The sequence below is a fragment of the Streptomyces sp. NPDC034085 genome (assembly GCF_055575555.1).
Genome location: NZ_JBVISL010000010.1, coordinates 131,582 through 222,343 on the forward strand (window position 1 = coordinate 131,582; position 90,762 = coordinate 222,343).

Here is a 90,762-nt window from a genome sequence, read left to right on the forward strand (position 1 = left end):
GGGCCGCCCTCCTCCGCATCCGCAGCAGCCGAACCGGAACCCTTGGAGGACGCCGCCGGCTTCTCGGCATCCGCCGAACCGGAACCCGGCTTCACCGCACGCGGGTCCGCATCGGCCGGGCCGGAACGGTCCTTCCCCGAGTCCTTCTCGGCATCGGAAGCGGAATCAGAAGCGGAACCCGGCTTGACGGCACGGAAGGCGGCCGTGCGCTCATCGCCGGCGGCGGGCTTCGCCGGGGCGGAGCCGGGCTTGACCGTACGGAAGACCGCGGTGCGCTCGCCGGCGCGGGCGGGCTCGTCCGCCTCGGGAGCGGGGTCCGTGGTCACCACCCCGAACGCGGTGGTGCGTACGTCCCCGGACGGCTTCTCGGAGGGCTTCCCCGACGGCTTCTCGGACGGCTTCTCGGACGGTTCCTCCGCCTCCGCGGACGGCTTCCCGGAACCGGAACCGGCCTCGCCCGGCGCCTTCTCCGCGTCCGCCGAAGCGGAACCCGGCTTCACGGCGCGGAACACGGCCGTGCGCTCCCCGTCGGCAGCCTCCGTACGCGACTCCCCCGACGGCTTCCCGGAACCGGAACCAGCTCCGCCCGGCGCCTTCTCCGCGTCCGCCGAAGCGGAACCCGGCTCCTCGGCGTCGGCGGCCGGCTCGCCGGTACCCGCCTCGTCCGCCGGAGCGGACTCCGGCTCCGGGGCCTGTGCCTGGCGGACCACGGCCGCCTTCGGGGTCCCGCCGTCCCCCCGGGCGGGCTCCGGCTCCGGCTCCGCGTCCTCTTCGGCCGTGGCGACCCAGGCCGCCACGGCCTCCTTCAGGGGGTCGCGCGGCTGGAAGACCGACAGCCTCGGGTCCTGCTCCCCGGACGCTCCTTCATCTACCGACTTGTCGGGGGACTCGCCCGCCACCGTTCCTCCTCGATCGCTGTCCGGTCACTGTCCGAACCGTCTAACAGTGTCCCGTCTAGGGGGCATCGCCCACGTGCTAGACGAGAACGACATAGCTACTGGTTCCCCCACAAAGCATCCAGGCGCTCTCGACAGATGAATGTGAGAGGCGTCACCCTGTCACTCATCCACGCGGGGAGGCATGGATGGGCAGGAGCCGCAGAACAATTCCGGAGGAGCTTCTGCTGCTCGCTTTGGACCCGGCCACGGGTACCACGGCGCAGCCGCAGTCGCTCGACCTCGGCCTGGCCGGGGCACAGCTAGTGGAGCTGGCTCTGGCAGGACGGATAGCCCCTGACGGGGATCGTATCGCCGTGGTGATGCCACGGCCGACAGGAGATCCGACTCTGGACTCCGCACTGGAACTGCTGCGCAGGCGCGGCAGCCCGGTACGGGCCGTCCACTGGATCGGCGGACCCCGCCTGGGGCTCCGCCAGATTTACCTCGCTCATCTGGAGCGCTGCGGCATGGTCCATGCCGTCGCGGGACAGATGTGCGGGGTGCTGCCGACGACTCGCTACCAGGCGACCGACACGGCGATCAGCCGGGAGATCCGTGCCCGGCTGGACAGTGCGATCCGCACCGGCGTACCGCCGGACCCGCGGACCGCGGCGCTCGCCGCACTGGCCCACGCGGTCGGACTCGGCAAGCACCTGTACCCCGGCAACGAGGGGCGGTCGTCCAGGTCCCGGCTGCGGGACCTGATCCGGCACGACCCGATGGGCGGTCTCGTCGCGCACGCGGTGATGGACGTCCAGAACGGTGTGGCCGCACAGCCGCGCCGCGACCGGGCCGTCCAGCCGCAGCCGCAACCGGCCGTCCGGGCCACGGCGGCCGCGGGTGTTCCGCTGCAGCCGCGCCGGACGGGTGCGATGGCCCGCGTGGCCGCGCACTGAGCACAGGCGCCGGCACCGGCGCCGGTACGACCCGCACGACCCGCGACACCCCTTGATCCGCCAGCGGGTCACCGATCCAACGGATCCACGGATCCGCGGATCCACAGATCCACCGACACCGCGACCGGCCGTCCCCCAGGACCCGGTCCCGGAGCCGCCCGCGCGGGGTGGCGAGGCCGAAGATACGGCTTCGCCACCCCGCGCGCCGCTTTCCCGCGTTCCCCAGCGCCGTCGCACCCTTCGGTGGCAGTCTGCTGAACACCAGACACTCAGCGAGACAGCTACAGAAGAAGGCGGAGGTGCCGTCCACGTGGCGTCCAATGTCAATCCCACCGTCCGACGCCGCCGACTGGGCATGGAGTTGCGCAAGCTCCGTGAGGACAAGGGCATGACGGCCGAACAGGTCGCCGAGCGCCTCCTCGTCTCCCAGTCCAAGATCAGCCGTCTGGAGAACGGCCGCCGGTCCATCAGCCAGCGCGACGTCCGCGACCTGTGCGAGGTGTACGAGGTCGAGGACCCCCGCCTGGTGGACTCCCTCATGCAGATGGCCAAGGACTCCCGCCAGCAGGGCTGGTGGCACGCCTTCGGCGACATCCCGTACAGCGTCTACATCGGCCTGGAGACCGACGCGGCGAGCCTGCGCACCTACGAGCCGCAGATGGTGCCCGGCCTGCTCCAGACCCCCGAGTACGCCCAGGCCCTGATCCGCGGCGCGCTGCCGGAGACGGCTCCGGCGGATGTGGAGAAGCGCGTCCAGGTCCGCATGCACCGCCAGAAACGGTTGTCCGAGACGGACAACAACAATCCGGACGTGGGTCCGCTGCGCCTGTGGGCGGTGATCGACGAGGCGGCGCTGCGCCGGCACGTGGGCGATCCGCAGGTGATGATCCGGCAGCTGGAGTACTTGATAGAGCAGTCGCAGCAGCCGTACATCACGGTGCAGGTGATGCCGTTCACGATGGGTGCCCATCCGGGGGTCAACGGGCAGTACGCCATTCTGGAATTCCCGGACGCCTCGGACTCGACCGTCGTCTACATCGAGGGCGTCACGAGCGATTTGTACCTGGAGAAGGCCAACGACGTCCAGAAATACAGCGTGATGTACGAGCACCTGCGCGCCCAGGCCCTCAACGTCGACCAGACCAGGCAGTTCATCTCCGGGATCATCGACCACTACGCGGGCAAGGCGAACTGACCTGGACCGACCGGGAACAGAGCGTCCACCCACCGCCGGAGGAACGGGCGCAACGGGAGGAAGAGGACGGAAGTGGAAGAGGGGCCAGCACGGTACACCGTCGATCCCCGGCCACAGAAGGCCTGAATGGAATATGCCACCCGGTCGAGTGAATGCCTCCTTCGGTCTTCGAGTGCTGCCGGTAGCGTCGATCACGTCGGTCAGGAAAATCCCCGGCCGGCGCGCAACCGGAACTACTCGCTGAACCGGAGAAGAACATGGCTATTCGTCAGGGCGGCACGGAAAACTGGACCAAGTCCTCCTACTCCGGCGGAAACGGGGCCTGCGTCGAAGTCAAGTCCCCCGTCACGGAGGCCATCGCCGTCCGCGACTCGAAGGTGCAGGACGGTCCGTCCCTCTCCTTCGCGCCGGGTTCCTGGACCTCCTTCGTCACCGGTGTCGTCGACGGCGGACTGGAGCACCTCGCCTGAACGTCACCCGTCGCGCTCGGCACCACGACCACCCCGAGCACCCCGTACGGAGCCCTCTCGACCGGCCCGCCGTCCTGGCCGAGAGGGCTCGGCCGTGCCCGGCGCGCCTCAGCGCAGCTGGTCCACGTACCGGTCGGTCCCCGGCACGGTCGGAACGAACGGCGCCACCAGCTCCACCCGCCCCAGGCCCGACTCCGCGACCTCCGTGTCCAGCCCCTGGAACCGGTCCCAGCAGGTGCGCGGGTCGGCCTCGAGGAACCACAGCAGCGTGAGCCGGCTGTCGACCCCCTCGACCTGCTTGACGTAGGTCATCCGGTCGCCGGGCAATGGGGTCGGCCGGAAGACGGTCACCAGGGCGGCCGGGGAGCCCTGGAGCCGCCCCGGCAGGACCCGCGCGCGCAGCCGTTCCAGCAGTTCCGCCCGCCGCTCCGGCCCGTCGGCGTCGACGACCTGGAGCACGAGCCCGGCGTACGGATGGTCGAGCGCGTGGTAGTCCCGGGGGCCCGCGGCCCCGTCCCGGTAGACCGTGGCCTCGTGGTCCTGGAAGGCCGTGAAGACGTGCGTGCGGTCCTGGTAGACGCGGCCGTCCCGGTTCAGCCGCTTGTTGATGCCGACGGTCCACTTCATGTGCTCGTCGTAGCGGCCCTCCGTCACCCAGTACGTCGACAGGTAGCACCCGGCGGTGACGGGCTGGGCGACCGCCGACTTCTCGGGGTAGCGCAGTTCCCGGAGCTCGCGGGTGGCCACCCAGCGGCGGCCGGCGTACATCCAGGGCATGGCCATGGCGCCCGCGTAGTAGTGGTCGTCCTCGTACCAGCGGTTGTACGCGTACTCGTGCCCCGGGTGCGGCTCCACCATGGTGATCAGGGCGTGGCCGGGGCGGACCCCGTACGGGCCGACGGCCGCCAGTTCCGCGTAGTCCCCGGCCCGGGTGTCCTGTGGTTCCCGCTCGTCTCTCGTCATGCCTCCCGTCTACCTGATGCAGCGTCAGTTGTGGAGGGGGCGGGCGGTGTTCAGCCCGCGGACGGGTAGGTGCCCTCTGCACCTTTCCCCGCTAGGCTGCGCCCCACCCGCCACCGGAGGAGCCGCCCCATGCCCGCGAGCACCGTCGCCGCCCTGCCCCCCTTCGCCTCCCGCGCGAGCGCCGTCGGCAGCTCGCCCGTACGGGAGATCCTGGCGCTCACCGAACGCCCCGGGGTGATCTCCTTCGCCGGGGGCCTGCCCGCCCCGGAACTCTTCGACACCGAGGGCCTGCGGGCGGCGTACGACACCGCCCTGACCGGCGCCGGAGCCGCCCGGGCCCTCCAGTACTCCACCACCGACGGCGTCCCCGAGCTGCGCGCGGCCGTCGCCGCCCGGGCCGCCGCGCGGGGCCTGGCCACCTCGGCGGACGACGTGCTGGTCACCACCGGCTCCCAGCAGGGGCTCACCCTGCTCGCCGCCACCCTCCTGGAGCCCGGCGACACGGTGCTCGTCGAGAACCCCACCTACCTGGCGGCCCTCCAGTGCTTCGGGCTGGCCGGCGCCCGCGTCCTGCCCGTCCCCTGCGACGGGCACGGCCTGCTCCCCGACGCCCTCGCCGAGATCACCGCCCGGGAGCGGCCGAAGCTGCTCTACACCATCCCCACCTTCCAGAACCCGACCGGGCGCACCCTGCCGGCCCGGCGGCGGGCCGAGGTGGCCCGTATCGCCGCGCGGCTCGGGCTGTGGCTGGTGGAGGACGACCCGTACGGCGACCTCCGCTACGAGGGCGCCCACCAGCCCTGGATCGCCGCGCACCCGGGCGCCGAGGACCGCACGGCCCTGCTCGGCAGCTTCTCCAAGGTCATGGCCCCGGGTCTGCGCCTGGGCTGGCTGCGCGCCCCCGCCGCGCTGCGCCGTGCGGCGGTGGTCGCCAAGCAGGCGGCGGACCTGCACACCTCGACGGTGGACCAGCTGGCCGCCGCCCACTACCTCGGCGCCCACGACCTCGACGCCCACGTCGCCCGGGTCCGGGACGCCTACCGCACCCGCCGCGACGCCCTGCTGGCGGGACTCGGCGGGGCGCTCCCGCCGGGCTCGGAGTGGAACCGCCCCGAGGGCGGCATGTTCGTGTGGGCCCGGCTCCCCGAGGGGTCCGACGCGGGCGCCCTGCTGAAGTCCGCCGTGGCGCACGACGTGGCCTACGTGCCCGGGGCCCCGTTCTTCACGGGCACCCCGGACCCGCGCACGCTGCGGCTGTCCTTCACCACGCACACCCCGGAGGAGATCACCGAGGGCCTGGAGCGGCTCCGGCGGGCGCTGGCCTAGCCGTAGAGCTCCTCGATCTCGGCGGCGTAGCGGCGGGCCACCTCCGCGCGGCGCAGTTTCAGGGTCGGGGTGAGGGTGCCGGCGCCGACCGAGAGTTCCTCGTCCAGGACGCGGAAGGCGCGGATGCGGGCCGGGCGGGAGACGGTGGCGTTGGCCGCGGCGACGGCCTCCGCCACCAGGGCCCGTACGGCCGGGTGCGCGGCCGGGGCGGGCCCGAGGTCGAGGGACCGGCGGGCCGCCCAGGCGGCGACCTCCGCGGTGTCCAGGGTGATCAGGACCACCGGGTGGGGGCGGCGGTCGCCGATCAGGACCGCGCGGGAGACGAAGCGGGAGGCGGCCTGGACGGCGAACTCCACCTCGGTCGGGGTGATGTTCTTCCCGGCCGAGGTGATGATCAGTTCCTTCTTGCGGCCGGTGATGGTCAGGAAGCCGTCGCCGTCGAGTGCGCCCAGGTCGCCGGTGTGCAGCCAGCCGTCCGCGTCCAGGGCCCCGGCCGTCGCCGCGGGGTTCGCGTGGTAGCCGGGGAAGACCATCGGGCCCCGGGCGAGCACCTCCCCGTCCGGGGCGATCCGCACCTCGCAGCCCGCCACCGGGCGGCCCACCGTGCCGTGCCGGACGGCGTCCGGGTGGTTGAGGCTGATGACCCCGCCGGACTCGGTCATCCCGTAGCCCTCGAACACCCGGATCCCGCAGGCGCGCAGGAAGTCCAGGGTGGCGGGGGCGATCGGCGCCCCGCCGGTCAGGGCCCACTTCAGCCGGCCCCCGAAGGCGGCCCGGACCGGGGAGCAGAGCGACTCCTCCGCCGCCTCCCATGCCGGGCGCAGCTCCTCGGGCAGGGCGCCGTCGGCCGCGCGCACGCCCAGCCGGACCGCCTCCTCGAAGCGCTCCCGGCCCCCCTCCTGCCCCTCCGCCAGGCCGAGCACCACCGCATGGACCTTCTCGAACAGGCGGGGGACCGACGGCAGGTGCGTGGGCCGGGCCTCGGCCAGCTCGGCCACCACGTCCTCCACCCGGCCGCCGAAGTAGCACAGCTCCCCGCCCTCCAGCAGGGTGGTGAACTGGATCAGCTGCGCCAGCAGGTGCGCCAGCGGCAGGTACAGGTACGTCGAGTCGCCCGGCCCGCCCCGGACCAGCGGGAGGGTGGCGTCCTGGACGGCGCCGAGGTTGCCGTGCGTCAGCCGGCAGCCCTTGGGCGGGCCCGTGGTCCCCGAGGTGTAGACGATCGCGGCGTCCGCGTCGGGGGTCACTGAGGCGGCCCGGGCGGCCAGTTCGGACTCCGAGGCCCGCGGCGGCCGACCCGACACGTCCACCCGGCCCCCGCCGCCCGGCGCATCCGCCGCACCCCTCCGCCCCCCGCCGCCCGGCCCGCCCGGTCCGTCCAGTCGGCCCACTCCGCCCGGCGCGTCCATCCGTACGACCTCCCGCAGCGCCGGCAGCTTCGGCCGCAGGGCCTCCACCCGGGCCGCCTGGGCGGCGTCCTCGCAGACGGCCACCACCGCCTGCGAGTCCGACAGCACCCAGGCCAGCTCCTCCTCCCCCGCCGTCGGGTACACCGGCACCAGGACCGCGCCCGCCGCGAGGATCCCGAAGTGGGTGCAGGTCCACTCGGGCCGGGTCTCCGCGAGCACCGCCACCCGCTCGCCCGCCGCGACGCCCAGTCCGAGCAGCGTCCGCCCGCTCTCGCGTACGGCCGCGCCGAGTTCGGCGTACGTACGGGTCGTCCAGCCGTCGCCGCCGTCCGGCGGGCGGAAGCGGAGCGCCGTGCCGTTGCCGTACCTCTCCTCGGTCCACTGGGTGAACACCGCCAGCGTCCTCGGCCGACCGTCCATCGCGCGCCCTCCCGGCATAGGTGACCCCCCGATGGTGGGCACCCGCGGCCCCGCCCGGCATGACCGGAAGCGTCACCCCCGCTGACCCCGGCGCTCATTGGGGCTACCGTCGAAGCCATGGGGAGGCGGACGATCACCGTGCACCACGTGCGCGCCGTGCTCGCGGGGGCGCGGCGCGCCGGCTGCGACCTGGTGCCGCTGCTCCAGGAGGCGCAGATCCCGCCCCTGCTGCTCGGCGACGACCGGGCGCGGATCACGCCCGCGCAGTTCGCGCGGCTCTTCCGGGCCCTGTACCGGACCACGCAGGACGAGTTCCTCGGGCTGTCCGCCGTCCCGAGCCGCCCGGGCACGTTCGCGATGATGTGCCACGCCTGCCTGGGCTGCCGGGACTTCGGTGCGGCCGTGGAGCGGGCCGCCGCGTTCTACGGGCTGTTCCCGGGCGGGCCGGAGCTGGCCCTGGAGACCGGGGGCGGGCAGGCGCGGTTCACCGTGCGCAGCACCTTCGACGGGGACGAGGAGCGCTTCCTCAGCGAGTGCGTGCTCGCGATCTGGCACCGGCTGGGGAGCTGGCTCGTCGGGCGGCGGATCCCCTTGGCGCAGGCCTGCTTCGCCTATCCGCCGCCGCCGCACCGGGACGAGTACGACACCCTCTTCGGCTGTCCGGTCCGCTTCGGGGCCGAGCGGACGGAGGCCGTCTTCGACGCGTGCTGGCTGACCGCGCCGCTGGTACGGGACGAGGCCGCGCTGGACGCGATGCTGCGCCGGGCCCCCTTCGACCTGCTGGCGCGGCCCGAGTACGGGACGACGGTCGCGGAGCAGGTACGCCGGACCCTGACGCGGCGGCTGCGCGGCTCGCCGCGGCTGCCGGAGCTCGGGGAGGTGGCTGCGCGCCTGGCGGTCTCCCCGGCAACGCTGCGGCGCCGCCTCCAGCAGGAGGGGACCTCCTTCCAGCAGCTCAAGGACCAGGTGCGGCGGGACGCGGCGATCGCGGGGCTGGCCGAGAGCGGGGAGCCGATCGCGGAACTCGCCGCCAGGCTGGGCTTCTCGGAGGACACCGCCTTCCACCGCGCGTTCCGCCGCTGGACGGGCACGACGCCGGGCGCGTACCGCATGGCCTCCGGCGGGTAGCGCGCGGGCGCTCCGGCCGGGGCGGCGTGGCGACCACGGCTTCGCCCTCCCCGCCTGTAGCCCCGGGCGGGGGCGCGGCGCGTCCCGGGCGGGGTGGGAGGCCCGGTCAGGAAAGGTGAGCTGTCCGGTCAGCGACGTGCCGACCGGTCGGTCAGTACCTTCGCCTCACCCGCCCCCACCCTTACGCACGTTGGGAGTACCGCCCATGCGTTTGCGCAGCAGCACCGCTCTGGCCGCCGTGGCCGCGACCACCGCCCTGGTCTTCTCGGCGCAGGTCCCCGCCGCCGGTGCCGACACGGCGGCCGCCGCCGGCCGTCCCGGCGATCTCGTCAGCAGCGCCCCCTCCGCCTTCCACCCGCTGCCCGGCCAGCCCACCGGCACCAAGGCCTGGAAGGTGCACTACCGCTCCACCACCGCCGACGGCGCCCCGAACGTCGTCTCGGGCACCGTCATCGTCCCGCAGGACGGCCGCACCGGCCCGCGCCCGCTCATCACCTACGCCGTCGGCACGGTCGGGCTCGGCGACTCCTGCGCCCCGAGCAACAACCTCCCGAACGGCACCGCCATGGAGGCCAACCTCATCCAGCAGTACACCCAGCGCGGCTGGGCCGTGGTCGTCACCGACTACGAGGGGCTCGGCACCCCCGGCCTCCACACCTACACCGTCGGCCCGTCGGCGGGCCACGCCATGCTCGACGCCGCCCGCGCCGCGATCCGCCTCCCCGAGGCCGGCCTGCCGGCGGACACGCCCGTCGGCATCATGGGCTACTCGCAAGGCGGCCAGGCCGCCGGCTGGGCCGCCGAGTTGCAGGGCTCGTACGCGCCGGAGCTGAAGGTCAAGGGAACGGCGACGGGCGGCGTCCCCGCCGACCTGCTGAAGGTGGCCGCCGCCAACAACGGCTCCTTCGGCTCCGGCCTCATCTTCATGGCGGCGGCCGGGCAGGACGCGGCCTTCCCGGAGCTGGAGCTCGACACGTACCTCAACCCGGCGGGCCGCGCGCTCGTGGGCGGGATGAAGGAGAACTGCGTGGCGATCGACGCCGTCGCCGGCTCCTTCAAGCGGATCTCCGACCTCACCACCCGCGACCCGCTCGCGCAGCCCGACTGGCAGGCCCGGCTGAACCAGAGCCGGCTGGGCCGCACCGCCCCGGCCGCGCCGGTGCTCCAGTACCACGCGCTCGGGGACGAGCTGATCCCGTACGCGGTCGGGCGGCAGCTGCGCTCCGAGTGGTGCGCGCGGGGCGCGGACGTCCAGTTCGACACCATCGTGCTCGGCGAGCACGTCAGCGGTGTCATCACGCACTCCCTGGCGGTCGGTGCCTGGATGGCGGACCGCTTCGCGGGCCGCGCGACCCGCCCCGACTGCTAGGCCGTGTGCCGCTCATGTCCCGCCGGCTCACTCCCCGGCGGGGCAGGAGCGTGTGCCGGCCGGCAGTCTGCCGCCGGTCAGGAAGTCGTGGACGTACCCCCGGACACACGCGGAGGCGGTGTAGCCGGTGTGGCCTTCGCCCTTGTAGTCGATCACCACCGCCGAGCCGAGCCGGCGGGCCGTCTCCTCCGTCCACTCGTACGGGGTCGCCGGGTCCCCGCGCGTGCCGACGAGGAGCATGCGGGGCGCGCCGGGGCGGTCGATGCGGCGGATGAAGTCGGTGCCGGCGGGCCGGCCGTAGCAGGACAGCACGGTCATCAGCTGGCCCGGCCCGAAGACCGGCGAGGTGCGGCGGAACTCCGCCTCCAGGTCGTGGATCTCCTGCGCGATGGCGTGCGGGGTGGCCTCGTCGTTGCTCCGGTCGGGGTCGTCGGCGCAGTTCACGGCGGTGAGGGCGGCCTCGCCGTTGTCCTCGGGGATCTTGGCGGGGCCGTCGTCGGTCTCCTCTTCGGGCGGGTTGCCCAGCTCTTTCAGGGCGGCCGGGTCCCGGTCGCGCTCGACCCGGGCGAGGGCCTCGGCGAGGTCCGGCCACAGGGTCTTGGAGTACAGGGCGGCGCCGATCGCCCCGACCGCGTCCTGGCCGGTGAAGTGCGTGCCGTCGGTGCCGGTCAGGGGGCGCGCGTCGAGCCGTTCGACGAGTTCCTCGATCTTCTCCCGGGCGGTGCGGGTGTTCGTGCCGTAGACGCAGCCGTTCTGGTGGGCGCACCAGGTCAGGAAGTTGTCCAGGGCCCGCTGCTGGCCCCGCGCGGAGACCAGGGCCTGCTCGGCGAGCGGTTCGCTGAGGGTGTCGACCCCGTCGAGGACCATCCGGCCGGTCGTCTTCGGGAACTGCGCGGCGTAGACGGCGCCGAGCCGGGTGCCGTAGGAGAAGCCGAGGTAGTTGAGCTTCCTGTCGCCGAGTGCCTGGCGGATGCGGTCCATGTCCCGGGAGACGTTGACGGTGCCGATGTAGGGCAGGACGGGCCCGGAGTGCAGCGCGCACCGCTGGGCGACGGCCCGCAGGGCGGCCAGCTGGGAGGCGGCGTCCTCCGGCACGTCGTCGCCGGTCTGCTGGTTGCCGCCGCAGGAGACGGGGCTGCTGAGGCCGACGCCCCGCGGGTCGAAGGCGACGAGGTCGTAGCGCTCGCCGAGCTCCGCGAAGGCCTTGGGGTCGGCGGCCAGGGAGGCGATCCCGCGGTTGCCGGGGCCGCCGAAGTTCAGCAGCAGGGAGCCGAGGGGCCTGCGGCCGGGGGCGGTGGCGGGGATGCGGGCCACGGCCACACGGGTGGTGCCCTTGGCGGGGTCCGCGTAGTCGAGGGGGACGGTCACCTCCGCGCACCGCATCCCCTCGGGCGGGGCTTCCAGGGGGCAGTCCCCCCACCGTATGCCCGCGGCCGGGCCCGGGCCGGGGGCTGCCCCGAGGGCGGCGGCGACGACCAGTGCGCAGGCCGCGCCGGCGACCGTACGGGGCAGGAAACGGGGCCGAAAGGGCCGGGAAAAGGGCTGTGGAAGGGGCCGGGCATGGGGACGGGAACGGGGACGGGACACTGCGCCCTCCTCGGGTCGCCCCCCGGACCGGTCGGCCCAGCCCACCATAAGCGGGCTCCGCCGCCCCCGCCCCTCGACGGCCGCGGGCGCTCAGGCGGTGCGCGGCGCCCGGTACAGCTGCTCGATCTCCCTCGCGTAGTCGCGGGCGATGGCCCCGCGCCGGAGCTTCAGCGAGGGGGTCAGGTGTCCGCGTGCCTCGGTGAACTCCCCGGGCAGGACGGTGAAGCGGCGGATGGATTCTGCCCGTGAGACCAGCTTGTTCGCCTCGTCGACCGCCCGCTGGAGCTCGGCCAGCAGTTCGGGGTCGGCGACCAGCTCGCGCAGCGGCACGTTCTGCTTCTTGTGCATCTGCCGCCAGTGCGCCAGCCCGTCCGGCTCCAGGGTGAGGAGGGCGGCGATGTAGGGGCGGTTGTCGCCGATGACCAGGCACTGGCCGACCAGGGGGTGGGCGCGCAGCCAGTCCTCCAGGGGCGCGGGGGCGACGTTCTTGCCTCCGGAGGTGATGATCAGGTCCTTCTTGCGGCCGGTGATGGTCAGGTACCCGTCGGCGTCGAGCTCGCCTATGTCGCCGGTGGCCAGCCACTGTCCGGGCTGGTGGGCGGACACGTTCCAGTACCCGGCGAAGACGTGCCGGCCGCGCAGCAGCACCTCCCCGTCGTCGGCGATGCGCACCGCCGTCCCCGGCAGGGGCCAGCCGACCGTGCCGAGCCGGGGGCGCTGCGGCGGGGTGACGGTCGCGGCCGCCGTCGTCTCCGTGAGCCCGTAGCCCTCGAAGACGTCGATGCCGGCGCCGGTGTAGAAGGCGGCGAGCCGCCGCCCGAGCGGGGAGCCGCCGCTCAGGACGTAGCGCACGCGGCCGCCGAGGGCCGCCCGGATCCGCCGGTAGACCAGCGGGTCGTACAGGGCGCGGGCCGCCCGCAGCCCCATCCCGGGCGGGTTGCCCCCGCCCGCTTCGCCGCACCGCTGGGCGATGCGGGCGGCCCGGTCGAAGGAGGCGGCGCGGCCCATCTTCTCGGCGGTGGCGCGGGCGGTGTTGTAGACCTTCTCCAGCACGTAGGGGATGGCGAGGAGGAAGGTCGGCTGGAAGCCGGCGAGGTCGGCGAGCAGGTCTTCGGTGCTGATGCTCGGCGCGTGGCCGAGCTTCACCCGCGCGCGCAGGCAGCCCACGGCGACCATCCGCCCGAACACGTGCGAGAGCGGCAGGAAGAGCAGCGTGGAGGCGGGCTCGTTGGTGGCGGATCTGAACACGGGGTGCAGCAGCTCGACGGCGTTGTCGACCTCGGCGAAGAAGTTGGCGTGGGTCAGGACGCAGCCCTTTGGCTGACCGGTGGTGCCGGAGGTGTAGACGAGCGTGGCGACGGAATCGGGCGTACGGGCGGCCCTGCGCGCGTGCACGATGGCGTCGGGCAGGTGCTCCCCGGCCTTGACGAGCCGGGCCAGCGCGCCGGTGTCGAACTCCCACAGGTGCGCCAGCCCCGGAAGGTTGGCGCGCTCGGCGCTGATGAGCCGGGCCTGGACGGTGTCCTCGACGGCGCAGGCCACGGCCCCGGAGTCGTGGATGATCCAGCGGGCCTGGACGGCGGAGGAGGTCGGGTAGACGGGTACGGTGACCAGCCCGGCGGCCCATCCGGCGAAGTCGAGCAGGGTCCACTCGTAGGTCGTGCGGGCCATGATGGCGAGCCGGTCGCCCTCGGCGAGCCCCTCGGCGATCAGCCCCTTGGCGACGGCGAGCACCTCGCGCGCGAACTCGGCGGCCGTGACGTCCCGCCAGCTGCCGTCGCGCTCCTTGCGGGCGAGCACGGCCTCGCGGGGGGCCTCCCGGGCATTCTGGAACGGGATGTCCCCGAGGGACCCGCTCGCCGCCGGGCCGACGAGGGCCGGCACGGCCACCTCGCGCACCACGCCGCCCACGATCGTCTTGACGGGCTCGACCGGCTTCGGCTCGGCTGCGTCCACGGCGTTCTCCTCGGTCGTCGGGGTGTTACCGCCGGTAATCTACGCACGCCCCGGCGCCCGGGACCACCCCCCGTACGCCTTCTCCCCGCCAGCTCCACACCCCGTCGACGGGACCACCCCCTGGCGCGCACACGCCACCCCGCGGGACTGCCGGAACGCCTGCGTCCCCGGGCCCGTACCCGGCAGAATCCGGGGAGGGTCCCGCCCCCACCCCGAGGAGCCGCCGGTGTCGCCCCAGGAAATCGAGCTGACGCTCACCCCCGCACAGGCCGCCGCGGGGGCCACCGTCTCCGTCTCCCTTCCGGCCGGCCCGCAGCGCATGCGCATACCCCCCGCCCGCAACGGCGACCTCGTACGGGCCCGCGTCGGCGAGACGGAAGTCCTGCTGCGCATAAGGGTGTCCGGGCCACCGGCACCGCCGCCGCCGGTGGCGCCGCAGCCCGCGCGGACGGGGAAGAGCGGCGCCCTCGGGGGCCTGCTGGCGCTCGGGGTCGTCGCCGCCGTGGTCATCGGCATCGTCGTCACGAGCAACGACGACCACTCCCACAGCGCGTCCGCCTCCTCGTCCCCGACGGCCGAGTCGACGTACACCTCGGACCCCTCGCCGACGGACAGCACGCCCACCTACGACCCGCCGACCTACAGCCCGCCGACGCGCACCCCGACGACCGAGCCCACGCCCGACCCCACCCCCACCACCGCGGCCCCCCGCCCCTTCGAGGCGGGCACCTGCCTCAACGGCGAACTGCCCGACTCCACCACCGCGCAGCGCGTCAGCAACATCGACGAGGTCTCCTGCTCGGCGGACGACGCCCACTACCGGGTCATCCAGCGCTTCCCCGGCACCTCGGACATGAGCCGCTGCGACGAGAACTCCCGCACCGAGTACGGCTTCTCGTACCAGTACACGATCAACGGCAGCGTCGTGAACGAGTACGTCTACTGCCTGATCGGCCTCGGCTCCTACTCCCGCTCCTGACGGGCCTGCCGGACCGCGGCCGGCGTGCGGTCACTCGCTGCGGCCGCCGTACGCGCCGAGCAGCGCGCACTCGCGGGCCGTCGCCGTCACCGGGCGTTCGCGCAGGATCGCCCGGGCGCGGTATTCGCCGAGGCTCGTGGCGTACCAGGGCGCCTCCTCGGCCTCCCGCAGCTGGTCCCGGATCCCCATCAGGGCGCAGGAGCGGCGGGGTTCGGGCAGCCGGTCCAGGTAGGGGGCCGCGTCCGCCGACAGGTCGCGGAGGTAGGCGAGGTCCAGCTTGCCGTCCTGCTCGTAGCGGGTCACGTTGCTCTCGGCGATGATCCCGTCGGGGGACAGCAGGCCGAAGGCCAGGACGGTCGCCGCCGCGCTGCCGACCACCGCACGGGCCAGCCAGCGCCCGCCGGCGATCCCGGCCGCCATCAGCAGCACGATCACCAGGCCCAGCCACAGTTCCATCGTGACGACCGACAGCCGCAGCCGGGTCAGGCCGTACGCGTCCACGTACAGGTCCATCCGGCGCACCGCGGAGGCGACCACCACCAGGGTCAGCAGGCACAGCGTCCCCAGTACCGAGCGGACCAGGCGCCGGTCCCCGGCACCCCCGCGCGGCGCCCAGCGCAGGGCGAGCGCGATGACCCCGAGGACGAAGACGGTGGCCCACAGCAGCTGCCAGAACCCCTGGCGCGCGTACTCGGCGTACGTGAGCCCCGTGCTCTCCAACACCGTGTCGTAGCCGCCGAACAGCACCGCCAGCTGTACCGCGTTGAAGCCGGCGAAGAGCAGGTTGAGCACGATCAGCGGCAGGCTCCACTCCACCCGTGAGCGCGCCTTGCCCGGCGTCCGCTTCATCCGGTCCCACCGGTGCGGGGCCGCGGCCGTGCGGGCGAAGGCGAGCGCGAGGACCGTGCCGAGCAGGAAGAGCAGGATCCGCCAGGGTCCCTCCGCCACCGGGATGTCGGGGCTGAGGCCGCCGAGCAGATCCGCGAAGGCCGCGTCGGCGGAGGCGAACAGCGCCCCGAACACGATCAGCAGCACCACCGCCACCACGGCCGCCTTGGCGACGGGCACCCAGCGCTCCCGCCCCGCCCCGCCGCCGCGCGCCCGCACCCCCGCCCAGGCCCAGCCGACGCCCGTGACCGCGCTGTCGACGAAGCCGAGCGGGCCGAGCAGCACGCCGGGCCACCGGCGGGTGCCGTGCAGGGCCAGCGCGGCCAGCAGCACGGCGGCCAGGATCGCCAGCGTGGAGGGCCAGGCGGCGTCCCGCAGCGCCGGCACCGTGAGCAGTGCGACGCAGCCGGCGGCCCACACCAGGCTCCAGGGCCTGGCCTTGCGCCCGGCCGCGCGGGCGGCGGCGTACGCGGCGACCATGGCGGGCAGCGCCGCGAGCAGCAGCCCGGGGCCCATGCCCTCCCCGAGGACGACGGCGGTGGTGAGCCCGGCGGCGAGCGCGGCCACCAGGGTGACGGTGTGGACCGGGGCCGCCTCGGCGGGGCGAATCCGCCGCCACATCGAGTTCGCCGCCTTCGCGGCGGCCGCCTCGCGTGCCTGCTGCTGGCGCATCCGGTGCTGATAGGCCAGCCAGCCCCGCCAGGCGGCCGGGTCGTGACCGGGCATTCCGGGGGCGGGCGGGGCGAGCGGAGCGGGCGGCGGCGGCGGAGCGGGCTGAACCGGCGCCTCGGCGGGTCCGCCTCGTTCCGCCTGTTCGGGCGCGTCGGCGTTGTCGGACATCGGGTCCCCTCCCCTGTTGCGTGGCCGTCAGGGTAGGCCCGCACCCCCGGGTTTTGAACACATTCAACTGCCCCTTGTGGCAAGACCGTGACAGACCCTCCCGGCGGCTCTCCCCGCTGCGGGTCAGACGCACTCGGACGTGGCCTTGACCGGCGTCCAGTCCGACGGGCCCACGAGGTTGACCGCCCGCACCTGGAAGCACTGCTTCTCGGCGGGCAGTCCGGTCCAGGTGAGCGACGTGCTGTTCGGGGTCACCTTCTTGATCTGCCGCAGGGTGCTGTCGGAGACCTCGTACCACCTCTCGTCGGTCGCCTGGTCGCTCCACTCCACCACCACGCGCGTGGGGTCGGCGGCGTCCCTCGTGGCGACCACGTTCGACGGCTCGGCCGGACTGCCGAGGCCGATGCCGGTGCCGCCCGCGTGCTTCAGGCTGAAGGTCACCCGGGCGTAGTCGTCGGAGCCCGCCTCGCCGTTCTCGGCGGCCAGCTGCCAGTTGGTCAGGCTCTTGCCGGGCATGAAGCCCTGCTGGATCCCCTGGTCCTCCCCGTCGAGGTCGTTGTTCAGGCAGTCCGAGCCCTCGAAGAGCCGGAGCGTGGGGGAGACCACCGCCAGCTCGGAGGACCTGAGCGTGATCCGCACGGTCAGTACGCCCCGGGTCTCTCCGCCCACGCAGGACTCGGCGGTCAACGTGTCGGTCGCCTTGTCGTGGCTCATCTGCGCCACCCGCGTGAAGCCGATGGTCCGCGTGGTGCGGCCCGAGGCCAGGCTCGGGGCGTCCGACACCGTCAGGCTTCCGCTCAGGGTGATGGTGTGGGTGCTGGCCGCCTCCGCGGACGGGGCCGTCCAGACGCACACCAGGGCAAGCGGTACGGCCGCTGCCGCACCGGCGGCACGTCGCATCCTCATCGTCCTACCTCTCCATCACCCCGAGCTCACTTGTTCAGGCAGTTCGCCCGGTACGCCTCGTCGAAGGCGGTGTCGTAGCCCAGTGCGTAGCCGTTCTGGAAGGCGAGGATCAGCGGGTCGGGCTGCTTGGGCGGCACGAGACGCGCGTGGGTGCGCGCGAGGAGGCACGCCTTGCCCTCGTCCCGCCCCCAGGTCTCCCCGGAGGACTTCCCCGCGGCGAACATGCTCTCCTGCGTCTGCTGCCGGGGCTGCGGTTGAGGCTGGGGCGGGGGCTGGGGGTTGTTCATCGCGGCGCACGCGGCCTTGTTGGCGGCCGCCGACTTCGCGTAGGCCTGGTTGTACCCGTACGTGTAGCCCTCGGCCTTGCCCTGTACGAACGGGCTGGGGTTGGGCGGGACCAACGGCGGCAGCGTCTTGCGGCAGATGGGCGGCTTGCCATCGCGGTTGCCGGAGCTGGAGCCCTGGAGGTAGCCCTCACGACAGCCGCGGTGGTACGGGTCCTGACCCTGGGTCAGCCCGTGGCAGATGGTCGGCGCCTTCGCCGCCGTGGCGGACACCGTCGTGGCCGTCGGCACGGCGGCCGGCGGCCGGGCGCCGGCGGGTACGACCGTCAGCAGCACCAGCGCGGGTGCGGAGAACAGGACGAGCGGGCCCAACGCCCGCCGCCGGAGGTGGCCGGTCATGGTCGCCCTCCCGGATACGGGTGGATCCGGCCCGGCCCGGTTGTGTCGGGCGGGCCCGGCCCACGGGCGGTCCCCGGGCCCGCGGGCGGGTGCCGTGACCCGGGGCGGGCGCAGGGCGTGACCCCCTCAGTCTAGGCGCCCGCACCCCGGCCCGCCCGGTCGCGCCCCCGCCGCAACGGCACTGTCCAGGGGCGGGCGTTCGGCACGTCACGGCCCGTACGACGGCCGGGCGCAGGGGCTCCGGGGCTCCGGTCGACAGCCTCGGGGAGACGGGGCACGATGGAAGGGACGGACTGCCTCCGGGGCCTGCCGTTGCGCATGGAGCGCACCGCCCCGCACAGTTCCGATCTGTGGACCGGGGCCGATGCGGCGTCATTCCCTCCGCGGTGCCGCCCCGCTCCGGCCATGCCCCCTCCCCCACCCCCAAGGTGAGGAACGACATGAACAAGCGCACCCGTACCACCCTCTTCATCCCCCTGGCGGCCTGTTCGCTCGCCCTGGGTTCGGCCACCGCCGCCTCGGCCGCGACCCCCACGACCACCCAGGCCGCACCCGCGGCCCAGTGCTTCGTGGAGGCCAAGGCCAACGACGCGACCAAGGTGGTCGTCACCGGTGAAGGATTCGACAAGGCCAAGGGAAAGGTCACCGTCGACCAGACCGACGGCGACGGCGGGTCCCTCGTGACGGTGGGCGCCGACGGCAAGTTCTCCGCCCTCGACCTGCCCCTCGGCAAGTACTCGGCCTCCCAGTCCGGCGGCGGCAAGGTGACCTGCCTGGGCGGCCAGGAGGCACAGGACGCGGTCAACAGGAACTTCATCGAGAAGGAGCGCAAGCGCGGCGCCGCAGAGGGGTTCGCCGACGGCAGGGAGCTGGCACAGTCCGGCGCCTGTGACGCGCCGCCGAAGCCGCAGCTGAAGCCCAACCAGGGCCTGACCGCCGACAACGAGGCCAAGAAGAAGGCGGACGAGGCCTACACGAAGGCCTACACCGCGGCGTTCGGCACCGCGATCAAGCAGTTCTGCCCCAACTGATCCGCTCCCCCTCGGATCCTCGGTCCGGGCCGGGCCCGCAGTCGCTGCGGGCCCGGCCCGTCGGGCTACGCGGCCAGGGGCGGTGCGGGCGGGCAGTCGCGACAGCGGCCCGGTTCGATGGCCCGGAAGGCGCGGTCGCAGCCGTCGCAGTTCTGCAGCGGGTCCGGCCGCCGGGCGTGCCGCGCGGGGGGCGGGGTCACCGGCATGTGCGGCGGGATCCCCTCCCTGAGGCGGTGCCCGATCAGCGCGGCCGGGCTGCGCAGGTCCACGGGCAGGCCCCCGGCCAGCACCTGGCGCACGGCCTCCGGCTCGGCCCCCCGGTCCAGCCAGGCGGCCACCCCGGGGGCGAGCCGCTGTACGTCCCGCTCGGCGAGCAGCAGCCGGGGGTCGTCGCGGCGCAGCCGGGCGAGCAGGTCGGCGGCGTCCTGCCGGGCGGTCGCCCCCGGCTGCGGGGCGGGCTCCGGGGCGGGCTCCCGGGCGGGGGCCGCCTCCGGTTCGGGCTCCGGTACGGGGGCCCGGTCGGGCGGCGGCGGGTCGTCCTGCGGCGGGACGGCGGCGCGCGGCCGGTTGTAGGACACCGTCCGGGTCACGAGCCGGCCCTCGGGGGTCCGTACGCGGCTCCGCTCCAGGTACCCGGCGGCCTCCAGCTCCCGCAGCGCGGCGGCGATCCGGATCTCCCCCTCCGGGAAGCGGGCGGTCAGCTCCTTGATGCCGATCCCGGTACCGGCGGGCAGCGACTGGATGTGCACCGCGAGGCCGATCGCCACCAGCGACAGGACCGGGTGCTGGGCCAGGTGGTTGCCGATCACGACGTAGTGGTCGGTGTGCCGCACGTTGACGTGGACGACACCTGATGGGATGGTCCCGCCTCGAACACGGGACGCCGCGCGCGCACGCACGTTAATCTCTTTGGACGCCATGGGGAAGGGCTTTCTTCCTGCTTGGTGAGGCCCTCGCTCGGGATGCCAGTCCCGGCGGGGGCCGTCTCAGTTCTGTGGTTGGCGGGCCGAGCATATGCCCGGCAACCACCCCGGAATCCAGCCGAGTTGTCACAGTTCACCCGAGAGAGTGAGCGGGGGCCGGAGGGGGGGTTGGGTGGATTTACCTCCGTACTTAAGGGGTTATGTCGAGGGTCGCCGGATCCTGGCGGCCCGCGCCCCGGATGAGTACGCGGACCGGCCGGCAGTGAGTATCCGGGCGCAGGCGCACCGCTCCCGCAGCCGCTTGGCTGGACCCGTGAACGACACGACCTCCGCATCCGACACCGCGCTGACCTGGGGCACGGTCCTGGCCGTGGCCCTGAGCCCCGTGGCCTTCGTCTTCGGGGCCCTGGCCGGGATGGCCTCGGAGGTCCACCCCGAGGCCGTGGCGGTCGTCATGGTCTTCTGGTTCGCGTCCTGGACCCTCACCCCGGTCCTCGCCGTGGCCTGCTGGCTGCTCCGGCGACGCCCCGCCCTGGCCACGGCCGCATGCTGGGCGGGCTGGATCGCGGTGGTCCCGCCTCCGGTCACGATCCTTCTGGCGAGCCGCCTGTAGGCAGGTCCACCTCCGCCCACACGGCCTTGCACGGCGGCGGCCCCTGCTCCACCCCCCACCGGTCGGCCAGCGCCTCCACCACCGCCAGGCCCCGGCCGCCCTCGGCGTCGGCGTCCGCCTCCCGGGGAACGGGGATCCGGTCGCGGCGGGTGTCCACCACCTCGATCCGGAGCGCCCCGCCGCGCAGGCTGAGCACCACCTGGAAGTCCCGCCCGGGCACCCGCCCGTGGGTCACGGCATTGGCCGCCAGCTCGGCCACGATCAGCGCGGGCCCGTCGGTGGGGAGCCCCCACGCGCGGAGCTTCTCCACGACGAGCTGCCGGGCCTGTCGGGCGCCACGGGGCGTGGCGGGCAGCTGGACACCGAACTGATGTGCAGAGCACCAGATTTGAGTCGTCACCTCACCCAGCGTGCAGCGGCGTGGCTACCGTGAGAAGCGGTACCGCCGGTGCGTCCGGGGTTTGTCCCGCGCTTGTCCGGTGCTGTCCGGGCTGTCCTGAAGTCCGTAGGGGCAGGGGGTGTTGAGGATTTCGGCGCGTCGGAGGTGGGGCACGCATGGCGGTGGACAACGACGGTACGGAAGACGCGGGCTGGGAGATCGACCCGGAGGACGAACAGGGAGCGGCGGTCCTGGCGGCACTCGGCCGCCAGCTCAGGGCGTGGCGCGAAGAGGCGGGCATGAGGGCCGCCGACTTCGGCACGGAGGTCGGGTACGGCGAGGACCTGGTCCGCAAGGTGGAGGCGGGCAAACGGATCCCCCGCCCGGAGTACCTGGACAGGGCGGACGAGGTACTGCGGGCAGGCGGCAAGATCACGGCCATGAAGGCGGACATGGAGCAGGTCCGCTACCCGAAAAAGATCCGGGATCTGGCCAAGATGGAGGGTCGGGCGGTCGAGATCGGCGCCTACAGCAGTCACAACATCCACGGCCTGCTCCAGACCTCCGAGTATGCGTCCGCGTTGTTCGGGATGCGACGGCCGGCGTACTCCCAGGACGAGGTGAACCAGATTCTGGCGGCCCGCATGGCCCGCCACTCGATCTACGACCGCGCCCCCGGCCCGGCGCTCAGCTTCGTCCAAGAAGAGGTCACCCTCCGCCGTCGCATCGGGGGCACAATGGTTCTGCGTCGACAGCTCGAACACCTGCTTGCTGTCAGCCAACTGCCCAACGTGGAGTTCCAGGTCATGCCAACCGACGTCGAAGAACACGCGGGCATGGGTGGACGAATCCAAGTACTGAAGTTTCCAGACGGCACCGCAGTGGGCCGGTCTGACGGGGCATTTCACGGACGTCCCGTCTCAGACCCGAAGCAGCTCAGGATCCTTGAACTGCGCTATGGCATCATCCGAGCTCAGGCGCTCACGCCGCGAGAGTCGATGGCGTTCATCGAGGAACTGCTGGGAGAGACATGATCCGCAACCCGGAGCTGGACTGGTTCAAGAGCAGCTACAGCAGCGGCAGCGAAGGCGACTCCTGCGTTGAGGTGGCGCACGCCTGGTTCAAGAGCAGCTACAGCGACAGCAGCGAGGGGGACGACTGCGTCGAGGTGGCCACCACCCCCGCCGCCATCCACGTCCGCGACTCCAAGGACACCGCCCTCCGCCCCCTCACGTTCACTCCAGCCGCCTGGACGGGCTTCCTTGCTACACAATGACCCCTGCGTGGCAGAGGTTGACGTAGAGCAGGGGGCGGCATGCAGCCGGAGGAGCAGCTGGCCGGGCGGTACCGGCTGGACGAGCGGCTCGGGCACGGCGGCATGGGTGAGGTGTGGCGGGCGTACGACGTCGAGCTGGGCCGGGCCGTGGCGGTGAAGGTGCTGCGGGAGTTCGACGCCTCGGAGGAGCTGCTCGGCCGGTTCCGCCGCGAGGCGTCCATCGGGGCGCGGCTCCAGCATCCCGGCATCACCGTCGTCCACGACATCGGCCGCCACGACGACCGGCTCTTCATCGTGATGGAGCTGCTGGAGGGGCGGGACCTGTCCGACCTCCTGGCCCGCTCCCCCGGCGGCGGCCTCGCCCTCCCCCAGGTGCTCGACCTCGCCCTCCAGGCGGCGGAGGCGCTGGCGGCCGCGCACGCGCAGAAGGTGGTGCACCGGGACCTGAAGCCCGGGAACCTCTTCCTCCTCGCCGACGGCCGCCTGAAGATCTGCGACTTCGGCATCGCCCGCACCGCCGACGCCACGGGCGGGCTGACCGTGACCGGCCGTGTCTTCGGTACGCCGCCCTACATGTCCCCCGAGCAGTGGCGGGGCGAGCACGTCGACGGGCGCTGCGACGTGTACGCCCTGGGGTGCGTGCTGTACGCGCTGCTGACCGGCGCTCCGCCGTTCCACGGCACCGACCAGGCCTGGGTGCTGATGCGGATGCACCTGGAGGAGGAGCCGCCGGCCCTGGACACCGTACGGGCGGACGTGCCGCCCGCCCTCCTGGAGCTGGTGGCCTCGATGCTGGCCAAGGAGCCGGCCGAGCGGCCCGACGCGCCGGCCGTCGCGGAACGGCTGCGCGCGCTGCTGCGGCAGCCGGCCGTGCGCGACGTACCGACGGTGGACCTGCGGGACCCTGCCCCGGCCGCACCGCGGCCCAGCCGCCGCAACGTCCTGCTCGGCGGGCTGGGGGCGCTGGCGGGGGTCTCGGGCGGGACGTACGCCGTACTGCGGCTGACCGGCGACAAGAGCAACGGCAGCGAGGGCTCCGGCGGCGGCAACTCCGACGACGCGAACGGCGGCCCCGGCACGGACGGCGTGCGCCTGGCGTACGAGGTCAAGGACCACACCGGCCCCGTGCAGTCGGTGACGTTCAGCCCGGACAACAGGTACGTCGCCAGCGGCGGCAACGACCGCAGCGTGCGGGTGTGGAACCTCCTCGGGCAGGGGGGCCTCAACCCCTTCGACCGCCATGACACGACCGTGAGCTGCGTGCTCTACAGCCCCGACGGCACGACCCTCGTCGGCGGGAGCGGCAGCGCCCTCCACCTGTACGACGTCTCCAGCCTGAGCCCCGCCGGCGTCCTGACGGGACACACGGGGCCGGTGCGCACGGTGGCGTTCAACCCGGACGGCAACACCCTGGCCAGTGGGGGCGACGACAACACCATCCGGCTCTGGGACTTCCTGAACCGCTCCCCCACCCCCGTCGCCACCCTCACCGGCCACACCAAGCCGGTGACGTCCCTGGCGTTCAGCCCCGACGGCAAGACCCTCGCCAGCGGCGGCAACGACGGCACCATCCGCCTCTGGGACTACGCGAGCCGCACCCCCACCGGCACGCTCACCGGTCACACCAAGCCGGTCGCCTCGGTGATGTTCAGCCCCGACGGCAAGACCCTCGCCAGCGCCGGCGCCGACAACACCATCCGGCTCTGGGACGCGGTCACCCGTACCGCCGACGGCACCCTCACCGGCCACAACAGCGCTGTCCGGTCGGTGGCATTCAGCCCGGACGGCAAGACCCTCGCCAGCGGCGGCGGCCGTACCGTCCGGCTGTGGGACGTGGCGACGCGCGTCCACCGGGCGACCCTCAACGGGCACTCCGCCGCCGTCAGCTCGGTGGCGTTCAGCCCGAACGGCACCTTCCTCGCCAGCGGGAGCGAGGACACCACCATCCGGGTGTGGAAGCTGCGCTGACGGCGGCGAAGATGGCCGGATGACGTCCATCGACCTGCCCGAGGACCGGGGGTGCCTGCGCTGGGTGCTCGCCGTGCCCCTGGCCCTCGTCTACCTCCCGGCGGCCTACTTCTGCTGGATCGCCCTGGTCCTGCGGCCCGGCTCCCCGTACGACCGGCTGCACGACGACGTGCGCTTCACCGCCGGCGTCTCGGTCTTCCTCTGCTTCCTCGGCCTGCTGCTGACCGCCGTCCCCGTCTTCCACCGCAACCTCGGCCGCTGGTGGTACGCGGCCCCCTTCCTCCTCGCCGCGGTGGCGTACTGGCGGGGTCAGACGGTCTGAGGACGCTCGTCCCCAACGTCTTCCACCGGCACGGGCCGGCACCGCTGACACCGCCGAACGCGTACGGCGCGACGCCGACGCCTACCTCGGGTTCCTCACCACCCGGCCCGAAGTCGCCCCCGGACCGGTCGCCGTGACCGGCTACTGCATCGGCGGGCTGCTGGCGGCGCGCACCGCCGCGGCCCACCCCGGCCGGGTGGCCGCCGTCGCCGCGTTCCACGCTCCCGTGGGCGCGGACGGGCCCGGTGTCCTCGCCGGGATCAGCGGCCAGGTGCACTTCGGCCACGCCGAGAGCGACCTGACGCCCGACGCCCTGGCGGAGCTCAACCGGGGCCTGGACGCCGCGGGGGTCGCCCACACCTCGGAGATCTACCCCGACACCGTCCACGGCTTCACCATGTCCGACAACGACGCCTGACCGGCGTGCGAAGGGGCGCCCCGGATCGGTGAGATCCGGGCGCCCCTGGCCGTACGGCGTGCGTCGCGCCTCGCGCGCCGCCTTACACGGCGACGGGCACCGGGGCCGCCGGGACGGCCGGCTCGTCCAGCGGGGAGGACGAGGCGGCGGCGTAGGCCTCCTTGTCGAGGATCCCCTCACGGGCGGACACGATCACCGGGACGACGGCCTGGCCGGCCACGTTCGTCGCGGTGCGCATCATGTCGAGGATCGGGTCGATCGCCATCAGCAGGCCGACGCCCGCCAGCGGCAGACCCAGCGTGGAGAGGGTCAGCGTCAGCATCACGGTCGCGCCGGTCAGGCCGGCCGTGGCGGCGGAGCCGACGACCGAGACGAAGGCGATGAGCAGGTACTCCTTGATGCCCAGCTGCACGTCGAAGATGTTCGCGATGAAGATCGCGGCCAGCGCCGGGTAGATCGCGGCGCAGCCGTCCATCTTGGTGGTGGCGCCGAAGGGAACGGCGAAGGAGGCGTACTCCTTCGGGACGCCGAGGCGCTCGGTGACCTTCTGGGTGACCGGCATCGTGCCGACCGAGGAGCGGGAGACGAAGGCCAGCTGGATCGCGGGCCAGGCGCCCTTGAAGAACTGGACCGGGTTGACCTTGGCGACCGTCGCGAGGAGCAGCGGGTAGACGCCGAACATGACGAGCGCCGAGCCGATGTAGACGTCGGCGGTGAAGGTGGCGTACTTGCCGATCAGGTCCCAGCCGTAGCTCGCGATGGCGGTGCCGATGAGGCCGACGGTGCCGATCGGGGCGAGGCGGATGACCCACCACAGGGCCTTCTGGAGGAGTTCCAGGACGGCTTCGGCGAGGTTCAGGACGGGCTGGGCCTTGGGGCCGAGCTGGAGGGCGGCGATGCCGGCGACGGCGGCCAGGAAGACGATCTGGAGGACGTTCAGCTCGGTGAAGGGCGTGACGATGTCCTTCGGCACGATGCCGGTCAGGAAGTCGAGCCAGGAGCCGTGCCGCTTGGGCTCCTTGCCGTCGGCCGGGGTGAGGCCGGTGCCGGCGCCCGGGTCGGTCAGCAGGCCGATGGCAAGGCCGATGCCCACCGCGATCAGCGAGGTGATCATGAACCAGAGCAGGGTGCGGGAGGCGAGCCGCGCGGCGTTGTTCACCTTCCGGAGGTTGGTGATGGACACCAGGATGGCGAAGAAGACCAGGGGGGCGACGGCCAGCTTCAGGAGCTGGATGAAGATGTCGCCGATCTGCTCCAGCGTGGTCTTCAGCCAGCTGACGTCCTGGCTGCGGGCGAGCCAGCCGAACAGGACGCCGAGCGCGAGGCCGACGACGATCTGGGCCCAGAACGGGAACGTGAAGGAGGCCTTGGCGGGAGCCGGGGCCTGGGGGGACGCGGACAAGACACACTCTCCGGGGGACGCACGGACGTACGGCGGAAGGTTTCTGCAAGGGGTGCGGTACGGCGGCAGCCGGAAAGGGGCCGGGCCGGCCGGGGACCGCTGCTGTTGCGCTTCAGCGGCAACGGCAACAGGCCGCGGACACGCGGCGGCAGAGGTCGACGTGCAGGCGCGCCACGAGCGGGACGCTCGGGCTCATCGGGTGCGCGGCTGCGGTCAACATGGTCCCCACGCTAACACCTCCGCTTTGAGAAACTCAAAGGGATGCTTTGAGCACCGATCGCGCGGAGGCCGATCCGCCCGGCGTCCCGGCCCCGGAAACGCCGAAGCCCCGGCGTCGCGGGGGGAGTTCCCGGCGCCGGGGCGTGTCGGTGGACGGACGGCCGCGGGGCGGCTGTGAGGAAGGCGACCGGCGGGGCCGGCGCCCCTCAGGCGACGCGGGCGGCGTCGTCGGCCGCGTCCTCCTGGCTGCGGTTCGCGGCGAGCTTCTGCTTCGCATCCGCGACGCGTCCGGAGATCTGGGCGGACATCTCGTCGCGCTGCTTGCGCAGCAGTACGAAGGACAGCGGCGCGGAGATCACCAGCGCGAGCAGCACGACCCAGGCGAAGTTGGCGTCACCCAGCCCGGCCGGGAACCAGCCCAGGTTGACCAGGACGGCGACGAGCACCAGGCATGCGACGAAGATGCCCAGGCGCATCGCGGTGTAGCGGATCGTCGCGCTCGGCTTGAGGGACACGGTGACCCCTTCCTCTCTCCTACGTCGGCACGTGCCCGTCCAGTGAAGCACGCCGGGCCCCCGTCGCGGCCCGGTGGGGTCAGTGCAGCGGCAGCAGCATCGTGATGTCGTCGCGGTCGTCGCCGGGGGCCACGCGGATGGCGTCGGGGACGCGGCCGACCTCCTTGTAGCCGCACGCCGCGTAGAAGTGCTCCAGCCCGGCCCCGCCGCGGCACTCCAGGCGGATGGCCTCGATCCCCTCCAGCGTGCGCGCCGCGTCGGCGAGGGCGGCCATCAGCTCCCGCCCGGCGCCGCGGCCCTGGAGGGCGGGGCTGACCATGACCGTGTACGCCCAGACCCAGTGCTTGCGCAACGGGTGCGCCTCGAAGGCGAGGAAGGCGGCGGCCTGGACCGCGCCCCCGGGGTCGCGCCCGACCAGCAGCCGGTGGCGGCCCTCGGCCATCGCGACGAGGTGCTTGACCAGGGCGGGGCGGATGTCGTCGACGGTGACGGGCGGGACGAAGCCGACCGCGCCGCCGGCGTTGGTGACCTCGGTCCACAGCTGCGCGATGCCCTCGCGCAGGGCGGGGTCGACGACCGGATCGAACGTGAAGGTAAGGGTCATTGGCCTATCGTACCCATTACGCAGGCCTCGGGGAACGGGAAAGCCCCGGCCCGCCGGTGAACGGGGGCCGGGGCTTCCGCGACGGCGGTGCCGGACGCGGGGTCAGACGCGCATGGCCTGCGGGGTCTCGCGCAGCGAGGCGTCCGGGCCGGGGTACTCGCGGATGATCTCGTAGCGCGTGTTGCGCTCGACCGGGCGGAAGCCCGCCTCGCGGATGAGCTCCAGGAGGTCGTCGCGGCCCAGCTTGTTCGGGGTGCCGTAGTTGTCGGCGTCGTGGGTGATCTTGTACTCGACCACCGAGCCGTCCATGTCGTCCGCGCCGTGCTGGAGCGCGAGCTGGGCGGTCTGCACGCCGTGCATCACCCAGAAGACCTTGACGTGCGGCACGTTGTCGAAGAGCAGCCGGGAGACGGCGAAGGTCTTCAGCGCCTCGGCGCCCGTCGCCATCGTCGTGCGCGCCTGGAGCTTGTTGCGGACCTTGCCGTCCTGCATGTCCACGAAGTCGTGCTGGTAGCGCAGCGGGATGAAGACCTGGAAGCCGCCGGTCTCGTCCTGGAGCTCGCGCAGCCGCAGCACGTGGTCCACCCGGTGGCGCGGCTCCTCGATGTGCCCGTAGAGCATCGTGCTCGGGGTCTTGAGGCCCTTCTCGTGCGCCAGGCGGTGGATGCGCGACCAGTCCTCCCAGTGGGTGGCGTGGTCGACGATGTGCTGGCGGACCTCCCAGTCGAAGATCTCCGCGCCGCCGCCGGTGAGCGATTCGAGACCGGCCTCGATCAGCTCGTCGAGGATCTCGGAGGCCGACAGGCCCGAGATCGTCTCGAAGTGGTGGATCTCGGTCGCCGTGAACGCCTTCAGCGAGACGTTCGGCAGCGCCTCCTTCAGGGCGGACAGCGAGCGCGGGTAGTACCGCCACGGCAGGGTGGGGTGCAGGCCGTTGACGATGTGCAGCTCGGTGAGGTTCTCGTTCTCCATGGCCTTGGCCAGGCGGACGGCTTCCTCGATGCGCATCGTGTACGCGTCCTTCTCGCCCGGCTTGCGCTGGAACGAGCAGTACGCGCAGGAGGCGGTGCACACGTTCGTCATGTTGAGGTGGCGGTTGACGTTGAAGTGGACCACGTCGCCGTTCTTGCGCGTGCGCACCTCGTGGGCGAGACCGCCCAGCCAGGCCAGGTCGTCCGAGGCGTAGAGGGCGATGCCGTCCTCCCGCGTCAGCCGCTCGCCGGAGCGGACCTTCTCCTCCAGCTCGCGCTTGAGCCCCGCGTCCATGCCGGTGTCTCCTCTACCTGTCCCTGTCCAGACCTGTCTGCAACCGCCACCCACCGTACTCTCAGGCGTCCTCGGGCAGCTCGCCGACCCGGTTCTCCCACTTGGTGGAGAGCACGATGGTGGTGCGGGTGCGGGAGACGCCCTTGGTGCCCGACAGCTTGCGGATGATCTTCTCCAGGCCGTCGACGTCGCTGGCGCGGACCTTGAGCATGAACGAGTCGTCGCCCGCGATGAACCAGCAGTCCTCGATCTCCGCGAGGTCGCGCAGCCGGCGCGCCACGTCCTCGTGGTCGGCGGCGTCGGAGAGGGAGATGCCGATCAGCGCGGTGACGCCGAGGCCGAGCTCGGCCGCGGCCACCGTCGCGCGGTAGCCGGTGATGACACCGGCCGACTCCAGCCGGTTGATGCGGTCGGTGACGCTGGGGCCGGAGAGGCCCACGAGACGGCCCAGCTCGGCGTATGAGGCGCGACCGTTCTCACGGAGTGCCTGGATGAGCTGCCTGTCCACCGTGTCCATTACGTGGAGCCTTCCATTATTCGGCGATCCTGCAAGTTTAGGTATAGAATCAAAGGCGCACAGGGTCAACACCCTGTGAATCTTTCAACAGATCAATGACGATCTTCAGGAGTGGTTCACCGTGTACACGATCGAGATGGCCTACGCGCACATGCGACAGCTCCAGGAGCTGGCCAACCGATCCCGCACCGACCAGCCCGCCGCCGCCCACCGCGTCGACAAGACCCGTCGCCCGGGCAGCACCAAGAAGCGCTGACAGCGCTGCCGCTACTCACGGGGGCGGGCGCTGCCAAGCTCCCCCTCCCAACGGCGGTACAGCCCGTGCGGCACACCGGCCGCGTCGAGCACCCGCCCCGCGACGAAGTCCACGAGGTCCTGGATGTGCGTCGCGCCCGCGTAGAACGCCGGAGAGGCGGGCAGCACGACCGCGCCCGCCTCGTCCAGCGCCACCAGATGCCTCAGCGTCTGTCCGTTCAGCGGGGTCTCCCGCACCGCGACCACCAGCCGGCGCCGCTCCTTGAGCGTCACGCTCGCGACGCGCTGGAGCAGGTCCTTCGACAGCCCGAGCGCCACACCGGCCACACAGGCGGTGGAGGCCGGGACGATCAGCATCCCCTTGACGGGGTACGAACCCGAACTCGGCCCGGCCGCCAGGTCCCCGGCGCCCCAGTGGCGCACGCCGGCGACGTCGAACCCCTCGAAGGTCCCCGGCTTGCCGTCGGCGCCGCGGCCCAGCCACTCCTCCAGGTCCGCGCGCCAGTGCGCGTCCCGGAACGCGATCCCGGTCTCGTCCAGCAGGGTGAGCCGCGAAGCCCGGCTGACCACCAGGTCCACACTCTCGCCCGCCGCCAGCAGCCCCCGGATCACCGCCGCCGCGTACGGCGTCCCGGACGCCCCGGAAACCCCGACCACCCACGGGGTGCGCTTGCCGTCAGTCATACCTCCGAGACTATCCGGCCACGGCGCGAGGGCACTCGGTAAGGTGTGCGCACGTCCCAGAGGGTGGGACGGCACGAGGGGGAACCATCATGAGCACGTCGACCGAGCCGGCCTGGAGCAGAACGGACCGCGCCAAGGCCGCCGCGCAGCTGATGCTGGGCTGGGTGGCGCTGCTGTGGGCGATCGAGGCGGTCGACTACGCCACCGGGCACTCCCTCGACCAGTACGGGATCAGGCCCCGGGACACGGAGCACCTGGTCGGCATCGTCGCGTGCCCGTTCCTGCACTTCGGCTTCGACCACGTGGCGTCCAACAGCATCCCGCTGCTCGTGTTCGGCTTCATCGCGGCGCTGAGCGGCATACGCCGGTTCCTCGCCGTCAGCGGTCTGATCATTCTGGCCGACGGGATCGGCTCCTGGCTGGTCGCCCCGCCGAACACGATCGGAGCCGGAGCTTCGGGCCTGGTCTTCGGCCTCTTCGGCTACGTGGTGGTCCGCGGCTTCGTCGAACGCAAGCCGCTGAACGTGGCGGTGGGCCTCGTGGTCGCCGGGGTGTGGGGCGGAACGATATTCACGGGCATCCTGCCGACGGACTCCGGCATCGCCTGGTACGCCCACCTCATCGGCCTCGCCGCAGGCGTGGCGACGGCCGTGTACTACCGCCGCCCGGCGCCCCGGCAGGCCCTGGCCGCCTAGAAGGCCAGGCCCCGCACCACCAGGTCGGCCAGCGCGCACAGGAACAGGGCGATGCCGATGAAGCCGTTGACCGTGAAGAAGGCGCGGTTCAGGCGGGACAGGTCGTGCGGCTTGACGATGGTGTGCTCGTAGAGGAAGGCCGCCACCACGATCAGCAGGCCGGTCCAGAAGAGGACCCCCGCGTCGGTGAGCACGGCGTACCAGGCCAGCAGGCCGGTCGTGACCACGTGCGCGCCACGGGCGCCCCACAGGGCCGCCGGGACGCCGAAGCGGGCCGGGACCGAGCGGACGCCCTCCGCGCGGTCGGCCGCCACGTCCTGGCAGGCGAAGATCAGGTCGAAGCCGCCGATCCACACGCCCACGGCGAGGCCGAGGACGGCCGCGTCCCAGGACCACTCCCCCGTGATCGCCAGCCAGGCCCCGACCGGGCCCATCGCCTGGGCCAGGCCGAGGATGGCGTGCGGGAAGTCCGTGAAGCGCTTGCCGTACGGGTAGACCACCATCGGCACGACCGCGACCGGCGCCAGCGCCAGACACAGCGGGTTCAGCAGGGCGGCCGAGCCGAGGAAGACCACCAGCGCGATCCCCGCGCCGGTCCATGCGGAGCGGACCGACACGGCGCCGGTGACCAACTCACGTCCGGCGGTGCGCGGGTTCCGGGCGTCGATCTCGCGGTCGATGATCCGGTTCGCGGCCATGGCGAAGGTGCGCAGGCCCACCATGCAGACGGTGACGAGCAGCAGCTCCTTCCAGTGCATGCGCCCGTCGAGCCGGAACATGGCCGTGAGGGCGGCGATGTACGCGAAGGGCAGCGCGAAGACCGAGTGCTCGATCATCACGAGGCGCAGGAAGGCCTTCACCTTGCCGGTGGCCTGCGGCGCGGAGCCGGGTCCCGGGAGGGCTTCGGCGGCGGAGGTCATACGAGGCTCCCGCGGAACGCTTCGAGGTCGGCGCGGAGGGTGCCCACGGCCTCCGGGGCGATCTCCAGGGTGAGCGGGGGCACCTCCTCGCCCTCCGGCGGGGTGATCCGGGCCAGGAAGGCGCAGGACCCGCCGGACGGGCGGCCCTCCAGGCTCAGCACGGGGCCCGCCTCGACGGTGAACGGCTCGGCCGCGGCGAACGCCAGCTCGGCGAGCAGGCGCTCCGCGAAGTCGTCGGCGTCCGCGTCCCGCAGGCCGGGCAGCTCGAAGCCACCGCCGCCGTCCTCCTGCTCCCACATCAGCGCCCAGACGTCGCCGGAGCCGGCGAACTCCTCGGCGCTCACCCCCGCCTGCTGGGCGGCCATCCCGACGCCCGGGTCGGACGGGTCGAGTACCGGGCGCACGAGGGCCACGTACGTGGTGTCGTCGCCGATGAAGAGGGCGGGACCGCCCACGCCGATGGGGCTCACAGGCCGTACTCCTTCCAGCGGCGGTCCACCAGGGCCGCCGTCGCCGGGTCGGACTCGACCATGTCGGGCCAGCCGCCGTCGCGGGTGTAGCCCTCCTCCGGCAGCTTCTTCGTCGCGTCGATGCCTGCCTTGCCGCCCCAGAACTGCTGGTAGGAGGCGTGGTCCAGGTGGTCCACCGGCCCCTCGACCACGGTCAGGTCGCGGGAGTAGTCGGTGTTGCCGAGGGCCCGCCAGGAGACCTCGTGCAGGTCGTGGACGTCGCAGTCCTTGTCCACCACGATGATCAGCTTGGTCAGCGACATCATGTGGGCGCCCCAGATGGCGTGCATGACCTTCTGCGCGTGCTTGGGGTACTTCTTGTCGATCGAGACGATCGCGCAGTTGTGGAAACCGCCCGACTCGGGGAGGTGGTAGTCCACGATGTCCGGGACGATGATCTTGAGCAGCGGCAGGAAGAAACGCTCCGTCGCGCGGCCCAGCGGGCCGTCCTCGGTCGGCGGCCGGCCGACGACGATCGACTGGAGCAGCGGGCGCTTCCGCATCGTCACGCAGTCGATCTTCAGCGCGGGGAAGGGCTCCTGCGGCGTGTAGAAGCCGGTGTGGTCGCCGAAGGGGCCCTCGGGGAGCATCTCCCCCGGCTCCAGCCAGCCCTCGATGACGACCTCGGCGTTGGCCGGGACCTGGAGCGGGACGGTCTTGCAGTCGACCATCTCGATCCGCTTGCCCGCGACGAACCCGGCGAAGAGGTACTCGTCGATGTCGCCCGGCAGCGGCGCGGTGGACGCGTACGTCACGGCCGGCGGGCAGCCGAACGCGATCGCGACCGGCAGCCGCTCGCCGCGGGCGGCGGCGACGGCGTAGTGGTTGCGGCTGTCCTTGTGGATCTGCCAGTGCATGCCGATGGTGCGCTTGTCGTGGCGCTGGAGCCGGTAGAGGCCGAGGTTGCGCACGCCGGTCTCGGGGTGCTTGGTGTGGGTGAGGCCCAGGTTGAAGAAGGAGCCCCCGTCCTTGGGCCAGGTGAAGAGGGCCGGCAGCTGATCCAGGTCGACGTCGTCGCCGGTGAGGACGACCTCCTGGACGGGCGCGGACTCGCCCTTCACCTTCTTCGGCGGTACGTGGACCATCGAGCCGAGCTTGCCGAAGGCCTCGCGGACGCCGATGAAGCCCTGGGGCAGTTCGGGCTTGAGCAGGCCGCCGATCTTCTCGCTGATCTCGCCGTACGACTTCAGGCCGAGGGCCTTCAGGAGGCGGCGGTCGGTCCCGAAGACGTTCATGGCGAGCGGCATCGCCGAGCCCTTGACGTTCTCGAAGAGCAGGGCCGGGCCGCCGGCCTTGTTCACTCTGTCGACGATCTCCCCGACCTCCAGGTACGGGTCGACTTCGGCCTTGATGCGCTTGAGGTCGCCCTCCCGCTCCAGAGCCCGGAGCAGCGAGCGGAGATCGTCGTAAGCCATGGAGCCCAGTATCCGTCACCCCATACCCTGGAACCGTCACCGGGGCCCCGCGCGGGCCCGTCGCCACTTCCCGGGAGTCGGTCCCACACCGTGCTGCGCTATCTGCCGTTCCTGCTGATCATCGCGCTGACCATCTACGCCTTCATCGACTGCCTGAACACCCCGGAGGAGGAGGTCAAGCACCTCCCCAAGACGGTCTGGGTGCTGATCATCCTGCTGTTCTCGATCGTCGGCCCGGTGGTGTGGCTCTTCGCGGGCCGCAAGCGCTCCGTGGTCGGCGGCGGTGGCGGGGGGCGTGCCCGCCGCACGCAGTGGGTGGCGCCCGACGACAACCCGGAGTTCCTGAAGTCCCTGCGCGAGGAGCAGGAGCGGAAGAAGGACAAGGACGGGGACGGCGGCAAGGGCGAGCCCGGCACGGACAAGGACTAGCAGCCCCGCCGCCGGGGGGTGCGGCCCGGGCCGGTCACTGCGCCCACGGCAGGACGCGGGTGCCCTCGGTGCCGGGCACCGAGACCACGCCGTCCGCGCGCATGGCGACGTACGCCTCGAAGGACTCGGGGGCGTGGATCCGGCGGAGCACGTCCGGCGGCAGGACGAGGGTCTGGCCGGCGGACGCCTTCTCGGTGCGGCCGTCGCAGGTGACCTCCAGGGAGCCGGCGGTGAGCAGCCAGACCTGCTCGCGGCTGACGGTGTGCTCGGGGCCGGTGGCGCCGGCGGCCATGTCGACGTGCCAGGTGGCGAGTTCGGAGCTGCCGCGGCTGGGGGCGGCGAGGCCGGTCATGGTGGCGTTCGGGGTGGCGGTGACGTTCTCGGGGGAAGCGCTGATCACGTGCACGGTGGTGTCCTCTTCCGTTGGCGGCGTGGCGTGCGGATGCCTGTGAGTAAAGACCCTTTACTCAACTGAGTCAAGGGGCTTTACTCGCCTGTGGCACCATGGACGCGTGACCTCCGCAGAAGAGAACCCCGGCACCGAGCTGACCTTCCTCCTCGGGATCGGCTTCCAGCTGATGCTCGGCGAGTTCACCCGGCGCCTCGCCGAGGAGGGCTACGCCGACCTGCGCCCCCTGCACGGCATGGCCTTCCAGGCCCTCAAGGGACCCGGCGCCACCGCGAGCGAGCTGGCCGAACGGCTCGGGGTGACCAAGCAGGCCGCCGGACAGATCGTGGACGACCTGGAGAAGCGCGGCTACGTCCGGCGTGAACCGCACCCCGGCGGCGGACGCCGCAAACTGGTGGTCCTCACCCCCGCCGCCGACCGCCACCTGGCCACCGCCGGGCGGGTCCTGCACCAGCTGGAGGCCGAGCTGGCCGCACGGGCCGACCTCGCCGCGCTGCGGGGGGAGCTGGCGCGCGTCATACGCGCCCTGCACGGGGACGGGGGGCTGCCGCCGCTGCGGCCGGTGTGGTGAGCCTACGTCCGGGAGAAGGACGCATAGGAGGCGCGCAGCTCGCCCCAGCGGGCGTCGGTCCAGGCCGCCCAGTCGGTCGGGTGCCCGGCCAGCGCGGCCTCCAGCCGTTCGAGGTGGTCGTGCCAGCCGGCCAGGCAGTCGAGGCGCTCCTGCGCGGAGCCGCCGCGTTCGTTCAGGAAGCGGACCACCGTCGAATCGGTGCCCACCGCCTCCAGATGGAAGCGGATCCGGCCGTGCTCGGAGACGGTGTACTCGGCGACCCGCTCGGTGTCCCAGGCCGTGACGTGCCCGGACACCGTGGTGCCGGTGTTCAGCCAGCGCAGGGTGACGGCACCGCCGAGCCGGCGTTCCAGCACGTCCGCCGCCGCCAGCCAGCCGCGCAGCCCGTCCGGCGTCGTCACGGCGGGCCACAGGGCCTGGTAGCCGTACGGCAGGTGCATCTCGAAGCGGATGGTCCAGCGGCCGGAGCCGTGCGGCTCGCTGGTGGCATGGCTCACAGGAGACATACCACCAGCGTCCCACTCCGGCGGGTCAGACGCCCGCGTACGAGTGCTTGCCGCTGAGCAGGATGTTCACGCCGTAGTAGTTCCAGATCCAGCAGGCGAAGGCGAAGAGCGCCAGATAGGCGGCCTTGCGGCCCTTCCAGCCCGCCGTGGCCCGCGCGTGCAGGTAGCAGGCGTACGCCACCCAGGTCACGAAGGACCAGACCTCCTTCGGGTCCCAGCCCCAGTAGCGGCCCCAGGCGTCGCCCGCCCAGATGGCGCCCGCGACGATGGTGAAGGTCCACAGCGGGAAGACGGCCGCGTTGATCCGGTAGGAGAACTTGTCGAGCGAGGCCGCCGAGGGCAGCCGTTCCAGCACCGAGGTCCGGAACCGGCCCGGGGTGCGGCCGGCCTCCAGGTGGCTCTCGTAGCTGTCGCGGAACAGGTAGAGGACCGCGCCGGCCGCGCCGATGTAGAAGACAGCGCCGCAGAAGATGGCGGTGGAGACGTGGATCCACAGCCAGTACGAGTGCAGGGCCGGCACCAGCTGGTCACTGGCGGTGTACAGCCAGGTCGTGGCGATGCCGAGGTCCAGCAGGACGGTGGTGACCAGGATCAGGCCGAGCCAGCGGACGTTCTTCTTCAGCGCCAGGAGCATCAGGTACGCGCCGACCGCGACCGTGGAGAAGGTCACCGAGAACTCGTACATGTTGCCCCAGGGGGCCCGCTGCACCGACATCGCGCGGGCGACCACGCCGGCCGCCTCGATCAGGAAGCCGAGCACGGTCAACGAGACCGCGATGCGCCCGTACAGGTCACCCTGCTCGGTGCCGCCCGCCGCGCCAGGGCCGTCGGGGACGTCCCGGGTGCCGGACACGGAGCGGGTGACGACCTCCGGCCTGTCGAGGACAGCCGTCGCGCCGCCCTTGGTCCGCACCCGCACGGCGGGCGCCGCACCGGCCGCGGCCGTCGGCGCCGTCAGCGCGGCGGCCGTACGGCCCACCTTGCTGCGGCTGCCGAAGACCCACTCGGTGATGTGCGCGAGGAAGGCGAGCGTGTAGACCGCCATCGACGCGTACACCAGCTTGTTGCTGAGATCGGCGAGGCTCTCGTTCGTCGCCGCCGCGAGCAGCGTCGTCATGCGCGCTCCCCCTCTTCTTCCTCTGTGGTTACGGCTTGCACGGGGCTCGGCGCCCGTTCGTACAGGGCGGCGCAGAGCACCGACAGCTCCTCCGGCAGCTTCGCCGACTCGCTGCGGCCCAGGCCCGCCATCTCCACGACGGTCAGGCCGTCCTCGCCCCGGACCGCACGGACCCAGATCCGGCGGCGCTGGATGAACAGGGACGCGGCCAGACCGCCGATGGCGACGACCGCACCCGCGAGGGCCAGCCCGTTGCCGGGCTGCTGGGTGACCGAGAAGGTGGCCCAGCGCTCGATGCCCTCGAACTTCACGGTGCCCGCGCCGTCCGGCAGGGTCATCGTCTCGCCCGGCAGCAGCCGCTGCTTGAACAGCTCGCCCTCGGGGTTCTTGAACTCCTGCATCTTGGAGGTGTTCAGCTGGTACACGTTCTGCGGCAGGCCCGCGTCCACACCCAGGCTGCCGTGGTAGGCGCTGAGGGCGAGGACCGGGAAGTCCAGGGCGGGGAACTGCGAGAGCATCGTGCCCTTGCCGGCTCCGGCGAAGGTCGGCACGAACATGGCGTTGAAGCCGAGCTGCTCCTTGTCGCCGTTCTTGTTGCGGTAGCCGTCCGGGACCTTGACCGCGCCCGACGAGCTCAGGTTGGCGTCGAAGGGCAGCATCGGCACGGCGTCCTTGTAGATCACCTTGCCGGAGGGGTCGGACACCGAGATGACCGGCGCGTAGCCGTGGCCCAGCAGGAAGACCTTGGAGCCGTCGATCTCCAGCGGCTTGTTGACCTCGATCTCGGCCTGCTTCGGCCGGCCGTGCGCGCCCTCGCTGTAGGTGACGTACGCCTTGAAGTCGCGCGGGGTGCCCTTCTGCGGGCCGCTCTTCTCGTACGTCGCGTCGAACCGGTCCAGGGTGAACGAGAACGGCGGCAGGCTGTCCGGTGAGAAGAGGCTGCCGTACTTGAAGTCGTCGTACTGGGTGAGCGTGTTGGCGAAGCCCTTGCCGCGCAGGACGAGCTTGCCGCCCTCGGACTTGAAGAGCTGCCCGGCCGCGAAGGCCACCAGCAGCACGATCAGGGCGATGTGGAAGGCCAGGTTCCCGGCCTCGCGCAGGTAACCCTTCTCGGCGGCGACGGCGTCCCCGACCGGCTCCGTGCGGAAGCGCCGCTTGCGCAGCAGGGTCCTCGCCCTGGAGAGGACCTCGTCCGGGGAGGCCTCCGTACGCCACGCCGCGTACGCCGGCAGCCGCTCCAGGCGGCGCGGCGCGCCCGGCGGGCGGCCGGTGAGCTGGCCGACGAACTGCCAGGTGCGCGGGACGATGCAGCCGATCAGCGACACGAACAGCAGGATGTAGATCGCGGAGAACCACACCGAGCTGTAGACGTCGAAGAGCTGGAGCTTCTCGGCGACCGGCACCCAGAACTGGTGGTCCTTCTTCCACTGGGCGACCTTCATCGGGTCGACCTGCGTCTGGGGGACCAGGGAGCCGGGGATGGAGCCGAGGGAGAGCAGGAAGAGCAGGATCAGCGCCACCCGCATGGAGGTGAGCTGGCGCCAGAACCAGCGGATCCAGCCGGTGACCCCGATGCCGACGGGGGTGGCCGCGCCGTCCTCGACGGGGGCGGTGGAGAGCTGCGCTCGGGCCGCGGCGTCGTCGTGCGCCGGGCCGGAGTCGTTGGGCGGGCCGCCGGAGTCGTTGGGCGTGCCGGAGTCGTTCGGCGCCTCGGCGGGCGCCTTGTCGGTCGTACTCATGTCCGTGTAGTCCTCAGATCCCCACCGTGAAGCCGTTCGTCCAGCTCTGCATCTCGTAGACGATGCCGCCCCACAGTCCCGTGACGAGCAGCAGACCGGTGACGATCAGCATGCCGCCGCCGATGCGCATCACCCACGCGTAGTGCTTCTTGACCCATCCGAACGCCCCGAGCGCCTTGCGGAAGGCGATCGCCGCGAGGATGAAGGGGAGGCCGAGGCCCAAGCAGTAGACCACCATCAGCAGCGCGCCGCGCCCGGCACTGGCCTGGTCGATGGAGAGCGTGTTGACGGCGGCGAGGGTGGGGCCCATGCAGGGGGTCCAGCCGATGCCGAAGAGCACGCCGAGCACGGGCGCCCCGAGCAGGCCCGCCGTCGGCTTCTTGTGGAAGCGGAACTCCCGCATGGTCAGCCCCGGGATCGCTCCCATGAAGAACAGGCCGAGCAGGATCACCAGACCGCCCATGACCCGGGTGACGATCTCCTTGTTCTCCCCCTGGAAGACGTCGCCGAACTGGCCGAAGAGCGCGCCCGTCGAGACGAAGACGGCGGTGAAGCCGAGGACGAACAGGCTCGCGCCCGCCAGCATCCGGCCGCGCCGGGCCTCGGCGAGGTCGGCACCACTCACGCCGGTGACGTAGGAGAGGTAGCCGGGCACGAGCGGGAGCACGCAGGGGGAGAAGAACGACACCAGCCCGGCGAGCAGCGCGATCGGCAGGGCCAGCAGGAGCGCGCCGCTGAGGACCGTGGTGTTCACGCCGGTCGCCTCGGCGGCGAGGAGGAGGTGCGGGTCCACGCGCTCACTGCTCCGCGAGGAGCGGGTCGATCATCGAGCGCAGCTGCTCCTCGTTGACCGCGACGAGGGTGCGGGCGGCGATCCTGCCCTGCTTGTCGAGGACGATCGTGGAGGGGATGGACTGCGCGTTGAGCGTGCCCTTGGGGAAGCGGAGCATCAGCTTGCCGTCCGGGTCGTAGAGGCTCGGGTAGGTGATCCCGAAGTTCTCCTCGAAGGCGGCGGCGTTCTGCTTGCTGTTGTCGCGGGTGTTGATCCCGACGAAGGCGACGTCCTTGCCGGCGTCGGCCATCTCCTTGGAGACCTTCGCGAAGTACGGGGCCTCGGCGCGGCAGGGCGGGCACCAGGAGCCCCAGACGTTGAGGACGACGACCTTGCCCTTGAGGGCGGTGGTGTCGAGCGTCTTGCCGTCGACGGTGTCCCCGTCGAGCTTGGGGGCGTCGGTGCGGTCGGCCTTGGCGACGGTGGAGATGCCGCTGGGGCCCGTCACGTAGTTCCCCCCGCCGGAACCGGCCGGCTTGCCTCCGCTGCCGGAATCACCGCAGGCCGACAGGGTCAGGGCACTCGCGAGGGTGATCGCGGTCAGCAGGACGGCGCGGCCGCTGGTCGAGCGGCGGTTGGTTCGACGGTCACGCGCGCGGCTAAGGCTCATGTGAAAAGTTTCGCATGACCGATTTGCGGATCTTCCGCACCCCCCAGCGCCCCATGAACCCCCAGGTCAACCTCAAACCCAGCCCGGCGGCCTCCAGCCCCGCCGGCCCAACCCGGCCCGCCGGCGCTTGAGGCGCGGGGTCCGGGGCACAGCCCCGCGGGGTCCGGGGCGCAGCCCCGCGGGGTCCGGGGCACAGCCCGGGGGTCCGGGGCGCAGCCCCGCGGGGTCCGGGGCGCAGCCCGGGGGTCCGGGGCGCAGCCCCGCGGGGTCCGGGGCACAGCCCGGGGGTCCGGGGCACAGCCCGGGGGTCCGGGGCGCAGCCCCGGGGAACGGGCGAAGGGCGGGTAGGGGAACCCAGCCCCGCGCAGCGGCGCCCACGGCCCCGCACCCGCCCCCGGGACGGCCCCTCCGAGTCCGGGGCCCGGGGCTACGCCCCGAAGGCCTTCGACTTGCCCTTCACCGGCTTGGCGCCCGCCAGCAGATGCGCCGGCACCAGGTCCCGCGCCGGCTCGCTGTACCCGACCGACACCAGCTTGTCGCCCTGGTACGTGAACGACGTCAGCGACGCCAGCGTGCACTGCCGCCGCCGCGGGTCGTGCCACAGCCGCCGCCGCTCCGCGAAGCTCCGTACGATCCAGATCGGCAGCTGGTGGCTGACCGCCACCGCCTCGTGCCCGCGCGCCGCGTCCCTCGCCGCCTCGATCGCGCTCATCATCCGTACGACCTGCTCGACGTACGGCTCGCCCCACGACGGCTTGAACGGGTTCGTCAGGTGCTTCCAGTTGCCCGGCTTGCGCAGCGCCCCGTCACCGACGCCGAAGGTCTTGCCCTCGAAGACGTTGCCGGCCTCGATCAGCCGGCCGTCGGTGGCCAGTTCCAGGCCGTGCACCTTCGCGATCGGCGCGGCCGTCTCCTGCGCCCGCTCCAGCGGCGAGGCCACCACGTACGTGACGTCCCGGCCCTGGAGGTGCTCGGCGACCCGGTCGGCCATCTGCCGGCCCAGCTCGGAGAGGTGGTAGCCGGAGCGGCGCCCGTACAGGACCCCGTCCGGGTTGTGCACTTCGCCGTGCCGCATCACGTGGACGACGGTGATGTCGCTCATGCGCTCGCCTCCGCGGCGGCACGCGCGGCGGCCGGCAGCGCGGCCGCGACGCGCTCGACGGCCCGCTCGTCGTGAGCGGTGGACACGAACCAGGACTCGAACGCCGACGGCGGCAGGTAGACGCCCTGCGACAGCATCGAGTGGAAGAACGCGTTGAAGCGGAACCCTTCCTGCTTCTTCGCGTCGTCGTAGTTGCGGACCGGGTCCGCGGTGAAGAACACCGAGAACATGTTGGAGGCGGTCTGCAGCCGGTGCGCCACGCCCTCCTTGCTCAGCGCCGCCGTCACCAGGCCCTGGATCTCCTTCGAGACCGCGTCGACCTTGTCGTACGCCGCCCCGTCCAGCAGCCGCAGCTGCGCGAGGCCGGCGGCGGTGGCGACCGGGTTGCCGGAGAGCGTGCCCGCCTGGTAGACGGGGCCGGCCGGGGCCAGGTGCCCCATGACGTCCGCGCGGCCGCCGAACGCCGCCGCCGGGAAGCCGCCGCCCATGACCTTGCCGAAGGTCATCAGGTCGGGCTTGACCCCGTCCACCCCGTACCAGCCGGCGCGGGAGGTACGGAATCCGGTCATCACCTCGTCCGAGATGTACAGCGCGCCGTTCTCGCGGCACAGGTCGGCCAGGCCCTGGTTGAAGCCCTCGCCGGGGGTGACGACGCCCATGTTGCCCGGCGCGGCCTCCGTGATCACGCAGGCGATCTCGCCGGGGTGCGCGGCGAAGGCGGCCCGGACGGCGTCGAGGTCGTTGTAGGGGAGCACGATCGTGTCGCCGGCCTGCGCGCCCGTCACCCCGGGGGTGTCGGGCAGGGCGAAGGTGGCCAGGCCGGAACCGGCGGCGGCCAGCAGCGCGTCGACGTGTCCGTGGTAGCAGCCGGCGAACTTCACGACCTTGGCGCGGCCGGTGAAGCCCCGGGCCAGCCGGATCGCCGACATGGTCGCCTCGGTGCCCGAGGACACCAGGCGCACCTGCTCGACGGGCTCGATACGGGCCACGATCTCCTCGGCGAGGGCGACCTCGCCCTCACCCGGCGTGCCGAAGGAGGTGCCGCGGGCGACGGCCGCCTGCACCGCCTCGATCACCTCGGGGTGGGAGTGGCCGAGAATCATCGGCCCCCACGAGCAGACCAGGTCGACGTACTCACGCCCGTCGGCATCGGTCAGGTAGGGACCGGTACCGGACACCATGAACCGGGGCGTACCGCCCACGGCACGGAAGGCGCGTACGGGAGAGTTCACGCCGCCGGGGGTCACGAGGGACGCGCGCTCGAAGAGCGTCTGCGAAACTGGGGCTTCATACGGGTACGGGTAGCTCACACCAGCCATGGTCTCAGAGGCCGCGACAGACTTGCGGACGGGCGTTTCACCGCGCCGCCGCGGGGGAGGTCACTGCCATGATGATCAGGCTGCGTGGCGGGGGCCGCGGGGCCGGGGCAGGCAATACGTGTCGGGTGGAGATATGCAACGCGGTGGTGGACCGGGCGAGGGTACGGACGGCCTCGACCCGCAGCGCGCCCGCGAAGCCCGCCGACGCGGCAGGCACCGGCGGCGCGGCGCCGAGGCCGTCGATCCCGTACCGGGGCTGCCCCGTGCGCCGGGCGGCGAGGCCGACGCGGCGGCGGACGACGCGGACGACACCGGCGGCCTGCCCAAGGGCCGCGGTATGGGAGTGACGTACAAGTACTTCGGCGCCCCCGACGGCGCGACGGCCGCGCGGGTGCCGCAGACGATGCGGCCCGAGGAGCTGGGCGGCGACGAGCTCGGCATGGGCGGCATGTTCACCAAGATCAAGCCGGAGACGATGGCCGCGATGGTCCTGACCGGCATCGAGGGCATACCGCTGCACAAGGTGCCCCCGCTGGAACTGGTCGTCCTGCACCCCGACTACGCGGTGGTCAAGCTGCCCATGACGGTGGTCGACCCGCTGCGCGGGGTGGGCGAGGAGTCGGTGGGAGCGGCCGCGTTCATCTGGTCGACGGTGCCCGACCGGGGCGGCCCGCGCGACGCCTTCAACGTCTACCAGCTGCTGCACGAATGGCAGGACTTCTCCCACCGCCTCCACGAGAACGGCCACCAGGCGTACTGCCTCGTCTGGCCCTGAGGCGGGCAGTGCCGGCCGGGGCGTCAGGCCGGGGCGTCAGGTCGGGGCGTTGCGTCAGGCCGCGTCGCGCGCGGCGGCGTTCTCCTGCCACTGGCGGCCGATCGCCTTGACCAGCGCCGGATACACACCCAGGTAGCGGAAGGGCTTGATGGCGGCCATGTACACGAGGCCGAGCAGCCCGTTGGGTTTGACCAGGACGGCCATCTGGCCGCGGTGGCCGCCCCGCCCGTCCGGCACCCAGCCGATGTGCATGATCCCGTGCACAGTCTTGTTGCCCATCTCCGCGGCCCATTCGTCGTGCGTCTGGTAGACGGAGGTGAAGGGGAGCGCCTGGAGGTCGGGGCCCTGCGGCCCCTCGGCGAGGTCCGCCGGCAGCCGCTCCCGCAGCGAGCGCACCCGGCCGCCGACGCCGTCGCCGGGCTTGTCCCAGCCGAGCAGCGCGCCGAGCTTCCAGCGGACGGCGAAGAGGATCCGGTAGGCGGGGGCGGAGATCCCGGAGGTCTGGCTGGGGCCCTGCGCGAACTGGGCCACCAGCCGCGCGAGGTCGTCCGGGCCGCCCGGGGTGGGCAGGGCCCACACGTCCTCGAGCTGGAAGTCGCCTGCGATCTCGTGGATCCGCCAGGGCCGGGAGGTGTGGGCGGAACTGGGGAGTTTCATGGCGTGCCCCTCCATCTATACGATGCCGTATAGATGAGGCTAGACCGGTCTGTACGCACCCGTACAGATCATCGGCACGTGACGGGAGACACACCATGGCCACCGCCCGCACGCCCCGCGGCAAGTGGATCGAGCAGGGCCTGCGCGCCCTCGCCGCCGGCGGCCCGGACGCCGTCCGCGTCGAGGCGCTGGCGCAGGCGCTCGGCGTCAGCAAGGGCGGCTTCTACGGGTACTTCCGCAACCGCGACGCGCTGCTGGAGGAGATGCTCGACACGTGGGAACACGAGGTCGCGGACGGGGTGATCCAGCAGACCGAGGGCGCGGGCGGTGACGCGCGGGCCAAGCTGGAGCGGCTGTTCACCATCGTCGAGGAGTCGGCCGACGGGCCGGTGCGGGGGACGGCGGTCGACCTGGCGGTCCGCGACTGGGCCCGGCGCGACGCGGCCGTCGCGGCGCGGCTGCGCCGTGTCGACAACCGGAGGATGGACTACCTGCGGGAGCTGTTCGGCGCGTTCTGCCCGGACCCGGACGACGTGGAGGTCCGCTGCCTGATGGCGTTCTCCCTGCGGATCGGCGGCCGGTTCATCGCCGTCGACCACGGCGGACGCAGCCCCGCCGACATGCTGGCCCTCACCCGCCACTGGCTCCTCCGCCCCCCACCGCCGTAACCCCTCGCACACCCCCACCCGCCGGACGGCGAGCCACCGGGCCCCGGTGCGGGCGGTGTGGCGCTGCGCGGAGCCGGAGATCCCCTACCCGCCCTTCCACCGTTCCCCGGGACTCCGCCCCGGACCCCGCGCAGCGGCACGCCACCCGTAGGCGACCGTCGGCACCCGCCCCGGCCCGTGACCCCGCCCGGCCGGTCGACGGACGGAGTCCGGCGCAGCGGCGCGAAGCCCGGGAAGCGCGCCGGCGCTGAGCGGTGGGAGCGGCGCCTTCAGGGGGACACGGTCAGGATCAGGCGGCCTCGGGTGCCCGGGGTGGCGAGGGCCGTGTGGGCCTTGGCGGCCTCGGAGAGGTCGAAGGTGCCCGCCACGCGGAGCGTCAGCGCGCCGGCGTCGACCAGGGCGGACAGCCGGGCCAGCAGGGCGCCGTCCGGGGCGACCTCCTGCTCCTCCACCCGGATCCCCCGCTCCGCGGCCGGCGCCGCGCCCGGGATCAGGCCCACGTACGCACCGCCGTCGCGGACGAAGCCCAGCGCCGCCTCCCCCAGCACCGCCGCGTCCAGGACCCCGTCGACCGGCTCCGCCGGAGCCGACCCGCGCGGCACGAACCCGGCCGCGCCCAGGGAGCGTACGAACTCCTCGTCCCCCTCGCCCGCGAGGGCCGTCACCACCAGGCCCGCCCGCGCGGCCAGCTGGACCGCGAGGCCGCCGACCACACCGGCCGCGCCGGTGATCAGGACCGAGTCGCCCGGGGCGAGCCCCAGCAGGTCCACCGCACGGGCGGCGGTCAGCCCGCTCAGCGGGAGCGCCGCCGCGGCCGTGTCGTCCACCGATGCGGGGGCCGCCGCCACCGCGGAGGCGTCCAGCACCACGTACTCGGCGTGCGTCCCGAGCGGCTTCACCGGGCCGTAGTGCAGCCCGACCACCCTGCGGCCCTCCGTCCAGCCGTCCACTCCGGGGCCGACCGCGTCGATCTCGCCCGCCACGTCCCAGCCGAGCCCGAGCCGCTGTCCGGCCCCGCCGAAGACGCCGGCGCGGACAGCGCCGTCCACCGGGTTCAGCCCGGCCGCCCGGACCCGGACGCGGACCTGGCCGGCCGCCGGCTGGGGAACCGCCACCTCGGCCAGCTCCACCCGCTCCGGCCCGCCGAAGGTGGTGACCACCGCTGCCCGCATGCCGCGGGTCCGCTGCTGCTCGCTCATGTCTCTCTCCCCGTTCGTCAGGTCTCGTTCGGTCCCGGTCAGCCGTTCCCGATGACCACTAACCTAGGGAGAGGTACTCTCTTTTCGAAAGTACGCACTTGGGAGTGCGTACCCGACCCGGAAGTGGGCAACCATGGCCACCCGCACCGCCGCCGCCCTGCGCGAAGAGGCCCGCGCCGCCTACGACGCCTTCGTCAGGGACTGCCCCACCACCCAGCTCCTCGCCCGCATCAGCGACAAGTGGGTCGGCCTCGTCCTCAGCGCCCTCGGCGAGGCCGAAACCGGCTCCATGCGCTACAGCGAACTGGGCCGCAAAATCCCCGGCGTGAGCCAGAAGATGCTCACCCAGACCCTCCGCTCCCTCGAACGCGACGGCATCGTCACCCGCACCGTCACCCCGACCGTCCCCGTCCGCGTCGACTACCGCCTCACCGAACTCGGCGGCAGCCTCGGCTGCCTCCTCTCCTCCGTCAAGAAGTGGGCCGAGAACCACTTCGACGAGGTCAGTGCCCACCGCGAGGCCTACGACCAGGCCACAGCCACCACCTGACCCCCTCCACCCGGAACCACCGAATTCGGCGGCGCCGCCGGGCCCCCGATGGCATGCTGGGACCGTGAACGGTCCCGGCATTCAGCTCACCCTCGCCCCCGAACTGCGCCTCTTCGCCCCGCCCAGCCGGCGCGCGGACCGCGTACCGACCGCCACCGACGGCGCCTCCAGCATCGGACACGTCGTCGAATCCGCGGGCGTCCCCCTCACCGAGGTGGGCCGCCTGGTCGTCGACGGCCAGGAGGTCCCCGTCTCGTACGTGCCCCAAGCGGGCCAGACGGTAGAGGTGTTCGGCGTGGACCGGCCCCAGCGGATCGCCGGCGCCCCCCTGCGCTTCCTCCTCGACGTCCACCTCGGCACCCTCGCCCGCCGGCTGCGCCTGCTCGGCGTCGACGCCGCCTACGAGAACGAGGACATCGGCGACCCCGCCCTCGCCACCCGCTCCGCCGCCGAGCAGCGCGTCCTGCTCTCCCGCGACCGCGGCCTGCTGCGCCGCCGCGAGATCTTCGCCGGCGCGTACGTCTACAGCGACAACCCGGACGAGCAACTGCGGGACGTACTCAGCCGGTTCGCACCCGAGCTCACCCCCTGGACCCGCTGCACGGCCTGCAACGGCCCGCTCCGGGAAGCGGACAAGGACAGCGTCGGCGACCGGCTGGAACACGGCACGCAGCGCTCGTACGACGTCTTCGCGCAGTGCACCGACTGCGAACGCGTCTACTGGCGCGGCGCCCACCACTCGCGCCTGGAACGGATCGTGGACGACGCCCTGGCCGAATTCGGCAACGGCGCCCCGGTGTAGCGCCCTGCGGCGGCCGCCCCCGGCTGGCAGACTCCTGGAGCATGACTGCCGCTGAGGACACCACCGGAGCATCCGGCGACACCGGCACCACCGACGTCTTCGACGTGGCCGTCGTCGGCGCGGGACCCACGGGACTCCTGCTCGCCGGCGACCTCGCCGCCGCCGGACTCTCCGTCACCCTCCTGGAGAAGCGGCCCCGCACGGCCGCCAACCTCACCCGCGCCTTCGCCGTCCACGCCCGCACCCTCGAACTGCTCGACGCGCGCGGCCTCGCCGACGAACTCGTCTCCACCGGCCGGCGGATCGACCTGCTGCGCCCCTTCGGTTCCATGGCCCTCTCCCTCCGACGGCTGCGTAGCCGCTACCCCTTCGTGCTCATCACCCCTCAATATGAGACAGAGAAACTGCTGGAGCGCCGCGCACTGTCCACAGGGACGGTCATCCAATACGACTGCCAGGTCACCGGCCTCCGCCAGGACCACGAGACGGTCACCCTCGACGTCCAGGACACGGAGAAGGCCGACCCGGAAGACCACGGCCCCGAGGGCCCCGGCCCCGAGGACCACGGCCCCGGCCCCGACGGCCGCCCCCGCCAGATCCACGCGCGCCACGTCGTCGGCACCGACGGCGTCCGCTCCACCGTCCGCGACCGCCTCGGCCTCCCCTTCCCCGGCCAGGCCGTCGTCCGCTCCATGATCCTGGCCGACGTCCGCCTCACCGACCCGCCCGAGGACACCCTCACCGCCAACGGCACCGCCGACGCCTTCGCCTTCCTCGTCCCCTTCGGCGACGGCTGGTACCGCGCCATCGCCTGGAGCCCCGACGCCCGGGCCGCCGACACGGACCCCACCTCCCTCGACGAACTGCGCGCCCTCACCCGTGCCGCCCTCGGCAGCGACCACGGCATGCACGACCCGCGCTGGATGTCCCGCTTCCACAGCGACGAACGCCAGGTCCCCCACTACCGCGCCGGCCGCGTCTTCCTCGCCGGCGACGCCGCGCACGTCCACTCCCCCGCCGGCGGCCTCGGCATGAACACCGGGCTCCAGGACGCCGCCAACCTCTCCTGGAAACTCGCCGCCGTCCTGCACGGCCAGGCCCCCGACCCCGAAGCCCTCCTCGACAGCTACCACCGCGAACGCCACCCCGTCGGCCGCCTCGTCCTGCGCGCCAGCGGCGCCCTCGTCCGCGCCGTCACCGCCGGCACCCCCGCCCGACGCACCGCCCGCCGCCTCGGCGCCGGCCTCCTCGCCCGCCTCGGCCCCGCCCAGGACCGCGCGCTCGGCCTGGTCTCCGGCATCGGCATCGCCTACCCGCCCCCACCCGGCACCCGGCGCCCCACCCCCGCCGGCCGGCGCGCCCCCGACCTCCCCCTCGCCGACGGAACGCGGCTGTACGAGGCCCTGCGCGCCGGCGGCTTCGTCCTCATCACCCCGCCCGGCGCGGCCACCCCGCCCGGAACACCCCTCACGCACCACCACTGGGCCACGCAGGGGCGTACCGCCCGCGTCCTCGTACGCCCCGACGGCTACGTCGCCTGGAGCGCCCCCGCGGCCGACGACGCCGAGACCGCCGCCGCCGTCGCCCGCTGGCTGCTCCCGGGAGGACGACCCCGGAAGGCGTAGCAGCCTCCGACAGGCCTCAGAAGGCGTACGTGTCGCCCGTGTCCAGGGCCAGCACCACGTGCTCGTCATTGGCGTGGTTGCGGTCGGTCGCGCCGCCGTCCCACAGGGTGTCGATCCGCACCGCGACCTCCGCCGGCCGCTCCCGCAGCCCCAGCAGCAGCGCGATGTGCCGGCCCTGCCCGTGCTCCGGCAGCGCGCCCGTCTCGCACACGACCTCCCGCCGGCCCACCCGCGCGCACCCCTCGTCCAGCTCGGGCCGGTCGGCGAGGTCCGCCGACAGCCGCACCCGCACCGTCGCGTCCGGCACCGCGGACGGGCCCTCGTTCCGCGGCACCATCCACAGCTTCAGCTGCCCGTGGGACAGCCGGACCCGCCCGTGGTACGCCACATCCGCCTCCGCCCCGGGGCCGGACCGGGCCTCCGCCGGCCCGGCCCCGCACAGCACCAGCAAGCCCGCCACCACCACACTCCGTACGGCACCACGGCGCACCGCCACCACCTCCTCGCGCGGACGGTAGCCACCCCGCCCAGCCGCCGATCGGACCATCACACGAATGAGGGCAAGCCCTCCGCCATTCGCCCCGCCCCCGGCACCCGGCCCCGGCGCAGGCCGCGGACCAGGCCGATCACCGCCACCGCGCCCCTCACCCCCGCCGCAGCAGCCGTGATCACGTACGCGCCGCGCCGCCGACCCGGCCTATGCTGGCGGGCATTCGCCCGTACGAACGACCGAACCGGCGGGCGACCCCCGCGACCACGCGACCCGCGACCCCCGCGACCACGCGACCCCACGAGGAGCCCCGCCCATGAGCACGCGCCCGGCCACCCGAACCGCCGTAGTCACCGGCGCGAGCAGCGGAATCGGCGCGGCCACCGCCCGGCAGCTCGCCGCGGCCGGCTACCACGTCGTCCTCACCGCCCGCCGCAAGGACCGCATCGAGGCCCTCGCCGCCGAGATCACCGAGGCCGGCCACGAGGCCACCGCCCACGCCCTCGACGTCACCGACCGCCCCGCCGTCGACGCCTTCGCCGCCTCCCTGGAACGCTTCCCCTCCGTCGACGTCCTCGTCAACAACGCCGGCGGCGCCATCGGCGCCGAGCCCGTCGCCACCGGCGACCCCGCCGACTGGCGCACGATGTACGAGGTCAACGTCATCGGCACCCTCAACCTCACCCAGGCGCTGCTGCCCGCCCTCACCGCCTCCGGCGACGGCACGGTCGTCGTGCTCTCCTCCACCGCCGGCCACGCCACGTACGAGGGCGGCGCGGGCTACGTTGCCGCCAAGAACGGCGCCCGCGTCCTCGCCGAGACCCTCCGCCTGGAGATCGTGGGCCAGCCCGTCCGCGTCATCGAGATCGCCCCCGGCATGGTCAAGACCGAGGAGTTCGCGAAGACCCGCTTCCGCGGCGACTCCGCCAAGGCCGAGAAGGTCTACGAGGGCGTGGCGCAGCCCCTCTCCGCCGACGACGTGGCCGACACCATCACCTGGGCGGTGACCCGCCCCAGCCACGTCAACATCGACCTCCTGGTGGTCCGCCCCCGCGCCCAGGCCTCGAACACGAAGGTGCACCGCGAGCTCTAGTCGGCCCTGCGGAGCGACATGAGGGCCGCCGGCGCCAGCCGGCGGCCCTCGCCGCGTCCCTCACCCGCCGCGACCCCGCCGGGCCCCCGGCTCGGCCGATCGGCGCCATATGTGCCGCCGATCAGATGATCGGACCTCGCGCCTCACGCCGTACGGGACCCGGCGGCCGAACCATGCAGATCGAGGTCGCCAGACCTCGAGGTCGACCCCCCAGGGTCAGACCCTCCGGTTCCACGAGGAGCACCACACATGAGTCCTGAGACAAGGACACCGTCCCCCATGGGCCCGCTGCCCCGGCAGACCAGATGGCTCGCCGGCGGTGCGGTGGCTTCGATGGCCATCGCGATGCTCGGCCTCGCCACCCCCGCGCAGGCCGACACCGGTGCGCCGCAGGCGGCCGCGGTGGCCGCCGCGAGCGCGCAGGGCGGCGGCGACGACTGCAGGGACGACGACGACTACGACCCCGCCGTCAAGGGCGCCAAGGCCAACCCGCACAAGGACAAGTGCGAAGGCCGGGTCGGCCCTCCCGGGCCTCCCGGGCGCGACGGCCGTGACGGCCGTGACGGCCGCGACGGCGCCCCCGGCACCCCCGGGCCGCCCGGGCCCTGCGTGGACATCTCCACCTCGTGGGACGAGGAAGAAGTCAAGTACAAGGCCGTACTGGGCCCCAACGGCATCGTGTGGGCGGGTGTCTACGACTTCAACGCGGCCAACCCGACCACCCCGGCCTACACCTGGTACAACCTCACCACGGGCTCCCCGACGTTCCCGGCCAACCCCTGCGGCGTCACGATCGCAGAGACCGCCAACCGGGTCATCGTCGAGGTGCTCACCGCATCCGGAACCGTCTACGAGACCGAGTGCGCGGTGGTCCGGGGCGAGCCGGACCGGCTCGACTGCCCGACCCCGGTCGTCTGGACCCCGGCGAACCCCCAGCCGGGACAGGTCCCGCCGCCGCCCACCAAGAAGAAGCACACCCCGCTGAAGCCGAGCAGCGCCCCCCACATCGACAAGGGCCTCTCGAAGATCAGCTAGCACCCCTGCCCGCTGACGCCACACCGGCAGACGGGCGACCGAGGGGGGCACCGCCACGGCGGTGCCCCCTCGGGCCTTCAGGGCTTCAGCGCTTCAGCCCTTCACGCAGACGACGGCCTTGAGCTTCGCCACGACCTGCACCAGGTCCGTCTGCTGGTCGATGACCTGCTCGATCGACTTGTACGCGCCCGGGATCTCGTCCACGACGCCCGAGTCCTTGCGGCACTCCACGCCCTGGGTCTGCTCCGCCAGGTCGCGGGTCGTGAACCGCTTCTTCGCCGCCGTCCGGCTCATCCTGCGGCCCGCTCCGTGCGAGGCGGAGTTGAAGGACTTCTCGTTGCCGAGCCCCTTCACGATGTACGACCCCGTGCCCATCGAGCCCGGGATGATCCCGTAGTCACCGCTGCCGGCGCGGATCGCGCCCTTCCGGGTGACCAGCAGGTCCATTCCGTCGTACCGCTCCTCCGCCACGTAGTTGTGGTGGCAGCTGATCTCCCGCTCGAAGGAGACCTTGGCCTTCCGGAACTCCTTGCGGATGACTTCCTTGAGCAGGCACATCATGGCGGCGCGGTTGTACTTCGCGTACTCCTGCGCCCAGAAGAGGTCGCTGCGGTACGCCTCCATCTCCGGGGTCGCCGCGAGGAAGACCGCCAGGTCCCGGTCGACCAGGTTCTGGTTGTGCGACAGTCCCCGCGCCACGCCGATGTGGTGCGCGGCGAGCTCGTTGCCGATACCGCGGGAGCCCGAGTGCAGCATGAGCCACACTTCTCCCGACATATCGATTGAAATCTCTACGAAGTGATTACCGGAGCCCAATGTCCCGGTTTGCCGCAGTGCCCGGTCCCGCCGGAACTTGACCGCGTCCGCGAGGTAGTCGAAGCGCTCCCAGAGGTCGGAGTACCCCTCCTCCGAGAAGCCGTACAGCCGCCCCGGGTCCACCGCCTCGCGGTGCATGCCCGCGCCCACCGGGATCGCCTGCTCGATGCGCGAGCGCAGCTTGGACAGGTCGCCGGGGAGGTCGTTCGCCGTCAGGGAGGTCTTGACCGCGGACATGCCGCAGCCGATGTCCACGCCGACCGCGGCCGGGCAGACCGCGTCCTTCATGGCGATGACCGAGCCCACCGTGGCGCCCTTGCCGTAGTGCACGTCCGGCATCACGGCCAGGCCCTTGATCCACGGCAGCCCGGCCGTGTTCTGGAGCTGCCGCATCGCGCTGTCCTCGACGGACGCCGGGTCCGCCCACATCCGGATCGGGACGTTCGCCCCTGGTACCTCTACGTACGACATAAGACAAGAATCCCCTGAAATCCACAGAAAAGTATGAATACGCGAAAAGCCGCGCTCATAGCCCCAAAGCAGACAGGGAACCGGCGCCGGCACCAGCGTGTGCGATAGACATTGTGTCCATCCGTGCCCGAGTCGCGGCAACGGAATTTCCCGAAGGAGCCAGGGGAGCCAGTGGACGTGGACCGATCGCCGGTACGTCGCCGAGTCCTGCCGGGCATCGCGATGCTCACCGCGCTCGTGGCCGGCACGGCCGGGCTCGCCGGGTGCACCGACAGCAGCGGCACCGGGGCCGGCGACCCCAAGGGCGGCGGGAACACCGCCGTGCCCGCGCAGCCCGGCAAGTACCGCAGCCTGCCGCAGCCCTGCAAGGCCGCCGACCCCAAGCGGCTCCGGGCCATGCTCCCGGCCGTCGACTCCCTGACCACCGAACAGCGCGACCAGCTCTACGCCGGGACCGCGGAGGCCTCGTACGACGGTGACCGGCACGTCGGCTGCCGGTGGAACGCGCAGACCCCCGAGGGGACGCTGCTGCTGTCGGTCACCTTCGAGCGCGTCGTCTCCTACGACCGTGCCACGACGAGCGACGACGACAAGGCGCGCCAGGTGTACGTGCGCCGGCTGACCGACGCGCACCTGCCCTTCCCCGGCCCGACCGGCCCGACGGCCAGCCCGACGGCCAGCCCGACGGGCGGCCCGACGACCGGCCCGACCCCGGGCGGCGCCCCCGCCACAGGCTCCGCCACGGGGCCCGGCGCGAGCCCCGCCGGCCTTCCGGGCGGCAGTGGCACGCCTGCCCCGGCCGCTTCCGGTTCGGGTTCCGCTCCGGCTTCCGCGCCGGCCTCCCCCAGTACCCCGCCCGAGCTCGGCTCGCGCGTCCTGGAGGGGCTCGGCAACGAGGCCTTCCTCGACGACAAGCTCGCCGCGGCCGGCGCGACCGCCGCCCAGGCCCGGACCGTGCGGATCGTCTTCCGCACCTCCAACGTCCTGGTCACCGTCGAGTACAGCGTGCAGCCGTCCGGCCCGGGCACGGTCCCCCCGAGTGCGGAAACGCAGGACAGGGCACGTCAGTTGGCGCAGGCCCTGGCCGAGCGTTTCAACCAGTGACAGCGCCCCCCACGGGGGGCGCGCACGCCCCCCGTGACGGCGCGCACAGCAGCCGGGCGCCCGGTCGGGCTACCGTTGCTCGGGTCCCGCGCCCGTAACGCGCCCCGCAGAAGCCCCCAACGTCTGAAGGAAACATGCACCGATCAGCCTCGCGCCTCACCCGCGTTCTCGCCTGCGCAGCCGTCCCGGTGATCCTCGCCGTCGCCGGCTGCTCGTCCGACTCGGGCAAGTCCTCGGGCGGCTCGGACTCCGGCAAGAAGTCCGATTCCTCCGCGTCCGCCAAGCCGAGCACGAAGCCGTCGGCCCCGCTGGAGAAGGTGGCCTTCGCGAAGCTGCCCGACCCCTGCAAGGCGCTGGCCGGCAAGACCGTCGAGTCGCTCGTCCCCGAGGCGAAGGACAAGAACGGCACGGCGGCGAAGTCCAACGACCTCTCGAACCGCGCCAGCTGCTCCTGGAACGGCCTGGACACCGACGGTGCGAAGGGTTCGCAGTACCGCTGGCTGTCCGTCTCCCTGGTCCGTTACGACTCGCACGCCTCCCTCGGCAGCGGCAACAAGCGTGCGGAAGACCAGTACAACAAGCAGATCGAGCTGGCGAAGGCCTCCGAGGGCGCGCACGACGTCAAGGTGGAGCAGGCCGGCGGGGTCGGCGACCAGGGCACCACGGTGGCCTACGGCGTGAAGAAGGACGTCGACTTCTTCAACAACACGGTCGTCGTCCGCACGCAGAACGTGGTGGTGACCCTCGACTTCAACGGTGCCGCCTACGAGGGCGCCGGTGCGCCGGACCAGGGCAAGCTGCTCCAGGACGCGATCTCCGCGGCCAAGGAGACGGTTGCCTCGGTCGCCTCCGCCAACACCGACCAGGGTGCGGCTCCGTCCGGTTCCGCTTCGGCTTCCGCTTCCGCGTCGGCCTCGCCCCAGCAGTAGCCCGGCAGCAGACCCGCCGACAGGAGGGGGCCTACGGCACGGGTGACGCGCAGTCACCCGTACGCTGTGCCTGCCGTAGCTCGACAAGGCAAGGGGAGGGGATCGCGTGGCCGCGATGCAGCTGACTCGTACGCACCGGATTCTCATCGGTGTCGTGGTCGCCGGAGCCGTGGTCATCGCGGGCATCGGTTTCGCGGGTTCGTACTCCGCGGTGCGCGCGCTGGCGTTGAAGAAAGGCTTCGGCAGCTTCTCGCTGGTGTTCCCGATCGGCATCGACGCGGGCATCTGCGTGCTGCTGGCGCTGGACCTGCTGCTGACGTGGATCCGCATCCCGTTCCCCCTGCTGCGCCAGACGGCGTGGCTGCTGACGGCGGCGACCATCGCGTTCAACGGCGCGGCGGCCTGGCCGGACCCGCTGGGCGTGGGCATGCACGCGGTGATCCCGGTGCTGTTCGTGGTCACGGTCGAAGCGGCTCGGCACGCGGTGGGCCGGATCGCGGACATCACCGCGGACCGGCACATGGAGGGGGTGCGGATCACCCGCTGGCTCCTGTCGCCGGTGCCCACCTTCAAGCTGTGGCGCCGGATGAAGCTGTGGGAGCTGCGCTCCTACGAGCAGGCGGTCGGCATGGAGCAGGACCGGCTGATCTACCAGGCGCGGCTCCAGGCCCGTTACGGGCGGGCGTGGCGGCGCAAGGCGCCGGTGGAGGCGTTGATGCCGCTGCGCCTGGCCCGGATCGGTGTGCCGCTGTCGCAGACGGCGCCCGAGGGGCTGGCGGCCGCGGGCATCGACCCGGTGCTGCTGCCTCCGGCGGCGGTCACCGCGGGCTCGGCGGGCGCTCCCGCCCTGGTGGCGGCGCCGGCCCCCGGCCCGGCTCCGGCCTCCGCGCAGGAACCCGCGCACGCCTCCGCGCAGGAATCCGTGCCGGAACCCGCGCAGACCGCCCCCATGGAGCCCGAGACCGGTACGCGGGCCCCCGCCGGGCTGCCCCGGCAAGCCGGCCCGCAGGCCCAGCCGCCCTTCGCCGCCCCCGCCCCCGGCCCCGTGCACGGCCCGGCGCCCTTCGTGGTGGAGCCGACGGCCATGCCCGCGGCGCACGACAGCGCCTGGTTCGCGGCGCCGCTCGCCCCGCAGGCGGCGTACGAGGGCGACTACAACCCGCAGTACGTCGAGGGCCTGGAGCCGATCCCGGTCATGCCCCCGGCCGGTCCGGAGGAGCAGGCCGAGCAGGCCGAGCCCGCCGACGCCCTCTCCGACGCCGACGAGGAGAAGTTCCGGGAGGCCGCGTACGAGGTCTTCCGGGCCTACATCGAGGAGTACGCCCAGGTCCCGAGCCCCGTGCAGCTGGAGGAGCGCCTCTCCGACCGCCTCGGGATCGCGGACTCGCGCGACGCGGCCGAGCTCAAGCAGCTGATCCCCCGGCTGAAGGAGCGCTACCAGCGCGACCTGATGGACGAGCACATCCCGTAACCGGCGCGACCGCGCGCCGCGACCGCGGAAAAGGGCCCGCACCCCCGGCGAACCGGAGGTGCGGGCCCTTTTCCGTACGGGCGCTCCGCGTCAGGCGGCGAGCAGCTTGCGCACCCGCTCCGCGCCCACCGCGAGCAGCAGCGTGGGCAGGCGCGGGCCGGTCTCGCGGGTCACGAGCAGCCGGTAGAGCAGGGCGAAGAACTCGCGCTGGGCGACCTTGAGCTCCGGCGTCGGCTTGGCGTCGGGCTCCAGGCCGGCCATCACCTTCGGCACGCCGTAGACGAGGGTGGTGAGCCCGTCCAGGGACCAGTGCGAGTCGAGGCCCTCCAGGAGCAGCCGCAGGGACTCGCGCCCGGCGTCGTCCAGGGAGGACAGCAGCTCGGTGTCGGCGTCCTCGCGGACGAGGGTGCGCTGGTCGGCCGGGACCTGGGTGGTGATCCAGTTCTCGGCGCGGTCCAGGCGCGGCCGGACCTCGTCCAGGGAGCTCAGCGGCTGGGAGGGGTCCAGGTCGGAGAGGATCCGCAGGGTCTGCTCGTCGTGCCCGGCGGTGATGTCGACGACCGACGCGAGGGTGCGGTACGGCATCGGACGCGGGGTGCGGGGCAGCTCGTGGGAGGCGACGCGGACGGCGCGGGCGTGCGCGGCGGCGTCGGCCGGCAGGACGGTGCCGTCGGCGACCTTGGCCTCCAGCTTGTCCCACTCGTCGTAGAGGCGCTGGATCTCCTGGTCGAAGGCGATCTTGAAGGACTGGTTGGGGCGGCGGCGCGCGTACAGCCAGCGCAGCAGCTGCGGTTCCATGATCTTCAGCGCGTCGGCCGGGGTGGGGACCCCGCCCTTGCTGGAGGACATCTTCGCCATGCCCGAGATGCCGACGAAGGCGTACATCGGGCCGATGGGCTGCTCGCCGCCGAAGAGGCCGACGATCTGCCCGCCGACCTGGAAGGAGGAGCCGGGCGAGGAGTGGTCGACGCCCGAGGGCTCGAAGACGACGCCCTCGTACGCCCAGCGCATGGGCCAGTCGACCTTCCAGACCAGCTTGCCGCGGTTGAACTCGGAGAGCTTGACGGTCTCGGTGAACTCGTCCTCGGTGCAGACGTAGGTCAGCTCGGTGGTCTCGTCGTTGTAGGCGGTGACCTTGGTGAAGTCCTTGTTGCACGCGCCGCAGTACGGCTTGTACGGGAAGTACTCCGCGCCCTCGGCGCTGCCGTCGTCCTCGGCGGCGGCGCCCGAGCCCTCCGCGGCCTCGAGTTCGGCCGCGTCGGCCTGCTTCTGCTGGGGCTTCTTGCCGCCCGGCTTCTGCTTGGTGCGGTACTGGTCGAGGACGGCGTCGATGTCGGCGCGGTGCTTCATCGCGAACAGCACCTGCTCGCGGTAGGCGCCGGAGGTGTACTGCTCGGTCTGGCTGATCGGGTCGTACTCGACGCCCAGCTCGGCCAGGGAGTCGACCATGGCGGCCTTGAAGTGCTCGGCCCAGTTCGGGTACGGGGACCCCTCGGGCGCGGGCACGGCGGTCAGCGGGCGGCCGATGTGCTGGGCGTGGGACGCCTCGGTGACTCCGGGGACGCCGTTGGGGACCTTGCGGTACCGGTCGTAGTCGTCCCAGGAGATGAGGTGGCGGACCTGGTGGCCGCGGCGGCGGATCTCGTCCGCGACCAGGTGCGGGGTCATGACCTCGCGCAGGTTGCCGAGGTGGATCGGGCCGGAGGGGGAGAGCCCGGACGCGACGACGATCACTTTGCCCGGGGCTCGGCGCTCCGCCTCGGCGATGACCTCGTCCGCGAAACGGGAGACCCAGTCGGTCTCTGTGCTGCTGCTCTGGGCGCTCTGAGCCACGACACGTCCTTCTATCTCGAATGCTGGCTTCGGCCATTCTCCCAGACGGAAGCTGCCGCTCCGGGGTTGCTTCCGCACAGTGATATCCCGAGAGGCCGGGCCCCTCCGCGTGGGATACTCGGCACTTGTCGGAACACCCAAGTGCACCTTCAGGCGCAACCTCACAGGAACGGCAGCTCATGGCCTCGGTCCCTTCCCTCGCTTCCTCCGTCGAACAGCGCGTCGCGGACGCCCTCGTCTCCGCCCTGCCGGAGGCCGGTGCCGCCGACCCGCTGCTGCGACGAAGCGACCGGGCCGACTTCCAGGCCAACGGCATCCTGGCGCTCGCGAAGAAGGCCAAGGCCAACCCGCGCGAGCTGGCGGCCACCGTCCTCGACGGCCTGGACAAGGGCGGGGTGATCAAGGAGGTCGAGGTCTCGGGCCCCGGCTTCCTCAACATCACCGTCTCCGACGAGGCGATCATCAAGACCCTGGCCGCCCGTGCCGCCGACGACCGGCTCGGCGTGCCGCTCAACGCGTCCGCCGGCACGACCGTGATCGACTACGCGCAGCCCAACGTGGCCAAGGAGATGCACGTCGGCCACCTGCGGTCCGCCGTGATCGGCGCCGCGATGGTGGAAATCCTGGAGTTCACGGGTGAGACGGTGATCCGCCGCCACCACATCGGCGACTGGGGCACCCAGTTCGGCATGCTGATCCAGTACCTGCTGGAGCACCCGCACGAGCTGGACCACAAGGCCGCCGAGGGGGACCCCCAGGCCTCCGGTGAAGAGGCGATGTCCAACCTCAACCGCCTCTACAAGGCTTCGCGCGCCCTCTTCGACTCCGACGAGGAGTTCAAGACGCGCGCCCGGGCCCGGGTGGTGGACCTCCAGGCGGGCGACCCGGAGACCCTGGCCCTGTGGCAGCGTTTCGTGGACGAGTCGAAGATCTACTTCTACTCGGTCTTCAACAAGCTGGACATGGACATCCAGGACCCGGACGTCGTCGGCGAGTCCGGCTACAACGACATGCTGGTCGAGACCTGCAAGCTGCTGGAGGAGTCGGGCGTCGCCGTCCGCTCCAACGGCGCGCTGTGCGTGTTCTTCGACGAGTACAAGGGTCCGGACGGCAACCCGACCCCGCTGATCGTCCAGAAGTCCGACGGCGGTTTCGGCTACGCCGCCACCGACCTCTCCGCGATCCGCAACCGCGTCTCCGACCTGTCGGCCACGTCCCTGATCTACGTGGTGGACGCGCGGCAGTCGCTGCACTTCAAGATGGTCTTCGAGACGGCCCGCCGGGCCGGCTGGCTCAACGAGGACGTCAAGGCCGTTCAGCTGGCGTTCGGCACGGTCCTCGGCAAGGACGGCAAGCCGTTCAAGACCCGTGAGGGCGAGACGGTCCGGCTGGTCGACCTGCTGGACGAGGCGGTCGAGCGGGCCGCCGCGGTCGTCCGCGAGAAGGCCCAGGACCTCACGGAGCAGGAGATCGCCGAGCGCGCCGCCCAGGTGGGCATCGGCGCGGTGAAGTACGCGGACCTCTCCACCTCCGCCTCGCGCGACTACAAGTTCGACCTGGACCAGATGGTCTCGCTGACCGGTGACACGTCCGTGTACCTCCAGTACGCGTACGCGCGCATCCAGTCGATCCTGCGCAAGGCGGGCGAGGCCCGGCCGGCCGCCCACCCCGAGCTGGAGCTGGCCGCCTCGGAGCGGGCCCTGGGCCTGCACCTGGACGGCTTCGGCGCGCTCATCGCGGAGGCCGCGGCCGAGTACGCCCCGCACAAGCTGGCCGCGTACCTGTACCAGCTGGCGTCGCTGTACACGACGTTCTACGCCGAGTGCCCGGTGCTGAAGGCCGACACCCCGGAGCAGGTCGAGAACCGCCTGTTCCTGTGCGACCTGACCGCCCGCACCCTCACCAAGGGCATGTCCCTCCTCGGCATCCGCACCCCCGAGAAGCTCTGACGCCCCACCCGACGGCCCCCGGCGCACCCGCACCGGGGGCCGTCGCGTTTCCCGGCCCGGACCCGACCCGGAGGGCTAGGGCGGAAGGCGTCCGATCCGAGGAGGAACCGACATCGGGCCCGTGCCCGCGTTCATGGCCCGCTGGTGGGGCGGGTACGCCCTCGCACGCGACCCCGGACTCGACCGGCACGTGGCCGACCATCGAAGCGCGGGCCGCGTCCGCCACCGACGTCGAGACCGCCCGCAAGCCGCTCGACGAGGCCTCCCGCAACTCCGGGAGACCGTCTTCGAGCTGTTCTGGCAGTAGGACGGCCTGCGCCAGCCGCCGCTTTGTGATGGGCCTCACAGGGAACGTCTCCCCGGGGCCGGGCCTCTTCGGTGTGTCAGGGCGCGGCACGGTGAGGGGAGCGGGGATGGACGGGACGGCGCGACGGCGGGCCGGGATCGCGGTGGCGGGGCTGCTGGGGGCCGACGGGCTGGCGCACCTGTACTGGGCGACCGGGGCGACCTGGCCGGCGTCCGGGGAGCGGGCGCTGTCGCTGGCGGTGCTCGGCGCGGAGGTGTCCTTCGGGCCGCGGGTGGTGCTGCCGCTGGCGGCGCTGACGCTGACCGCCGGGGCGGGGGTCCTGGCGCACGGGTACGGGCGCGGCGGCCGGCTCGCGCGGGCCGTGACCGGGGCGGTGGCGGTGGGGCTCGGCGTACGAGGTCTGGCGGGCCTCGGCTGGGCGGCGGGCGTCCTCGCAAGTCCGCCGGGCAGCCCCTTCCACGCCCTGAACCTGGCCGTGTACACGCCCGCCTGCCTCGGTTTCGGCTGGGCGGCGGCCCGGCTGGCGCGCGCCAGGTGAGCCCGGGGGAACGCGACCGCGGGGTGGCGCTGGCCCGGGCGGCCCGGGCGGGGAACACCCTCGCGCTGCACGAGCTGCTCGACCACCTGGCCCCGTACATCGCCCGGATCTGCACCCCGATCGCCCTCGGAGACGGTCCGGACGCCGCGCAGGAGGCGCTGCTGGCGGTGTTCACGTCGCTGCGGTCGCTGCGGGAGCCGGAGGCGCTGTACGGGTGGGTGCGGGCGATCGCGGTGCGGGAGGCTGTGCGCACGGCGCAGCGCGCGGCCCGGGTCCGTCCCGCCGAGCCGGCGGACGTGCCGGCGCAAGGGGATCCCGAGCTGGCCGCCGACATCGGGGACGTCCTGGCCCGGCTGTCGCCCGCGCACCGGGCGGTGCTGGTGTTGCGGGACGTGGAGGGCCTGGACGAGGAGGCCGCCGCGGCCGTCCTCGGTGTCCCGGCCGGCACCGCCAAGTCCCGGCTGCACCGGGCCCGTTCCAGCTTCCGAAAGGCGTGGTCCGCATGACCGGCACCGACATCGACACCGTGGCACGTCTGCACGTGATGGCCGCCGCAGTGCGCGGGGCCCGCGTGGCCGAGCGCGTGGTGGCGGCCCCGTTCGAGGAGGTGTGGCCGGTGATGGCCGCCCTGGACTTCCTGCCCGACTTCGAGCGGATCCGCGTGGTGCGCTGTGACGGGGAGCGCATCGAGGCGCTGGCCCGCGGCAGGTACGGCTTCCGGGCCCACCTGCGGGGCTTCCGCCGCCCCGGCTGGTGCTGGCTGCAGAGCCGGTTCCTGATCGCCGGGCTGGCGGCGGCCCCGGCCCTGGACGGGTTGGGCACCCGCATCGCCCTGACGGGGGGCGTACGGATCCCCGCGCGCGCGGCGGTCGTACCGTTCGGGACGCTGCGGGAACTGGAGGCGGCGGCCCGCCGTCTGGACGTGCGCGTACGGCGGTCCGGCGCCTGAGAAGTCGTTCCTCTTCCGATCAGGGGGGCGTGAAGTCGAGTGTGACGACCCGGCCGGGTGATGTTCCGGCGGTCCGGATACCAAGCCAAGGGCGGTCGGCGAGCGAGGGGGCGGGCTTCGCATGGGGGCAGCGGACGAGCAGGACCCTGAGGACGGGGAAGGCTGGCTGACGAAGGCCGGAGTCCGGGAGATCTGGCCGCAGATCAGGCCGGGCTTCGTGGGGCTGTTCTTCTGGGGCCTGACCTCCCCTGACAACCACGGCACAGTGACGGGCTTCGTGTGCTGAGCGGGCTGACCAGCCGCTGGTCCATCGATCTCGGGAGCCGCCATGACCGGGCGGCCCGCCCGGGTCGTCCTCGCCACGGCGTCGGCCGCCTCGCCCGGCCGGGGCGCCGGGACGTCACCCGTACGGGCCGGTTCCGGGCGCCGGGGCCGGGTAGGGGTTGGCCCGTCCTTCCCCCGCGCCACCGACGGAGGCATCCGTGCCCGACATGAACGGCCCCTACAAGCCCGGCACCCCGTGCTGGATCGACCTGATGGTCCCCGACCAGCAGGCCGCCCTCGACTTCTACTGCGACCTCTTCGGCTGGCAGGGCGAGGTCGGCCCGGCGGAGCAGGGCGGGTACTCCGTCTGCACCCTCAAGGGCAAGCCGGTGGCGGGGATCATGAAGGCGATGAACCCGGACGGGACGGTGCCGGACCCGCTGCCGCCGACCGTGTGGACCACGTACCTGTCCACGGACAGCATCGACTCCACGCTCAAGTCCGTCACCGACGCGGGCGGCACCGTCATGATGGGCCCGGTGGACGTCATGGACCTCGGGCGGATGGCCCTGGTCGCCGACCCGACCGGCGCCGTCGTCGGCCTGTGGCAGCCCGGGACCTTCGAGGGCGCGGGCATCGTCAACGAGCACGGCGCACTGATCTGGAACGAACTCACCACCGGCGACATCCCGGCCGCCTCCGCGTTCTACTCCTCCGTCCTGCCCGTCACCACGGCCCGTTCCGAGATGGCCGGCGCCGACGACTACGTCGAGTTCAAGGTCGCCGGCCGGGCGGTGGGCGGGATGATGGACATGAGCAAGCTGCCGCCGGGCGTACCGCCGCACTGGCAGCCGTACTTCCACGTGGACAGCGTGGACGACATCCAGGCGGCCGCCGTCCGCGCCGGCGCGACGGTCCTGGCCCCGGCCTTCGACATGGTCGCGGGCCGCATGGCGGTCCTCGCCGACCCGCAGGGCGGCGCGTTCTCGATCATCACGGCGTCCTCCCCGGAACAGCCGGCCTGACGCCCGTCCCCGGACTGTGGACAACGCGCCGCCCCGCTCGCGCAGGGCGGCGCGCCCGTCAGTAGCGGCAGCCGCCCGGGCCGAACTCCGCCCATACGACCTTTCCCGGCCGACGGGGCAGGACTCCCCAGCCGTCCGCCACTCCGGCGACGAGCAGCAGCCCGTTCCCGGGCGGCCCGGCCGAGATCCGCGACAGCCCGGGCCCGCTGTCGTGCAGCTCCACGCGGACGCAGCAGCCGAAGTTCAGCAGCCGGAGGCGATACGCGCGGCCGCGCGGGACCCCGTACCGCAGGGCGTTGGTGGCCAGTTCGCTCACGCAGAGCACCACGTCGTCCCGGCGGGGGTCCCAGTAGTTCTCGCCGAAAAAACAACGCTAGGGAATGATCCGCAGGTCAGCGCGCCGGTTCCATCGTGGCCATCTGCTCGTCGTGCTCGCGCAGCATCCGCATGACGGTGGCGGGTGAGGGGTGCTGGCCCTCCTTTGTGCCGGTGGTGATGACGAGCCGCTTGGCGATGTCGCGCAGGCTCATCTCCTGGTCGCGCAGGTGGACACCTATGAAACACGCCCACGCGGTTCCCGGCCGATTGCCGTCTGCGGGTGACCGCCTGACGGCACGCCTGTTGCCTGTTTCCGGCGTATTCCGGATGGCCTCCATCAATGGTGGATGTCGATACCGCCGTCGTTCGTCTTCACCGTCACGGTGTGGTTGGCCTTGCGGTCGACCGGAATGTCGATCTTGGGGTTGCTGTTGGCGCTGGTGGCGTGGATGTAGTAGCCGGAGGAAGGCAGGGTGAGGTCGACACCGCCGTTGCCGGTGGTCACGTTCGTCATTGTGGGGGCAGTGCGGAATGCGGCCCTGACCTCGCCGTCCGTCGTCGTGGCCTCGAACCGGTCGGACGTGACACCGGCCACATGGATCTGGCCGGTGGTGCTGTTCAGGGAGAGCGGCCCGGAGAGGTCGGTGAGGTCGATGCCCCCGGAACGCGTCCTGATGTCGAGACTGCCGGCGAGGCCTCGCGCGGTGGTCCCCCCGTCGACGGTGGTCACCTTCACCGCGAGCCTTTCCGGCAGCGAGATGTCGAGACGGAAATCGTCGCAGTCGCCGGAGCACGACTGGGACACGGTGATGATCGCGCCGGCCGTGCTGGTCGTCAGCTTTGGCGGGGTGCTGCCGGTGTACTTGCCGGTGGCGGAGACATGCACGAAGGAGTCGTTGCTCGCCTTCAGTGAGACGCCCGCGTTCGCGGTGTCGATGCTCAGCAGGGTGGCGGCGGACGCGTCGGCCTGGTCGGCTGCGGAGAAGCTGTCACGGCCTTTCATCACGCTGACCACGGACCAGGCGCCCACGGCGACGACGACGAGCAGGACGATCAGGCCGCTGCTGATGATGAACCGGCTCTTGACAGAAGACATTGCTTTCAAGCTCCCAAGTAGCGCAGGACTGCGCGGACCCGGCGGTTCTTGCCGTCCTCCGGGTGCAGTCCGAACTTCGCGAAAATGTTGCTGATGTGTTTTTCGACTGCGGCCGGACCTATGACCAGTTGTGCGGCGATCCCCGAGTTCGAGCGGCCCTCGGCCATGCCTGACAGGACGTCCTTCTCCCGGGGGGACAGCGCGGCGAGCGGGTCCCGCTTGCGGGTGCGCGCCAGCACCTGCTTGACCACCTCGGGGTCGAGGACGGTGTCCCCCAGCGTGATCCGCTTCAGGGCGTCGACGAAGTCGTCGACGTCGGAGACCCGGTCCTTGAGCAGATAGCCGACCCCTCGGGTGTCGTCGGCGATCAGGTCGATGGCGTAGCTCTCCTCGACGTACTGGGAGAGGACGAGCACGCCGACCTCGGGCCAGCGGTTGCGGATGACCAGTGCGGCGCGCAGACCCTCGTCGACGAAGGTGGGTGGCATGCGTACGTCGACAACGCACACGTCGGGATGGTGCTCGGCGACGGATCTCAGCAGGGCTTCGCCGTCGCCGACCGCGTCCACTACCTCGATGCCCTGCTCCTCCAGGAGTAGCACGATCCCCTGCCGCAGCAGCGTGGAATCCTCGGCGATCACTACGCGCATTTCATGTCCACTTCGATGAGGGTCGGCCCGCCGACCGGGCTGGAGACCGTCAGCTTGCCGTCGACCCCGGAGACCCGGTCCGCGAGGCCGCTCAGGCCGCTGCCCCGCCCGAGGGTCGCCCCGCCGATACCGTTGTCGCCGATCGTCACCGTCAGCCGGTCGTCGATACGGCGGATCGTCACCCAGGCGGTGCTCGCCGCGGCGTGCTTGGCCACGTTGGTCAGGGCCTCGCTCACCACGAAGTAGGCGATGCCCTCGACCGTGGTGGACGGCCTCGGTGCGGCATCGACGGCGATCGTGACCGGGATCGGGGAACGGGCGGCCACCGCGGACAGCGCGGCGTCCAGCCCCCGGTCGGTGAGGACCGGCGGGTGCAGTCCCCGGGTCAGGTCGCGCAGCTCGTTGATGGCCTGGCGGGCTTCGCTGCGGGCACTCTCGATCAGCTCCACAGTCTCGGGGTGTCCCGCGCCCTTGAGCCGTGAGCTGGCCCGGCCCAGAGTCATCGCCATGGCGACGAGGCGCTGCTGCGCACCGTCGTGCAGATCGCGCTCGATCCGCCGCCGCTCAGCCTCCGCGGCGTCGACCACCCGTGCCCGGCTGGCCGTCAGGTACGCGACCTGCTGGGTGAGCCGGGCGTCCCGGGAGGGGGCGAACAGAGTGCGGGCGAGGGTGATGTCCAGGGCCCGCAGGGTGCGTACCACCACCGGTGACACCGTCAGGCCGGCAAGCACTCCGACCGCCGCGACGGCCAGGGCCGTGCCCGTGTTGTCGATGTTCAGCGGACCGATCGCGGCCCGTCCCAGGGGCAGCTCCGCGTAGTAGAAGGGCAGCAGGGCCAGCATCGTCGGGCCGGCCCAGGCCAGGGCGACCGCGACCACGTTCAGGGCAGACACCGGGATCAGCAGCGCGAAGTAGCAGACCTGCCGCCACGTCGAGCGGCTGGTCAGCACGGTGAGCGTGGACCGCAGCAGGTTCACGGACAGTTCCGGAGCCGGCTGTGCGGGAATCTCCAGCCCGCACAGGGTGGCGTACCGGTCGCGCTCGGCATCGGCGAGCCGGTGCAGCAGCCAGGCCGCCGCGATCACCAGTGGTGCGCCGATGAGGGCGACCGGCAGCAGGCAGATGCCGGTCACCAGCAGCATCAGCACCGCGAAGCCGACGAGCGCGGATATGCCGTCGGCGGCCAGGTGCGCGGACGCCAACCACAGGGGGGGCGATTTCAGGGCCCGCACGGGGTTGCGCGGCAGGACCTGGCCCGCGGTCCCCGTCTGCGAATTCGGCTTCCCGGTCACCTGATCCGGCCCGCACCCCCTGTCGGGGCCGGCATCCCGACTCCTGCACTCGTCCATCGTGGTCCCATGCTTCTCGATTCATCCGCGGACTCCGCAAACACTAGGCGGGTGGCCCGCGTCAGCGGCACGCGGACAACCCACGAGTTCGAGGTAGGGAAAACCCACCGCCGGTCCGTGGGCAGGCAGGACTGGCAGCGGAGGCTGTGACGGGCAGAGTTGTGGCCATGGCAGCGAACCAGTTGATGACGGAGGGCACGTCGATGACCACCACTCGGGTGTCCTGCGGCGATGCGCTTCTCTTGGAGGGCCGCTTCGGCGACTTCGTCGACGACCGTGTGGCCGAGGCTCTCGACGAGCTCCTCGGCGAGAGCCTCGACGCGGCTATCGCCGCGCGGCTCGGGTGGTACCGAAAGCGGGACTGGCCCTTGATGGTGTTGCTGGTCGCGGTGGTGTCCGGCCTGTCCGTGGTGCTGGTGGACCACCCCGGCGCTGTGGCGACGCTGTGGGTGGCCGCGGCAGTCATCTGCGCCTGCCGGACGCGGATCTGCCGGCCGTACGAACCTGGCAGGTGAGCACCAGCAGTACGGCGCCCCCACCGTGCCGCGGCGCCTCCCCCGGAGGCTCCGTCATCGGCCCCCGAATCCCAGCTCTTCCACCCTGCACGTCTACGACGGAAAGCAACCTGCGGCACCCGCAGACGTCCGGCCTTCCGCTACCCAATCCCTGACGGGCCCGTACGCTCCAGGCGCCCGCACCTCACCGGGGCCGATTCGCTGCTCTACAGCCCGGCTCCGGGATCGTCCACGGCCACGGTCCGCAGCGGCCGGTGTCCCCGCTCGTCGAGCTGGGCCAGTTCGTGCTCGTAGTCCACGGTGATGGAGCCGTAGTAGTTCACCACCGAGCTGCGGGCCGGGGAGATGTGCGCCAGGACCTCGGCGTCCACCTCGCGGCCCGCCCCGCGCAGTTCACCGACGGCCAGGCCCATGTACTCGGTGTGCCAGCAGACCACCGCGTTCGTCACCACCGTCAGGCACCACGCCTGCTCGTTCTGCTGCTCCGGCTGACGGCGGGTGACCTTGCCCTCGCGGGCGTAGTGGAGCTGGCGGCGCAGGGCGTGCAAGGACTCGCCCTTGTTCAGCTGCCGGGCGATCTTGCGCCGGTAGCCCTCGTCCGACAGGTACTTCGCGGCGTAGATCGTTCTGCGGATCACCCCGTACTCCTTCAGCGCGGCGGCCAGCGCGTTCTGCCGGGAAGACGCCGAAAGCTTGCCGACGATCAAGGAGGCGGTGGCGTGCCCGTACTTCAGCGACCCCGCCAGCCGCAGCAGGTCGTCCCAGTGATCGGCGATCAGGTCGAGGTTGGCCTTCTTCGTCAGCAGCGGTCCTGCCTTCGGGAACCGCTCCTCGTAGTCGCTCTTGGCGCCCACCCGGTACAGGGTGATCTTGCCCAGGTCGCGGATACGGGGCGACTTTCCCACCAGGTCAAACAGGCCAAAGTTGACCAGGGTGACGCGTGTCCGTGGCGTGCTCGGTGATCGGCAGGTCGGTGGCGTTGCCCAAAATCTCGTCCAGCACGTAGTGCGCCTCGCGGTGCGTGGCCACGATCGCAGCCGGGACATGCCGATCTTCCCGCGCAGCAGCGTCCCCACCGCCTCGTCCGGGATGCCGGCCGCTGCCGGCACGGGCAGGATCTCCTCCAGCAGGGCGAGCCGGTCCTCGGAAAGCTTGGCCCGCTCGGCAAGCACCTCGCGCAGCTTGATTCGCGCGCGGGACTCCGAGCCCGACAGGGTCTGGTCGAAGAGCTGGACGACGGAGTCGAGTACGTCGACCGAGGACTGCGCGAGCAGTGTCAGCAGGATCGGATGGCGCCGGTTGGACTCGCGCCGCACCAGGGCCTGCGCGGTCAGACGGCGCCCGATCCGGGCCAGGTAGCGGCGCCGTTCGGCAGGCAGGGACGACATGTCGAGTGTGTCGGCGCCAAGTCCCCGCAGGAACCTCAGCTTCTCGACCTGGCCGCCCACGCTCGTCGGCGACGCCCGCGCGCCAACGCGACGACCATGAAGATGATCGGACGGCAGGTAGCCGCCGCCAGGATCGCCAAAGGCCTGACCCAGAAAAACCTCGCCGACCTGGCCAAGTTGGACGAGGAGACCATCGCCTCCATCGAGCAGGGGCGGCGCGCCTTGATGCCGCACGTCGCGGAGCTGCTGGACTTCCACCTGGGCTTGCCCGGCTTGCTGACTGTTGCGGCCCTCGGCATGCCGGAGAGGGATGCAACTCCTTCTTGGTCAGAGGAGTTCATGGACCTTGAAACGCGCGCGATCGCAATCGACCTGTACGAATGCATGGTCGTCCCGGGGCTCCTCCAGACCGAGAGCTACATGCGATCCCTCTTCCACTGCCGCGTTCCGGCCTTTCTGCCGGAGGAAATCGAGAGCCTGACCGCCAGGCGGCTCAGCCGGGTGCAGATCATCCACCGCAAGAGTCCCCCGAACCTCGCCTTCGTCATCTCCGAGACCGCGCTCCGGGATCGGATCGGCGGCGACGCGGTCTACGCCGAACAGTTGCGCCACCTGCTGGTCTGCATTGGACATCCCCCAGGTCACGGTCCAGGTACTTCCGCTCGGCCAGACGCACCATCCGGCGCTCTCCGGTTCGTTCACCATGCTGGAAACGTCCGAACACGAGCGCCTTGGCTACTTCGAAGGCCAGCGGGGCAGCCGGCTCGTCACCGACCCGGACGACGTCAGCATCCTGACCCAGCGATATGCGATGCTGCGAACCCAGGCCCTCAACCCCCGGGAGACGGGTGGCCTGTTGGACCGCTTGCCAGGAGAGCTATGAGCACGGAACTGACGTGGTTCAAGTCGAGCTACAGCAGCAGCGAAGGCGACACGTGCGTCGAGGTCGCCACCACCCCCGCCACCGTGCACGTCCGGGACTCCAAGGTCGCCGACGGGCCCGTCCTGGACCTCGCCCCCGCGAGCTGGGCGGCGCTGACCGGCTGGGTCGGCCGGTAGGTGCCGCCCAGGCGGGGTCAGCGCGTGATCGGGTACGACGTGCGGCCCGACGCCCCGTCGATCTCGTCGTGCGCCTTCGTGAGCAACTGCTCCTTCAGATCGTTGAGCGCGCGCGCCGCCGCGAGCTCCTCACCCACCCTCGGCTGATTGCCGTCACTGGGGTGGCGGCTGGCGTAGCCGTGTGAGCGCAGCTCGCTCCCGTCCGGCAGGCGGACGAGGGCGGCGGCGCGGGTGCGTTCGTCGTCCTCCTCGAACCGCACGTCGACGTGCCATCCGACGGCATCCTTCATGGCGATCACCTCCGTGGCCGCTGGATTCCAGGGTGCACCCGGCGGCGGCTACGCGCTCGGCGGAGCGGTCCGGTCCGCGATCAGGCGGGCCAGGCCGTCGAGGATCCGGTCCAGGCCGAAGCGGAACTGGAAGTCGGGCTCGCCGGAGCCGGTGAAGGCGTCGGATTCCAGCAGCCGGGTCAGCGCGGGGTGGCTGTCCGGGCCCGTCAGCAGGCGCAGGGTGGTCACGTACCGGCCCAGCACCTGGTCCGGGGGGACGCCTCCCTTGATGATGGCGTCCATCATGTCGGCGGCCATGGTGGCTTCGTTGCGGACGAGGCCTCCGATGAGGATGACCGCCGAGAGCTTCTCGCCCTCCTCCAGCGCCGTGCCGGCCATCGAGGCGAGGCCGCGTTCCATCCAGGCCAGCTGGTTCGGCGAGGCCGGCGGGGCGGTGAGCGGGATCCGCAGGATCCACGGCTTCGTCATGAGCAGGGTGCGCTGCGCGTACGCCCAGTCGGTCAGCAGCTCCCGCCAGCCCCACTGCTCCGCTTCGGCCGGGAGCGGCGGCGGGGTGCCGACGCCCGCCTCGGACATCAGGATGTACAGCTCTTCCTTCGCCGTGACGTAGCGGTAGAGGGACATGGTGGAGACGCCGAGTTCCTTGGCCACGCGGCCCATGGAGACGGCGTCCATGCCCTCGCCGGCGGCCAGGGCGACGGCCGCGTCGACGATCTTCGGCAGGGTGAGGGTGGGGCGCGGGCCCTTGCCGGGGCGTTCACGCAGGCCCCAGGCCATCTGCAGGCTCGCCGGGAGGCCGGTGTCGTCCGCCGGGTCCTTGTCCATCGCCGCCCCTCCCTCCTCCGTCGTTGACCCACATCCTAGTTCTGTGTATTACTTACACAGAAGCGCGTAACCCATACGCAGAAGGGACCGTGTTGCCGATGACCACGCACGACCACGCCCTGTACGCCCACGCACTGACCAAGTCCTACGGCGGCACCCGCGTCCTCGACGGCCTCGACCTGGCCGTCCCCCGCGGCTCCGTCCTGGCCCTGCTCGGCCCCAACGGCGCGGGCAAGACCACCACCGTCCGGATCCTCGCCACCCTCACCCGGCCCGACTCCGGGACCGCCCGCGTGGCCGGGCACGACATCGCGGGCGCCCGGGCCCTCGTACGCGAACGCATCGCCCTCACCGGGCAGTTCGCGGCCCTGGACGACCTCCAGACCGGCGCCGAGACGCTGTGCATGACGGGCAGGCTCACCGGGCTGTCCGCCCGCGACGCCCGCACCCGCGCCGGTGAACTGCTGGAGCGCTTCGGCCTGTCCGAGGTCGCCGGCCGGCTCACCCGCACCTACTCGGGCGGGATGCGGCGGCGCCTGGACCTCGCCGCGAGCCTCGTCGGCAGGCCCGAGGTGCTCTTCCTGGACGAACCCACCACCGGACTCGACCCGCGCAGCCGCGCCGAACTGTGGGACGTCGTACGGGAGATGCGCGCCGACGGCACCACCGTCCTGCTCACCACCCAGTACCTGGAGGAGGCGGACCGGCTCGCGGACCGGGTCAGCGTCCTCGACGCGGGCCGGACCGTCGCCGAGGGCACCCCGGCCGAGCTGAAGGCCCGCGTCGCCCGGCACCGCCTCGACCTCACTCTGGCCAGCCGCGACGCCTACGAAGCGCTCGCCGCCCGCGCCGTGCACCACGCCCCCGACGAGCTGACGCTGGGCCTGGCCACAGACGGCTCCGCCGCCCACGTGCGAGCCCTGCTCGACGAACTCGACCCCGACCGCACCGCCGTCGACCGCTTCACGCTCCGCAGCGCCACCCTCGACGACGTGTTCCTCGCCCTGACGGGAGCCGCCCGATGACCGCCACCGCCGCCCTGACCATGACCGGACGGAGCCTGCGCATCAGCCGGCGCAGCCCGGACGCGCTGATCGCCGCCCTGATGCTGCCGGTCATGCTGATGCTGATCTTCGTCTACTTCTTCGGCGGCGCCATCGACACCGGGACGGCGTACGTGACGTACGTGGTCCCCGGCGCCATGCTGCTGTGCGCGGGCTTCGGCGCGGCGAGCACCGCCGTGAGCGTGGCCGCCGACCTGCAGAACGGCGTCATCGACCGCTTCCGCTCCCTGGACGTCGGCGGCCTGCCCGTCCTGGCCGGGCACGTCGCGGCCTCGGTCGTGCGCAACCTGCTCTCCACCACTCTGGTGCTGGCCGTCGCGCTCGCCATCGGCTTCCGGCCCTCGGGCGGGCCGCTCGCGCTGCTCGCCGCCGCCGGACTGCTCGTCGCGTACATCACGGCGATCTCCTGGCTGGCGGCCGCCCTCGGGCTGCTGGCCCGCACCCCGGAGGCGGCGGGCGGCTTCACCTTCCTGATGATGTTCCTGCCGTACCCCTCCAGCGCCTTCGTCCCGATCGCGACGATGCCGACCTGGCTGCACGGCTTCGCCGGGCACCAGCCGCTGACCCCGGTCATCGAATCGCTGCGCGCCCTGCTCCTGGACCAGCCCGTCGGGACCACCCCGTGGACGGCCCTCGCCTGGTGCGCGGGCATCACCGCCCTGGCCCTGGCCCTCGCCACGGCCCTGTTCCGCCACCGCACCCGCTGACCGCCCGCCCGGCCGGCCGGCCCGCCGAAGGCCCGCGCCGGGGCCCGGGCGGGCCCTTCGGCGCAGCGGCGGTCAGCCGGCCAGCGGGTCAGCGGGTCAGCGGGTCAACCGTTCAACGGATAGGAGTGCTTGCCCGACGCCTCGTCGATCTCCGCGTGCGCCTTCTGCAGCAGCTGGGACGCGAGATCCATGAGCGCACGCGCGCCCGCGATCTCCTCCCCGACCCGCAGCTGCTCCGGGTCGGAAGGGTGGCGCATGGCGTAGCCGCGCGCCTTCATCTCGGAGCCGTCGGCGAGCCTGACCAGCGCGGCCGCGCTGGTGCGGTGGCCCTCCTCGGAGAACTCCAGCTCCACGTGCCATCCGGCGAGCGTGGGCATGGCGGATCACCTCCACAGTCGGCCTACCCCTCCAGGGTGCGCCCGCCCCACCGCGACCGCTCCCGCACGGCCCTGGGGAGCGGGTCGCAGCGGCCGGGGCGGCCTACCGCTCCGCGCGCAGCCAGCCCGCGACCTCGGTCGCCCAGTACGTCAGGATCGTGTCCGCGCCCGCCCGCTTGATGCCGAGCAGCGTCTCCAGGATCGCCCGGTCCCGCTCGATCCAGCCCTTCTCCGCGGCCGCCTCGACCATCGCGTACTCGCCGCTGATCTGGTAGGCCGCCACCGGCACGTCCACGGCCTGCGCGACGCGGTGCAGGACGTCCAGGTAGGGGCCCGCCGGCTTCACCATGACCATGTCCGCGCCCTCCTCCAGGTCCAGCGCCAGCTCCCGCAGCGACTCGCGCGCGTTGGCCGGGTCCTGCTGGTAGGTCTTGCGGTCGCCCTGGAGGGAGGAGGCGACGGCCTCGCGGAAGGGCCCGTAGAAGGCGGAGGAGTACTTCGCCGTGTAGGCGAGGACCGCCACGTCCTCGTGGCCCGTCTCGTCCAGCGCGTCGCGGATGACGCCGACCTGGCCGTCCATCATCCCGCTGGGGCCCACCACGTGGACGCCCGCGTCGGCCTGGACCTGCGCCATCTCCGCGTACCGCTCCAGCGTCGCGTCGTTGTCGACCCGGCCGTGCTCGTCGAGGACCCCGCAGTGGCCGTGGTCGGTGTACTCGTCCAGGCACAGGTCCGACATGATCACCAGGTCGTCGCCGACCTCCGCCTTCACGTCCCGGATCGCGAGCTGGAGGATGCCGTCCGGCTCGGTGCCCGCCGTGCCCAGCGCGTCCTTGTTCTCGTCCGCCGGAACACCGAAGAGCATGATGCCCGAGACCCCCGCCTCGACCGCCTCGACGGCGGCCTTGCGCAGCGTGTCCCGGGTGTGCTGCACGACGCCGGGCATCGCCGAGATCGCCAGCGGCTCGCTGATGCCCTCGCGGACGAACGCCGGGAGGATCAGGTCCGAGGGGTGCAGCCGGTACTCCGCGACCATCCGCCGCATCGCCGGGGTGGTGCGCAGCCGGCGGGGCCGCGAGCCGGGGAAGGATCCGTACGCGCTCATGTTCTAGTCGCCTCTTCGAGCCTCGACAGCAGTCGCCCCAAGCGTAGGCCCGCCCCCCACCTCCCCCCGCCACCCCCTAGGGCCAGTCGATCAGCGCCGTGAAGACGACGGTGCCCAGCAGGACCGCTCCGGGCGCGGCGAGGGCGAGCAGGACGCGGCGGGCGGCGTTGCGGCGCTCCCACGGCAGGATCCAGCACGCCGCCAGCAGGAGGAGCGCCACCACCAGCGCACCCAGGAACACGGGCCAGGCGGTCTCGAAACCGGCGTCGAAGGCGGCCGCGGCCTCGCCGTCGCAGGAGTCGCAGGCCATCGGCGACATCCCGGCGTAGAACAGCGCGAGGAGCGCCATCGGCAGCGTCAGCAGCGTGGAGAGCAGCGGCGCCAGGAAGGCCCGCCGGTCGCGGGCGGCTGCGGCGGGGGCGTCGTGGGCGACGGGGTTCTCGGTCATGGGCCCCACTGAACCGCGCCCCGGGCCGCGCCGGAATCCGTGCCGCTACTCAACCCGCCACCCGCACCGGCCTGAGTACCCGCGCGTCCGGACGCCGCGTACGCCCGCCCCGTACGCCCGCCCCGGCACGCCGAAGGCACCGGTACGCCGAAGGGGCCCGGGGCGTACATAGCCCCCGGGCCCCTCCGCCCCTCACTTCACGTCGCCCGGCGCCGCCGTGCGCCCGGACGGCGCTCGCTCGGCCTGGACACCGTCTCGCCGGCCTCCTTGGCCGCCGCCCGGCGCGCCTCCCCGTACGCGGCCAGCGCCTCCGCCAGCTTGCTGACGCTCGGCTCCGGCGACAGCACGTCCACGCGCAGCCCGTGCTCCTCCGCCGTCTTGGCCGTCGCCGGCCCGATACAGGCGATCACGGTCACGTTGTGCGGCTTGCCCGCGATGCCGACCAGGTTCCGCACGGTGCTCGAGGAGGTGAACAGCACCGCGTCGAAACCGCCGCCCTTGATCGCCTCACGGGTGTCCGCCGGCGGCGGCGAGGCCCGCACCGTCCGGTAGGCCGTGACGTCGTCGACCTCCCAGCCCAGCTCGATCAGACCGGCCACCAGCGTCTCCGTCGCGATGTCGGCACGCGGCAGGAAGACGCGGTCGATCGGGTCGAAGACCGGGTCGTACGGCGGCCAGTCCTCCAGCAGCCCGGCCGCCGACTGCTCACCGCTCGGCACCAGGTCCGGCTTCACGCCGAACTCCACCAGCGCGGCCGCCGTCTGCTCGCCCACCGCGGCCACCTTGATGCCCGCGAAGGCCCGCGCGTCGAGCCCGTACTCCTCGAACTTCTCGCGCACCGCCTTGACGGCGTTCACCGACGTGAAGGCGATCCACTCGTAGCGGCCCGTCACCAGGCCCTTCACCGCCCGCTCCATCTGCTGCGGGGTACGCGGCGGCTCCACGGCGATGGTCGGCACCTCGTGCGGCACCGCGCCGTACGAACGCAGCTGGTCGGAGAGCGAAGCGGCCTGCTCCTTCGTCCGCGGGACGAGCACCCGCCAGCCGAACAGCGGCTTCGACTCGAACCAGGCCAGCTCCTCGCGCCGCGCCGCGGCACCCTGCTCCCCGACCACGGCTATGACCGGCCGCGAGCCCTCGGGGGAGGGGAGCACCTTGCCCTGCTTGAACACCTGGGCGATCGTGCCCAGGGTCGCGCTCCAGGTCCGCTGGCGGGTCGTCGTACCGCCCACGGTCACCGTGAGCGGCGTCTCCGGCTTGCGTCCGGCCGACACCAGCTCGGCGGCCGCGCCGGCGACGGTCTCCAGCGTCGCGGACACCACGACGCCGCAGTCGCTCGTGCCGACCTCGCTCCAGCACCGCGCCGAGGCGTGCCGCGCGTCCACGAACCGCACGTCCGCGCCCTGCTCGCCGCGCAGCGGAACACCCGCGTACGCGGGCACGCCGACGGCGGTCGCCACGCCGGGCACCACCTCGAAGGGGATGCCGGCGTGCGCGCAGGCCAGCATCTCCTCGGCCGCGTTGCCCTCGAGTCCGGGGTCGCCGGTCACCGCACGGACGACCCGCCTGCCGGAGCGCGCGGCCTCCATGACAAGATTGGCGACGTCCGCGGCGGTCGACGGAGTACGGATCGCCGGGACCCCGGCGGCGGCTGACACCTCGTCAGCCACCGTCAGCTGCGGCGTGTCGACACCCGAGCGCGCGTGGGTCCGTACGACCTCGAGCACGTCGGGTTCCGCGATCAGCACGTCCGCGGCGGCGAGCGCCTCCACGGCGCGCAGCGTCAGCAGACCCGGGTCGCCCGGGCCGGCACCGAGGAAGGTGACGAGCCCGGGGGCGGCGACGCCCGCGAAGGGGGAGGTGGTGGGGCTTGAGGGGTTCAACGGGATCGCTCCCCCATCAGACCGGCCGCGCCCTTGGCCAGCATCTCGTCCGCGAGTTCGCGGCCGAGCGCCATGGCCTCGTCGTACGACTGGGGCACGGGACCGGTGGTGGACAGCTGCACCAGCGTCGAACCGTCGAGGGTTCCGACGACACCACGCAGGCGCATTTCATTGACAATCCGCCCGTCGGCCAGAAGGTCGGCGAGCGCGCCCACGGGTGCGCTGCACCCGGCCTCCAGGGCGGCGAGGAGCGCACGCTCCGCGGTCACGGCGGCCCGCGTGTGCGGGTCGTCGAGCCGGCCGAGCGCGGAGATGAGCTCCGCGTCGGAGGCGAGGCACTCCACGGCCAGGGCACCCTGGCCGGGCGCGGGCAGCACGTTGTCGACCGACAGCAGGTCGGTCGCCTCGTCGGCGCGCCCGATCCGGTTCAGCCCGGCCGCGGCCAGCACGACCGCGTCGAGCTCGCCGGCGCGGACGAAACCGATGCGGGTGTCGACGTTGCCGCGGATGGCGACGGTCTCGATGGACTTGCCGAGGCTGCGGGCGTACGCGTTCAGCTGCGCCATGCGGCGCGGCGAACCGGTACCGACGCGGGCGCCGTCGGGCAGCTGCTCGAAGGTCAGGCCGTCGCGGGCGACCAGCGCGTCGCGCGGGTCCTCGCGCTCGGGCATGGCCGCGATGACCAGCTCGTCGGGCTGCGCGGTCGGCAGGTCCTTCAGCGAGTGCACGGCGAAGTCGACCTCGCCGCGGACCAGCGCGTCTCGCAGGGCCGTGACGAACACGCCGGTGCCGCCGATCTGCGCGAGGTTCTCGCGGGAGACGTCACCGTAGGTCGTGATCTCCACGAGCTCGACGGGCCGGCCGGTGATCGCCCGTACCGCCTCGGCGACGTGCCCGGACTGGGACATGGCCAGCTTGCTGCGCCGCGTGCCGAGCCTGAGGGGCTGGTCGGGACGTGTGTTCATGATGCCCGTCCTGGGTCGTCGTTCTTCGGATCGGCCGCGTCCGCCCGGCTGACGGATGCCACCGTCTGAGGGTCGAGGTCGAAGAGTTCGCGCAGCGCCTCGGCGTACCCGGCGCCGCCGGGCTCGCTCGCGAGCTGCTTGACGCGCACGGTCGGCGCGTGGAGGAGCTTGTCGACGACGCGGCGCACGGTCTGGGTGACCTCCGCGCGCTGCCGTTCGTCGAGGTCCGGTACCCGCCCGTCGAGCCGTGCCACCTCCATGGCGACGACCTCGGCGGCCATCGCCCGCAGGGCGACGACGGTGGGCGTGATGTGCGCGGCCCGCTGCGCGGCGCCGAACGCGGCCACCTCGCCGGCGACGATGCCGCGCACGGCGTCGACGTCGGCGGCCATGGGCGCGTCGGCGGACGCCTCGGCGAGGCTCTCGATGTCGACGAGGCGCACCCCGGGGATGCGGTGCACGGCGGCGTCGATGTCCCGGGGCATGGCCAGGTCCAGCAGCGCCAGCCGTACGGGGACGGCCCCGTCGGCCTGGCTCCGGGCCGCCCGGCGGGGCTGCCGCTGCGCGGCGGCCTCTCCCTGATCGGCCCAGGCCCCGTGCAGTTCGAGCGACCCGGCGTCGACCCCGGCGAGCGCGGAGCGCCCGTCACCGGCGAGCGCGACCGGCGCGTCCGGCCCGACGGGACACCCGTCGCCCTCGACGGCGGCGGGCGCGGTGATGGTCCGCACGGCCCCGGCGTCGGCGATCCGCCGCCCGGCCTCCGCGAGGGCGGCGAGCCGCGCGACGACCTCGGCGTCGACGCCGCCGACGGCCGCCTGCGGCACGTCGGCGAAGGCCCCGCCCGTGCCGGCGGCCGGGGCCCCGGTACGCGCCGCGGCGAAGCCGTCGGCCACACCCTGCGCGGAGGCCCGGGGCGCGGCCCCGGTTCCGGGGAGGGGCGGGGTGGGGGAGAGCCCCGCAGGGTCCATCCCACCGGCAAGGGCGTCGGCGACGTCGTCCCCGGTCAGCACCAGCCCGGTGGCCCCGGTGCACGACACGACCACGTCGACCCGGCCCAGCTCACCGGCGACAGCCGCCATCGGCACGGCCCGCGCAGCGACACCAGTGCCCGAGGCAACCAAAATCTCCGCAAGACGCTCCGCCCGCTCCGCGGTCCGGTTCGCCACCACGACCTCGGCGACACCCACCCGCGCCAGCGTGGCCGCCGCCAGCGAGGACATCGACCCGGCGCCGATGACCAGCGCCCGCTTCCCGGCGGCCCACTCCTCCACCGGCAGGTGCACGGCGAGCTGCTCCAGCCCGAACGTCACCAGCGACTGCCCGGCCCGGTCGATCCCGGTCTCCGAGTGCGCCCGCTTGCCGACCCGCAGCGCCTGCTGGAAGAGGTCGTTGATCAGCCGGCCCGCGGTGTGGAGCTCCTGCCCCAGCGCGAGCGCGTCCTTGATCTGGCCGAGGATCTGGCCCTCGCCGACGACCATCGAGTCCAGCCCGCACGCCACCGAGAACAGGTGGTGCACCGCCCGGTCCTCGTAGTGCACGTAGAGGTACGGGGTGAGTTCCTCCAGCGCGACCCCGCTGTGCTGGGCGAGCAGCGTCGACAGCTCGGCGACGCCGGCGTGGAACTTGTCCACGTCCGCGTACAGCTCGATGCGGTTGCAGGTGGCGAGCACCGCGGCCTCCGCCGCCGGCTCCGCCGCCAGGGTGTCGTGCAGCAGCTTGGCCTTGGCGTCGGCGGACAGCGAGGCCCGCTCCAGCACGCTCACCGGCGCGCTGCGGTGGCTGAGGCCTACGACGAGCAGACTCATGCCGGCATCACCGCCGGCACGTCGCCCTCGGGGCCGCCCTTGCGCGCGGCCGCGGCGGCCCGCCCGGCCGGCGGCTCGACGGCGGCGGCCGGAGCCGCGCCCGTCCCGCCCGCGGCGGCGGTCTCCGCACCGGACCCGGCGTCCGCGTCCACGCCGCCGGCGCCCTCGCCGGCCTTGCGCTGCTCGTGGAACGCCAGGATCTGGAGCTCGATGGACAGGTCGACCTTGCGCACGTCCACGCCGTCCGGCACGGACAGCACGGTCGGCGCGAAGTTCAGGATGGAGGTGACACCGGCGGCGATGAGCCGCTCGCTGACCTGCTGGGCCGCGCCGGCGGGCGTGGCGATGACGCCGATGGAGACGCCGTTCTCCTCGATGATCTTCTCGAGGTCGTCGGTGTGCTGCACCGGGATGCCCGCCACCGGCTTGCCGGCCATGGCCGGGTCGGCGTCGATCAGCGCGGCCACGCGGAAGCCGCGCGAGGCGAAGCCGCCGTAGTTGGCGAGGGCTGCGCCCAGGTTGCCGATGCCGACGATGACGACCGGCCAGTCCTGGGTCAGGCCGAGCTCGCGGGAGATCTGGTAGACGAGGTACTCGACGTCGTAGCCGACGCCGCGCGTCCCGTAGGAGCCGAGGTAGGAGAAGTCCTTGCGCAGCTTCGCGGAGTTCACTCCGGCGGCGGCCGCGAGCTCCTCGGAGGACACCGTGGGCACCGATCGCTCGGAGAGCGCGGTGAGGGCGCGCAAGTACAGCGGAAGCCGGGCGACAGTGGCCTCGGGAATACCTCGGCTGCGGGTCGCCGGTCGGTGAGTTCGGCCAGTTGCCACGATGCTCCTGCGGGATGAGCGGGGCTGCAGGCGGCCTCGTGTCCCAGGACCGCCCCGTCGAATGCAGGCTATGTCTTTGTGAACGCGTGCACAAAGATTGTGTCCGGTTTGTCCGAGCAAAGTGACCGGGGTCACGCGGGCTGGGCAGATGACACCCGGGCCGCGAACGGGCCGAACCCGTTCAAATCCCGAGGGGGGCAAAACGGTACACACTCCTCATCGATACGCCCCCGAGTCCCCACAAATCGCCCACGATGGTAGCGGGCGAACCGGTCAGGCTCCCAATGCCCGCCGCAACCGGTCGGGGTTCACCCTCCAGAAGGTGTGCTGTTCGCCGTCCACCAACACCACCGGGATCTGCTCCCAGTGCAGCCGGTAGAGCTCCTCGTCCTGCGAGATGTCCTTCTTCTCCCACTGTGCGCCCGTCTCGGCGCAGACCTTCTCGATCACCTCCTGGGCGTCATCGCACAGATGGCACCCCGGCTTCCCGATGAGCGTCACCATCCGCTCCTCGGGACGCTTCTTTTCCTTACGGCGCAGCAGAGGACTCATGCCGTCATTGTCCCGCGCCGGGCCGGGGCGCCCGAAGAGTTAACCGCTCCGTTTCCCGGCGGTTCGGGAACTCCCGAACACAATGGCTATGCTCGCGTCATGGCCGCTCTGGGATGGCTCACCCCCCGTAGGCGCTCCGCGACGGCGCGGAGCGTGCTGGCAGGCGAGGCCTCGGCCGAGGCCGCCCGCAAGACCGCGCAGGCCGGTGCGCCACAGGCCCCCGGCACGGAAGACGTGCCGGAAAGCGGCCCGGGGGCCGCTCCCGGGACCGCCGCCGAAGCCGTGCCCGGGACGGCCGCACCGGAGGCCGCCGAGCCGCAGTTCCCGGTTCCGGGCGACGCCCTCGCCGCCGCCTTCTTCGACCTCGACAACACCGTCATGCAGGGCGCCGCGATCTTCCACTTCGGCCGCGGCCTCTACAAGCGCGAGTTCTTCCGCCGCCGCGAACTGGCCCGCTTCGCCTGGCAGCAGGCGTGGTTCCGGCTGGCCGGCGTCGAGGACCCCGAGCACATGCAGGACGCGCGCGACAGCGCCCTGTCCATCGTCAAGGGCCACAAGGTCTCCGAACTCATGGCCATCGGCGAGGAGATCTACGACGAGTACATGGCGGAGCGGATCTGGCCGGGCACCCGCGCCCTGGCCCAGGCCCACCTCGACGCCGGCCAGAAGGTGTGGCTGGTCACCGCCGCCCCCGTCGAGACGGCCACGATCATCGCCCGCCGCCTCGGCCTGACCGGCGCCCTGGGCACCGTCGCCGAGTCCGTGGACGGGATCTACACCGGGCGCCTGGTGGGAGAGCCGCTGCACGGCCCCGCCAAGGCGGAGGCGGTGCGCGCGCTCGCCGCCGCCGAGGGATTCGACCTCGAACGCTGCGCGGCGTACAGCGATTCGCACAACGACATCCCGATGCTGTCACTCGTCGGGCATCCGTACGCGATCAATCCCGACACAAAACTGCGCAAGCATGCCCGCGCCCACGACTGGCGGCTGCGCGACTATCGGACCGGCCGCAAGGCCGTGAAGGTCGGCGTCCCGGCCGCCGCCGGAGTCGGCGCGATCGCGGGCGGCGCGGCCGCCGCGGTCGCCCTCCACCGGCGCCGCAAGTAGCAACGCCGGGCCCCGGCCCCGCCACGGGCCGCCCGCCGGTCATTCGCTCCCCTCTACCCGCGCCGTCGGCGCGGCACTCCGGCCTGCCCTACTCGGTCGCGAGCCACCGTGGAAGCGTCCATTCCGCGCACCCAAGCGATCAGGAATCGATCACCAACCAGGTCTGAATATGCCCTGGACACGCAACAGAAATGTCGGAACCGGTGATTTAGGCAACTGGGTGTAGCGCTGCCTGTACGAAGCGTTATTCTCCTCAAACGCATGCCACCGCCCATCTGTCGCCACGAGACGGGTGAACGGTCCCGCACTGCACGTGATGGAAGCTCTGCCTCTGGGAGTCCCGTGTACCCACCTGTCGGGGTTGACGCCTCGGGCCTGGCTACGCTGCGCGCGACGGTCCTCGACCACCTGCGCGGCTTCGTCCCCACCGCGTACGCCGTCCCCGCCCTCGCCGCCGCGGTCCCTGCCGGCCTCGGCCCGGCCGGCCCCTGCTACGCCCTGACGGACGGCGGGGCGACCGTGGGCAGACGCGCTCGCTCGGGCTCCGGCCCGGCCGCCGCCGGCGGGACGAGCGCGCCCGCCGCCCGCCGCCCCACGGCGGACAGCGACCAGGCCCGCATGATGGACCTGGTCGAACGCGCCCAGGCCGGCGAGGCCGAGGCCTTCGGCCGCCTCTACGACCAGTACAGCGACACGGTGTACCGCTACATCTACTACCGCGTCGGCGGCAAGGCGACCGCGGAGGACCTCACCAGTGAGACCTTCCTGCGCGCGCTGCGCCGCATCTCCACCTTCACCTGGCAGGGCCGCGACTTCGGCGCCTGGCTGGTGACCATCGCGCGGAACCTGGTGGCGGACCACTTCAAGTCCAGCCGCTTCCGCCTGGAGGTCACCACCGGCGAGATGCTCGACGCCAACGAGGTGGAGCGCAGCCCCGAGGACTCCGTCCTGGAGTCCCTCTCCAACGCGGCGCTGCTCGAAGCCGTCCGGAAACTCAACCCCCAGCAGCAGGAGTGCGTCACCTTGCGCTTCCTCCAGGGCCTCTCGGTCGCCGAGACGGCCCGGGTGATGGGCAAGAACGAAGGCGCCATCAAGACGCTCCAGTACCGGGCGGTCCGCACCCTCGCCCGCCTGCTGCCCGACGACGCCCGCTGACCCCCTCCCGCTGACCCCCTCCCGCTCACGACACGACCTCACACCCGGTGACCCCTCGATGACGCTGTGGTCCGATCATCCTTCGTCCGTAACCCAAGTGCCGCGCCGCTCGTTGTGCGGAATGCAGGCTCCCTTTGGACACGCCCTGCCCGAAGCCGCTCACCCGAAAGTGTGGATGTGCTCAAGGAAGGCAACCTTCCGGACACCTTGGGGAGTCGATCGTCATGACGAGAGGAGGTGCCGCCAGTGATCGCGAACGTGACTCCGCACCGGCGGGCGAACGCCTTCGCCCAGGCCCTGGAGGATCGGACCCCGTCCGGTCCTTCGGATCCGGATCCGGCGGCCGAGCAGTCCGAGGCACCTGCCGAATCCGCCGACCACGACCGGTTGTTGGCCCTGGCGAGCGTGCTCGGCGAAATGCCGCGCCCGGTGCTGGACCCCGAGGTCAAAGTGGTGCAACGAGCGCAGCTCGTCGCCGCCATGGAGGCCATGGTGATGGAGGAGAGGGCCGGAGGCGGTGCCGCCGCGGACCCTCTGGTGCCCGAACAGCGGACCGGCCGCGGCGCCCACCGGGCGACCTCGCTCCGGAAATTGCGGCCCCGCTCCCGCTGGTCCAAGGGCATCGCAGCGGGGGGCCTCACCGTGGGTGTGGCCGCCGGGGCCTTCAGCGGAGTGGCCGCTGCCAGCACCGACGCCCTGCCCGGTGATCCCCTCTACCCGGTCAAGCTGGGCATGGAGGACCTGAAGCTGGGCCTGGCCGACGAGGGCGCGGACCGGGGCGAGGTCTACCTCGACCGGGCTTCGAACCGGCTGTCGGAAGCCCGCCGGCTGATGGAACGCGGCCGCTCGGGCCCCCTGGACCACGAGGTCCTCGGGGAGATCCGGCGGGCGCTGGCAGGGATGCAGCACGACGCGGCCGAAGGCCACCGGCTGCTGCAGGCCGCCTACAAGCGGGACGGCTCGCTCGGCCCGATCCAGGCGCTGTCCTCGTTCTCCAACTCCCACCGCGACGCGTGGGGCCGGCTCCGGTCCAACCTGCCGCCGCAGCTCACGGACGTGGGGGACCAGGTGAGTTCGGTCTTCCAGGCCATAGACGACGAGGTGGCGCCGCTCCAGGGCATGCTGCCCAAGGCCCCGGAGCAGCACCGCGGCGGTCCGGGCGGCGGCCCGGCCAAGCCGAGCAGCCCGGCGCCGGGCAAGCAGCAGCCCGCACCGGCACCGGACGCCGCCAGCTCGGCGGCGCCTCCGGCCGCGCCCAGCCCGTCCGGCAGCAATGCCCCGGCGCCCGGCAGCGGCCTCCTGGGCGGCACGGGCAACCTGCTGAACCCGCCGGCGCCCGGCCAGTCCACACCCCCGCCCGCGGCTCCCCCGGCGCAACCCCAGCCGGACATCACCCTGCCGCCCCTCCTCCCGGGTCTCCTCCCGGGCCTGGGCATCCAGGCGGAGGACGCGGAGTAGCAGGAGAAACGCCGGTGGGGCTGGCCGCAACCAGCCCCACCGGCGTCACCCGCGCCCGGCCCGCCGTCAGAAGAAGACCGACCTCCGCTGCACCAACAGCTTGTACAGGGTGTGCTGGATCTGTTCCCGCACCTGGTCCGTCAGGTTGAACATCAGCATCGGGTCCTCCGCCGCCTCCGGCGCGTACCCGTCCGTCGGGATCGGCTCACCGAACTGGATCGTCCACTTCGTCGGCAACGGCACCGCCCCCAACGGCCCCAGCCACGGGAACGTCGGCGTCACCGGGAAGTACGGCACCCCCAGCAAGCGCGCCAGCGTTTTCGCGTTGCCGATCATCGGGTAGATCTCCTCCGCCCCGACGATCGAACACGGCACGATCGGCGTGCCCGCCCTCAGCGCCGTCGAGACGAACCCGCCCCGCCCGAACCGCTGGAGCTTGTACCGCTCACCGAACGGCTTCCCTATCCCCTTGAAGCCCTCCGGCATCACCCCCACCAGCTCCCCGGCCTCCAGCAGCCGCTGCGCGTCCTCCGCACAGGCCAGCGTGTGGCCGGCCTTGCGCGCGAGCTCGTTCACCACCGGCAGCATGAACACCAGGTCCGCCGCCAGCAGCCGCAGGTGCCGCTCCGCCGGGTGGTGGTCGTGCACCGCCACCTGGAGCATCAGCCCGTCCAGCGGGAGCGTCCCCGAGTGGTTCGCCACGATCAGCGCGCCGCCGTCCTTCGGGATGTTCTCGACGCCCTTGACCTCGACGCGGAAGTACTTGTCGAACAGCGGCCGCATCATGGACATCAGGACCTGGTCCGTCAGCTCCTTGTCGTAGCCGAACTCGTCGACCTCGTACTCCCCGGTGATCCGCCGCCGCAGGAACGCCAGACCGCCCGCGATCCGCCGGTCCCAGCCGCCGTCACCGCCGCGCCGCGCGGGCGCCTGGGCGACCGGCTCCACCGGCTCCGGCGGTTCCGGAACCGCCCGCACCGTCCGGGGGGCACCGGCCCGGCGGCGCGGCCGGTCCTCGTCGAACGGGATGACCTTGGCGTCGGCCACTATCGCTCCACTCCCTCGTCAACGTTCAACAGCTCCGCTACCCGCCCGACGGCCCGGTCCACCCGCTCGGGGGGCAACAACCCGCTCCCCCGGCTCCGCGCGAAGTCCGCGAAGGCCCCGGCGGTCGTGTATACCGGCCGGAACCCCAGCGTCTCCCGCATCTGCGTCGTCTCCACGACCCGCCCGTGCGTCAGCAGCCGGATCTGCTCCGGCGAGAAGTCCGTCGCCCCCACCGCCCGCAACGCCTGCCCCACCCACGTCACCGCGGGCAGCAGCAGCGGCAGCGTCGGCCGCCCCAGCCGCCGCGCGCACTGCGACAGCAGCAGCACCCCGTCACCGGCGATGTTGAAGGTCCCGCTGTTCAGCGTCCCCCGCCGCGGCTCCCCCGCGGCCAGCCGCAGCACGTCCACCACGTCGTCCTCGTGCACGAACTGCAGCCTCGGGTCGTAGCCCAGCACCGTCGGCATCACCGGCATCGAGAAGTACTCCGCCAGCGCGGAATCCGCGAACGGCCCCAGGATGTTCGCGAAGCGCAGCACGCACACCGCCACGTCCGGCCGCCGGCGCGCGAAGCCCCGTACGTAGCCCTCGACCTCGGCGGCGTCCTTCGCGAAACCGCCCGCCGGCAACGACTTCGGCTGCGTGGTCTCCGTGAAGACGGCCGGGTCCCGCGCCGTGCCCCCGTACACGCTGGTGCTCGACTTCACCACGAGCCGCCGTACCGTCGGGGACTTCTGGCAGGCTCCCAGGAGCTGCATCGTCCCGATGACGTTGGTCTCCTTGACGGTGCTGCGCCCGCCCGGCGCCCCCACGGCGCCACCGGTGACCGCCAGATGGACCACCGTGTCCACGGCGTGCTCCGCGAGCACCCGGGCGATGGCCGACTGTCTGATGTCCGTCCGCACGAACTCGGCCACACCGAGCCGGTGCGGCGGGCTCACCGCGTCGACCGCGATGACCCGTTCCACCTCGGGGTCGCGCTGGATGCGGCGCACGAAGCGGCCCCCCAGCTGCCGGGCAGCCCCGGTGACGAGCACGACCTTCCCCACGAGCTCAGCGCCTCCCTCGAAGAAGTACCCCCGGCTGCACCGCAGCCCCCCCACCAGGATGGTGGAGGGGCTGCGGAGAACACGTACAGCTGCCGTTTACTTCTTGTTACGGCGCTGGACGCGGGTGCGCTTGAGCAGCTTGCGGTGCTTCTTCTTAGCCATCCGCTTGCGCCGCTTCTTGATAACAGAGCCCACGACTACCCTCGCTCACTTCTCGGAACATCCCCGCGCCAGCGGGGATCGGTGCGGGGCGTCTGGGCCCACACGACCTACGTCGGCCTAGCCTACCCGCCCAAGCTCTGAGCTTGTAATCCGAGCCCTCCGAGATGTGGCCGAGCCCCCTCGGAAGGGGAGAGTCTCAGGCCGACTCCACCCCCACGAAGGACTCCCTGAGGTACTCGTGAACCGCGTTCTCGGGGACCCGGAAGGACCGGCCCACCCGGATCGCGGGCAGATGACCGTTGTGCACCAGCCGGTACACGGTCATCTTCGACACTCGCATCACCGAGGCGACCTCCGCCACGGTCAGGAACTGAACCTCACTGAGAGGCCTCTCGCCAGCAGCCATGACACCCACCTGACCTTCCGCGCATGACGGGCACCGGCTTCCCCTCCGGTTACTCCTCGTCGTCGCACGCTCACTCCCCAGAGTAGGGGCGGGTGATACGAGTGGGGAAGAGGAGCTACGGCCACTCCTGACGCCCCGCCAGCCCGGCGCGGTGCAACACGTGCCGGAGGAGTGGGCCGTAGTAGTCCGAGCGCACCCCGTCATCAAGCGGAACGGCCACCGCCACCCGCCCCTCGGCCTCCCCGACGAACAGCGCCGGATCATCCGTATCGCCCAGCCCGATGGCCTCCACACCCAGCTGACCTGCACCGCAGACCCACCCGTGGTCCCCGACCACCAGGTCCGGCAGCGGCCCGCCGGCCTCCGCGAGCGCCCCCAGGACGATCCGAACCGGCAGCGGCGAATGGGAGTGTGCGCCGGTGGCACTCGCCGCCCCCCGCGCGCCGTGCTCCCGCACCAGCGCGACACCCCGTACGTAATCGATGCGGTGCGGACGTACGCCGAACCGGGTCGCCATGTCGACACCCACCCCCTGCGCCGGGGTGAGGACAACACATCCCGCCGCCGACAACGCCTGAGCCAAAGCGGCGTAGAAGCCCAGGAGCCGGTGCGGGTGCCCCGTCCCGAGCAGCACGGGCGACCGGGCATCCGCCGCAACCGCCAGCCGCCCCGCGAAGGCCTCCAGCGCCGCCACCGTCCGCTCCGGGTCGATCACGTCCGGGCCGCTGACGTGCGCCGGATCCGCCGAGACCCCGCACCTGGCCGCCATCAGCCCCAGCAGCTCACCCACATCCCAGCGCCGCTCCGGCTCCAGCCCCAGCAGCACCCGGGGATCCCGCGCCGCGAACAGCCGGTAACTGCGTAAGCTCTCCTCCCGCGTCGTGGCGACGGGCCCGGCCAACCGGGCGGCCAGCAGATGCGCACGCAACGCGCCGGTGCTCAACACCCTCCGATGCTGCCGCACCGCACCTGCCGGCTCATCAATTACGCCGATTCCCCCCACAGTTGGCGTAACCGTGCCACGGGCCGGCCCCGCGTCACACCAGCATCCCGCGCAGCGGGAACACCGCCCGGCGCGTCGCCAGAACGGCCTGATCCGTACGGTCCGCCGGATCGTAGCCCGCGTCCCAGTCCCGCCACCGCGGCGTCCGGCCGTCCGTCATCCGGGCCGGCCCCGGCTGCCGCGTCCGCGCGTACACCTCGTCCAGCCAGGACCGCGGCACCGGTGACAGCGGATCCACCGGCCGGTGCGCCGCGATCCCCACCAGATGCGTCCACGACCGGGGTACGACGTCCACCACCGCGTACCCGCCGCCGCCCAGCGCGAGCCAGCGCCCGCCCGCGTACTCGTGCGCCAGCGCGTGACAGGCCTCCTGCACAGCCCGCTGCGCGTCCAGCGACACCGCCAGGTGCGCGAGGGGGTCCTCGAAGTGCGTGTCGGCCCCGTGCTGCGTCACCAGCACCTGCGGCCGGAAGTCCGCCAGCAGTTCCGGCACCGTCGCGTGGAAGGCCCGCAGCCACCCCTCGTCCCCGGTCCCGGCCGGCAGCGCCACGTTCACCGCGCTGCCCCCGGCCGCCTCGCCGCCCGTCTCCTCCGGCCAGCCCGTCTGCGGGAACAGCGTCCGCGGATGCTCGTGCAGCGAGACCGTCAGCACCCGGGGGTCGTTCCAGAACGCCGCCTGCACCCCGTCCCCGTGGTGCACGTCCACGTCCACGTACGCGACCCGCTCGGCGCCCAGCTCCAGCAGCCGCGCCACCGCCAGCGCCGCGTCGTTGTACACGCAGAACCCCGCCGCCCCGCCCGGCATGGCGTGGTGCAGACCGCCCGCGAAGTTCACCGCGTGCCCCGCCTCACCCCGCCACAGCGCCTCCGCCGCCGCCACCGACTGCCCGGCGATCAGCGCGGAGGCCTCGTGCATCCCGCGGAACGCCGGATCGTCGACGGTCCCCAGCCCGTACGAGCCGTCCGCCGCGCCGGGATCCGCCGACACCTCCCGCACCGCGGCGACGTAGTCCTCCCGGTGGACCAGCCTCAGCGTCGAATCCCCGGCCGCGGGAGCCGCCCGCACCTCCACCTCCCGGTCCAGCCCGAAGGCACGCACCAGGCCCATGGTCAGCGCCAGGCGCACCGGGTCCATCGGATGGCTCGGCCCGAAGTCATACCCCGTTACCGCCTCGTCCCACATCAACAGCCCGGTCACCGGCTCGCCGCTCATGCCCGACACCGTATCGGGCCCGGTCCGTGCCGAACGAAGGGGCGTAGAACAACGTCACCAGCACCAGCACCATCGGCACCACCATCGCGCCCCGGTAGTTCCACGCCTCCCCGATCCCGCCCACGAGCGGCGAACCGATCAGGAACCCCACGTAGTTGAAGATGTTCAACCGCGCCACCGCCGTGTCGGAGGCGCCGGGGAACAGCCGCCCCGCGGCGGCGAAGGTCTGCGGCACGATCACGCACAACCCGACGCCCAGCAGCGTGAACCCGAGCATCCCCACCCAGGCCCCCGGCGCCACCGCCACCACCGCGAACCCGCCGGCCGCCACCACCGTCCCGGCCCGCACCACGGCCACCGGCCCGAACCTCCGCACCCCCAGGTCCCCGACCGCCCGCCCGGCCAGCGTCGTCACCATGTACACGTTGTAGGGCACCGTCGCGAGCTGCTCGGAGCTGCCCAGCACGTCCTGCAGGTACTTGGCACTCCAGTTCGCCACCGTCGAATCCCCGATGTACGCGCAGGCCATCACCAGGCACAGCGGCAACAACAGCTTCCCGCCACCCGCGGGCCACCCCTGCCCCGCCTCCCGGGGCCCGGCCTCGACGTCCACGTAGTGCCGGCTCGCCAGCAACGCCGCCGGCAGCACCACCGCCACGGCCGGCAGGTACCCCGCGAACAACGACAGGTGCCAGTGCGCCCCCGCCCACGCTGCCGAAGCCCCCAGGATCCCGCCCAGGCTGTACGCGGCGTGGAAGCCCAGCATGATGGAGCGCCCGTACGCCCGCTGGAGGTTCACCCCGAGCATGTTCATCGAGGCGTCCAGCGCACCCACCGCCAGCCCGAACACCCCCAGCGCCACCGCCACGTGCCACATCCGGCTGCCGGCCCCCACCCCGAGCAGGGCCAGCAGGACGACGGGCTGCGCCCACCGCAGCACCGCACTGGGCGCGACCCGCTTCACCAGGTGCTCGGTGGCGACGCTCGAGACCCCGGCGAGGACCGGCACGGCGGCGAGGAAGGCGGGCAGCAGCCCGTCGGATATCCCGTACCGGTCCTGAATGGCCGGGATCCGCGTCACCAGCAGGGCGAAGGCCACCCCTTGCGCGAAGAAGCTGAATCCGAGCGCCCCGCGCCCACGGCGAAGCCGTACGTCAACCGTCATGGCGGCACAGCGTAGGCGCCGCCACTACCGGTGGGTAGAGCGATCACACAACCGATCAGCCGCCCAGCCCCAGCAGGGCGGACAGCTCCTTCATCTCCCCGAAGCAGGCCGTGGCGCCGGCGAGCTGCTCGGCGGGGACCAGGGAGGTGAAACCGAGTACGGCCATCCCCGCGGCCCGTGCGGCCTGCACCCCGAGCGGGCCGGCGTCGACCACCACGCACCGCTCGGGGGCGACGCCCATCATGTCGGCGGCGTGCAGGAAGAGGTCCGGCGCCGGCTTGCCCTGACCGACGTCCTCCGCACTGAAGATCCACTCCTCCTCGAACCACTCGCCCATCCCGGACGCGCCGTGCTCGGCCCGGATCTGCTCGCGGCTTGAGGAGGAGGTGACGCAGTAGGGAAGTCCGAGCGCGGACAGCTCTCCCAGCACCTCGGTCACCCCGGGCACGGGCCGCAGTTCGCGCCCGGGCGGGGTGGTAGTGGCGAGCGGCTCGCTGTCCACGAGGACGCCGTCGTTGTCGAAGATGACCAGCTCGTAGCCCATCGGCCCACCATACGAGCAGTCAGCGCAGGTTGACGGGAACCGCGTGCCGGTAAACGGCTGAACGCGCCCGGAACGCAGAAAAGCCCCGCACCAGAAGGTGCGGGGCTTTCCCACAATGATTGTTCGGCGGCGTCCTACTCTCCCACAGGGTCCCCCCTGCAG

At 72.5% G+C, this 90,762-nt stretch carries 96 protein-coding genes and 3 pseudogenes; 43 read left to right on the forward strand and 56 right to left on the reverse strand.

Annotated features, from left to right (window positions below):
• Positions 1-899 (reverse strand): annotated as a pseudogene (locus tag ACZ501_RS28745) (hypothetical protein); the annotation flags it as partial.
• 185 nt (positions 900-1,084) lie between these two features.
• Here ACZ501_RS28745 and ACZ501_RS28750 point away from each other — a divergent pair.
• The 3 genes from ACZ501_RS28750 (at position 1,085) to ACZ501_RS28760 (ending at position 3,499) form a co-directional block, all read left to right on the forward strand.
• Entirely contained in the window at positions 1,085-1,834 is a 750-nt protein-coding gene (locus tag ACZ501_RS28750) for a GOLPH3/VPS74 family protein (RefSeq protein ID WP_361605036.1), read from the forward strand.
• Positions 1,835-2,144: 310 nt separating this feature from the next.
• Positions 2,145-3,029, forward strand: coding sequence for a helix-turn-helix domain-containing protein (locus tag ACZ501_RS28755; protein ID WP_361605039.1), 885 nt, complete (start codon positions 2,145-2,147; stop codon positions 3,027-3,029).
• 257 nt (positions 3,030-3,286) lie between these two features.
• On the forward strand, positions 3,287-3,499 hold the full coding sequence (locus ACZ501_RS28760; RefSeq protein WP_362455681.1) for a DUF397 domain-containing protein: 213 nt from the start codon (positions 3,287-3,289) through the stop codon (positions 3,497-3,499).
• Between the two features lie 108 nt (positions 3,500-3,607).
• Here ACZ501_RS28760 and ACZ501_RS28765 read toward each other — a convergent pair whose 3' ends face one another.
• A complete protein-coding gene (locus tag ACZ501_RS28765) occupies positions 3,608-4,462 on the reverse strand; it encodes a hypothetical protein (RefSeq protein WP_468799377.1) in 855 nt (284 codons plus the stop codon).
• A 129-nt stretch (positions 4,463-4,591) separates the two neighbouring features.
• Between ACZ501_RS28765 and ACZ501_RS28770 the strand changes: the two genes are divergently transcribed.
• The gene (locus tag ACZ501_RS28770) at positions 4,592-5,788 is read left to right on the forward strand and encodes an aminotransferase-like domain-containing protein (protein WP_468799379.1); all 1,197 of its coding nucleotides are present in this window, start codon (positions 4,592-4,594) and stop codon (positions 5,786-5,788) included.
• Here the strand turns inward: ACZ501_RS28770 and ACZ501_RS28775 are convergent.
• Positions 5,785-7,617 carry an AMP-dependent synthetase/ligase gene (locus tag ACZ501_RS28775; protein WP_468799381.1) on the reverse strand — a complete coding sequence of 611 codons (1,833 nt, stop codon included), beginning with the start codon at positions 7,615-7,617 and terminating at the stop codon, positions 5,785-5,787. The two genes, ACZ501_RS28770 and ACZ501_RS28775, sit on opposite strands and share 4 nt — an antisense overlap.
• Positions 7,618-7,734: 117 nt before the next feature.
• Between ACZ501_RS28775 and ACZ501_RS28780 the strand changes: the two genes are divergently transcribed.
• Together ACZ501_RS28780 and ACZ501_RS28785 are read left to right on the forward strand one after the other, a co-directional pair.
• Positions 7,735-8,745 (forward strand): AraC family transcriptional regulator, encoded by a 1,011-nt coding sequence (locus tag ACZ501_RS28780; protein ID WP_468799383.1) that lies wholly within the window; start codon positions 7,735-7,737, stop codon positions 8,743-8,745.
• A gap of 205 nt (positions 8,746-8,950) precedes the next feature.
• Positions 8,951-10,114 (forward strand): lipase family protein, encoded by a 1,164-nt coding sequence (locus tag ACZ501_RS28785; RefSeq protein ID WP_361605056.1) that lies wholly within the window; start codon positions 8,951-8,953, stop codon positions 10,112-10,114.
• Between the two features lie 27 nt (positions 10,115-10,141).
• Here ACZ501_RS28785 and ACZ501_RS28790 read toward each other — a convergent pair whose 3' ends face one another.
• Together ACZ501_RS28790 and ACZ501_RS28795 are read right to left on the reverse strand one after the other, a co-directional pair.
• Positions 10,142-11,749, reverse strand: a complete 1,608-nt coding sequence (locus ACZ501_RS28790; protein WP_468799385.1) for an alpha/beta hydrolase — start codon at positions 11,747-11,749, stop codon at positions 10,142-10,144.
• A 42-nt stretch (positions 11,750-11,791) separates the two neighbouring features.
• A complete protein-coding gene (locus tag ACZ501_RS28795; RefSeq protein ID WP_468799387.1) occupies positions 11,792-13,657 on the reverse strand; it encodes an AMP-dependent synthetase/ligase in 1,866 nt (621 codons plus the stop codon).
• A gap of 226 nt (positions 13,658-13,883) precedes the next feature.
• On the opposite strand from ACZ501_RS28795, the gene ACZ501_RS28800 reads away from it, so the two are divergent.
• Positions 13,884-14,636, forward strand: a complete 753-nt coding sequence (locus ACZ501_RS28800) for an LppU/SCO3897 family protein (protein ID WP_468799389.1) — start codon at positions 13,884-13,886, stop codon at positions 14,634-14,636.
• A gap of 30 nt (positions 14,637-14,666) precedes the next feature.
• Here ACZ501_RS28800 and ACZ501_RS28805 read toward each other — a convergent pair whose 3' ends face one another.
• The 3 genes from ACZ501_RS28805 to ACZ501_RS28815 form a co-directional block, all read right to left on the reverse strand.
• Positions 14,667-16,364: a DUF4153 domain-containing protein gene (locus ACZ501_RS28805; protein WP_468799391.1), complete on the reverse strand. Its 1,698-nt coding sequence runs from the start codon at positions 16,362-16,364 to the stop codon at positions 14,667-14,669.
• 123 nt (positions 16,365-16,487) lie between these two features.
• A complete protein-coding gene (locus ACZ501_RS28810; protein WP_361605068.1) occupies positions 16,488-17,270 on the reverse strand; it encodes a fibronectin type III domain-containing protein in 783 nt (260 codons plus the stop codon).
• Between the two features lie 26 nt (positions 17,271-17,296).
• Positions 17,297-17,953, reverse strand: coding sequence for a hypothetical protein (locus tag ACZ501_RS28815; RefSeq protein WP_468799393.1), 657 nt, complete (start codon positions 17,951-17,953; stop codon positions 17,297-17,299).
• Between the two features lie 440 nt (positions 17,954-18,393).
• Between ACZ501_RS28815 and ACZ501_RS28820 the strand changes: the two genes are divergently transcribed.
• Entirely contained in the window at positions 18,394-18,984 is a 591-nt protein-coding gene (locus ACZ501_RS28820) for a hypothetical protein (RefSeq protein ID WP_361605074.1), read from the forward strand.
• Between the two features lie 65 nt (positions 18,985-19,049).
• On the opposite strand, the gene ACZ501_RS28825 is transcribed toward ACZ501_RS28820, so the two are convergent.
• Positions 19,050-19,904 (reverse strand): helix-turn-helix domain-containing protein, encoded by an 855-nt coding sequence (locus tag ACZ501_RS28825; RefSeq protein ID WP_468799395.1) that lies wholly within the window; start codon positions 19,902-19,904, stop codon positions 19,050-19,052.
• A 316-nt stretch (positions 19,905-20,220) separates the two neighbouring features.
• Between ACZ501_RS28825 and ACZ501_RS28830 the strand changes: the two genes are divergently transcribed.
• The gene (locus ACZ501_RS28830) at positions 20,221-20,520 is read left to right on the forward strand and encodes a hypothetical protein (RefSeq protein ID WP_468799397.1); all 300 of its coding nucleotides are present in this window, start codon (positions 20,221-20,223) and stop codon (positions 20,518-20,520) included.
• Here the strand turns inward: ACZ501_RS28830 and ACZ501_RS28835 are convergent.
• Positions 20,492-20,920 (reverse strand): ATP-binding protein, encoded by a 429-nt coding sequence (locus ACZ501_RS28835; protein ID WP_468799399.1) that lies wholly within the window; start codon positions 20,918-20,920, stop codon positions 20,492-20,494. The genes ACZ501_RS28830 and ACZ501_RS28835 overlap by 29 nt on opposite strands.
• 155 nt (positions 20,921-21,075) lie before the next feature.
• On the opposite strand from ACZ501_RS28835, the gene ACZ501_RS28840 reads away from it, so the two are divergent.
• From ACZ501_RS28840 to ACZ501_RS28860, 5 genes and pseudogenes are all read left to right on the forward strand, one after another.
• Positions 21,076-21,933, forward strand: a complete 858-nt coding sequence (locus ACZ501_RS28840) for a helix-turn-helix domain-containing protein (RefSeq protein ID WP_468799401.1) — start codon at positions 21,076-21,078, stop codon at positions 21,931-21,933.
• Positions 21,930-22,175, forward strand: coding sequence for a DUF397 domain-containing protein (locus ACZ501_RS28845; RefSeq protein WP_468799403.1), 246 nt, complete (start codon positions 21,930-21,932; stop codon positions 22,173-22,175). The genes ACZ501_RS28840 and ACZ501_RS28845 overlap by 4 nt, the downstream gene beginning before the upstream one ends.
• A 39-nt stretch (positions 22,176-22,214) precedes the next feature.
• Positions 22,215-24,143 (forward strand): WD40 repeat domain-containing serine/threonine protein kinase, encoded by a 1,929-nt coding sequence (locus ACZ501_RS28850; RefSeq protein ID WP_468799405.1) that lies wholly within the window; start codon positions 22,215-22,217, stop codon positions 24,141-24,143.
• A 19-nt stretch (positions 24,144-24,162) separates the two neighbouring features.
• On the forward strand, positions 24,163-24,465 hold the full coding sequence (locus ACZ501_RS28855) for a hypothetical protein (RefSeq protein WP_362455718.1): 303 nt from the start codon (positions 24,163-24,165) through the stop codon (positions 24,463-24,465).
• Positions 24,402-24,880 (forward strand): annotated as a pseudogene (locus tag ACZ501_RS28860) (dienelactone hydrolase family protein); the annotation flags it as partial. The gene ACZ501_RS28855 and the pseudogene ACZ501_RS28860, both read left to right, overlap by 64 nt.
• Before the next feature lie 85 nt (positions 24,881-24,965).
• Here the strand turns inward: ACZ501_RS28860 and ACZ501_RS28865 are convergent.
• The 5 genes from ACZ501_RS28865 to ACZ501_RS28885 all read right to left on the reverse strand — a co-directional run bounded on the left by ACZ501_RS28865 (position 24,966) and on the right by ACZ501_RS28885 (position 29,406).
• Entirely contained in the window at positions 24,966-26,285 is a 1,320-nt protein-coding gene (locus tag ACZ501_RS28865) for a dicarboxylate/amino acid:cation symporter (RefSeq protein WP_468799407.1), read from the reverse strand.
• A 425-nt stretch (positions 26,286-26,710) separates the two neighbouring features.
• Positions 26,711-26,980 carry a DUF4229 domain-containing protein gene (locus ACZ501_RS28870; RefSeq protein ID WP_468799463.1) on the reverse strand — a complete coding sequence of 90 codons (270 nt, stop codon included), beginning with the start codon at positions 26,978-26,980 and terminating at the stop codon, positions 26,711-26,713.
• Positions 26,981-27,098: 118 nt separating this feature from the next.
• Positions 27,099-27,623, reverse strand: coding sequence for a GNAT family N-acetyltransferase (locus ACZ501_RS28875; RefSeq protein ID WP_468799409.1), 525 nt, complete (start codon positions 27,621-27,623; stop codon positions 27,099-27,101).
• 102 nt (positions 27,624-27,725) lie between these two features.
• The gene (gene mqnE, locus ACZ501_RS28880; RefSeq protein ID WP_361597156.1) at positions 27,726-28,889 is read right to left on the reverse strand and encodes an aminofutalosine synthase MqnE; all 1,164 of its coding nucleotides are present in this window, start codon (positions 28,887-28,889) and stop codon (positions 27,726-27,728) included.
• Positions 28,890-28,950: 61 nt separating this feature from the next.
• Positions 28,951-29,406, reverse strand: coding sequence for an Lrp/AsnC family transcriptional regulator (locus ACZ501_RS28885; RefSeq protein WP_344151061.1), 456 nt, complete (start codon positions 29,404-29,406; stop codon positions 28,951-28,953).
• Positions 29,407-29,527: 121 nt separating this feature from the next.
• Here ACZ501_RS28885 and ACZ501_RS28890 point away from each other — a divergent pair, with 121 nt between their 5' ends.
• On the forward strand, positions 29,528-29,662 hold the full coding sequence (locus ACZ501_RS28890; RefSeq protein WP_361597152.1) for a hypothetical protein: 135 nt from the start codon (positions 29,528-29,530) through the stop codon (positions 29,660-29,662).
• Positions 29,663-29,673: 11 nt separating this feature from the next.
• Here ACZ501_RS28890 and ACZ501_RS28895 read toward each other — a convergent pair whose 3' ends face one another.
• Positions 29,674-30,345, reverse strand: a complete 672-nt coding sequence (locus ACZ501_RS28895) for a UbiX family flavin prenyltransferase (protein WP_361597149.1) — start codon at positions 30,343-30,345, stop codon at positions 29,674-29,676.
• 89 nt (positions 30,346-30,434) lie between these two features.
• Here ACZ501_RS28895 and ACZ501_RS28900 point away from each other — a divergent pair, with 89 nt between their 5' ends.
• The gene (locus tag ACZ501_RS28900; protein WP_361597146.1) at positions 30,435-31,040 is read left to right on the forward strand and encodes a rhomboid family intramembrane serine protease; all 606 of its coding nucleotides are present in this window, start codon (positions 30,435-30,437) and stop codon (positions 31,038-31,040) included.
• On the opposite strand, the gene mqnP is transcribed toward ACZ501_RS28900, so the two are convergent.
• The 3 genes from mqnP to ACZ501_RS28915 are packed head-to-tail and all read right to left on the reverse strand — an operon-like array spanning position 31,037 to position 33,884.
• The gene (gene mqnP / locus ACZ501_RS28905; protein ID WP_361597143.1) at positions 31,037-31,960 is read right to left on the reverse strand and encodes a menaquinone biosynthesis prenyltransferase MqnP; all 924 of its coding nucleotides are present in this window, start codon (positions 31,958-31,960) and stop codon (positions 31,037-31,039) included. The genes ACZ501_RS28900 and mqnP overlap by 4 nt on opposite strands.
• Positions 31,957-32,430 (reverse strand): hypothetical protein, encoded by a 474-nt coding sequence (locus tag ACZ501_RS28910; protein ID WP_361597140.1) that lies wholly within the window; start codon positions 32,428-32,430, stop codon positions 31,957-31,959. The genes mqnP and ACZ501_RS28910 overlap by 4 nt, the downstream gene beginning before the upstream one ends.
• On the reverse strand, positions 32,427-33,884 hold the full coding sequence (locus ACZ501_RS28915) for a menaquinone biosynthesis decarboxylase (protein ID WP_045949394.1): 1,458 nt from the start codon (positions 33,882-33,884) through the stop codon (positions 32,427-32,429). The genes ACZ501_RS28910 and ACZ501_RS28915 overlap by 4 nt, the downstream gene beginning before the upstream one ends.
• A gap of 90 nt (positions 33,885-33,974) precedes the next feature.
• On the opposite strand from ACZ501_RS28915, the gene ACZ501_RS28920 reads away from it, so the two are divergent.
• Positions 33,975-34,313: a PLD nuclease N-terminal domain-containing protein gene (locus ACZ501_RS28920; RefSeq protein WP_361597136.1), complete on the forward strand. Its 339-nt coding sequence runs from the start codon at positions 33,975-33,977 to the stop codon at positions 34,311-34,313.
• Between the two features lie 34 nt (positions 34,314-34,347).
• On the opposite strand, the gene ACZ501_RS28925 is transcribed toward ACZ501_RS28920, so the two are convergent.
• Positions 34,348-34,719 (reverse strand): cupin domain-containing protein, encoded by a 372-nt coding sequence (locus ACZ501_RS28925; RefSeq protein WP_468799411.1) that lies wholly within the window; start codon positions 34,717-34,719, stop codon positions 34,348-34,350.
• Between the two features lie 172 nt (positions 34,720-34,891).
• Here ACZ501_RS28925 and ACZ501_RS28930 point away from each other — a divergent pair, with 172 nt between their 5' ends.
• Positions 34,892-35,293 carry a MarR family winged helix-turn-helix transcriptional regulator gene (locus ACZ501_RS28930; protein WP_468799465.1) on the forward strand — a complete coding sequence of 134 codons (402 nt, stop codon included), beginning with the start codon at positions 34,892-34,894 and terminating at the stop codon, positions 35,291-35,293.
• Positions 35,294-35,295: 2 nt separating this feature from the next.
• Here ACZ501_RS28930 and ACZ501_RS28935 read toward each other — a convergent pair whose 3' ends face one another.
• From ACZ501_RS28935 to hemL, 7 genes are all read right to left on the reverse strand, one after another.
• Positions 35,296-35,799 (reverse strand): SRPBCC domain-containing protein, encoded by a 504-nt coding sequence (locus ACZ501_RS28935; RefSeq protein ID WP_361597123.1) that lies wholly within the window; start codon positions 35,797-35,799, stop codon positions 35,296-35,298.
• A gap of 25 nt (positions 35,800-35,824) precedes the next feature.
• The gene (gene ccsB / locus ACZ501_RS28940; protein ID WP_361597120.1) at positions 35,825-36,916 is read right to left on the reverse strand and encodes a c-type cytochrome biogenesis protein CcsB; all 1,092 of its coding nucleotides are present in this window, start codon (positions 36,914-36,916) and stop codon (positions 35,825-35,827) included.
• Positions 36,913-38,655: a cytochrome c biogenesis protein ResB gene (gene resB / locus ACZ501_RS28945; protein WP_361597117.1), complete on the reverse strand. Its 1,743-nt coding sequence runs from the start codon at positions 38,653-38,655 to the stop codon at positions 36,913-36,915. The genes ccsB and resB overlap by 4 nt, the downstream gene beginning before the upstream one ends.
• A gap of 13 nt (positions 38,656-38,668) precedes the next feature.
• Positions 38,669-39,448, reverse strand: coding sequence for a cytochrome c biogenesis CcdA family protein (locus tag ACZ501_RS28950; protein WP_361597114.1), 780 nt, complete (start codon positions 39,446-39,448; stop codon positions 38,669-38,671).
• 4 nt (positions 39,449-39,452) lie between these two features.
• Positions 39,453-40,097 (reverse strand): TlpA family protein disulfide reductase, encoded by a 645-nt coding sequence (locus ACZ501_RS28955; RefSeq protein ID WP_361597111.1) that lies wholly within the window; start codon positions 40,095-40,097, stop codon positions 39,453-39,455.
• Between the two features lie 427 nt (positions 40,098-40,524).
• The gene (locus ACZ501_RS28960; RefSeq protein ID WP_361597108.1) at positions 40,525-41,199 is read right to left on the reverse strand and encodes a histidine phosphatase family protein; all 675 of its coding nucleotides are present in this window, start codon (positions 41,197-41,199) and stop codon (positions 40,525-40,527) included.
• Positions 41,196-42,518, reverse strand: a complete 1,323-nt coding sequence (gene hemL / locus ACZ501_RS28965) for a glutamate-1-semialdehyde 2,1-aminomutase (RefSeq protein WP_362455739.1) — start codon at positions 42,516-42,518, stop codon at positions 41,196-41,198. The genes ACZ501_RS28960 and hemL overlap by 4 nt, the downstream gene beginning before the upstream one ends.
• Before the next feature lie 337 nt (positions 42,519-42,855).
• On the opposite strand from hemL, the gene ACZ501_RS28970 reads away from it, so the two are divergent.
• Positions 42,856-43,293 (forward strand): hypothetical protein, encoded by a 438-nt coding sequence (locus ACZ501_RS28970; RefSeq protein WP_007264729.1) that lies wholly within the window; start codon positions 42,856-42,858, stop codon positions 43,291-43,293.
• Between the two features lie 54 nt (positions 43,294-43,347).
• Here ACZ501_RS28970 and ACZ501_RS28975 read toward each other — a convergent pair whose 3' ends face one another.
• The gene (locus ACZ501_RS28975; protein WP_468799413.1) at positions 43,348-43,950 is read right to left on the reverse strand and encodes a DUF2867 domain-containing protein; all 603 of its coding nucleotides are present in this window, start codon (positions 43,948-43,950) and stop codon (positions 43,348-43,350) included.
• Positions 43,951-44,045: 95 nt separating this feature from the next.
• Between ACZ501_RS28975 and ACZ501_RS28980 the strand changes: the two genes are divergently transcribed.
• Positions 44,046-44,618, forward strand: a complete 573-nt coding sequence (locus tag ACZ501_RS28980) for a TetR/AcrR family transcriptional regulator (RefSeq protein WP_362455742.1) — start codon at positions 44,046-44,048, stop codon at positions 44,616-44,618.
• Positions 44,619-44,887: 269 nt separating this feature from the next.
• On the opposite strand, the gene ACZ501_RS28985 is transcribed toward ACZ501_RS28980, so the two are convergent.
• Positions 44,888-45,790, reverse strand: coding sequence for an NADP-dependent oxidoreductase (locus tag ACZ501_RS28985; protein WP_361597196.1), 903 nt, complete (start codon positions 45,788-45,790; stop codon positions 44,888-44,890).
• Positions 45,791-45,950: 160 nt separating this feature from the next.
• Here ACZ501_RS28985 and ACZ501_RS28990 point away from each other — a divergent pair, with 160 nt between their 5' ends.
• The 3 genes from ACZ501_RS28990 to ACZ501_RS29000 all read left to right on the forward strand — a co-directional run bounded on the left by ACZ501_RS28990 (position 45,951) and on the right by ACZ501_RS29000 (position 48,794).
• Positions 45,951-46,367 (forward strand): winged helix-turn-helix transcriptional regulator, encoded by a 417-nt coding sequence (locus tag ACZ501_RS28990; protein WP_361597096.1) that lies wholly within the window; start codon positions 45,951-45,953, stop codon positions 46,365-46,367.
• A 64-nt stretch (positions 46,368-46,431) separates the two neighbouring features.
• Positions 46,432-47,169: a Mut7-C RNAse domain-containing protein gene (locus ACZ501_RS28995; RefSeq protein ID WP_361597093.1), complete on the forward strand. Its 738-nt coding sequence runs from the start codon at positions 46,432-46,434 to the stop codon at positions 47,167-47,169.
• Between the two features lie 41 nt (positions 47,170-47,210).
• On the forward strand, positions 47,211-48,794 hold the full coding sequence (locus ACZ501_RS29000; protein ID WP_468799415.1) for an FAD-dependent oxidoreductase: 1,584 nt from the start codon (positions 47,211-47,213) through the stop codon (positions 48,792-48,794).
• 16 nt (positions 48,795-48,810) lie between these two features.
• Here ACZ501_RS29000 and ACZ501_RS29005 read toward each other — a convergent pair whose 3' ends face one another.
• Positions 48,811-49,284, reverse strand: a complete 474-nt coding sequence (locus tag ACZ501_RS29005) for a hypothetical protein (RefSeq protein WP_361597087.1) — start codon at positions 49,282-49,284, stop codon at positions 48,811-48,813.
• Between the two features lie 316 nt (positions 49,285-49,600).
• On the opposite strand from ACZ501_RS29005, the gene ACZ501_RS29010 reads away from it, so the two are divergent.
• Both ACZ501_RS29010 and ACZ501_RS29015 read left to right on the forward strand, forming a co-directional pair.
• Positions 49,601-50,377 (forward strand): SDR family oxidoreductase, encoded by a 777-nt coding sequence (locus tag ACZ501_RS29010; protein ID WP_361597085.1) that lies wholly within the window; start codon positions 49,601-49,603, stop codon positions 50,375-50,377.
• Positions 50,378-50,626: 249 nt separating this feature from the next.
• The gene (locus tag ACZ501_RS29015; RefSeq protein ID WP_468799417.1) at positions 50,627-51,412 is read left to right on the forward strand and encodes a hypothetical protein; all 786 of its coding nucleotides are present in this window, start codon (positions 50,627-50,629) and stop codon (positions 51,410-51,412) included.
• Positions 51,413-51,505: 93 nt separating this feature from the next.
• On the opposite strand, the gene ACZ501_RS29020 is transcribed toward ACZ501_RS29015, so the two are convergent.
• Positions 51,506-52,699 carry an RtcB family protein gene (locus ACZ501_RS29020; protein ID WP_362455752.1) on the reverse strand — a complete coding sequence of 398 codons (1,194 nt, stop codon included), beginning with the start codon at positions 52,697-52,699 and terminating at the stop codon, positions 51,506-51,508.
• Between the two features lie 177 nt (positions 52,700-52,876).
• Here ACZ501_RS29020 and ACZ501_RS29025 point away from each other — a divergent pair, with 177 nt between their 5' ends.
• The 3 genes from ACZ501_RS29025 (at position 52,877) to ACZ501_RS29035 (ending at position 56,203) form a co-directional block, all read left to right on the forward strand.
• The gene (locus ACZ501_RS29025) at positions 52,877-53,803 is read left to right on the forward strand and encodes a DUF3558 domain-containing protein (RefSeq protein ID WP_468799419.1); all 927 of its coding nucleotides are present in this window, start codon (positions 52,877-52,879) and stop codon (positions 53,801-53,803) included.
• Between the two features lie 134 nt (positions 53,804-53,937).
• Positions 53,938-54,732: a DUF3558 family protein gene (locus ACZ501_RS29030; protein ID WP_468799421.1), complete on the forward strand. Its 795-nt coding sequence runs from the start codon at positions 53,938-53,940 to the stop codon at positions 54,730-54,732.
• A 106-nt stretch (positions 54,733-54,838) separates the two neighbouring features.
• Positions 54,839-56,203 carry a DUF2637 domain-containing protein gene (locus tag ACZ501_RS29035; protein ID WP_468799423.1) on the forward strand — a complete coding sequence of 455 codons (1,365 nt, stop codon included), beginning with the start codon at positions 54,839-54,841 and terminating at the stop codon, positions 56,201-56,203.
• A gap of 90 nt (positions 56,204-56,293) precedes the next feature.
• Here ACZ501_RS29035 and lysS read toward each other — a convergent pair whose 3' ends face one another.
• Positions 56,294-58,036 (reverse strand): lysine--tRNA ligase, encoded by a 1,743-nt coding sequence (lysS, locus tag ACZ501_RS29040; RefSeq protein WP_361597067.1) that lies wholly within the window; start codon positions 58,034-58,036, stop codon positions 56,294-56,296.
• Positions 58,037-58,215: 179 nt separating this feature from the next.
• Here lysS and argS point away from each other — a divergent pair, with 179 nt between their 5' ends.
• The 6 genes from argS to ACZ501_RS29070 all read left to right on the forward strand — a co-directional run bounded on the left by argS (position 58,216) and on the right by ACZ501_RS29070 (position 63,068).
• Positions 58,216-59,985: an arginine--tRNA ligase gene (argS, locus tag ACZ501_RS29045; protein WP_468799425.1), complete on the forward strand. Its 1,770-nt coding sequence runs from the start codon at positions 58,216-58,218 to the stop codon at positions 59,983-59,985.
• A 413-nt stretch (positions 59,986-60,398) separates the two neighbouring features.
• A complete protein-coding gene (locus tag ACZ501_RS29050) occupies positions 60,399-60,830 on the forward strand; it encodes a DUF3995 domain-containing protein (protein WP_361597061.1) in 432 nt (143 codons plus the stop codon).
• Entirely contained in the window at positions 60,827-61,336 is a 510-nt protein-coding gene (locus ACZ501_RS29055; protein WP_361597058.1) for an RNA polymerase sigma factor, read from the forward strand. Before ACZ501_RS29050 ends, ACZ501_RS29055 begins: the two co-directional genes overlap by 4 nt.
• Positions 61,333-61,779: a hypothetical protein gene (locus tag ACZ501_RS29060; protein WP_468799427.1), complete on the forward strand. Its 447-nt coding sequence runs from the start codon at positions 61,333-61,335 to the stop codon at positions 61,777-61,779. The genes ACZ501_RS29055 and ACZ501_RS29060 overlap by 4 nt, the downstream gene beginning before the upstream one ends.
• Before the next feature lie 121 nt (positions 61,780-61,900).
• Entirely contained in the window at positions 61,901-62,065 is a 165-nt protein-coding gene (locus ACZ501_RS29065; protein WP_468799429.1) for a hypothetical protein, read from the forward strand.
• A 205-nt stretch (positions 62,066-62,270) separates the two neighbouring features.
• Positions 62,271-63,068 (forward strand): VOC family protein, encoded by a 798-nt coding sequence (locus ACZ501_RS29070; RefSeq protein WP_361597193.1) that lies wholly within the window; start codon positions 62,271-62,273, stop codon positions 63,066-63,068.
• 58 nt (positions 63,069-63,126) lie between these two features.
• Here ACZ501_RS29070 and ACZ501_RS29075 read toward each other — a convergent pair whose 3' ends face one another.
• The 5 genes from ACZ501_RS29075 to ACZ501_RS29095 all read right to left on the reverse strand — a co-directional run bounded on the left by ACZ501_RS29075 (position 63,127) and on the right by ACZ501_RS29095 (position 66,334).
• Positions 63,127-63,396, reverse strand: coding sequence for an ATP-binding protein (locus tag ACZ501_RS29075; RefSeq protein ID WP_361597049.1), 270 nt, complete (start codon positions 63,394-63,396; stop codon positions 63,127-63,129).
• Positions 63,397-63,460: 64 nt separating this feature from the next.
• Complete coding sequence (locus tag ACZ501_RS29080; RefSeq protein WP_361597046.1) at positions 63,461-63,598, reverse strand: hypothetical protein; 138 nt, start codon at positions 63,596-63,598, stop codon at positions 63,461-63,463.
• 125 nt (positions 63,599-63,723) lie between these two features.
• On the reverse strand, positions 63,724-64,482 hold the full coding sequence (locus ACZ501_RS29085; RefSeq protein WP_468799431.1) for a DUF4097 family beta strand repeat-containing protein: 759 nt from the start codon (positions 64,480-64,482) through the stop codon (positions 63,724-63,726).
• Positions 64,483-64,487: 5 nt separating this feature from the next.
• Positions 64,488-65,132 (reverse strand): response regulator transcription factor, encoded by a 645-nt coding sequence (locus tag ACZ501_RS29090; RefSeq protein ID WP_361597040.1) that lies wholly within the window; start codon positions 65,130-65,132, stop codon positions 64,488-64,490.
• A complete protein-coding gene (locus ACZ501_RS29095; protein ID WP_468799433.1) occupies positions 65,123-66,334 on the reverse strand; it encodes a sensor histidine kinase in 1,212 nt (403 codons plus the stop codon). The genes ACZ501_RS29090 and ACZ501_RS29095 overlap by 10 nt, the downstream gene beginning before the upstream one ends.
• 314 nt (positions 66,335-66,648) lie before the next feature.
• Between ACZ501_RS29095 and ACZ501_RS29100 the strand changes: the two genes are divergently transcribed.
• Positions 66,649-66,996: a hypothetical protein gene (locus ACZ501_RS29100; protein WP_468799435.1), complete on the forward strand. Its 348-nt coding sequence runs from the start codon at positions 66,649-66,651 to the stop codon at positions 66,994-66,996.
• A 206-nt stretch (positions 66,997-67,202) separates the two neighbouring features.
• Here ACZ501_RS29100 and ACZ501_RS29105 read toward each other — a convergent pair whose 3' ends face one another.
• The gene (locus tag ACZ501_RS29105) at positions 67,203-68,384 is read right to left on the reverse strand and encodes a Tn3 family transposase (protein ID WP_468799437.1); all 1,182 of its coding nucleotides are present in this window, start codon (positions 68,382-68,384) and stop codon (positions 67,203-67,205) included.
• 102 nt (positions 68,385-68,486) lie between these two features.
• Here ACZ501_RS29105 and ACZ501_RS29110 point away from each other — a divergent pair.
• The 3 genes and pseudogenes from ACZ501_RS29110 to ACZ501_RS29120 form a co-directional block, all read left to right on the forward strand.
• A pseudogene (locus tag ACZ501_RS29110) lies at positions 68,487-68,957 on the forward strand (Scr1 family TA system antitoxin-like transcriptional regulator); the annotation flags it as partial.
• Positions 68,958-69,009: 52 nt separating this feature from the next.
• Positions 69,010-69,267 carry a Scr1 family TA system antitoxin-like transcriptional regulator gene (locus tag ACZ501_RS29115; RefSeq protein WP_468799467.1) on the forward strand — a complete coding sequence of 86 codons (258 nt, stop codon included), beginning with the start codon at positions 69,010-69,012 and terminating at the stop codon, positions 69,265-69,267.
• Positions 69,264-69,443, forward strand: coding sequence for a DUF397 domain-containing protein (locus ACZ501_RS29120; RefSeq protein WP_468799469.1), 180 nt, complete (start codon positions 69,264-69,266; stop codon positions 69,441-69,443). The genes ACZ501_RS29115 and ACZ501_RS29120 overlap by 4 nt, the downstream gene beginning before the upstream one ends.
• A gap of 17 nt (positions 69,444-69,460) precedes the next feature.
• Here the strand turns inward: ACZ501_RS29120 and ACZ501_RS29125 are convergent, their stop codons facing one another.
• On the reverse strand, positions 69,461-69,733 hold the full coding sequence (locus tag ACZ501_RS29125) for a DUF1876 domain-containing protein (RefSeq protein ID WP_361597031.1): 273 nt from the start codon (positions 69,731-69,733) through the stop codon (positions 69,461-69,463).
• A gap of 48 nt (positions 69,734-69,781) precedes the next feature.
• Complete coding sequence (locus ACZ501_RS29130; RefSeq protein WP_468799439.1) at positions 69,782-70,558, reverse strand: TetR/AcrR family transcriptional regulator; 777 nt, start codon at positions 70,556-70,558, stop codon at positions 69,782-69,784.
• Between the two features lie 98 nt (positions 70,559-70,656).
• Here ACZ501_RS29130 and ACZ501_RS29135 point away from each other — a divergent pair, with 98 nt between their 5' ends.
• Together ACZ501_RS29135 and ACZ501_RS29140 are read left to right on the forward strand one after the other, a co-directional pair.
• On the forward strand, positions 70,657-71,583 hold the full coding sequence (locus ACZ501_RS29135) for an ATP-binding cassette domain-containing protein (protein ID WP_361597025.1): 927 nt from the start codon (positions 70,657-70,659) through the stop codon (positions 71,581-71,583).
• A complete protein-coding gene (locus ACZ501_RS29140) occupies positions 71,580-72,329 on the forward strand; it encodes an ABC transporter permease (RefSeq protein ID WP_361597022.1) in 750 nt (249 codons plus the stop codon). The genes ACZ501_RS29135 and ACZ501_RS29140 overlap by 4 nt, the downstream gene beginning before the upstream one ends.
• Before the next feature lie 104 nt (positions 72,330-72,433).
• On the opposite strand, the gene ACZ501_RS29145 is transcribed toward ACZ501_RS29140, so the two are convergent.
• The 8 genes from ACZ501_RS29145 to ACZ501_RS29180 all read right to left on the reverse strand — a co-directional run bounded on the left by ACZ501_RS29145 (position 72,434) and on the right by ACZ501_RS29180 (position 80,291).
• Complete coding sequence (locus tag ACZ501_RS29145; RefSeq protein ID WP_361597019.1) at positions 72,434-72,706, reverse strand: DUF1876 domain-containing protein; 273 nt, start codon at positions 72,704-72,706, stop codon at positions 72,434-72,436.
• Between the two features lie 103 nt (positions 72,707-72,809).
• A complete protein-coding gene (gene hemB, locus ACZ501_RS29150; protein ID WP_362455781.1) occupies positions 72,810-73,811 on the reverse strand; it encodes a porphobilinogen synthase in 1,002 nt (333 codons plus the stop codon).
• 76 nt (positions 73,812-73,887) lie between these two features.
• Complete coding sequence (locus ACZ501_RS29155; protein WP_362455783.1) at positions 73,888-74,259, reverse strand: hypothetical protein; 372 nt, start codon at positions 74,257-74,259, stop codon at positions 73,888-73,890.
• A gap of 197 nt (positions 74,260-74,456) precedes the next feature.
• On the reverse strand, positions 74,457-76,142 hold the full coding sequence (locus ACZ501_RS29160) for a bifunctional uroporphyrinogen-III C-methyltransferase/uroporphyrinogen-III synthase (RefSeq protein ID WP_468799441.1): 1,686 nt from the start codon (positions 76,140-76,142) through the stop codon (positions 74,457-74,459).
• Positions 76,139-77,107: a hydroxymethylbilane synthase gene (gene hemC, locus ACZ501_RS29165; protein WP_468799443.1), complete on the reverse strand. Its 969-nt coding sequence runs from the start codon at positions 77,105-77,107 to the stop codon at positions 76,139-76,141. The genes ACZ501_RS29160 and hemC overlap by 4 nt, the downstream gene beginning before the upstream one ends.
• Entirely contained in the window at positions 77,104-78,912 is a 1,809-nt protein-coding gene (locus ACZ501_RS29170) for a glutamyl-tRNA reductase (protein WP_468799445.1), read from the reverse strand. The genes hemC and ACZ501_RS29170 overlap by 4 nt, the downstream gene beginning before the upstream one ends.
• Complete coding sequence (locus tag ACZ501_RS29175; RefSeq protein WP_468799447.1) at positions 78,909-79,739, reverse strand: redox-sensing transcriptional repressor Rex; 831 nt, start codon at positions 79,737-79,739, stop codon at positions 78,909-78,911. The genes ACZ501_RS29170 and ACZ501_RS29175 overlap by 4 nt, the downstream gene beginning before the upstream one ends.
• 273 nt (positions 79,740-80,012) lie before the next feature.
• Positions 80,013-80,291 (reverse strand): glutaredoxin family protein, encoded by a 279-nt coding sequence (locus ACZ501_RS29180; protein ID WP_361596998.1) that lies wholly within the window; start codon positions 80,289-80,291, stop codon positions 80,013-80,015.
• A 99-nt stretch (positions 80,292-80,390) separates the two neighbouring features.
• Between ACZ501_RS29180 and ACZ501_RS29185 the strand changes: the two genes are divergently transcribed.
• From ACZ501_RS29185 to ACZ501_RS29195, 3 genes are all read left to right on the forward strand, one after another.
• Positions 80,391-81,398 carry an HAD family hydrolase gene (locus tag ACZ501_RS29185; RefSeq protein ID WP_361596995.1) on the forward strand — a complete coding sequence of 336 codons (1,008 nt, stop codon included), beginning with the start codon at positions 80,391-80,393 and terminating at the stop codon, positions 81,396-81,398.
• 342 nt (positions 81,399-81,740) lie between these two features.
• Positions 81,741-82,553: an ECF subfamily RNA polymerase sigma factor, BldN family gene (locus ACZ501_RS29190; protein WP_361596992.1), complete on the forward strand. Its 813-nt coding sequence runs from the start codon at positions 81,741-81,743 to the stop codon at positions 82,551-82,553.
• 246 nt (positions 82,554-82,799) lie between these two features.
• Positions 82,800-84,011, forward strand: coding sequence for a DUF5667 domain-containing protein (locus ACZ501_RS29195; protein ID WP_361596989.1), 1,212 nt, complete (start codon positions 82,800-82,802; stop codon positions 84,009-84,011).
• 66 nt (positions 84,012-84,077) lie between these two features.
• On the opposite strand, the gene ACZ501_RS29200 is transcribed toward ACZ501_RS29195, so the two are convergent.
• The 8 genes from ACZ501_RS29200 to ACZ501_RS29235 form a co-directional block, all read right to left on the reverse strand.
• Positions 84,078-85,058: a lysophospholipid acyltransferase family protein gene (locus ACZ501_RS29200; protein ID WP_361596986.1), complete on the reverse strand. Its 981-nt coding sequence runs from the start codon at positions 85,056-85,058 to the stop codon at positions 84,078-84,080.
• Positions 85,058-86,107 (reverse strand): NAD-dependent epimerase/dehydratase family protein, encoded by a 1,050-nt coding sequence (locus ACZ501_RS29205; protein ID WP_468799449.1) that lies wholly within the window; start codon positions 86,105-86,107, stop codon positions 85,058-85,060. Before ACZ501_RS29205 ends, ACZ501_RS29200 begins: the two co-directional genes overlap by 1 nt.
• A 96-nt stretch (positions 86,108-86,203) precedes the next feature.
• Positions 86,204-86,302 (reverse strand): 30S ribosomal protein bS22, encoded by a 99-nt coding sequence (locus tag ACZ501_RS29210; protein ID WP_003948845.1) that lies wholly within the window; start codon positions 86,300-86,302, stop codon positions 86,204-86,206.
• Positions 86,303-86,465: 163 nt separating this feature from the next.
• Positions 86,466-86,675: a helix-turn-helix domain-containing protein gene (locus tag ACZ501_RS29215; RefSeq protein ID WP_162688852.1), complete on the reverse strand. Its 210-nt coding sequence runs from the start codon at positions 86,673-86,675 to the stop codon at positions 86,466-86,468.
• A gap of 115 nt (positions 86,676-86,790) precedes the next feature.
• Complete coding sequence (locus ACZ501_RS29220) at positions 86,791-87,621, reverse strand: phosphatase (protein ID WP_468799451.1); 831 nt, start codon at positions 87,619-87,621, stop codon at positions 86,791-86,793.
• A gap of 91 nt (positions 87,622-87,712) precedes the next feature.
• The gene (locus tag ACZ501_RS29225; protein WP_468799471.1) at positions 87,713-88,861 is read right to left on the reverse strand and encodes an acetoin utilization protein AcuC; all 1,149 of its coding nucleotides are present in this window, start codon (positions 88,859-88,861) and stop codon (positions 87,713-87,715) included.
• The gene (locus ACZ501_RS29230; protein WP_468799453.1) at positions 88,833-90,056 is read right to left on the reverse strand and encodes an MFS transporter; all 1,224 of its coding nucleotides are present in this window, start codon (positions 90,054-90,056) and stop codon (positions 88,833-88,835) included. The genes ACZ501_RS29225 and ACZ501_RS29230 overlap by 29 nt, the downstream gene beginning before the upstream one ends.
• A gap of 55 nt (positions 90,057-90,111) precedes the next feature.
• Complete coding sequence (locus tag ACZ501_RS29235) at positions 90,112-90,600, reverse strand: HAD-IA family hydrolase (protein WP_468799455.1); 489 nt, start codon at positions 90,598-90,600, stop codon at positions 90,112-90,114.
• Positions 90,601-90,762 lie beyond the last annotated feature (162 nt).

Coding starts and splice junctions, on each gene's coding strand:
- ACZ501_RS28875 (WP_468799409.1), bottom strand. CDS start 27,623: ATGACCCTTACCTTCACGTTCGATCCGGTCGTCGACCCCGCCCTGCGC.
- ACZ501_RS28990 (WP_361597096.1), top strand. CDS start 45,951: ATGGCCACCCGCACCGCCGCCGCCCTGCGCGAAGAGGCCCGCGCCGCC.
- ccsB (WP_361597120.1), bottom strand. CDS start 36,916: ATGACGACGCTGCTCGCGGCGGCGACGAACGAGAGCCTCGCCGATCTC.
- ACZ501_RS29225 (WP_468799471.1), bottom strand. CDS start 88,861: ATGTGGGACGAGGCGGTAACGGGGTATGACTTCGGGCCGAGCCATCCG.
- ACZ501_RS28850 (WP_468799405.1), top strand. CDS start 22,215: ATGCAGCCGGAGGAGCAGCTGGCCGGGCGGTACCGGCTGGACGAGCGG.
- ACZ501_RS28960 (WP_361597108.1), bottom strand. CDS start 41,199: ATGAGCGACATCACCGTCGTCCACGTGATGCGGCACGGCGAAGTGCAC.
- ACZ501_RS29080 (WP_361597046.1), bottom strand. CDS start 63,598: ATGAGCCTGCGCGACATCGCCAAGCGGCTCGTCATCACCACCGGCACA.
- ACZ501_RS29015 (WP_468799417.1), top strand. CDS start 50,627: ATGAGTCCTGAGACAAGGACACCGTCCCCCATGGGCCCGCTGCCCCGG.
- ACZ501_RS28750 (WP_361605036.1), top strand. CDS start 1,085: ATGGGCAGGAGCCGCAGAACAATTCCGGAGGAGCTTCTGCTGCTCGCT.
- ACZ501_RS28810 (WP_361605068.1), bottom strand. CDS start 17,270: ATGAGGATGCGACGTGCCGCCGGTGCGGCAGCGGCCGTACCGCTTGCC.
- ACZ501_RS28845 (WP_468799403.1), top strand. CDS start 21,930: ATGATCCGCAACCCGGAGCTGGACTGGTTCAAGAGCAGCTACAGCAGC.
- mqnE (WP_361597156.1), bottom strand. CDS start 28,889: ATGGACGCGGGGCTCAAGCGCGAGCTGGAGGAGAAGGTCCGCTCCGGC.
- ACZ501_RS28915 (WP_045949394.1), bottom strand. CDS start 33,884: ATGGCTTACGACGATCTCCGCTCGCTGCTCCGGGCTCTGGAGCGGGAG.
- ACZ501_RS29180 (WP_361596998.1), bottom strand. CDS start 80,291: ATGAGTCCTCTGCTGCGCCGTAAGGAAAAGAAGCGTCCCGAGGAGCGG.
- ACZ501_RS29010 (WP_361597085.1), top strand. CDS start 49,601: ATGAGCACGCGCCCGGCCACCCGAACCGCCGTAGTCACCGGCGCGAGC.
- resB (WP_361597117.1), bottom strand. CDS start 38,655: ATGAGTACGACCGACAAGGCGCCCGCCGAGGCGCCGAACGACTCCGGC.
- mqnP (WP_361597143.1), bottom strand. CDS start 31,960: ATGACCTCCGCCGCCGAAGCCCTCCCGGGACCCGGCTCCGCGCCGCAG.
- ACZ501_RS28780 (WP_468799383.1), top strand. CDS start 7,735: ATGGGGAGGCGGACGATCACCGTGCACCACGTGCGCGCCGTGCTCGCG.
- ACZ501_RS29120 (WP_468799469.1), top strand. CDS start 69,264: ATGAGCACGGAACTGACGTGGTTCAAGTCGAGCTACAGCAGCAGCGAA.
- ACZ501_RS29030 (WP_468799421.1), top strand. CDS start 53,938: ATGCACCGATCAGCCTCGCGCCTCACCCGCGTTCTCGCCTGCGCAGCC.
- ACZ501_RS28975 (WP_468799413.1), bottom strand. CDS start 43,950: ATGAAACTCCCCAGTTCCGCCCACACCTCCCGGCCCTGGCGGATCCAC.
- ACZ501_RS29130 (WP_468799439.1), bottom strand. CDS start 70,558: ATGGACAAGGACCCGGCGGACGACACCGGCCTCCCGGCGAGCCTGCAG.
- ACZ501_RS29000 (WP_468799415.1), top strand. CDS start 47,211: ATGACTGCCGCTGAGGACACCACCGGAGCATCCGGCGACACCGGCACC.
- ACZ501_RS29140 (WP_361597022.1), top strand. CDS start 71,580: ATGACCGCCACCGCCGCCCTGACCATGACCGGACGGAGCCTGCGCATC.
- ACZ501_RS29155 (WP_362455783.1), bottom strand. CDS start 74,259: ATGACCGAGAACCCCGTCGCCCACGACGCCCCCGCCGCAGCCGCCCGC.
- ACZ501_RS29105 (WP_468799437.1), bottom strand. CDS start 68,384: ATGTCGTCCCTGCCTGCCGAACGGCGCCGCTACCTGGCCCGGATCGGG.
- ACZ501_RS28820 (WP_361605074.1), top strand. CDS start 18,394: ATGAACAAGCGCACCCGTACCACCCTCTTCATCCCCCTGGCGGCCTGT.
- ACZ501_RS29230 (WP_468799453.1), bottom strand. CDS start 90,056: ATGACGGTTGACGTACGGCTTCGCCGTGGGCGCGGGGCGCTCGGATTC.
- ACZ501_RS28770 (WP_468799379.1), top strand. CDS start 4,592: ATGCCCGCGAGCACCGTCGCCGCCCTGCCCCCCTTCGCCTCCCGCGCG.
- ACZ501_RS28930 (WP_468799465.1), top strand. CDS start 34,892: ATGCTCGGCGAGTTCACCCGGCGCCTCGCCGAGGAGGGCTACGCCGAC.
- ACZ501_RS28870 (WP_468799463.1), bottom strand. CDS start 26,980: ATGCGCCTGGGCATCTTCGTCGCATGCCTGGTGCTCGTCGCCGTCCTG.
- ACZ501_RS29170 (WP_468799445.1), bottom strand. CDS start 78,912: ATGAGTCTGCTCGTCGTAGGCCTCAGCCACCGCAGCGCGCCGGTGAGC.
- ACZ501_RS29050 (WP_361597061.1), top strand. CDS start 60,399: ATGGACGGGACGGCGCGACGGCGGGCCGGGATCGCGGTGGCGGGGCTG.
- ACZ501_RS29145 (WP_361597019.1), bottom strand. CDS start 72,706: ATGCCCACGCTCGCCGGATGGCACGTGGAGCTGGAGTTCTCCGAGGAG.
- ACZ501_RS29085 (WP_468799431.1), bottom strand. CDS start 64,482: ATGTCTTCTGTCAAGAGCCGGTTCATCATCAGCAGCGGCCTGATCGTC.
- hemB (WP_362455781.1), bottom strand. CDS start 73,811: ATGAGCGCGTACGGATCCTTCCCCGGCTCGCGGCCCCGCCGGCTGCGC.
- ACZ501_RS28900 (WP_361597146.1), top strand. CDS start 30,435: ATGAGCACGTCGACCGAGCCGGCCTGGAGCAGAACGGACCGCGCCAAG.
- ACZ501_RS28790 (WP_468799385.1), bottom strand. CDS start 11,749: ATGGTGGGCTGGGCCGACCGGTCCGGGGGGCGACCCGAGGAGGGCGCA.
- ACZ501_RS28935 (WP_361597123.1), bottom strand. CDS start 35,799: ATGTCTCCTGTGAGCCATGCCACCAGCGAGCCGCACGGCTCCGGCCGC.
- ACZ501_RS29060 (WP_468799427.1), top strand. CDS start 61,333: ATGACCGGCACCGACATCGACACCGTGGCACGTCTGCACGTGATGGCC.
- ACZ501_RS28980 (WP_362455742.1), top strand. CDS start 44,046: ATGGCCACCGCCCGCACGCCCCGCGGCAAGTGGATCGAGCAGGGCCTG.
- ACZ501_RS28825 (WP_468799395.1), bottom strand. CDS start 19,904: ATGGCGTCCAAAGAGATTAACGTGCGTGCGCGCGCGGCGTCCCGTGTT.
- ACZ501_RS28805 (WP_468799391.1), bottom strand. CDS start 16,364: ATGTCCGACAACGCCGACGCGCCCGAACAGGCGGAACGAGGCGGACCC.
- ACZ501_RS28985 (WP_361597196.1), bottom strand. CDS start 45,790: ATGCGGGCAGCGGTGGTCACCACCTTCGGCGGGCCGGAGCGGGTGGAG.
- ACZ501_RS28765 (WP_468799377.1), bottom strand. CDS start 4,462: ATGACGAGAGACGAGCGGGAACCACAGGACACCCGGGCCGGGGACTAC.
- ACZ501_RS28895 (WP_361597149.1), bottom strand. CDS start 30,345: ATGACTGACGGCAAGCGCACCCCGTGGGTGGTCGGGGTTTCCGGGGCG.
- ACZ501_RS29215 (WP_162688852.1), bottom strand. CDS start 86,675: ATGGCTGCTGGCGAGAGGCCTCTCAGTGAGGTTCAGTTCCTGACCGTG.
- ACZ501_RS28855 (WP_362455718.1), top strand. CDS start 24,163: ATGACGTCCATCGACCTGCCCGAGGACCGGGGGTGCCTGCGCTGGGTG.
- ACZ501_RS28775 (WP_468799381.1), bottom strand. CDS start 7,617: ATGGACGGTCGGCCGAGGACGCTGGCGGTGTTCACCCAGTGGACCGAG.
- ACZ501_RS29235 (WP_468799455.1), bottom strand. CDS start 90,600: ATGGGCTACGAGCTGGTCATCTTCGACAACGACGGCGTCCTCGTGGAC.
- ACZ501_RS29065 (WP_468799429.1), top strand. CDS start 61,901: ATGGGGGCAGCGGACGAGCAGGACCCTGAGGACGGGGAAGGCTGGCTG.
- ACZ501_RS28955 (WP_361597111.1), bottom strand. CDS start 40,097: ATGAGCCTTAGCCGCGCGCGTGACCGTCGAACCAACCGCCGCTCGACC.
- hemC (WP_468799443.1), bottom strand. CDS start 77,107: ATGAACACACGTCCCGACCAGCCCCTCAGGCTCGGCACGCGGCGCAGC.
- ACZ501_RS29090 (WP_361597040.1), bottom strand. CDS start 65,132: ATGCGCGTAGTGATCGCCGAGGATTCCACGCTGCTGCGGCAGGGGATC.
- ACZ501_RS29185 (WP_361596995.1), top strand. CDS start 80,391: ATGGCCGCTCTGGGATGGCTCACCCCCCGTAGGCGCTCCGCGACGGCG.
- hemL (WP_362455739.1), bottom strand. CDS start 42,518: ATGGCTGGTGTGAGCTACCCGTACCCGTATGAAGCCCCAGTTTCGCAG.
- ACZ501_RS28885 (WP_344151061.1), bottom strand. CDS start 29,406: ATGGACACGGTGGACAGGCAGCTCATCCAGGCACTCCGTGAGAACGGT.
- ACZ501_RS29020 (WP_362455752.1), bottom strand. CDS start 52,699: ATGTCGTACGTAGAGGTACCAGGGGCGAACGTCCCGATCCGGATGTGG.
- ACZ501_RS29125 (WP_361597031.1), bottom strand. CDS start 69,733: ATGAAGGATGCCGTCGGATGGCACGTCGACGTGCGGTTCGAGGAGGAC.
- ACZ501_RS28970 (WP_007264729.1), top strand. CDS start 42,856: ATGGGAGTGACGTACAAGTACTTCGGCGCCCCCGACGGCGCGACGGCC.
- ACZ501_RS29070 (WP_361597193.1), top strand. CDS start 62,271: ATGAACGGCCCCTACAAGCCCGGCACCCCGTGCTGGATCGACCTGATG.
- ACZ501_RS29135 (WP_361597025.1), top strand. CDS start 70,657: ATGACCACGCACGACCACGCCCTGTACGCCCACGCACTGACCAAGTCC.
- ACZ501_RS28815 (WP_468799393.1), bottom strand. CDS start 17,953: ATGACCGGCCACCTCCGGCGGCGGGCGTTGGGCCCGCTCGTCCTGTTC.
- ACZ501_RS28840 (WP_468799401.1), top strand. CDS start 21,076: ATGGCGGTGGACAACGACGGTACGGAAGACGCGGGCTGGGAGATCGAC.
- ACZ501_RS28785 (WP_361605056.1), top strand. CDS start 8,951: ATGCGTTTGCGCAGCAGCACCGCTCTGGCCGCCGTGGCCGCGACCACC.
- ACZ501_RS28760 (WP_362455681.1), top strand. CDS start 3,287: ATGGCTATTCGTCAGGGCGGCACGGAAAACTGGACCAAGTCCTCCTAC.
- argS (WP_468799425.1), top strand. CDS start 58,216: ATGGCCTCGGTCCCTTCCCTCGCTTCCTCCGTCGAACAGCGCGTCGCG.
- ACZ501_RS29100 (WP_468799435.1), top strand. CDS start 66,649: ATGGCAGCGAACCAGTTGATGACGGAGGGCACGTCGATGACCACCACT.